Origin of the sequence: Mycobacterium sp. DL99, from assembly GCF_004762045.1 — a bacterium.
Lineage (GTDB): Bacteria > Actinomycetota > Actinomycetes > Mycobacteriales > Mycobacteriaceae > Mycobacterium.
In genome coordinates this window covers 1,743,301-1,854,338 of the sequence record NZ_SJOM01000007.1, presented here as the reverse complement: position 1 = coordinate 1,854,338, position 111,038 = coordinate 1,743,301, and the positions used below count along the sequence as shown (strand labels likewise).

Below are 111,038 nucleotides of genomic sequence, written 5' to 3'. Positions count from 1 at the left end.
GCCCGGTCACCAAGTTCGAGGCACCGACCGGCCCGGGCGTCCGCATGGACTCCGGTGTGGAGAGCGGCTCGGTCATCGGCGGCCAGTTCGACTCGATGCTGGCCAAGCTGATCGTCACCGGCGCCACCCGTGAAGAGGCCCTGGCCCGCTCACGTCGCGCCCTGGCTGAGTTCAACGTCGAGGGCCTGGCCACGGTCATCCCGTTCCACCGCGCCGTGACCGCCGACCCGGCCTTCATCGGTGACGGCGAGAAGTTCGACGTGCACACCCGCTGGATCGAGACCGAGTGGGACAACACCGTCGAGCCGTTCACCGGTGGCGATCCGATCGAGGAAGAGGACACCATTCCTCGCCAGACCGTGGTCGTCGAGGTCGGCGGACGTCGCCTCGAGGTGTCGCTGCCCGGTGACCTGGCGCTCGGTGGCGGCGGCGGCGCTGCCGCCGGTGTCGTCCGCAAGAAGCCCAAGGCCCGCAAGCGCGGTGGCGGCGGTGCCACCGCGGCCTCGGGTGACTCGGTGACCGCACCCATGCAGGGCACCGTGGTCAAGGTGGCCGTCGAAGAGGGTCAGGAAGTCGCCGCAGGCGATCTCGTGGTGGTGCTTGAGGCCATGAAGATGGAGAACCCGGTGACCGCCCACAAGGACGGCGTCATCACCGGCCTGTCCGTTGAGGCCGGTGCCGCCATCACCCAGGGCACCGTGATCGCCGAGATCAAGTAACGCCCAGTTCTTTCCGTCGAGGCCGTAGTCACCAGGTGACTACGGCCTCGCGGCGTTTCAGGCGGGCGCCTATGGAACGCTGGTCCTGTGGAACCTGTGGAGATCAACAACGGCCAGTGGTATCTGCGCGGACTGCGTGCCGACGACCGGGTCGACGACCGGCCCGCGCTCACCGACCTGGGCGAGGAGGACCTGGACTACGTTCACGACGCCGAGGACGGCTGGGCCGATGACACCCGGTACACGTGGGCGGTATGTGAACCGACCACCGGCGAGCTGCTCGCGGAGGTCATCCTCGATCCCGCCACCGGATTCCTGAGCAGTCGGGGCCGCCCCGGCTTCGAGGATGCCGCCGCGATCTCGGAGGACACCGTGCGGCGGTACGCGACGGAAATCCTCGGGCTGGAGGTGCACACGTGAGCACGCCCGCGAACCCCAAGGTCGTCACGGTGACCGGTGCGGCCGGCCAGATCGGCTATGCCGCGCTGTTCCGCATCGGGGCGGGCGCCCTGCTGGGACGTGACGTCCCGGTGAAGCTGCGCCTGCTGGAACTGCCCTCAGCGGTCCGTGCGGCCGAAGGCGTCGTCATGGAACTGGTCGACAGCGCCTTCGATGGGCTGGTCGACATCGAGATTCACGACGACCCGGTGCGGGCGTTCGACGGTGTCGACGTCGCGCTGCTGGTCGGGGCCAGGCCGCGCAGTAAAGGCATGGAACGTGCGGACCTGTTGGCGGCCAACGCCGCGATCTTCGCCGAGTCCGGCAAGGCCCTGAACGCCGGCGCGGCCAATGACGTGCGCATCGTCGTGGTCGGCAATCCGGCGAACACCAATGCACTGGTGGCCGCCGCGCACGCCCCCGACATCCCGGCGCAGCGTTTCACCGCGCTGACCCGGCTCGACCACAACCGGGCCGTCGCCGCCCTGGCCACCCACGCGGGTGCGCACGTCACCGACGTGTCCCGGGTGACCGTGTGGGGCAACCACTCCCCGACCATGTACCCCGACATCTTCCACGCGGTGGTCGACGGGCGGCCGGGCTCCGACTACGCATCAGACACCGACTGGCTGACCAACGACTTCATCCCGACCGTCGCCACCCGCGGTACCGCGATCATCGAGGCCCGGGGCACCTCGTCGGCGGCGTCGGCCGCCAACGCGGCCATCGACCATGTGCGGGACTGGGTGGACGGCACCGATCCCGATGACTGGACGTCGGTGGCACTGCCTTCTCCCGGTGTCTACGGGGTGCCCGAGGGGGTTGTCGCCTCGCTGCCGGTGCGCGCGGTCGACGGAGTTTGGGAGATCGTGGAGGGCCTGGAGATCAACGGCTTCTCCCGGGCCCGTATCGACGCGTCGGTGGCCGAACTGCTCGACGAGCGCCAGGCGGTCGAGCGGCTCGGCCTGCTCTAGCGGTCAGCGTTCGTCGATGTCGAGTCCGGTGGCCAGGTCACCGCATTCCACGGCGATGACGTCGTCGCGGCCGCCCAGGAACGCACGGGCCCCTTGGTCGCCGTGCAGCGTGGCTGCGAGGGCCGCCAGATGCCTGCGGGACACGACGACGGGGTGACCGGGGCGACCGTCGTAGCTGGCGCGTGCCAGGCCGGAGCCGGAGGCGCGCGCTGCGCCCAGGACCCGGGCCACGACCCCGGCCCCGACATCCGGGGTGTCGACGGTGTGCAGGACGACCCATTCGGCGTCGCCGACGGCCTCCAGCCCTTCGCGCACCGACGCGCTCATGCCATCGGCCCAGCGAGCGGCCACCACTGTGCGGGCGGGCGCAGGCACCTCGACCACGGCGGCACCGAGTACCACGATCACGTCATCGCAACCGCCGTCATCGAGTGCGATCACCGCCCGCGACAGCCAATCACCCTCTTCAGCAAGAACTTTCGGCATTCCGAAGCGGGTGCCCGCACCGGCGGCCAGCAGCACCCCGGCAATGGCGTTGGTGTTCGGCATGCGAAACAGTCTGACCTGGAACTATAAGAATCCACTCAGACAAATTGTTCGATGACCTTGATCGCGGTAGGGTCGTTGGCAGGTTGAGTTCACAGCCGCAGCGAGCGTCATCGACATACGCGCGGGAACTCGCATCATTGTCGATTGACGCCGCACCAACAGTACGAATACGTGTATTACGACTGATGGAGCTACCAATGACCGTCTTTTCGACGAGCGCACTGATAGACCAGACCGACGAATCGCCAGCCACATTCGCCACGCGCTGGCTGCCGCCGTCAACGGCGGTGATCAGCGCCCACGGCGAAATCGACGCCGTCAACGCAGCTGATTTCGCCGACTACGCGTTGCGGCACACCATCAAGGCCAAGCGGGTCGTGATCGACCTCACCAATGTCGAATTCTTCGGCACTGCAGGGTTTTCCGCCCTCATGGCCATCGGATTGCAGTGCTCGACGACCGATATCGACTGGGTGCTGGCGCCCAGCAGGGCCGTGAACCGGCTGCTGCGTATCTGCGACCCGGATTCGGCGCTGCGCACGTGCTACAGCGTGGCCGCGGCACTGTCCATGCTGAACGGCAAAACTCCGCTACTGCAGCTGGTCACGAAGTCGCGCTAGCGATTTCGCCAGCAGTCGCGATACATGCATCTGCGAGACACCGACACGCTCGGCGATCTGCGTCTGGGTCATGGATTCGAAGAATCGCAGCACCAGTACCGTTCGTTCCCGCTCAGGTAATTGAGCGAGCAACGGCCGCAACGTTTCTCGATCATCGATCTGATCCAGGCCGTCATCCACATCGCCGAGCGTGTCGACTATCGCCGGCGCGTCCTCGTCGCCCCCGCCGCCGCTGTCGATCGACAGTGTGTTGTACGAACTGCCCGCGACCAGTCCTTCGATCACCTCTTCGCGGTCCATGTCGAGTTCCGCGGCAAGCTCGGAGGCCGTCGGCGCCCGACCCAAGCGCTGGGACAGCTCCGCAGTCGCCGCGCCCAGGCGCAGGTGCAGTTCCTTGAGTCGCCGCGGTACCTTCACCGACCAGCTGTTATCCCGGAAGTGGCGCCGGACCTCCCCCATGATCGTCGGCACCGCGAACGACACGAAGTCCGATCCGGCCTCGACATCGAATCGGTTTACCGCGTTGACCAGGCCGACCCTGGCCACCTGGGTCAGGTCGTCACGCGGTTCACCGCGGCCGTCGAATCGGCGTGCGATGTGATCGGCGAGCGGCAGGCACCGCTCGACAATCCGCTCACGTTGGCGTTCGTAGGCCGACGAGTCCTCGGACAGTCCGCTGAGTTCGCGAAACATGTCGCGAACATCCGCATATTCGGACGTCACCGCAGCAGGCTCGCTCGCCTCGTCGTCAGGGTGATGCCGAATACGTGGCCGGTGTCGGGCCCGTCACCGTTGTTGAACGTCTTGACCTCGTCGGTCAGGGAACTCAACACGTGCCAGCTGAAGCTGCCCGGCTCGACCACCCCGGCGCCCGTGCAGGTGGTGGCGGCGGTGATCACCACCGTCTCATCACCCGGGTCGACGGTCAGCTGCAGGCTCGAATCCGGGACCGCGGCCCGGATCAGGGCGGTGCAGGCCTCGTCTACGGCCAGCCGCAGATCGGCGACGACGTCGAAATCAAGGTCCTCGAATGCTGCTACCGCAGCGACCAGTGTGCGCACTACGGCCAGGTTCTCCAACCTGGCAGCGACCCGAATCTCCACCGCCCGCTCCGTGCGGTGCGGCGGCCTGGGTTGGCCCTGTTCGTCGGCCATCTCACCTCCCGACATCTCGGATCGACAGTATCCCAAGCTGGGACCCCCGCCAGGGATGCCCATCGTTGCGTAACCCGAAACCTGTGATCAACGCGGGATTATCGACGCCATGGATCCGGACCTGCCGCCTCGTCGAGGAATCGCTGTTGGCCCAGATCACCTCGAAGTCGAGCTGCCACCCGTGCAGAAGTCCCGAAACTGGGTATGCGGACGCCATGACCGAATCACAGACTGTGCAGACACAGCACAACGGCCAGCGCCGGATGCGGATTTCGCTGACCTGGGTACTGGTCCTGTTGACAGTGCCCGCTGCCGTCGCGGTGTACCTGTACGGCATGGCTGCGGTGATGAGCATGGCCGGCTGCACCGGCGAGGGCTGTGCGACCAAGGGTCCAGGAGAATTCTGGTTCGGGATCCTGTTCTACGGCGCGCCCGTGGTGCCGGTGGTGACGATCGCCGTATCGATCTTCACCTCCCGGCTTCGGTACGGCATTCTCGTCCCACTGGCCGGATTAGCTTTGTTGGCGATCGATTTCGCCGTACTGGCACTCACCTTCTGAGCACCCACCGCACCACAAGACACGGACCCGGCCGCACCGCGGCCGGGTCGCTCGGCGCGGACGTCAGCTGCTCGGCCGCTGCCGCATGACGCCGGGATGATCTGTGTACCAGCGATCCTCGATACGCCGCACCCGCATATGTTCGAGCGCCAGCCACATCGATCCGATGACGAATCCGGCCGCAGACAATGTGCCTACGGTCAGGCCCACATCGGAGTGGCCAGTGGCGAAAGCCGCCAAAGTGCCGACGAACAGCACCAGCCCCACGAGGATCAATACCAGCGCGGGCAAGATGACGTTGTCCTTCATCGACTCTCCGGCGTGCGGTCGGGTTGTCCGAGCGTGATCAACCGGATCTTTTGGGCCGTGCATGGCTGCTCCTTCCCGCCATTCCTGCCCCACCTGCCGTGCATGGGCTGACTCCACGGTAGATCGCCTGGGCAGGTCTGGCGAGAAAAACACCATGATCGTCTACAACGGCCCCGGCTGAGGCCAGACAAAGCGCCCTGAGCAGGTCATACGCCGAACAGACGGCACCGGTGGACTCAGGCCGAACACCACGGCCCCGCTCCGGTGCAGCGGGGCCGTGGGCCGGCCTCCCCTCCGGCCAGGGATCAGTGGTTTCGGAGCATCCCGATCAGCTCGCGCTTCTTCTTGTCGGAATACCCTTTGATGCCAAGATCTTTCGCCCGGCTGCGCAGATGGTCGACGGTCCAGTCGGCATAGGAACCGGACTTGCCGCCGGAGCGGCCAACGCTCGAACGACCCCTGGCGGCAGCGGCGTTGGAGATCCGCGCGGCCTTTTCCTTCGAATTGCCTTCGTCCCGCAGCTCCTCGTAGAGCTTCTCGTCCTTGATCGACGGATTCGGCATCGAGCTACCTCCTCTGTCAGTACCAGCTTCGCCGCCCGGCGACCGGCCGTCCGACCGCGCCGAGCAGCCAGAACACCCCGCCGATGACCAGCAGGATCACGCCCACCACCCAGAGCAGGTAAACATTCAAGATCAAGCCGAGGATGAGCAGAATTGCCCCGAGAACAATCATGGCGACCTCAATTCAGGGCGGCGATGGATTCCATCGCGCTGGGTTGCGGCAAACGGCACTCGTCCACCTTCGGATTGACGCCCGCATAGTTGAGCGGGCCGGCGAGGACCGTCAGCGCTATGGCCCCGGCGGTCGCGCAGTTAGTTGATCCACCATGGAAATAGTCGCGCTGCCAGGCTGCCACCACGCCGATGATCAACCAGATGAGCACGAGTGTTCCGAACAATCCACCAAGTCTCATGGCATGCGATGTACCCCGCTGACGCGTGGGTCAAACGTGCGGCCGACATCGCGCCCCAATCCGGGACCACGGCAAGCGTAGAGTCCACGTTCACAGGAGGCATCGCGATGAACGCCGACGAGCCGTCACTCATGGACCTGGCACGTGACGAGCGAACCGACCTTGCCGAATTCCTCGCCACCCTGACCGCTGCGCAATGGCAGACCGAATCGCTGTGCGCGGGATGGACAGTGAAAGACGTTGTGGCACACGTCATCAGCTACGAGGATCTGGGTCCTGCGGGATTGCTCAAGCGATTCGCGAAGGGTCGGATCGTGCGGGCCAACGAGGTCGGTGTCGCCGAATACTCGACCATGTCCACCGATGAACTGCTCGAGTTCCTCAACCAGCATCTGCGGCCGCAGGGGCTGACCGCGGGATTCGGCGGAATGATCGGATTGGTCGACGGCACCGTCCATCATCAGGACATCCGCCGTGCACTCGACCGCCCCCGCGCCGTGCCGGCGCAGCGCCTGCGACGAATCCTGCCCCTCGTACCGGGCAACCCGCGGCTCGGGGCGGGCCGGCGAATCAGAGGACTTCGACTGCACGCCAACGATATCGAGTGGGAGCATGGTAGCGGCCCCGAAGTCACCGGAACCGGCGAGGCGTTGCTGCTGGCCATGACCGGCCGCCGGCAGGCCGCCGAGGAACTCACGGGTACCGGCGCGAGAACCCTGCTCGACCGCCTCTGACCCCGACGTCGATCGCGTTGCGCCCCAATTCCTTCCGGATACCGGAGGTATCGGTGTGGCGCATGTGACCGAAGCGACAGAAGGTTCACACGGAACCCCGGATCGATTGTTCGAGCCCAGGATGAGGGGTAAAGTCCCAAAACAGGTTGAGTTCACAGCCGCCCCGGAATCGTCATCGGGTGCAGGGTCGTGAGGCTCCCGCACCCAGGGTTTTGAGCCCACAGAACCCGAAACGTGACGTCACCACAGTTTTCATACTGAGGAGTCAACCCAAATGTCCACCATCAACGTGGCGAAACGAGCCACACCACGTGCCAACGATCACACCCGCGCGGAATTCTGTGCCCAATGGTTGTGGCCGGCCACCGCCGTGATCAGCGTCCACGGTGAGCTGGACGCGTCCAATGCCGCTGAGCTGACCGAATGCGGAATCCGGAACAGCAGGCCGAGCGGACAGCTCGTCCTGGACATGACCGAGGTCGAGTTTTTCGGCGCAGGTTGTTTCGCCTGCCTGCATACCCTCAATGTGCGCTGCGCCGGGGAGAATATCGACTGGGTGTTGATTCCCAGCACCGCGGTGTCCCGGGTGCTGGGCATCTGCGATCCCGCCTGCGCCCTTCCGACCTCCACCGGCCTGCCTACCGCCCTGTCGATGCTGCGCAATCAGCCACGGCAGCTGCAGATGGTGGACGTGCATCGCTAACGGCTCGCTGAGGCCCAATCCCGCCGGATGGTCAGCGAGATGCCGACCACCCGGCCGCTGCCCCGGCGCCTGAAGTCAGCGTCGTCGACGAAGGTGTCGACCTCGTCGGTGAGCGCTTCGAGGACCCGGCGACTGAAACCGCTCAAGACGCTGTCGGCGTCGCTGTCGACACTGTCGCAGATGGTCGACACCCGAACACTCAGCTCCCGTGCGCGGGGGTGTTCGACCAGCGCGAGAGTGGCTCCGGGCGAAGCCAGGCCGATCAGCACGGTGCAGGCTTCATCCACCGCCAAGGCCAAGTCGGCAGCCGTGTCGCCGCTCAGATCCTCATAGTCGGCCAGGCAGCCCGTCATTGCCCTCACTACGGCCAGTGCCTCAGTTCGGGCGGGCACCCGGAGTTCCACCGCTCGTGGTCCGCTGATGTGACCAGATCCCCGGAGGGGAATTCGCTGACCGTGCAGCAGAGTCAGCGGGTGCCTCGGTGCGCGGCCTGACGATGACATATTCGTCGCGTACCCACAGCCATCCGGTGACTAAACCGAAGAGCCGGACTCAATGAGGCTGCGCCGCAGCGTCGTCGGCGGGCCGGGCTACGGGAAGCGTTTGATCAAGGGCCCACTGGGTATTCCGGCCGTATGACACGCAACAACGTGCCCGACGAGGTGCCCCTGGCCGATGCGCTCGAGCAGCAGCGTGAGCAGAGCGAACCGGTGGCGGACGCCGAAGCCCCGGTCTCCGATCTGGACAGCCCGCCGCTGGAGGCGACGGATCAGGACTGGCAAGAACAACGTGAAGTGGTCGCGGAGGATCCGGGTCTCGACGAGTTCGAGCGCGAAGGTGGCGAAACACCGCCCGTCGAGTGATCACCCGTTGATCCGGCCACATCACGCTGCGCGGTGGCCGCTCTCCGGCCCTGCGCGGTCAGCTATCGCGTGACCCGGGCAATGCCATACCTGTTCGACATAGGCCTGCTCGATCAGAGCACGCCTATGTTGCCAATCGATAACCTCGGCGATCCGCTCGAAGACGAGCTCTAACCCGCACCGATCGGGTTGTGCTGCCCCGGACATGACTGACCTCAATTCTCATTCTGCTTCGGAATACCCGGACAAGGACGCTCACAAACCGGGAGCGGCACCCAAACCACCGCTGCGACGGGGGTCTCCGCACGAGGCGAAATATCCAGCACCAACACCGGATTCGTCACCTCACGTTTAGTACGGGCCCATTCGGGAATCCAGGAGGATGCGCGGAGAAGCCGTGCGGTGATCACCAATCCACTCCAGTAGCGGAAAGGTAAGCATGACCGAGAAGAACTCAGGACCTCAAGAAGCCGTCAAGGGCGCCGTCGAGGACGTGAAGGGCAAGGCCAAGGAAGCTGTCGGTACCGTGACCGGTCGCGAAGATCTGGTCCGCGAGGGTAAAGCCCAGCAGGACAAGGCCGACGCCCAGAAGGACGTCGCCAAGAAGGAAGCCGAAGCCGAAGCCGCCCGGGCGGGCGCCAAAGCCGCCGAGAAACGCGAGCAGGCCAGCCAGCGCCCCTAGTTGGAGCGCGAGCCCCGGCCTGTTTGAAGAGATGGCCCAGCCGCCATTGGCTGGGCCATCTCGAATGCCTGATCACGTCGGGATGCTCTGTGTACCAACGTTCTTCGATACGCCGCACGCGTAGGTGCGCGCTGGCGATCCACCACCCGGAGTCGGGCTAAACCTCCGGGCTGACCCGCAGGTGGGTGGTGAGCAGCAACCGGTCCAAGACCGCGCGGCTGGGAAGCGTCTCGCTGTAATCGAGATTCAGGAAATCCTCTGCCAGCTGTTCGGCCAACAGCCGCAGCTTGGTGTTGGTTTCCTGCGACCGCCACTTCAGCAGTTCGAACGCCGCATCCGCATTGATCCGGTAGATCAGCATCAGCATGCCCTTGGCCTGCTCGATAGCACCACGGGCCTCCGCGATCTCGGCCACCACCTCGCTGACGGCGTCCTCCCGTGCCTGCGTGATCGACGGTGAGACGTCGACATAGAAACCATGTGTTCCGATGACCGCGCCGGCATCGTCGAAGAGCTGATCCCCCACGACGACGACATGGTGGACATCGCCGGCTGTATCGATGATCCGGTGCCGGGTGCTGAACGCGCCGGAGGTGCGCCGGATCTCGAGCAGCGTCGCCGCCACCTGTCCGTAGTCCTCGGGGTGCTTGTGGGAGAGCACCAGCTCGGTCGTCGGTTGCACCGTACCCGGCTCATATCCGTGCATCCGCTCCACCTGGGGTGACCACTCCCAGCGCTCATCGGCGAAGTAGAACCGGAACCAACCGACACGCTGCGGCTCGCCGCCGGCAAGTGCGTGCGCGATCGGCGACTCGGCGTTTCCCGTGGTGGGCTCACTCGTCACAGCTTGAGATTATCGCGCGGAGCTGACGCCGGCTCACCGTATTTGTCACACGTGACATTTACATTCGACGCCGTGAGACGGCTCAGGATCAAGCTCTTCATCGCGGCCGGCGCGGCGGCCGCGTTCGCGAGTCACGTCGCCGGCGTCGACGCCGCATGGAGCCTGGCGATCGGTGTCGCGGTGCCACTGGCCTTGGCGGCGACTCCGCGGTTCCTGCTGGGCGCATTCCGGGGCGCGAGCACGCCCAGCGCCCGTGAGCAGCCGACGACCGAGATGACCGGGCTGGAATTCGAGGACCATGTGGCCCATGTGGCCCGAACCTGTGGGTTGCCGGTGATCATGACTCCGCTCACCGGGGACTGGGGCGTGGATCTGATCGTCGGACACCGGCCGAATCGGATCGCCGTGCAATGCAAACGACTGTCACGGCCGGTGGGCGCGGGCGCCGTGCAGGAGGTTGTCGCAGGCGCGCCGATGCAGGACTGCAGCAGGACCATGGTGGTCACCAACAACGAATTCACCCCGGCTGCACGTAAACTCGCCGAACTTCACGGTTGCGATCTGGTGGGCGGAGCCGACCTCCCCAGGCTCAAGTCGATCCTGCGCCGCGCGGCATCTTCAGAACCGGCCACCGACCAGCCCTAGCCCGCCAGCGGTGATCGCAGCGCCTCCCGCACGGCGTCGAGACATTCGTCGATCTCCTTGCGCGTGACGGTCAGCGCGGGCCGGAACCGTACCGAATCGGTGCCGCTCGGCAGCATGATGACGCGACGGTCCCACAACCGCCGAACCAGCTCGTCACGTGCGGCAGTGGTGGGCAGGCTGAACGCACACATCAGGCCTCGGCCACGTGGCGCGAGCACTGTGTCAGAGAAATCCGTTGCCAGCGCCGCTAACTGACCGAGCAGATAATCACCGGTCACCGCGGCGGCGCGGAACAGCTCCTCGGACTCGATGACTTCGAGGATTCGTCGTGAGCGCACCATGTCCACCAGGTTGCCGCCCCACGTGGAGTTGATCCGCGAGCTCACGCTGAAGACGTTGTCGGCGACCTCGTCCACTCGGCGACCCGCCATCACCCCACACACCTGCGTCTTCTTCCCGAAGGCGACCACATCCGGGGTGACCCCCAATTGCTGGTAGGCCCAGGCAGTTCCGGTGACCCCGCACCCGGTCTGCACCTCGTCGAAGATCAGCAGAGCGTCGAACTCGTCGCACAGCTCACGCATCGCGGCGAAGAACTGCGGCCGCATGTGCCGGTCACCGCCCTCACCCTGGATCGGCTCGGCGATGAAGCAGGCGATGTCGTGCGGGTTGGCCTCGAACGCAGCCCTGGCCGCGCGCAGCGAATCAGCTTCGAGTGCGGCGATATCCAGACCGGGCCGCACGTACGGGGCGTCGATGCGGGGCCAGTCGAACTTCGGGAAGCGGGCCACCTTGACCGGATCGGTGTTGGTCAGCGACATGGTGTATCCGCTGCGGCCGTGGAACGCCCCGCGCAGGTGCAGCACCTTGGTACCCAGTGCAGGGTCGATCCCGCGGGCCTCGTTGTGCCGGCTCTTCCAGTCGAATGCCACCTTGAGCGCGTTCTCGACCGCCAGGGCTCCGCCGTCGACGAAGAACAGATGCGGCAGGTCCGGGTCGCCGAGCACGCGGCGGAAGGTGTCGACGAAACGGGCCAGCGGCACGCTGTAGATGTCGGAATTGCTCGGCTTGTTGACCGCCACCCGGCCCAACTCGGTGCGGAAATCTTCATCCGCGGCCAGCGCCGGATGGTTCATCCCGAGTGCAGACGAGGCGAAGAACGTGAACATGTCCAGGAAGCGTGCGCCGGTGCGCGCATCCACCAGGTAGGCCCCCCGGGAGCGGTCCAGGTCGAGGACGAAGTCGAAACCGTCGGTCAGGACGCTGCGCGCCAGGACCGCTCGCACCCGGTCTGGCGTTACGTGCGGAGTAGTCGTCAGCACTGCGGTCATGCCGCCATACTAACGGAATCTTTACGGCCGTTACCCCCTACAGCAGGAACTGTTACGGAATGTAGTCTCTACCACTGTAAAATGTCTGCAAAATGATGGTGCTGCGCGTTCGGACGTTGGCCGCGGTCCTGATCCGCTGGAGCAGGTCCTCCAAGCCCCGGGCCGAGGCAACCCGGACCAGCAGGACGTAGCTCTCCTCGCCCGCCACCGAGTGGCACGATTCGATTTCGGGGATGTGCTGCAACCGCGCGGGTGCATCATCGGGTTGGGACGGATCGAGAGGAGTGATGGCGACGAACGCCGAGAGCATGTTGCCCAACGCCTCGGGGTTGAGTCGTGCGGCGTATCCGGTCACGACACCTCGCGACTCCAACCGGCGCACCCGCGCCTGCACCGCCGATACCGACAGCCCGGCCGCCGATGCCAGCTGCGCCAGCGTGGCCCTGCCGTCAGCGGCGAGCGCGCGGGCCAGGGTCCGGTCGGTGTCGTCCAGCACGTATTCGTCGGCTTCACCCATGGCCCGCACTGTATCCGGCACCGCAGCGAACCAGAAAGGCACACGATGACCACCACCGAACGGACCGATCTCCCTACCGCAGAGGAGCTGCGCCGGCGGGTGCGCCAGGCCTTGGAGGCTGTCGGTGCGCGGGCGGAACTCGGCGAGCCGACATCCCCGGGACCCGGCCTGCATGCCAGCACACCGATCAGCGGCGATGTGTTGTTCACCCTGTCCGAAGACAGTCCTGAACAGGTCGATTCCGCGATCGCCGATGCCGCACAAGCCTTTTCGACCTGGCGCACGACCCCGGCACCGGTGCGCGGTGCATTGGTGGCACGCCTGGGCGAGCTGCTCGTCGAACACAAGTCAGATCTGGCGACCCTGGTGACGGTGGAGGCGGGCAAGATCACCTCCGAGGCACTTGGCGAGGTGCAGGAGATGATCGACATCTGCCAGTTCGCCGTCGGCCTCTCCCGCCAGTTGTACGGCCGCACCATCGCGTCCGAACGTCCCGGACACCGGCTGATGGAGACCTGGCATCCGCTGGGCGTCGTCGGCGTGATCACCGCGTTCAACTTCCCGGTGGCGGTGTGGGCGTGGAACACCGCGGTCGCGCTGGTCTGCGGCGACACCGTGGTCTGGAAACCCTCGGAGCTGACCCCGCTCACCGCGATCGCCTGCCAGGCCCTGATCGAAAGAGCTGCGACCGATGTCGGTGCGCCCGCGGCGGTGAGCCGGCTCATCCTGGGCGGGCGCGAGTTGGGTGAGCGACTGGTCGACGATCCACGGGTCGCCCTGGTCAGCGCCACGGGCTCGGTGCGGATGGGCCGACAGGTCGGACCAAGGGTCGCCGCCCGGTTCGGCAAGGTACTGCTCGAACTCGGCGGCAACAACGCCGCGATCGTGACCCCCTCGGCCGATCTGGACCTCGCGGTGCGGGCCATCGTATTCTCCGCCGCGGGCACCGCCGGGCAACGGTGCACGACGCTGCGCCGGTTGATCGTGCACTCCTCTGTCGCCGACGACCTGGTGTCCCGGATCGTCTCGGCCTATCAGAGCCTGCCCATCGGTGACCCGAGCGTGGACGGAACCCTGGTCGGTCCGCTCATTCACACCCGCGCCTACCGGGACATGGTCGGGGCGCTGGAGGAGGCCCGTGCCGACGGCGGCGAGGTGTTCGGCGGTGAGCGTCACGACCTCGGCGACGAGGGTGCGTTCTATGCCGCCCCCGCGGTGGTCCGGATGCCCGCGCAGACCGCGGTCGTGCACACCGAGACCTTCGCCCCGATCCTCTACGTGCTGACCTACGACGATATCGACGATGCGATCTCGCTGAACAACGCGGTACCGCAGGGTCTTTCATCGGCGATCTTCACCACCGACGTGCGCGAAGCCGAGCGGTTCATGGCAGCCGACGGATCCGACTGCGGGATCGCCAACGTCAACATCGGGACGTCCGGCGCCGAGATCGGCGGCGCGTTCGGCGGTGAGAAACACACCGGCGGAGGCCGCGAGTCCGGGTCGGATGCGTGGAAGGCGTACATGCGCCGCGCGACCAACACGGTCAACTACTCCTCGGAGCTGCCGCTGGCCCAGGGCGTGCACTTCGGGTAGGCGGCTCAGCCTTCTTGCTCGCACTCGACGTCGACGTACACGGTGGTGAACTGCAGCGCGCTGGTACGCGACGCGGGCACCCCGTGCACATCGGTCACCGTGCATTGTGACAGCGGAACTCCGTTGTCCCCGTTGATCTGCACGGCATAGCCGGCCGCGGTCAGCTCTCGCACCACATCGGGGGCCTTGGTGCCGCCGGTGGGTGCTGCCGACGCCGGGCCGGCCGGCACAGCGGCGCTGACGAGCCCCGCCGCCACCGCAATTGCCCATATCGATCTGTTCATCTGGTGGACCTCCCGCATCCGTAGGTTTCACCTATCGATATGCGCGGTGGTTACACCGGCTCAGGCCGGCCGGGGCGGCGGTTGCGGCGCCAGCACCTCGACATTCCCGTCCCGTTCCCGGACTTCGAAGTGCGGCAGGGGCTTCGGCGCGATCGGAAGTTGATGCGTGAGCACCTGGCCGGCGGGTGAGAAGGACGTCACGTGGCACGGGCAGCGCAGACTGTCGGCGGAGTTGTCGAACCACAGCTTGCAGCCCTGGTGGGTGCACACCCCGGACACCGCCTCCACGTTGCCGCCCGCTACCCGGCGCACGAATCCCGACACCGTCGATAGGTCGAACGGCAACACCGACCCCTCCACCAGGTCAGCGCTGTTCGCCACCGGCAACCATGCACCTTCACTGGGCACCAGTTCGGATCCGGCCTGTTCGGAACCCGGCGACGCACCCCGGCCGGTCATCACGTGCTCGATCGAGACGACCGCCACCGCTGCGGTCGCCGCCGCAGCGGTGCCGACGATCACCTGCCGCCGCGTCGCCGACGGACCCTGGCGGGTCGGGCCCGGTTCATCCGGCTGCTCCGGGGAAAACTGTTGGGCGATACGGTCCTTGAGGTCGTCCACGAACTCGGGCCGAGGCTCGTCGGCATCGGGCTGGGCGGCCCGCAGCTCGATTGCCGTGCGGATCTGGGCGGCGTCGAAATCGTCGGCAGGGAAGGATCCCGGTCGTCGCCCGGCGAGTAGATCGTCGACGTATTTGCGTACCCCGCGCCTGGTCACCGTGACTCTCCCTCGTTGATCTGAGCGGCCAATCGCAACGCCCGGTGCTGCAACACCTTCGCATTGGCGACGCTTACTCCCATGTCATTCGCCGACTCCCGCACCGAACGGCCCTGCAGAAAACGTAGTTCCAGCACCCGGCGGTACTGCGGCGGCAGTTGCCCCAGCACTGCGGCCACGCGCTGCGGCGCGGTACTGGTCTCGCCGTCCGGGCCCGGGTCAGGCGCGGCCACATCGTCGTCGATGACGGTGATCTCGCGTCCCATGGTGGCCCGCCAATGCGCCGCGAGCACGGTGCGGGCGGTGGCACGCAGATACGACCGGACCTCGGCCACGCTCGCCGAGAGCCGCAGCGGCCGAAGCGCAGCCAGGAACACCTCGGAGGTGAGGTCCTCGGCGTCGGAGCGGCTGCCGAGCCGCGCGTAGAGCAGCCGGTACACCCACGTCACGTTGTCGTCGTAGACGGCTTCCCAGCTGGGGTAACACCCCTCGGGCACGATCCGCAGCTCGGGGCGGTCACGTCGGACCATCACCGGCCACCCACCTTTCGTCGCGCGGAGTCCGACACAGGGCTCCGCACACCTAGATAGGGCGGGCGGTTACACGCGAACGCCGTTCGCACCCCATCAGCATCCACCCGTGTAACCCGGTGCGCTATCTCCTGGTGACCGGTTTGCACCGCTTTGAGAGACAACGGAGGTCCCGATGGTCCGACGATTCCCGACATCTGCCGTTATCGCCGCCCTGGTGGCGACGGCGTCCGCGTGCTCGAGCACGCCGCCCACAGCACCGCCGACCGTGGACTTCGGCGGTGGCACATCGGTCGGCATGGCCCCGATGCACGAAATGGCGCCGATGAGCCCGGCAGCACCGATGAGCACAGCTCCCGCCCCGGTCGCCGGCACCGCGGTGAGCATCGACAACTTCGCATTCGCCCCCGCCACCCTGACGGTCCACCGCGGCGACACGGTGACGTGGACCAACCACGATGAGGAACCGCACACCGTCGCCGCCGGGGACGGTTCCTTCCGCTCCCCCGGCATGGGCGCCAACGCCACCTTCAGCTTCACCTTCACCAATCCGGGCAGCTATGACTACATCTGCTCGATCCATCCCGTCATGCACGGCACCGTGGTGGTGACACCATGACCGATCCCCACACCATGACGCGGCGCCAGCTCATCCGGCACGGCGCCTGGTTCGGTGCCGCGGTCGGTCTCGTCGTGGTCGGTGGCGAGGTCGTCTCTCACGCGGCCACCTCGCACACCGCCGGCGTCGCGGGGCCGACGGTGCGTTTCGCTCAGATCTCAGACAGCCATATCGGATTCACCGGCGCGGCCAACACCGATGTGGCCGGGTCATTCGGCCGGGCCATCGCGCAGATCAACTCGCTGGATTACACACCGGATTTCGTGATCCACACCGGCGATCTCACCCACCTGTCCACTCCCGCCCAGTTCGACCAGGTCAAGCAGATGATGCAGGGACTCAACACACCGCACGTCTTCACCGTGCCGGGTGAACACGACTCCGTCGACGATGCGGGCCAGAAGTACCGGTCGGTGTTCGGCGCAGGCACCCGCGGCGACGGTTGGTACAGCTTCGACATCGCCGGGGTGCATGTCATCGGACTGGTCAACACGTTGAATCTGAAGAAGCTCGGACACCTCGGTGCCGATCAGCTCGACTTCATCGAGAAGGACGTTGCCCCGTTGTCCTCGGACACCCCGATCGTGGTGTTCAGCCACATGCCGTTGTTCGCGATGTACCCGGATTGGGGCTGGGGTACCGACGACTCCGCCCAGGCCCTGAGCCACCTGCGCCGGTTCTCCTCGGTCACCTGCCTCAACGGGCATGTCCACCAGCTGTTCTCGAAAACCGAGGGCAATGTGACGTTCTACAGCGGCACCACCACGGCCTATCCGCTGCCGCATCCCGGCGACGGGCCGGCACCGAAACCGGTGACCCTCCCGGCCGGCCGCCTGCACGATGTCCTGGGGATCCGGGAAGTCAGCTACACCAAGGGCACCTCGGCTCTGGCTCTCAAGGAGGATCGGCTGTAAGCAGGAGGCATGCAGATTGAGAACTCGGTCGCGGTCATCACCGGTGCCGGATCAGGCATCGGCCGCGCACTGGCCGAATCGTTCGCCGCGGAAGGCGCCCGTGTGGTGGCCGCCGACCTCCATCAGGAGTCGGCCGAACAGACCGCCGCGCAGATCTGTTCCGGCGGCGGGCAGGCTCTGGGAGTCCGGGCCGACGCCGGTGTCACGGCGGACATCGAGGCCCTGACCGCCACCGAGTTCGGCCCCGTCGACATCTACGTCGCCAACGCCGGAATCATCGGCGCGCCGGGTCTCGGCACCGACGAGGATTGGGATTCGATCCTGGACGTCAACCTGCGCTCCCACGTCCGAGCTGCGCAAGTGCTTGTCCCGCAATGGCGGTCGCGCGGCGGCGGGTACTTCGTGTCGGTCGCCTCGGCCGCCGGTCTGCTGTCCCAGATCGGCGCGGCCGGATACGCCGTCACCAAGCACGCCGCGGTCGGATTCGCCGAATGGCTGGCCATCACGTACGGCGATGACGGCATCGGGGTCAGCTGTGTATGCCCGTTGGGGGTCGCCACCCCGCTGCTCGACGCGGTGCGCGCTTCGGCGGATCCGGATTCCGCGGCCGGCGCGGCGTCGATCGTGCAGTCCGGCGACGTGATCAGTGCCCATGATGTCGCGGCGGCCACCGTGGCGGCGGTGCGGTCGGACACATTTCTGGTGCTCCCCCACCCGCAGGTGCTCGACATGTACCGCCACAAGGGCTCCGACTACGACCGGTGGATCGCGGGGATGCGCCGTTACCAGCGGTCACTGCGCGCCGGCCGATGAGCGCCCGGCAGAAGGCAAGGTTTGCGGCGGGACGTACACGCCCAGCGAGATGCGGTGCCACCAGACGTGGTCGCGGCGCAGTTCGGTCCAGGTGCTGAACTCGTACCGGTACAGCCTGGCCCGGACATAGCGCGGCGGTTCATCGGGGAATGGGTTGCACCGCAGCAGCTTCAGCGTGTCTCGGTCATTCTCCAGGAGCCGGGTCAGCAGCATGCGCAGCCAGCCGTGGGCATATGCCGGCGAGATGGCAGCGAACCACATCAGCCAGTCCAGCCGCAGATGGTAGGGCGCGAACTGGCGCGGCCACCGATGGACATCGCCTGGCTTGCCCTTGAATTCGTACTCCTTCCAGACGGTGTGATCCGTCAAACGCGGGTCCGAGGTGCCCTCCAACACCACCTCATCGCGGGTGCGGCCGACGGTGCCGAACGCCCCGTAGGAGTTCACCAGGTGATAGTGGTTGTAGGAGGCGTTCATCCGCTGCCGTTTGGAGACGAGGTTGCGTGCGGGCCAGTAGCTGAGAGCTGCCACCGCGACCGCGAACCCGACCACCACGACGACGAACCATGTTGGGGTTGGTCCGAATTGGTGTTCAGAGACCGGGAATACCACCGCGGCAGTGGAATCCGAGAGCGCGCCGAACGCCAGGACGATGGTGACCCAGTTGAGCCAGGCGAAGTTGCCCGATGCCACCAGCCACAGTTGGGTGATGACCACGACGATCGCCGCCCCGCTGGCCACGGGCTGCGGGGCGAACAAGGCGAACGGCACGACGAGTTGGGCGAAGTGGTTGCCGGCCACCTCGATTCGGTGCAGCGGCTTGGGCAGGTGGTGGAAGAACCAGCTCAGCGGCCCGGGCATGGGCTGTGTCTCGTGGTGGTAGTACAGGCAGGTCAGGTTGCGCCAGCACGGGTCACCGCGCAGCTTGATCAGTCCCGCACCGAACTCGACGCGGAACAGCAGCCAGCGGGCCAGCCATATCACCAGAAGCGGGGGCCCGACGTCGTCGTTGCCCAGGAACATCACCAGGAACCCGGCTTCGAGCAGAAGGGATTCCCACCCGAACGAGTACCAAGTCTGCCCGACGTTGACGATCGACAGGTACAGCACCCACAGCAGTAGCCAGGCGAGCATCGCGGCCCACAGCGGCACCAGATCTCCGGCGCCGGCCACCAGTGCCGCCGAAAGCACCGCGCCGGTTGCGCACACCGCGGCGAAGAAGCGGTCCGAGTAGTGGAACTGGAACAGGCTCGGGGCGCGCCGGAACGAATTGGCGGCCAGAAAACGGGGTATCGGGAGCAGCCCCCGCGCACCGAGGAGCCCGCGGAACTGCCGGGCCGCCGCAATGAACGCGATCAGGTAGATCGCGGCGGTCCCCCGCTGCAACACCTGTCTGGCCAACCAATATTCGTCTGCGTTGAACCATTCCATACGCGGACCTGCCGACGTTGCGGGTCTATCCACGATGACGGTACCCCGATTCGGGGCGATTCACGCCTCGTACGGCGAGCTAGCGCCGTCGCAGACCCAGCCGGAAATTGGACGGCATCATGGTCAGGCGCTCCTGTACCTGCAGCGTGTAGTCCGGATCAGCCGTCAGGTCATAGCGCCGGATCAGCACCGCCAGCATCAGAACCGCCTCGTGCAGTGCGAATTGCCTTCCGATGCATGATCTTTCACCGGTGCCGAACGGCTTGTACAGGCCAGCAGGCCGGGCCCGCATCTGTTCCGGTGTGAACCGGTCCGGATCGAATGCGTCCGGGTCGGGGCCCCAGCGGGGGTCGCGGTGCAGGGTCGAGGTCAGCGCCAGCGCCCAATCCCCCTCGCGCATCGGGTGGATTCCGGCGAGCACGGTGTCGTGGCGAGCGGCGCGGTAGTACGCCGGCACCGTCGGCTGTAATCGCAGCGATTCGTCGAGAACCCGCCGGACATACCGTAGTTTGGCGATCTTCTCGAACTCCGGTCGCGCTTCATCGCCCCACACCTCGTCCACCTCGGTGCGGACGCGGGCGAACACATCCGGATGTTGCGACAGGAAATACAGCGCGAATGACAATGCGCCAGATGTGGTCTCGTGCCCGGCGATCAGAAAATTGATCAGCTGATAGCGGATGTTCGCAGCGTCGAGGTCGGACCCCAGCATGATCTGCAGCAGGTCGTCGTGGCTGCCCGACTGCTGCGCGCGCCGGCCGGCGACGATGTCGTCGGCCAACTCATGCAGGTACTTCGCATCGCTGCGGACCCGGCGCTCGTAACGCCGGTAGGCGAAGGCGGGGAGGAAGGTTTCGCGGAGCACCCCGAGGCGGTCAGCCGCCAGAAGCGCGGACACCATGTGCGCGACGAACGGGTGCATCGCGTCGTCCTGGAAGCATCCGAACGAATATCCGGCCGCGCACCGCCCGATGGTCTCCAACGTCACCCTGGTGGTGTCGGCCGAGACATCGACGGTGTCGCCCTCGGCGGCCCGCTGATCCCAGCGGTCGGTCAGCTGCCCGGCAACGTCGAACATCACGCCGTGGTAGCGGCGCATCGCGGCCTGGCTGAATGCCGGCATCAGGAGCTGATGGGCCTTGTGCCAGTTCGGTTCGTCGTTGTACGCGGTGAACAGCCCGTCGCCGCCGACGATCCGCAGTGCCTCGATGTCGGGTCCCACATGCTTGCAGAACCGGGCCTCGTCGTTGAGGTCGGCGACCGCGTCGGCACCGGTGACGACCACGTAGCGGGCACCCAGGAACCGGAATTCGCAGATCGGCCCCAGCTCGGCCATCCCCATCGCGTTCTGCATCGACGAGTCGGGCTGCAGTCCGAGCACGTCGCCGAGCAGCGGCACCCGTCGCGGCGGGTGGGGCAGTCTCGGGTACTTGGCCCCCGCAGAAGGTGAGGTCCGCACACCCGAGACGGTCATGCCACCAGGATTCCGCCCTTGTTGTACATGTGTCAAGTAAGGAGGCGCGAGGAAGTCGCTTCGCCGGGGATGAGCGGCCCTGCAAGTTAAGCTGCAGACGTGGGTGCCGAGTCGAGACGCCGGCTGTCCCCCGCCGACAGACGCAACGAGCTGCTGGCGCTGGGAGCCGAAGTGTTCGGCCAACGACCGTACGACGAGGTCCGCATCGACGAGATCGCCGAACGCGCCGGGGTGTCCCGGGCCCTGATGTACCACTACTTCCCCGACAAGCGGGCCTTCTTCGCCGCCGTGGTGCAGGCCGAGGGCGAGCGCCTGTTCGAGGCCACCAGTACCCCTCCCGAGCCTGGCCAGAGCCTGTTCGGCCAGCTGCGCGCCGGCGTGCTTGCCTACCTGCGCTATGACGAGGAGCATCCGCACGGTGCGTGGGCGGCGTACATGGGCCTGGGCCGCACCGACCCCGTGCTGCGCGGCGTCGACGACGTCGACAACGACCGGCAGGCCGACCGGATCATGGGCCGGATCGGCGACGCGGTGTCCGAACCGCTGGACGCCAAGGTCGAGCGCGACCTGCGGGCCACCGTGTACGGCTGGCTGGCACTGACCTTCGAGATGTGCCGGCAACGGCTCAAGGATCCGTCGATCGATGCGGGCTTCGTCGCCGACAGTTGTGCGCACGCCCTGCTCGATGCCATCGGCCGAGTGCCCGGACTGCCCGCCGAACTGCTCTGCGCTGCCGCCCCTGAACACCGCTGACGCCCACTTGTCGGTGCCGCGCGGCAGTATGGCTAGGTGGCCACCACGCCGGTCGATCCGCTGGCCCGGTTCAGTGCACTGACCCGGGAGTGGTTCACGGCTGCCTTCCCGGCGCCGACGGCCGCTCAGGCACAGGCGTGGTCCGCCATCGCCGAGGGCCACAACACCCTGGTCATCGCCCCCACCGGCTCGGGCAAGACCCTCGCCGCGTTCCTGTGGGCCATCGACGAGTTGGCCCGGACCCACGCCGACCCGCGGTCGGGCACGACGGTGCTGTACGTGTCGCCGCTCAAGGCGTTGGCCGTCGACGTCGAGCGGAACCTGCGCACCCCGCTGACCGGGATCACGCGGGTCGCCGAGCGCCACGGAGTGCCCGCCCCGTCGATCAGCGTCGGGGTCCGTTCCGGGGACACCACGCCCAGTCAACGCCGCGCGATGCTGAGCAAGCCGCCAGACATCCTGATCACCACCCCGGAGTCACTGTTCCTGATGCTGACCTCGGCGGCGCGCGAGACGCTGGCATCGGTGCGGACCGTGATCGTCGACGAGGTTCACGCCGTCGCCGCCACCAAACGCGGTGCGCACCTGGCACTCTCACTGGAACGGCTGGATCAGCTTCTCGACAAGCCGGCCCAGCGGATCGGATTGTCGGCGACCGTGCGGCCGCCCGAGGAGGTGGCCCGGTTCCTGTCCGGGCAGGCGCCCACCACCATCGTGGCCCCGCCTGCCGCGAAGACCTTCGACCTCTCGGTCCAGGTTCCGGTTCCGGACATGGCCAACCTCGACAACAACAGCATCTGGCCCGATGTAGAGGAGCGCATCGTGGACCTGATCGAGGCGCACCAGTCCTCGATCGTGTTCGCCAATTCCCGCCGGCTGGCCGAGCGGCTGACCTCACGGCTCAACGAGATTCATGCCGAACGTGCCGGAATCGAGCTCTCGCTGGACCGTAACCCGCAGGTCGGGGGCGGCGCCCCGGCTCAGCTCATGGCCAGCGGCCAGGCGAACGGCGCGCCGCCACTGCTGGCCCGGGCGCACCACGGTTCGGTCAGCAAGGAGCAGCGGGCCCAGGTCGAGGACGATCTCAAAAGCGGTCGGCTGCGCGCCGTGGTCGCCACCTCCAGCCTGGAGTTGGGCATCGACATGGGTGCCGTCGATCTGGTGATCCAGGTCGAATCACCGCCGTCGGTGGCCAGTGGGCTGCAACGCATCGGGCGTGCCGGGCATCAGGTCGGCGAGATCTCTCAGGGCGTGCTGCTCCCCAAGCACCGGACCGATCTGATCGGCTGTGCGGTGACGGTGCAGCGCATGCGCTCCGGTGACATCGAGACGATGCATGTCCCGGCCAATCCGCTCGACGTGCTGGCCCAGCACACGGTGGCCGTCGCCGCCCTGGAGCCGGTGGATGCCGACGCCTGGTTCGACGCGGTCCGGCGCAGCGCACCGTTTGCCACGTTGCCGCGCAGCGCCTTCGAGGCCACCCTCGACCTGCTGTCCGGGAAGTATCCGTCCACCGAGTTCGCCGAGCTGCGGCCGCGGCTCGTGTACGACCGCGACCACGGAACGCTCACCGCCCGCCCGGGCGCGCAGCGCCTGGCCGTCACCTCCGGCGGGGCCATCCCCGACCGCGGACTGTTCACCGTCTACCTGGCCACCGATTCCGAAAAACCGTCCCGGGTAGGCGAACTCGATGAGGAGATGGTTTACGAGTCACGCCCGGGTGATGTCATCTCCCTTGGCGCCACCAGTTGGCGGATCACGGAGATCACCCACGATCGGGTGTTGGTCATCCCGGCGCCGGGCCAGCCCGCCCGGTTGCCGTTCTGGCGCGGCGACAGCGTGGGCCGGCCCGCCGAGCTGGGCGCGGCCGTCGGGGCGTTCACCGGCGAACTGGCCACACTGGGCCGCGCTGAGTTCGATGAGCGCTGCCAGGCAATGGGTTTCGCCGGATTCGCCACCGACAACCTGTATCAGCTGCTGCACGATCAGCGGGAGGCCACCGGTGTGGTCCCCAGCGACAGCACCTTCGTGGTGGAGCGCTTCCGGGACGAGCTCGGTGACTGGCGGGTGATCCTCCATTCCCCGTACGGGCTGCGGGTCCACGGACCACTCGCCCTCGCGGTGGGCCGACGGCTGCGGGAACGCTACGGTATCGACGAGAAGCCGACCGCCTCCGACGACGGCATTATCGTGCGACTGCCCGACAGCGGCGAAAACCCTCCGGGCGCAGACCTGTTCGTGTTCGACGCCGACGAGGTCGAGCCCATCGTCACCGCGGAGGTGGGCGGCTCGGCGTTGTTCGCGTCCCGGTTCCGTGAGTGCGCCGCCCGTGCTCTGCTGCTGCCACGCCGGCACCCGGGCAAACGTTCCCCGCTGTGGCATCAACGGCAGCGCGCCGCACAACTGCTCGACATCGCCCGCAAGTACCCGGACTTCCCGATCGTGCTGGAAACAGTGCGGGAATGCCTGCAGGACGTCTACGACGTGCCCGCCCTGACCGAGCTGATGCGGCGGGTGGCGCAGCGTCGGGTGCGGGTGGTCGAGGTAGAAACCGCCACCCCGTCACCGTTCGCCGCATCGCTGCTGTTCGGCTATGTGGGCGCGTTCATGTACGAGGGCGACAGCCCACTGGCCGAGCGACGGGCCGCGGCGCTGGCACTGGACACCGTGCTGCTGTCCGAATTGCTGGGGCGCGTCGAGTTGCGCGAACTGCTGGACCCGGCGGTGGTCGCGTCGACGTCCGCGCAACTGCAACACCTGACCGAGGAGCGCGCGGCGCGCGACGCCGAGGCGGTGGCAGATCTGCTGCGGATGCTCGGTCCGCTCACCGAGGCCGAGATCGCCGCACGCGCCACCACCGACACGATCGGCGGCTGGCTCGACGGGCTGCACGCCGCCAAGCGTGCGCTGCCGGTGACCTATGGCGGCCAGACCTGGTGGGCGGCGGTCGAAGACATCGGCCTGTTGCGCGACGGGGTCGGCGCGCCGGTGCCGGTCGGGGTGCCCGCGGCATTCACCGAATCCGTCGACGACCCGCTCGGAGACCTGATCGGCCGTTACGCCCGCACCCACGGGCCGTTCACCACCACCGAGGTGGCCGCCCGGTTCGGGTTGGGTCTTCGGGTGACCGCGGATGTGTTGGGTCGCATGGCTGTCGACGGCCGGCTGGTGCGCGGTGAATTCGTCGACGATCTCGCCGGCGATCAGTGGTGCGACGCCGAAGTACTGAGGATCCTGCGCCGCCGCTCCCTGGCCGCGCTGCGTGCTCAGGTCGAACCGGTCAGCACGGCGGCCTACGGTCGCTTCCTGCCTGCCTGGCAACACGTCGGATCGACCCACAGTGCGGGTATCGACGGGCTGGCCGCGGTGATCGAGCAGTTGGCCGGCGTTCCCGTTCCCGCATCGGCGGTGGAGTCGCTCGTCTTCGGACAACGGGTCCGCGATTATCAACCGGCCATGCTCGACGAGCTGCTCGCCTCCGGTGAAGTGATGTGGTCGGGCGCCGGCCAGATCGGCGGCAGTGACGGCTGGGCGACTTTCCATCTGGCCGAGACCGCGCCGTTGACGCTGCCCGTGCCCGCCGAGATCGAGTTCACCGATACCCACCGGGCGATCATGGAGACGCTGGGGCACGGCGGGGCGTACTTCTTCCGGCAACTCACCGATACTGCCGGCGAGCCTGAGCTGAAAACCGCGCTGTGGGAGCTGATCTGGGCCGGATGGGTCACCGGGGACACGTTCGCGCCCGTGCGCGCGATGCTGAGCGGTCCTCGGCGGTCCGGGACGCCGGCGCACCGGCAACGCCAACGTCCGCCCCGGCTCAGCCGCTACAGCGTGGCGCGCCCGCACACCCGGGCGGCCGATCCGATGGTGTCCGGCCGGTGGTCGGCATTGCCTGGTGCAGAACCGGATTCGACGGTACGAGCCCACTTCCAGGCCGAGCTGCTGCTCAACCGGCACGGAGTGCTGACGAAAGGGGCGGCAGCGGCCGAAGGGGTACCGGGCGGGTTCGCCACCCTTTACAAGGTGCTGAGCGCGTTCGAGGACGCCGGCCGCTGCCAGCGGGGCTACTTCGTGGAGTCGCTGGGCGGGGCACAGTTCGCGGCGGCCTCGACAGTCGACCGGTTGCGGTCCTACCTCGACGGGGTTGATCCTCAACGGCCCGAGTTCCACGCCGTCGTTCTCGCGGCGACGGATCCGGCTAATCCCTACGGAGCGGCACTGGCCTGGCCGGAACGCGGCGGCGACGACACGCACCGGCCCGGCCGCAAAGCCGGAGCCCTGGTCGCGCTGGTCGACGGGCAATTGGTGTGGTTCCTGGAGCGCGGCGGCCGGACCCTGCTCAGCTTCACCTCGGACGCCGATACGCAGCGGGCCGCGGCGGGGGCTCTGGCGGAACTCGTGAGCGCCGGGCGCATGCCGTCGTTATTGGTGGAGCGGATCAACGGGGTCGCGGTGCTCGATCCCGGCGTCGACGCGGACCGTGCCGCCGTGCAGGACGCGCTGACCGGGGCCGGATTTTCCCGCACCCCGCGCGGTTTGCGGCTGCGATGATCGGATGAGTTCTTACAAGTCACAGTAAGAATGACTGGTCGATCGGGGGCGCGCCGTGACCGCAGAGGTCTGATCGGCACCGGGATACTGAGCGGTATGAACGAGCCGGCCGAACAGGTTCAGCCAACGCTCGGTAACGACATTGCGCACGACGAGGTGCGTCGACTCCCCCGCGGTGTCCGGATCGCCGACATCACCGTCTGTGTGTTGCTGTTCGTAGTCCAGGCCGGGTTGGGTTTCGTCGCGCTGACGAGCTTCATGGTTTTCCCGATGAGCATCGACAACTGCGCCTACGTGGAATGCGGCGATGAGAAGTGGATCAACTACGCGATGTGGACGGCGCTCGCGACGATGGTGCCGGCCGGGCTGTTCTTCTGTGTCGGCGTCATTCAGCTGGCCCGCAACCGAATTGGGTTCTGGTGGCCGCTGATCGGCATTCTCGCCCAGGGGGCCATCCTGGGGGCCGCGTGGCGCATGGCATCGCTCGCGGGCCCCATCGCTGGCTAACCGAGACCGGCTGCAGGCCTAGACGCACTTGACGGGAGGTGACGGCATGCCCGACGAATTCTTCGAGTGTTTCCTCGAAGAGCTTCCGTTCTCGATCCCTGGTCCCCCGTGCACTGACGAGCACGTGCGCGCCTACACCGGGCTAGTCCCGGACTGCCTGATCTCCTACTGGCAGGAGTTCGGGTTCTCCGGATTCGGCAACGGGACGGCCTGGTTGGTGGATCCGGCCGAATGGAGGGTCACCACCGAACAGGTCCTCCTCGATAAGGTTCAGCACCCGCGGCTGGGCACCTACGCGCAGTACATTCCTTTCATCCGAAGCGCTTTCGGGAAGGTGTGGTTCTGCACGCCCGGGTACGGCATATCGCTCATTGTTGATCCGGTACGTGGAGTTCTGTTCCTCAAACCGCCGGCCAGAGATCTGACGCCGGGTGGATTCGAGCGCTCGCTGCACGCATTCTTCACCGCATCTGGGATGGAGCGGTTCGAGTTCTACGACCGCAACGAAGCGCCTATGTTCGAACGGGTCTACCAGCATCTCGGCGCCCTGCGGTTCGATGAGCTGTACGGATTCGCGCCGGGTCTGCTGATCGGTGGCGCCGCAATTGTGGAGGCCACCCACCTGTTCCAGATTCATGTACACATTGCGCTTCTGCGGTCAGTCATCGGCGACGACTGATACGTGGTGGCATGACCGGCCCGTACGAGGTTGTTGACGCTGAGGCGGCGTCGGGGTTCGCCCGCACGCCGCGTGGTCAGCGGCTGCGGTGAACCGCCTCACAGGAGGCCGGCGACCTTGTACAGCACGAGCGATCCCGCAACAGCGACGTTGAGACTGTGACCGGTGCCCACCATTGGAATCTCGACCGCCAGGTCGAGCAATTCCATTGCTTCGGCAGGCATACCGCTGCCCTCGTTGCCGAGAACCAACACCGTGCGCGTGCGCGCCGCGGGCAGATCCGCCAGCCGGATCGCCTCGTCGGCGAGTTCGACACCGATGATGTGCGACCGCTCCCGTTGCTTCTCCAGCCAGCCGACGACGTCGCCGTAGATCCAGTGGACGCATGACCTGTGCCGCAGAGTGTTTCCCTTGCGTAGAGCCTCGGAAGCCCACGGCAGGCGTGGTACGGCCAGACATGCACCCACGGCGTCGCACGTGCGGAGCAACGTGCCCAGATTCACGCCGTGCTTGGGCCAGAGTGGTGCGACGATGATGTGGTTCCAGCACTGGCGACGGCCAGAGCGCCGCTGCCGGTGGATCTCTTTACGGGTTCGAATGCGAGGCGCCGGGTGCGGCGCCTCCGCGCCGCTCACTGGAGGGCGGGAACGCCCCTCCCGCCGGGTCGAGAATTGATCATCGGCCGATTATGCCATCGAGCGACCGTCAACTTCCATGACAACTGGTTCAATGAAAACATGCCAGAGGGAGATACCGTCTTCCACACCGCCACGGCACTGCGCACCGCTCTGGCGGGAAAATCCTTGACGCGATGCGACATTCGCGTTCCACGCTACGCCACCGTCGATCTCACCGGGCACGTGGTCGACGAGGTGCTCAGCCGCGGTAAGCACTTGTTCATCCGAGTTGGTCCGGCCAGCATCCACTCCCATCTGAAGATGGAGGGTAGTTGGCGCATCGGGTGGTCCAAAGGTGCGGCCCACCGGATCCGGATCGTGCTGGAGACCGCCGACAGTCGGGCCACCGGGATCGACCTCGGCGTTCTCGAAGTGCTCGACCGCGACGCCGATATGGCAGCGGTGGCCCACCTCGGTCCGGACCTGCTCGGCCCTGACTGGGAGCCACGGACCGCGGCTGCCAATCTGACCGCCGACCCCGACCGTCCGTTGGCGCAGGCCCTGCTCGATCAGCGGGTGATGGCCGGCGTCGGCAACGTCTACTGCAACGAACTGTGTTTCGTCTTCGGCCGGCTGCCGACCTCACCCGTCAGCACGCTGACCGACCCGTTGCGCGTCGTGCAACGCGCCCGGGACATGCTGTGGCTCAACCGGTCCCGATGGAATCGCACAACGACCGGGGACACGCGGCCCGGCCGACAATTGTGGGTCTACGGCCGCGCCGGTGAGCCCTGCCGCCGATGCGGGACCTTGATCGAGACCGACGCCGGCACCGAGCGGGTGACGTACTGGTGCCCAACCTGCCAATCCTGAATTCTCTCGTGGGTCAGGGTCATTGACGCACTGCGCGTTGACGAGGAACGGCCAGGTTCGAGCCTCACCCGGACCCGAACTCGTACCCGAAAACAGAGTCAATGTCGGTCACGCATGGCATGCTCGAACGTATGTTCGAGACCGTGTCGGATGTGGAGCTGATCGACAGGATCAGTGCCGGGGCGCGGGCGGAGTCGGTGGCGATCGCGGGCCGGTTGGCGGCGATCGGGGCGTTGGACAGCCTGCGGGAACAGGAGTTGGTCGAAAGCATTTTGTGGCGGACTGATCCGTTCGAAGAAGTGGCCGCGGAGGTGTCGGCGGCGTTGCGGATCAGTCGGGGTCGGGCCGGGACCCAGGTTCACCATGCCCGGGTGTTGCGGGACAAGCTGCCCCAGGTGGCGGCGCGGTTCGCGGTTGGGGATATCGATTATCGGGTGGTGTGCACGATCATTGCCCGCACTGGCATCGTGGATCCGGCAGTGTGGGCGGGGTTGGATGCGGAGTTGGCGGCGCGGGCGCATCGGTGGATGCGGTTTTCGCAGCGGCAGTTGCGGGATCGGGTGGATCAGTGGATCGCCAAGCTGGATCCGAATGGGGTGCGGGTGCCCCCGGATGTGGCCGAGGAGCGGTTCGTGCAGATCGAGGCGGGCAGCCCGGGCAAGGCGACGGTGTGGGCCAACCTGGATGCCGCCGACGGGACAGCATTCGATCAACGCCTCAACGCCCTGGCGGCGACGGTGTGTGAGCACGATCCGCGTACCCGTGAGCAGCGTCGCGCGGATGCGGTGGGGCCGTTGGCCCGGTTGGATTCCCAACTGCCGTGCCGGTGTGGTCGTGACGAGTGCCCCGCGGCGCAGAAGCGGGCGGCGGCCGATGCGGCGGTGGTTCATGTGCTGGCCGATCGGGCTACCGTCGATGGCAGCTCGGATGATCCGGGATATCTACCGGGGCATGGGATCCTGCCCGCCGAGTCGGTGCGTGACCTTGCGGCCACGGCGAAGATCAAGCCGCTGCACGTGCCGGCCGGGCCGGACCAACCCAGCGAGCCGGGTGATGCGTCTGATGGGTCTGAGCCTGGCTATCGCCCATCGGTGGGCCTCTCGGAGTTCATCCGCTGGCGCGATCTGACGTGCCGGTTCCCGGGCTGTGACGCCCCGGTCGAGCGCTGCGACATCGACCACACGATGCCCTACCCGCTGGGCCCCACCCACCCGTCGAACGCCAAGCTCTACTGCCGCGCCCACCACTTGGTCAAGACCTTCTGCGCCGGGTGGTCGGACCGTCAATTGCCCGATGGCACCGTCGAATTCACCGGGCCCACCGGGCACACCTACACCACTGAACCCCACGGCGCCGGCATGTTCCCGACCCTCGCGCAACCCACTGGGGAGCTGAACCTTCCCGAACCCCCGGCCGCGAGCCCGAACCGGGGCGCGAGGATGCCGACCCGCCGCCAAACCCGCGAACAAGACCGCCGAGACCGGATCAACGCCGAACGACGGCTACGCGCCGAACTCAACAACGACCTCGACATCGAACGCCAATACCAAGCCTGGCTCGCCGAAGAATACGGACCACCCCCACCATTCTGAACGGCGTTTCGCTGGGGCATTCGGCCTCTAGCCCGCTGCCACACTCAGCGCCTGGGCGACCTCCTGCGCCACGCGGAGGCCGGATTCGATCGCGCCTTCGATGTAACCCGCGTGATCGCTCGAGGTTTCTGTACCCGCCCAGTGAATGCCGCCGACGGGCGTGGAGGGCAACGGGAGAAGCCCCTCCAGGGTGCCCGCAATGGGTAGGACCATGTAGCCACCGCCGACGTATTCATCGGTATGCCATGACTTCTCATGCCAGCTGACCGGCTCAAGCACCTCCGGCCCGATGTGGCCGATCAGTGGGTCCAGCGCTGCCCTTCGCCGCTCCTCGACAGAGAGGCCATCGAGCTGACGCGCCGCAGGTCCACCGATGAGCACACACAGGTGGCCCGGCCCATCCGGCGGGCTGGTGTCGAAGACACCGCTGCCCGGTCCGTCGAGGACGATCAGCTCGCCACCCTTGCGCTCCCTCCAGAACGGCCGGTCGTACACCGCGATGGCCTTGTAGACCGATCCCATATAGGTGCAGTCCGCGAGCCGGGCCCGTTCCGGCGGCAGCGGTGGTTGATGGGCGATGGATCCAGCCATGGGTGCCGGAACGGTGACGATGGCCTTGGCGGCCCGGAAGGCGCCCGCCGTCGTTCCGACGGTCACGCCAGAGTTGTCGCGACGGATCGATACGACCTTATGCCCCAAGCGGATCCGGGAGCCCAGGTCGACAGCCAAACCGTTGGCGAGTCCCTTCATCCCTTCGACGAGCAAGGAGTCTTGCGCGCCCCCTTTGGTCGACAACATGGTGCGCACACCGCCCTGCTGGCGGATCATCCGCATCATCGCGTAGACCGAGTGTCGGTCCAGGTCTGCCGTCCAGGACACCGCGGCAATCACTTCCAGCAGCCGGCGTGCGGTACGGCCCGGCGCCCGGCGCAGCCACGACTCGACCGTCGTGTCGTTCCAGCGTTGTGGCACCCCGGTACGGGACAGCACTTCGAGGCCGGCAAGAACCACCATGGCGGCGAGAACCGGTGGCGCAACCGCCGACAACCGGCGCGAGCGGTCGATCAGGCCCGGCATCGGACCCGTGTGCATCCGATACCGGGTGAGTCCGAGCTCGTCGGCCAACGCCATGAGACGACGGTGATCGTGGCCGATCCACTGACCACCGAGGTCAACCGTCGATCCCAGCGCGGTGGTCTCGCTCATCGTTCGTCCGCCGAGCCGGTCGGCGGCTTCCAGCACGACCACGTCGATGCCGCGGCGATGAAGCTCGCGGGCCGCGGTCAGCCCCGCCACACCTGCGCCGACCACGACCACCGTGGCGTCCCTCGCGCTGCCCTGCGCCGTCATGAGACCTCCAGATTCCAAGTCGGTCAACCGTCCGACTTTTGTAGCACGGGGCGGCCCGGGGCAACAGCCGTCGACGGCTAGCTGCGCATACCCGCCACTGGCTGGGGGCCTGCGAGCGTCACGAGCATCTGGATCGCGCGCTCGAGGTCGCTGCGCGCGCGACGGCCGTCTCGGCACGCGATGTACTGGATGATCAGCCCGTCGAGCATCCCGAGTGCCAACCGGCCCAGGGTGGCGAAATCGACGGCGCACCGCTCGCCGGCGGCGTTCGCCGCCTGCTCACAGAACTCGGTCACCAGTGCGGTGTAGCGGTCGTACTGCAGCTGGGCCAATCCCCCCGATCCCTCGCTGCGCACGGAGTACATCGCCAGTTCGTACTGCATGACCTGCACGCCGACATCACCTTCGACCAGGGTGTCCCAGAACGTCGTGACGCCGTGGCGCATCGCGTGCGCCAGGCCCTGGTCGAGTTGCAGACTGTCGTGCACGGTGGCGACGACGTCGTCGATGACCGCGGCGATGACGGCGCGCAGCATCTGGTCCTTGGACGGGAACACGTAATGCAACGTGCCCAACGGGATGCCCGCCTCGGCCGCCACGGCACGCAGCGTCGTACCCGGCACGCCGACTTCACTGAGCACGCGGATCGCCGCCGCGACGATCTGCTCGTGACGCTCGGCTGCCTTGACGTAGGCCATCGGAATCCCTCCCTCGACTGAGCGACAGCTTAGGAGAAAGTCAGACAACCGACCGGGTCGACGCCCCTTAGGGTGAAAACATGACCAACGCCGTCGTCCGCCCCACGTCACCGGATGACCTTGACGCGATCAGCGCCATCTACGCCCACCATGTCGAGTCCGGGGTGGCCACGTTCGAACTGATCCCACCGCACCGCGAGGAGTGGGAGCGTCGGCTGGCGACAGCCCGCGAACGCGAATTGCCGTTCCTCACCGCGATACTCGACGACGAGATCGTGGGCTATGCCTACTGCTCGCCGTGGAAACTGCGCCCGGCCTATCAGCACACCGTGGAGAATTCGATCTATCTCACGCCGCAGTGCGCCGGTCGTGGGATCGGAACGCTACTGCTGCAAGGACTTCTGGACGGCTGCACCGCGGCAGGTATCCGTGAGGTCATCGCCGTGGTGGTCGACACCGACGAGGCAGCGGCATCCATTGCCCTGCACCGCAAGCACGGTTTCACCGAGGCCGGGCGACTGCGCGCGGTCGGCTATAAGCACGGACGGTGGCTGGACACGGTGCTGCTGCAGTGCAGCCTGGCGGTCAGCAGTTGACGAGTTCCGGCTCACAGATCGGCCGCGAAGCCGGTTCCGGTGCAGGCTCTTTGGCGGCCGGCTCGGGATCCTTGGGCTTGCTGCCCCACGGGAACGCCAGCCGCACGATCTTGCGCACCACCGAGGCGAACTGCGTGTGGATCGGGCCGGTGTTGTAGGGCAGACCGTAGCGCTGGCAGATCTCCTTGACCTCACCGGAGATTTCGGCGTAGCGGTGCGCCGGGATGTCCGGGAACAGGTGGTGTTCGATCTGGAACGACAGGTTGCCGCTGAAGATGTGGAACCACTTGCCGCCGGTCAGATTTGCCGAACCCAGCAGCTGGCGGAAGTACCACTGGCCGCGCGTCTCGTCCTGGGTCTCCTCGATGGTGAACTCGTGGGTGCCCTCCGGGAAGTGCCCGCAGAAGATGATCGTGTAGGACCACACGTTGCGCATCAGATTGGCAGTCATGTTGCCCGCGAACACGAATGGCGCAAACGGGCCCGCCAGTAGCGGGAAGGCCACATAGTCCTTGACGGTCTGCTTGCGCACCTTGTCCCACATCTCGCGCAGCATGTCCTTCTTGTCCCGCAGCTTGATCTCACCGGTGCGGATCCGCTCGGTCTCCAGTTCGTGCAGAGCCACGCCGTACTGGAAGAACACCATCAGCAGGAATGCGTACAGCGGGTTGCCCAGGTAGTACGGGCTCCATCTCTGGTCCTCGCTCATCCGCAGGACGCCGTAGCCGATGTCGCGGTCCATGTCGACGATGTTGGTGTAGGTGTGGTGCATGTAGTTGTGGGAGTGCCGCCACTGATTGGACGGGCAGGCCGAATCCCATTCGAAGTTCTGGCCGCGCAACGCCGGATCGCCCATCCAGTCGTACTGACCGTGCATGACGTTGTGGCCGATCTCCATGTTGTCGAGGATCTTCGACAGCCCGAGCATCACCGTGCCGACCGGCCAGGCCGGCGGTAGGAACAGCAGCGCACGGCCACCGATCTCGAGCTTGCGCTGCATCTTGATGATGTCGCGGATGTAGGTGGCGTCGCGCTCACCGAGATCGGCAATTGCCTTTTCACGGATGGCGTCGAGTTCGGCGCCGAAGGTTTCGAACTGCTCGGGGGTCAGGGTGTAGTGAGTCATGTCTGTGCCTTTCGGAGGTCGATAGGTCTCAGAGGTCGATGACGACGTCGCCGACTGGTGCGGTGACGCAGATTTCGATGTCTTCGCAGTCGGCGCTGGAGATCGCGCCGGTGATCAGGTTGCGAACTGCGCCGCTGGCCTTGAATCGGGTGCAGGTGTGGCAGATGCCCATCCGGCAACCGCTTTCCGGAGTGAGGCCGGCGGCCTCGGCCTGCACCAGCAGCGGTTGACCGTCGTCGGTCACCTCCACGTTGCTGTTGGCGAACCGGACGGTGCCTCCAGTGGATCCCGTCGGCACTGCGAACACGGGTGGGACGAAGCTCTCCGACTGCGCGTCGGGACGCACCTCCCGCACCGCGTCGACCAATGCCTGCGGGCCACACGCGAATACCGCGTCCGGCTGGGCGCCGGGGAAGGCCGCGGCGAGGTGCGCGGGACCGAAGTACCCGTCGAGGTCGCCGACGGCCCCGTCGCGGGTGTAACCGTGCAGCACCCGGACGCCGGCCGAACGCATGGCCGCCAGCTCAGAGCGGTAGCAGGCCTCGTCGGCGCCGCGTGCGTAGTGCAGGAACGCGACCTCCCCGGTGAACGCCTGTGCACGCAATGTGCGCAGCATGGACAGCACCGGGGTGATGCCACTGCCGCCGGAGACGAAGAGGATGCGCCGCGGCAGCGCCTCGGGCAGGACGAAATCTCCGCCGACCGAGTCGAGGCCCAGCACCATGCCCGGGTAGGCGTGGTCACACAGGTAGGTCGACACCAGCCCGCCGTCGTGGCGGCCGATGGTCAACTCAAGGTGGCCCGCCCCTTCGGCATTGGCCGGCGAGTAGCACCGGGTACGGCGCCGGCCGTTGATCTCGACGGAGAGGTTGATGTGCTGACCGGCTCGAAATCCGGCGAAGGCCGCGTTCGGTTCCAGGGTCAGCGTGACACTGCGCGGCGTCTGGCGCCGCACCGCCACCACCTTGGCCCGGGCGTCGCCGCGGGTCCATGTCGGCTCGACCAGCTCGGTGTAGCGGTCGACCCCGTGGGGGCCGGTAAGCAGGTTCGCGAGAGCACTCATTCGCGGGCCGGCCAGCAGCCGCCGGCCAACACCTTCAGCCAAAGTTTGAGTGAACATGTGTACACAGTGCGCGTGCACACATGACTCTGTCAACGATAAAAACCCAGCAAGTGGTAGGGTTCACATCAGTGAACAAACGTACGCCCAATTCACGAACATCGAGCTCACGAACGCGCCGAACCGAATCGTCGTCGCGGTCGCGGGACACGCTGTCCCGGGAAGAACGCAAAGAGGCCACCCGGCGCGCGATCATCACGGCCGCGTTGACCCTGCTGGAAGACCGCAGCTTCAGCGCGCTGTCCCTCCGGGAGGTCACCCGGGAGGCCGGCATCGTTCCCGCCGCGTTCTACCGGCACTTCGACTCGATGGATGCGCTCGGCCTGGTGCTCATCGATGAGTCGTTCCGGTCCCTGCGCGACATGCTGCGCGGTGCGCGTGCCGGCAAGCTCGACCCGCACCACGTCATCGAATCCTCGGCCGAGATCCTGATCGGCAGTTTCAACGACCGGCGCGAGTACTGGCGGTTCATCGCCCGCGAACGTTCCAGCGGTATGTCGGTGCTGCGCTACGCGATTCGCACCGAGATCCGGTTGATCACGTCCGAGCTCGCGATCGACCTGGCCCGCTTCCCCGGCCTCAAGGACTGGAGCAGCGAGGATCTCAACATTCTGGCCAACCTGTTCGTCAACTCGATGATCTCGATAGCCGAGAGCCTCGAAGATGCGGGCGATGCGGCGGCCGTCGAGGCCATCCACCGCACCGCGGTCAAACAACTACGGATGATCGCCGTTGGCGTCAACGGGTGGCACAGCACCGGCTAGGGTCCGCTCATGCCCCCAGCACAGCCACTCGATCTCGCCTACCCGCGGCCCGAAATCGCCGTCATCACGCTCAATCGCCCCGAAAAGCTCAACGCGCTGTCCTACGAATTGGTCGAGGCCCTGCACGCCACCCTCGACGCGATCGCGGCGAATAACGAGTGCCGCGTCGTGGTGCTCACCGGCGCTGGACGCGGCTTCTGCTCGGGCCTGGATCTGAGTAATCCCAACCCGCCCGAAGCCAGCGGCGGCACCGAGTTCCCTCGCTCGGGCATGCGCTGGCAGGAACGCATCGCGAACCTGACGGTCAAACTGCACCGGCTGCGCCAACCCGTCATCGCCGCGGTCAACGGCGTGGCATACGGTGGCGGCTTCGCGCTGGCCGCAGCCAGCGACATTCGCATCGCCGGGCCGTCGGCGAAGTTCTGCACGCAGTTCATCAAGCTGGGCATCGGCGGCTGCGACATCGGGGTGAGCTACACCCTGCCCCGGATCATCGGTGCGGGCCCGGCGTTCGACCTGATCCTCACCGCGCGTGCGGTCGAGGCGCCGGAGGCGCTGCGACTCGGACTGGTCACCCGCATCGTCGACGACACGGCGAACTTGCTCGACGCCGCCCTTGAAATCGCTGAAACCCTGTGCGGCTACGGGAAGTTCGGACTGGAATCGACCAAGCAGGTGCTCTGGGCCAACCTCGACGCCGGCTGCCTGGAAACGGCGCTGCATGTGGAGAACCGCAGCCAGATCCTGTCCGTCGGCACCGGAAGCCTGGCCGAGGTCAGCGAGGTGTCCCGCCACCGTCGACAATGACCACCTGCCCGGTCATGTAGCTGCCGGCGTCCGAACACATCAGCAGGGCCGCGCCGACCATCTCGTCCGGGGTGGCGAGCCGCTTCATCAAGGTCCCGCCCTTCATGAGATCGATGGCCTCCTGCGGATTGTTGCGCATCATGTCGGTGTCGACGGGTCCCGGCGCCAGGGCATTCACCCGAATGCCCAGCGGCGCGAACTCGGCCGCCATCGACCGGGTGACCGACATCAGCGCGGCCTTGCCCGAGGCATAGATGGACAGTGCGGGGGCGAAGTTGAACGCCCCGACCGACACCATGTTCAGCACGGCCGCCTTCGGGCTGTCCTTCAGATGGGGCAGCGCGTGTTGCACCAGGAACACCGGCCCGCGCAGGTTCACCTCGTAGGACTTCGCCCAGGCCTCCGGCGTCATCTCCCCCAGCGGCTGGGCCAGCGCGTTGGCGGCGTTGTTGACCACCACGTCGATCCCGCCGAACTCGGCGACCGTGCGCTCCACCAGTGCGCCGAGGTCGTCGATGTTGCCGCTGTGCGTGGGCACCCCGATTGCCTGTCCCCCGAGTTCCCGCAGGTGCTCGGCCGCCCGCTCGCAGGCCTCGGGCTTGCGGCTGGCGACGACCACCCGGGCGCCGGCCAGCGTAAAGCCCTCGGCGAGAGCCAATCCGATGCCACGGGTGCCGCCGGTGACGATCACGGTCCGGTCGGTCATGTCGAACAGATGGTCAAAAGTCTCACGGTTCACCCCGTCAGTAGAACATCACCGCGGTCCGGTCACGCAAGGCTTCGGCCCACTATCCGGGCACTGACGAATTCGCGGTCCTCACCGGTTATCGGATCGGTGAACTCCAGGCGGTGGGCCAATAGTTGCAGCGGGTCGCCGAAATCATCGGGCGCGACGTCGATCACGTTGGGGTACAAGGAGTCACCGATGATCGGCAACCCGATCGAGGCCATGTGAACCCGCAATTGATGCGTCCGCCCGGTTCGGGGCAACAGCCGGTACAGCCCCTCTCCCAGCTCCTCGACATACGTCTCGGCGTTGGGTTCCCCGGGCTCCTCGAAGGCCTGTAACTGCCCGCGGTGCTTGATGATCCGGCTGTGCAATGTGGTGGGCAACGGCACCGTGGCGGTGCCCTCGGCGCGGGCCAGATACGTCTTGCGCGTCCTGCCTTCGGCGAACAGCCGCTGATAGCGACCGCGGACCTCACGCCGCGCGGTGAACAGCAGCACACCCGCGGTCAGCCGGTCCAGCCGGTGCGCGGGGCTCAGCTCCGGTAGGTCCAGTTCGCGACGCAGCCGCACCAGCGCGGTCTGCGCGACATGGCCACCACGGGGCATGGTGGCCAGGAAGTGGGGCTTGTCGACCACGACGATGTCGTCGTCGCGGTACAGCACCGGGATGTCGAACGGCACCTCCACCTCGTCCACCAGGTCGCGGTAGAAGTAGACGTGCGCGCCCGCGGGCAGCGTCGTCGTCGCATCCGCAGCCGCACCGTCGGGCAGAAACACTTCTCCGGCAAGCACTTTCGCGCCGATACCGAACCGCTCCTGCAACTCGTCGTGCACGTTGCCGCCCAGCAACCGCAGCCGCGCCGGGCCGAGTCCGTCACGCACCGGCAGCGGCGGCGGGCGTTTTCTCAATTGAGCGGCACGGGCTCGAGGATCTCGGCGCGGGCCTCGGGTGCGGCCTGACGCAGGGCATCGGCGGACTCATCGTCGGGCTGGGTCTGCGAAAGCACCTCGGCCTCCACCCGGGCGATGTACGTGGCGACCTCGCGGTCGATGTCCTCGGCGGTCCACCCCAGCACGGGTGCAACCACTTCCGCGACCTCGCGGGCGCAATTGACTCCGCGGTGCGGGTATTCGATCGCGATCCGCATCCGCCGGGCCAGGATGTCCTCCAGATGCAGAGCACCTTCGGCCGCGGCGGCATAGTAGGCCTCGACCTTGAGGTACACGGGCGCGTCGGTGATCGGGGCCAGCAGTTCGGGCCGGCCCTCTGCCATCTTGAGCACCTCGCCGATCAGCGAGCCGTAGCGGTCCAGCAGATGCCGGACGCGGTAGGGATGCAGCCCGTAATGCTTCCCGACGAACTCGGTCTGATTGATCAACGCGAAATACCCGTCGGCGCCCATCAGCGGGACCTTTTCGGTGATCGACGGTGCCACCCGGGCGGGGACGAACTCTGCGGCAGCGTCGATCGCGTCGGCCGCCATCACCCGGTAGGTGGTGTACTTCCCGCCCGCGATGGCCACCAAGCCCGGCGAGGGCACCGCGACGGCGTGCTCACGCGAGAGCTTGGAGGTTTCCTCGCTCTCACCGGCCAGCAGCGGACGCAGCCCGGCGTAGACGCCGTCGATGTCGTCGTGGGTCAACGGGGTGGCCAGCACGGTGTTGACATGGCCCAGGATGTAGTCGATGTCGGCCTTGGTCGCGGCCGGATGCGCGAGGTCCAGATTCCAGTCGGTGTCGGTGGTGCCGATGATCCAGTGCGTGCCCCACGGAATCACGAACAGCACCGATTTCTCGGTGCGCAGGATGATCGCCACCTCGCTGACGATCCGGTCCCGCGGCACCACGATGTGCACGCCTTTGGAGGCGCGTACCCGGAACCGGCCGCGCTCTTTGGACAGGGCCTGGATCTCGTCGGTCCACACCCCGGTGGCGTTGACCACAACATGGCCGCGCACCTCTGTGGTGGCCCCGTCCTCGGAATCGCGCAGTGTCACACCTACCACCCGATCGCCCTCGCGCAACAGCGACACCACCTGGCTCGACGAGCGCACCACCGCGCCGTAGTGGGCGGCGGTGCGGGCCACGGTCATGGTGTGCCGGGCGTCGTCGACGACCGTGTCGTAGTAACGGATCCCGCCGATGAGCGAGCTGCGCTTGAGCCCCGGGGCCAGACGCAGCGCCCCGGACTTGGTCAGATGCTTTTGCGCGGGAACGGATTTCGCACCGCCGAGCTGGTCGTAGAGGAAGATACCGGCCGCCACATAGGGCCGCTCCCACCAGCGGCTGGTCAACGGGAACAGGAACGGCAGCGGTTTGACCAGATGCGGTGCGAGCGTGGTCAGGCTCAGTTCACGCTCGTACAGGGCCTCTCGCACCAGCCCGAACTCCAACTGCTCGAGGTAGCGCAGGCCGCCGTGGAACATCTTGGAGCTGCGGCTGGAGGTGCCGGACGCGAAGTCCCGCGCCTCGACCAGCGCGACTTTCAATCCTCGGGTGGCTGCGTCCAACGCAGCGCCGGCGCCCACGACACCGCCGCCGATCACCACCACGTCGAATTGTTCGCTGCCGAGTCGTTGCCAGGCTTGCGCCCTTTGCTCCGGTCCGAGGAAGGTTTGCCCGTCGCCCGGTGCTGAGATCGGGTCAGTCACGATCCCCAGGCTACGTGGACGACGTGGGATCCGCCCGATTCTGCAGGCCGCCGGTCTGTGTCTTGCCGGATCCCGCGTGGTGCAGTGCCGATTCGCTCACATTGATGGGTAGGTTTCCCGTCGTGTCGACTCCACCCCCGGGATGGCCCGGCCAGCAGTACCCGCCGCTTCCGGGTTACGTTCCCGGCTACCCCCAACGGAAGGCGCCGCCCAGGAAGCGCTGGTACGGCGTCGGCGCTGCGCTGCTCATCATCGGGCTGGCAATCGCTGTGATCGCCGGTGTGGGATTGTCCTCCGATTTCTCCGGCTCAGCGCCCGATGCCGAACACACCTTCGGGAACGGCGAAATGACGACGGTGCACTTCGATGCGGGCGAGAGCAAGGTGATCTTCGTCGCCAATCCCGGGGAGCACCACAAGGTGCACTGCAATGTCGGCACTCAACGCGGTTCTGACGACGAAGCCAAGATCGACAACTACAACGGCGGCCTCACGATCAACCAATGGCAGGCCGTGTTCACCGTGACCGCTCAAAAGGCGTCTGAATACTCCGTCACATGTGAGGGCGCGGCGTCGGATCAGTTCGGGGTGGGCAGCGACGCCAAGACGACCTGGGTCGTCGGCGCAATTGTCGCGGCCTTCGGTGGCTGCTTCCTGTTCGGCGTCGGGATCGTGGCCCTCACCGTCACCGCAATCCTGCGATGGCGCCGCAAGGCGTGACCCCACCCGGGCGCCCAGCTCTAGTCCAGATCGTCGTGTTTCATCAACTGGCGCGCCGCCTCGGTGATCGAGCCGGACAACGACGGGTACACCGAGAAGGTCTGGGCCAGCTCGTCGACCGGGATGCCGTTCTGCACGGCCAGGGCGATGGGCAGGATCAGTTCGGAGGCGATCGGCGCCACCACGACACCGCCGATCACCACACCGGTGGCCGGACGGCAGAAGATCTTGACGAAGCCGCGGCGCAGGCTGGACATCTTGGCCCGGGCGTTCGTGTTGAGCGGCAGCGTCAGGGTTCGCGCCGGCACCGACCCGTCGTCGATCGCCGCCTGCGGCACGCCGACCGCGGCGATCTCGGGGCGGGTGAATACCGCAGCGGCCACGGTTCGCAGCCGGATCGGGGCCACCGCCTCGCCCAGCGCGTGATACATCGCGATGCGTCCCTGCATGGCCGCCACCGAGGCCAGCGGAAGTAATCCGGTGCAGTCCCCTGCCGCGTAGATGCCCGGCACCGAGGTCCGCGACACCCGGTCGACGTTGAGATAGTTGCCCGATCCGAGTTCGATGCCGACGCGCTCCAGACCCAGGCCGCTCGTGTTGGGGACCGATCCGACCGTCATCAGGGCGTGGCTGCCGTCGACGGAACGGCCGTCGGCCATGGTGACGCGGACGCCCGTGTCGGTGCGGGTGACCGACTCCGCGCGGGCGTTCTTGATCAGCGTGACACCGCGTTCGGAGAACACCTCCTCCAGCACCGCGGCGGCGTCGGAATCCTCGTGCGGCAGGATCTGGTCGCGGCTGGCCACCACCGTCACGGTCACCCCGAGTTCGGTGTAGGCGTTGACGAACTCGGCGCCGGTGACACCCGATCCGACCACCACGAGGTGTTCGGGCAGCGCTTCGAGGTCATAGAGCTGGCGCCAGTTGAGGATGCGTTCCCCGTCGGGTGCCGCACTGGGCAGGACGCGTGGGCTGGCGCCGGTGGCGATCAGCACCACGTCGGCGGTGAGCTGGCTCGCCGCGCCGTCCGGGCCGGTCACCTTGACCCGGTGGTGGGCCATGCCCGGGACGTCGTCGATCAGTTCGCCACGCCCCGCGATCAACTCGATGCCCTCGTTGCGCAGCCGCTCGGCGATGTCGTCGGACTGCGCCGTCGCGAGATTCTTGACCCGCTCGTTGATCTGCGGCAGCGAGATCTTGGACTGCTCGAAATCCAGCGAATATCCCAGGTTGGGGGCACGCCGCAGTTCGGTACGCACCCCCGTGGAGGCGATGAACGTCTTGGAGGGCACGCAATCCCACAGCACGCACGCGCCGCCGATGCCGTCGCAGTCGACGATGGTGACGTGAGCGACCTCGGGGCCGCGGGCAGCGGCGACGAGGGCCGCCTCATATCCGGCGGGTCCGCCGCCGATGATCACGATGCGGGTAGCCACGGCACTAACCTAACCAACTTCGCCGATTAAGCTGTCTTACCGTGCCGCTCTACGCCGCGTATGGATCGAATATGCACCCGGAGCAAATGCTCGAGCGGGCTCCGCACTCGCCGATGGCGGGTACCGGGTGGCTGCACGGCTGGCGGTTGACGTTCGGCGGTGAGGACATCGGCTGGGAAGGCGCGCTGGCGACCGTCGTCGAGGACCCGCTGGCGAAGGTGTTCGTCGTGCTCTACGACATGACGCCGGCCGACGAGCAGAGCCTCGACCACTGGGAGGGCTCCGAGCTCGGATTCCACAAGAAGATCCGCTGCCGCGTGGACCGGACCTCGTCGGACACCAACACCGATCCGGTACTGGCCTGGCTGTACGTGGTCGACGCCTGGGAGGGCGGCCTGCCCTCGGCCCGCTATCTCGGGGTGATGGCCGACGCCGCCGAGATCGCCGGCGCGCCCGACCAGTATGTGCACGATCTACGCACCCGTCCCGCCCGCAACATCGGGCCGTAGCCGGCTAGGCAGATGCGGCGATGATGTTGACCATCGTGCGCACACCGACGCCGAGTGCACGCTCGTCGATGTCGAACGTGGGCTGGTGCAGATCCAGCTGTGGGCCCTGCCCACTCCACACGCCGAGTCGCCCCATGGCGCCGGGCACCTCTTCGAGGTACCAGGAGAAGTCCTCGCCACCGCCGGACTGATGGGTGTCGGCCAGCGCCTCGGGGCCGATCGCCTCGATCGCGTGGGTGAGGATGCGGGTGGACACCTCTTCGTTGACCACCGGCGGCACCCCGCGCCGGTAGTTGAGGCTGTGGGAAATGTTGAGCGGGGCCAGCAAGGCGGAAACCGTGTCTTCCACAATCGATTCCAGGGTCAGCCAGGTATCGCGGCTGGCGGTGCGGATCGTCCCGGCCAGGGTGCCGATCTGCGGGATGGCGTTGGCGGCCACCCCGGCGTTGACCGCACCCCACACCATCACGGTGTCGTGGCGCGGGTCGATGCGACGGGACAGCACGCCGGGCAACCCGGTGATCAGCGTGCCCAGCCCGTAGACCAGGTCACCGGTCAGGTGCGGCCGGGAGGTGTGCCCGCCCGGCGAGTGCAAGGTGATCTCGATGGAATCGGCCGCCGAGGTGATCGGCCCGGGTTTGGTGGCCACCTGCCCCACGGCCAGCCGAGGATCGCAGTGCAGGGCGAAGATCCGGCTCACGCCGTTCAGGACGCCCGCGTTGATCGCGTCGATCGCGCCGCCGGGCATCAGCTCCTCGGCCGCCTGGAACAGGAGCCTCACCCCGACCGGCAACTCCGGAACCGACGACAGTGCCATCGCGGCGCCCAGCAGTATCGCGGTGTGCGCATCGTGCCCGCAGGCGTGCGCGACGTTGGGCACCGTCGAGGCGTAGGACGCCCCGGTCCGATCAACCATCGGCAGCGCGTCCATGTCGGCACGCAGCGCGATGCGCGGACCGTCCTCCGGGCCGAAATCACAGGTCAATCCGGTGCCGCCGGGTAGCACCTTGGGGTTCAGCCCGGCCTCGGCCAAATGGCGGGCGACGAACTCGGTGGTGGCGAACTCTTGCCGGCCCAGTTCCGGATGCGCATGCAGATGCCGCCGCCACGACACCATCTCGTCATAGTTCGCCGACAACCACCGGGCGGCGGCATGCTGCAACACGCTCATGAAGCGCGCCTCCTCTGCTGCGCCGCCAGCACCCGGTCTCGCTCTGCCGGCGTCTCGGCCAGCCGAACGACGGTGCGGGCCAACATGATCGCACCCTCCAGCACGGCCTTGTCGGCGCTTGGCCCGGCCGCTGCCGCAGTGAACGCCGGTTGATGGATCGCGGCCCCGCCCGAGTCGATCCCGATCACCGGATGGATGCCGGGCATCACCTGACTGATGTTGCCCATGTCGGTACTGCCCAGCGGCACACTCGCCTCCACGTTCTCCGGCAACGGGTTACGGCCCAGTCGCAGCATCTCGGCACGGATGGTCTCCGACAGCCACGGGTCGGGCGCCAGTTCGGCGTAGGCCGGCGCGATCTCGGTGACCTGGTGCTCGCAGCCCGTCGCCAGTGCTCCGGCTGAAAAACACCCCGCCATCCGGTCTTCCAGCTCATGCAGCGCGGACATCTCGGTAGCGCGCATGGTGTAGCGCATCTCGGCCCGGCCGGGGATGACGTTGGTGGCCTGCCCACCATGGGTGACGATGCCGTGCACCATCTGCCCCGGCATGAGCTGCTGGCGCAGCAGGCCGATCGCCACCTGCGCGACCGTGACCGCGTCACCGGCATTGACGCCGAGATACGGCGCCACGGCCGCATGCGACTCCCGCCCGGTGTAATTGACCGTCACCTCGGAGAGCGCCAGCGAACGGGCCGCGGCGATGTCCACCGGCCCGGGGTGCAGCATGACCGTTGCGGCGATGTCGTCGAACACTCCGGCGTTGAGCAGCAACACCTTTCCGCCGCCGAGTTCCTCGGCCGGGGTACCGACGAGCACCACCGTCAGCCCCAGGTCGTCGGCCACGTCTGCCAAGGCCAACGCGGTGCCGACCGCCGAGGCCGCGATGATGTTGTGCCCGCAGGCATGCCCGATCTCGGGAAGCGCGTCGTACTCGGCACAGATCCCGATGACGAGCGGGCCGCTGCCGTAGGAGGCCCGGAACGCGGTGTCCAGCCCGCCTGCGGCCTCGGTGATCTCAAACCCGTACTCGGCGGGCAGCGCCTGTGTCTTTGCGCAGCTGCGATGCTCGGCGAAGGCCAGTTCGGGCTCGGCGTGGATCGAATGAGAGAGCTCGATGAGGTCGCCACGACGCCGGTTGACGGCTTCCTCGACGCTCAGCGAGGCGGTGGCAGACGGCATGCTCGCAGTATCTCACTGCGTGTTCAGGGCCGTTAAGCTCGCCTATCGTGACCGATCCCCAGGCATCCAGCCAGGCCGCCGCCGCCGCCATCGCCGAACGCACCGGCATCGATCGCCACGATGTCGCGGTCGTGCTCGGCTCGGGTTGGGCACCCGCGGTGGCCGAGCTCGGTGATCCGGTCGCCACCGTGCCGATGGCCGATGTCCCCGGCTTCACCCCGCCGAGCGCGGACGGCCACGGTGGCCAGGTGCACTCGGTGCGCATCGGCGACCATCGGGTGCTGGTGCTGGCCGGGCGCATCCACGCGTATGAGGGCCATGACCTGCAGCATGTGGTGCATCCGGTGCGGACCGCGGCGGCTGCGGGCGTGTCGACGGTGGTGCTGACCAATGCCGCCGGCGGCCTGCGGGCCGAATACCAGGTCGGCCAGCCCGTCCTGATCAGCGACCACCTCAACCTCACCGCCCGGTCCCCGCTGGTCGGGGCCCAGTTCGTCGACCTGGTCGACGCCTACTCCCCCCGGCTGCGGGCACTGGCGCGGGACATCGATCCGTCCCTGGCCGAGGGCGTCTACGCCGGGTTGCCCGGCCCGCACTACGAGACCCCGGCCGAGATCCGGATGCTGCGAACCCTGGGCGCCGACCTGGTCGGCATGTCGACGGTGCACGAGACGATCGCCGCCCGGGCCGCCGGCCTGCAGGTATTGGGAATTTCGATGGTGACCAACCTGGCAGCGGGGATGACAGGTGAACCGCTCAGTCACGCCGAGGTGCTTGAGGCCGGACGTCAGTCCGCGACCCGGATGGGTTCCCTGCTGGCTTCGGTGATCAAACAGATCTAACCGACCAGATACCGCTGCAGCGTGGGCCCGATCCAGTCGATGACCTCCTGCCGGGCCATGGCAACCAAGGGCGGGAATTTCAGCACGTAGCGACACAACGCCATCCCCAGCACCTGCGACGACGCGAGGCTGGCCCGCACCGGGGTGTCGGGAGCGTTGCCCGTGGTTTCCGCGACGACCGGGGCGAGTTGTGCGGCGAAGATCGTGCGCATCCGCTCCGCGACGGACTCGTTGGTGACGCCGGCCCGCAACAGGATCAACAGCGCTTCGTCTCGCTCCCAGCGTTCGAGGAAATGCGCGGCCAGCGCGGCACCGATCTGCTCGCGCGGCACCTTGGTCAGATCGGGTAATTCCAGATCGAATTCGGCAGCCGCGGCGAACAGCCGCTCCTTGTTGCCGTAGTAGCGCATCACCATCGACGGGTCGATGGCGGCATCGGCCGCGATGGCCCGGATGGTGGCCCGTTCGTACCCGTCGGCGGCAAATCGCTCACGGGCCGCCGCGAGGATGACGGACTTGGTCTCAGCTGCCGGTCGTCGCATGACAACAAGTGTAGGCCAACAACCGTTGACATCGGATCGAAAGGCTCCTAGGTTGAAGTCAACAGTTGTTGACCAACAGTTGTTGACAAAGGAGTCGAGGATGCAAACGACCACTGCAGACGTCCTGATCGTCGGGGCCGGGCCGGTCGGCCTGACCGCCGCCATCGTGCTCATCCAGCACGGCCACGACGTGACCGTGGTGGACCACCAAGCCGAGGGCGCCAACACCTCTCGGGCCGCCGTGGTCCATCCCCACACCCTGGAATTACTGGAGCCGTACGGGGTGGTCGACGAACTCGTCGCACGGGGCGTTCACACCCCGACCTTCACCATCCGGGACCGCGACGATCTCCTGATCGCGGTGCCGTTCAGCGCGCTGCCGACCCGCTACCCGTACACATTGATGATTTCGCAGGCCGACACCGAGGCGTTTCTGCTCAACCGGCTGGAGGAGCTGGGTGGCAAGGTCATCCGACCCGCGTCGGTGACCGGGATCCGGCAGTCCGCCGACCGCGCGATCGCCACGTTCGCCGACGGCCGTCAGATCCGGGCCAGGTATCTGGTCGGTGCCGACGGCATGCACAGCACGGTCCGGGACCAGGCCGGTATCGCGTTCAGCGGCGGTACGTACGGAGAATCGTTCGCGCTCGCCGATGTCCGCCTGTCCGGCGGTGTGCCCGCCGATGAGGTCATCCTTTACTTCTCGCCGGCCGGACTGGTGGTGGTCGCACCCTTGCCCGACGCGATGTACCGCATCGTCGCCACGGTGGACGAGGCGCCGCAGCACCCCGACATCCCGTTCGTGCAATCACTGCTGGACGAGCGCGGCCCGGTGTCGCGGCCCGCGGTGGTCGAGGAAGTCGTCTGGGGATCGCGCTTCCGCGTACATCACCGGATCGCCGACGCGTTCCGCGACAACCGCATCCTGCTGGCGGGCGACGCCGCACACGTGCACTCGCCCGCAGGCGGACAGGGCATGAACCTCGGGATCGAGGATGCCGTCGTCCTGGGCGAGCACCTCTCGCAGGTGCTGGACGCCGGGTCCGACGAGGCGCTGCTCGACGACTACGCAGCCACCCGGCGCCACACCGCAGGCGGCGTCGTCGCGATGACCAGCCGGCTCACCGAACTTGCCACCGCGTCAGCCCGCCGCCGGCCCATCCGCAATCGCGTCATGCGCATCGCCGGCAAGCTGCCCGCCGTCCGCCGCGCGCTGGCCTGGCGGTTGTCCGGCCTGAACCGACGTTGAGCATGGCCGATTTCACGGCCGGGCAGCGGCGACCGGTTCCTCATCCCGCTGACCGTGACGCAGACTGCGTCGCCTGCCCATCCGGGCCATCACCCTGGCCATCAGCGGCGCCGCGAACAGCATCAGCAGGACCCGGAGCACCTGGGCGGCGATGATGAAGGTGACGTTGGAGCCGGTTTCCACCGCGGTGGCCAACACCGCGTAGACCCCGCCCGGGCTGGTTGCGAGGTAGCCCTCGAGTTGGGTCATCCCGGTGACGTCGGCCAGCACCACGCCGAGGCCCGCGGTGGCCGCGCCGAGCACCACGATCAGGGTCAGCGCCAGCGGAAGGATCCGGCCGATGGCGCGTAGCGACTCCCGGGTGAAGGCGATGCCGGCCTGCCAGCCGATCACCATGTAGGCCGCCTGCACGAGCAGCGCCGGGACCGTCAGGCCGAAGGACAGACCGGTGAGTTGCAATGTCACCGTCAGGGCCAACGGGCCCAGCAGTCCGGCGCCGGGCAGTTTGACCCATCGCCCGCCGACGGCGCCGACAGCGACGATGACGGCCAGCATTGCGAGACTGAGATACCAAGGCGCCGAGTCGGATTCGGCCACATTTGCGGCCGGATGCGACCGATCGGCGTGAAAGACCAGGGTCACCACGAGCGGAATGGTCGCGGTGACGAGTGCGACCCGCAGGTATTGGACGACAGAGACAACCCGATCGTCGCCGCCGAGTTCGCGGGCGATGGCCACCAGACCCGACGCGCCGCCGGCCACCAGTGCCAGGGCCCCGGTCAACGGGCTGACATCGCGGTGCAATCCGAGTAGCCCGCCGGCCACGATGCTCAGGAGCAACGTGGCCACGGCGATCGCCAGCACGATCACCCAGTCCGAGCCGATCGCACTGACCGCGTCTCGGTGAACCATCGTGCCGATGTAGACACCGAGCACACCTTGGGCGATCACCCCGGCAGGACGCGGCATGCGCGCCGGGGCCAGCGCGACCAGGGCCAGCACGATGCCCACCGCGAGCCCGGCGAACAGCGCGGCCGAGGGAACGCCGACGAGGTTGAGCGGGACGGTGACGGCGGCAGTCGCGACGGCCAGCAGTGCCCACCGCAGCATCCGCGTCATCCCCGTCTCGCACCTCCTACCGAAATAGTAAGGTATGTCTTCATACTATTCATGGCCAATAGGGCTCTAAGTGCCCATACTGCTATCAATGCCAAGGTATAACTTCTCTATGGCAGCGACGTCGGCGACTGAACTACGTGAGTCGATGATGGCGGTGACCCGCCAGATGCGGCGGCACCGTCCAGACCATGGCCTGACCTTGAGCCAGCTGGAACTGCTCGGCGAGGCCAGTCGCAGCGGAACCACCACGCCGGCCGAGATGGGCGCCCGTCTGCACGTCCGGGCGCAGTCGCTGACCGACAGCATCAACGAACTCGTCCGCCGCGGCCTGATCGCCCGCCGTCCCGACGACCACGACCGTCGCCGTCAGCTCATCGAGATCACCGCAGCGGGGACGTCGTTGCTGCAGGCCGACCGCGCCGAACGGGACGCCTGGCTGCACGCCACCATGCGGGAGAACCTGACTGATCTGGAGTTCGATCTGCTGATGCTGGTGGCACCGGTCCTGCGCAAGCTGGCGTACTCCGACGCCGCTGCGGGCACACTTGGGTCATGACTGCCATCGCGACCGCCGCCGCGGACTGGATCGCACATGACCCCGACCCGCTGACCGCGGCCGAATTGTCCGCCTGCAGCCCGGATGAGCTCGACCGCCGTTTCAACAATCCGCTGACCTTCGGCACTGCCGGTTTGCGCGGACCGTTGCGGGGCGGGCCCGACGCGATGAATCTGGCCGTCGTCATGCGCACCACATGGGCGCTGGCCCAGGTCCTCAAGGACAGAGGCCTGGGCGGGTCGCACGTGGTGGTGGGCCGCGACGCGCGACACCGCTCCGACGAGTTCGCCTTGGCTGCTGCCGAAGTCCTTGCCGCCGAGGGCTTCCAGGTCCTTCTCATGATGGCCTCGGTCCCGACACCGGTGGTCGCCTATACCGTCCGGCACCTTCCCGCCGTGGCCGGAATCCAGATCACCGCATCGCACAATCCGCCCACCGACAACGGCTACAAGGTGTTTCTCGACGGCGGCATGCAGATCATCTCCCCCGCCGATCACGAGATTGAGGCCGCGGTGGCCCGCGCCCCATACGCCGACGAGATACGCCGGGCCGCAGTGGAAACCGGTGGCCTCCATCAGGTCTACGGCTACCTGGAGCGGGCCGCCCGAGTACGGCGCACCACCGGTTCGGTGCGGGTGGCGCTGACCCCGCTGCACGGTGTCGGCGGCGAGTACGCCCTTGATGCACTGGCCCTGGCCGGATTTGACGACGTCCACGTGGTCGAAGAGCAGTTCAACCCCGACCCGGACTTCCCCACGGTCAGCTTCCCCAACCCCGAGGAACCCGGCGCCGTCGACGCACTCCTGGCCCTGGCCGACGACGTCGACGCAGAGATCGCGATCGCGCTGGACCCCGATGCCGACCGGTGCGCCGTCGGGGTGCCCGGACCCGATGGATGGCGCATGCTCACCGGCGACGAAACCGGTTGGCTGCTGGGCGATTACATCCTGTCTCAGCTCGAACCGGGCCCGGTCAGCGAAGCCGCCCTGGTGGCCAGCACCGTGGTCTCGTCGCGGATGCTGGCGTCGATCGCTGCGGCGCACGGCGCCCAGCACGCCGAAACCCTCACCGGATTCAAGTGGTTGGCCCGCGCCCAGTCTCCCGGCAACACCCTGGTCTACGCCTACGAGGAAGCCATCGGGCATTGCGTCGACCCGGCCTCAGTTCGCGACAAGGACGGGATCACCGCCGCGATCCTGGCTACCGACCTCGTGGCCGCACTGCGCGATCAGGGTCGCACCATGCTCGATGCCCTCGACGATCTGGCCAAGGTCCAGGGCGTGCACGTGACGGGGGCGGTCACGCGCCACGTCGACGATGCCGAGGCGGCCATGACCCGTTTGCGCGGAGCCCCGCCGACCGAACTGGCCGGCATCGGCGTCACCGTCGATGATCTGCTGGAGCGGGTGGGACAACAGCGCACCGACGCACTGATCTTCACCGGCAGCGACGCCGACACCTCGGTCCGAGTGGTGGTGCGCCCGTCGGGAACCGAGCCGAAACTCAAGTCCTACACCGAAGTCCGCTGCGCACCGACCGATGACCTGAATACCGCCCGGGCGCACGCCCAGAAGCTCAGCCAGGACCTCGCCGACGCCGCAACACGCTGGTAGCCGCAAAAGCGATGCCGGACTGGACATATCAACCACTTCGCCCCATCGCGTCCGCGGTCGTCGGGGAACGTCGTACCCAGCGCTGGGCGCTACGGTTCTTGGCCACGCTGGTCGAGGCGGGTGGGTATCGATGGATTCCACGGGTATTCGATCACCCGCCGGTGCCGCCCGACTGGGCCGAGCGCTTCGGAGCGGTGGTTCCGCCGTCCGTAGCGCGCGATGCCGTGCGGGTGCTGCCGGTCCAGGGCGCCGGCATCATCGAGATCGCACCGGTGACGGCTGCCGATGTCGAGACCGTGCGGCAGGCCGCCACCGGTCGGCGCTGCCGTGTCGTCGCCCGGGTGGATTCCGCCGAGGTCGCCGAGCTGCTCGCCGATGACGTCGACGAGGTGGCCATCGGTGACACGAGCGAGAACTGCTATCTGACCGACCCGGATATCTCCGCCGCCGTTGCGGTGCTGCAGGATCCAGACGCTGTCGTGCTGGCCCGGCCCTCCGTGCTGCTGGCGAGCGGGCCGGGCTGGTTCAACCGGGTCGTCGAGGCGGCCTCCCGGACGACGACGCGGCCGCCGAGCCTGGCCGATGCCGGGCTCAACCCGTTTCGTTGGCCGGGCTGGTTGTGGGGTGTGCTGGCCGGACTCGGCTTGATCGTGGCCGGTATCGGCGCGGGCGCCATCACGCTCGGGCCGGTGTTGTTGAGTTATGACCGGTCCTATCTCGGCCTCGGCGTGGATGATCTGCGCCGGATCAACGACAACCTGGTGCATTTCATCCAGCACGACCGGATCAGCATGGCGGGCAACATGATCGGCCTCGGTGCGCTGTACACCGGATTGTGTTGGGGCGGCATCAGGCGTGGCCTGGCGTGGGCCCGCAATGCCCTGCTGATCTCGGGGCTGGTCGCGTTTCTCACGCTGTTCTACTTCGTCGGAACAGGTTTCGTCGATCCGCTGCACACCCTGGTGGTGGTGACACTGTTCCCGATGCTGCTCGCCGCGGTGTGGAACAAGCCGGACCCGCCCCGCTGGCGGTCACTGCCCGACGGTCCGGAGTCCCAGCGCCGGCGCGCGCTGTGGGGTCAGCTGCTGTTCATCGGCCTGGGCGCCGGGCTCGCCGTCGCGGGGGCGACCATCTCGTTCGTCGGCCTGACCGACGTATTCGTCTCCACCGACCTGGGATACATGCACACGCACGGTGCGGCGCTACGGTCCGCCGACCCGCAGCTGCTCAGCTTCATTGCCCACGACCGGGCCGGATTCGGCGGCGCGTTGATCGGCTCCGGGCTCGCGATCGCCATGATCGCGATGTGGGGGTTCCGTCGTGGCGAGCGCTGGGTGTGGTGGTCGCTGTTGATCGGGTTCGTGACGGGCACGCTGCCGGCGTTGGCCGTGCACTACGCGATCGGCTATACCACCTTCATCCATCTGCTGCCGGTGTACGTACTCGTGCTCGCCACGGCGGCGGCACTGGTGTTGTCCCGGCCCTACCTGACGGCCAGAGCGCCTCAGCGCGGGCCGAACTGACGGTCCCCGGCATCCCCGAGTCCCGGGACGATGTAGGCGGCTTCATTGAGGCCTTCGTCAATGGTCGCGGTGATCAGCCGCATTTCGGGGGCAACCTTCTCAATCGCGGCGATCCCCTGCGGCGCGCACACCACACACACCGCGGTGATGTCGACGGCGTTGCGTTCCCGCAGCAGGTCGATGGTGTACGCCATCGACCCGCCAGTCGCCAGCATCGGGTCGAGCACGAACACCGACCGTGCACTCAGGTCGTCTGGCAGCGACGCCAGGTAGGGCGTCGGCTGATGCGTCGTCTCGTCGCGCGCCATCCCGACGAAACCCACCTGCGCCTCGGGAATGAGGGCATGCGCCTGGTCGACCATCCCCAGCCCGGCCCGTAACACCGGTACCAGCAACGGCGGGTTGGCCAATCGCGAGCCGGTGGTGTCGGTCACCGGGGTGCGCACCGCGATCTGCTCGGATGTCGCGTCCCGGGTGGCCTCGTAGACCAGCATCATGGTCAGGTCCCGCAGCGCGGAGCGGAACCCGGCGTTGTCGGTCCGCTCATCCCGCAGGGTGGTCAGCCGTGCGGCGGCCAGGGGGTGGTCGACGACCCGTACATCCATGCGCTGACCTTATCGGTCGGTACCGCTGCCGTGCAGATCGATCCGGTGACGGGACGGCGCGCTCGATGTGTTCTGATGTCGCACCTCTCGCGCGATGTGCGCCGATTTCTACCGTAGGGCAGTCATCCTCGCGCACGAGCAGCTCTGAGGTAGAAACCGGCGAGCACCGCCATCTAAGACAGGTCACGATTCAGGGGAACCGATCGGGGTCGGCGGGCGTCCTAACCACATGCCCGCCGACACCCTGCGCGCCGACCTGGCGGCCGTCCGCGCTCTTGGCGACGCCCTCGACGCACACGCCGCCGATCTCGCCGCCGTGGCCACCGCCCTCCGATCGATGCCGCCACCGGAGGCCGCCCTCGGTCCGATCGGCGAACGGTTCGCCGCTGCCTTCGCCGACGCCGTCAGCGCACACAGCGATGCGGTCACGACGCTGAGTGCACGCACCGGCGCGGGGGCCGTCAGCGCCGGAAACACCGCCACCGGCTACGACGCCGCCGGTCAGCAGGCCGCTCAGTTGTTGCCGCGGGTGTAGCCGTGCCCGCATCCGCCACCGCTCTGGCCGCGCCGCTATACGAACTGCGGGACCTGGTGGGCAGCGGCCGGCCGGAAACCGGTCCCACCGTGACGGCCCTGGATGCCGCACATTCGGCCCTGTCGGATATCGCGGCCGCACTCGGGCGATCGTGGGAGCGCGCCGGTGCCGATTGGTCGGGTACGGCCGCAGCCGCGGCCGCCGATTTCGCGACGGGCACCGCCGCCGAGGTGACCGGCCTGGCTCAGGAGGCGAAGGCATTGAGCGCTGCTGCCCGCCGTGCGGGCTCGGCGGTGGCCGAAGCGAGGTCACGGCTGCAGGCGATCATCGACCGCTTCGAGGAACGCGCCGCCGCGCTGGCTCCGCACCTTGATGAGCCCGGCGTGGCCCAGGAGTTGCAGGCCGAGGCGCAACGTGCCGTCACCGAGGCGTCGGCCGTCGTCGACGAACTGCGCGCCGAACTGGACCGTCAAGCCGGTGCCGTCACCGGCGCCATCAACGCCCCGGCCGTGGCAGGTTTCTCGGCCGGCTCCGGCGGTGTCGCACCGGCCTCGCCGGGGTTCTCCGGGGGTGCGCCGTCCGCCACCCCGGTGAGCGGTTGGACTGGTGCCGCGGATCTTCCGGCGGCATCGGGGGCCGATCGCTCCGAAGCCCCGGTCGGACTGCGTGACCCCGGGATGTTCGGCGAGGGCGTGGCGGTGCGGTTGCCCGACGGCACCACTGCGGTGGCGCCCAATGCCGTCGCGGCCAGCGCCGTCCGGCACGCGCTGACCCAGGTGGGTGTGCCCTACCGGTGGGGCGGCACCACGCCAGGCGTCGGGTTGGACTGCAGTGGATTGACTCAATGGGCCTATCACGAAGCCGGACTGGACATTCCACGGCTGGCCCAGGAACAGGACATCGGAAAGGCGGTGTCGGCGGGCTCTTTACGGCCGGGTGATCTGGCGGTATGGGACGGGCACGTCGCGATGATCGTCGGCGCGAATACGATGATCGAGGCCGGGGATCCGGTCAGACTGTCACCCGTCCGAACCACGAACGCCGGTCAGGGTTTTCAGGGATTCTGGCGCCCCACGGTGTGAACGGTCACGGCAGCTCGTCGGCCCATTTCAGATGCACTTCGAAACCCCGCGTCATTGCCAGCGCCCGGTAGCGATCCCGAGTGTCTCGTTAGGCCCCCGCGTCTCCCCGCGCCCATAGCACCGACTCCATCCGCTGCGCCAACCCGACGTGCTCACCGTCAAGCCGACACGCAAGCGCAGATCGATCCCGTCCCGACGGGCGACCTCCGCGAGGCCGGCGCGGGCGGCGTGGTCCTCGCATGCGATCGGTGCGCCGAACACCGCCATCGTGTCACCGCAGGTCAGAGATATCTCCGATATCGCGTCGCCCGTACTCGCACCTGGTGTCCACCTCGAACGGGAGACAACCTGACTGGCGTCGGAGGCACCCCATTAGGCTGTGCCGCATGGCTGCTGACATCGTGCCGGTCCGGCTCGGGCTCACCAAGGGTGACCTTTACACACTGTGGGCTCCGCGTTGGCGCGATGCCGGCGACGAGTGGGAGGCCTTCCTGGGTGAGGGTGACGCCCTGTATGCGTTCGAATCGGCCGCCGAACTGGCGGCCTTCGTCCGTACCAACACCGACAACGACCTCGCCGATCACCCGAAGTGGGACAAGCTGGCCGCGGCCAACGCGCACAAGCTGCAGCCGTCGGAGGACCGCGAATACGACGTCGTCGGGGTGCCCGACCTGGTCGCCGACAAGCCAACCGAGGAGTCCGTCGCGAGCCTGCACCGCACCCTGGTGGTGGTGTCGTCGATCGGCTCGGTCTGTGAACTGGCGGCCATCAGCAAGTTCTTCAACGGCAACCCCGTGCTCGGCACGCTCGGCGGCGGGCTGGAAGGCTTCACCGGCCGCTCCGGGCGCAAGCGTTGGACCGAGATCGAAGCCGTGATCGCCCGGGGCTGGGACGGCGTGCTCGACGCCATCGACGAGATCGTGACCATCCCCGAGGACATCGACGCCGACGCGGTCAAGAAGGCCGAGGCCGAGCTCGAGGAGGACGCTCCCGAGGAGGACGAGGACGACCTCGCTGTCGACGCTGACGCCGAAGATACCGAGGGCGACGACGAAGACGACACCGCAGACGCGGGCGAACCCGTGCGCAGCGCTGCCGATACCGCCGTCCTGGGTGACGACGAGGACTTCTGGCAGAAGGTCGGTATCGACCCGGTCCGCATCATGACCGGCTCGGGCACCGTCTACACCCTGCGCTGCTACCTCGACGACGATCCGGTCTTCCTCGGCCGCAACGGTCGCATCAGCGTGTTCAGCTCCGAGCGTGCACTGGCCCGCTACCTGGCTGACGAACATGACCACGACCTGTCGGACCTGGCCACCTACGACGACATCAGGACCGCCGCCACCGACGGCTCCCTGCGGGTGGACGTCGCCGAGGAGAACGTCTACGTCCTGTCCGGCATCTCCGACGACATCGCCGACGGACCCGACGCGGTCGACCATGACCAGTTGGAGCTGGCCGTCGAACTGCTGCGCGACGTCAGCGACTACTCCGAGGACAAGACCGTCGACGAGACGTTGGCGGACACCAAGGCGCTCGGCAAGTTCGTGACCTATGTGCTCGGCGACGAGAACGCCCATAAGCCCGAGGCCCCGTACGCCAAGGCCGTCGAGCAGTGGGACGCGTTGGAGCGGTTCGTGGAGTCGCGCCTGCGGGCGGAGTAGCCGCCGCGGCGATGAGTTCTGGCCGTCGATGCGGTCAGACCACTCATGACCGCATCGACCAGCCTCTCCACCCACACCGTCTCGGTTCCCGGTGCCCGCCTGCACTACGAGGTACGGGGTACGGGCCCGCTGTTGCTGATTCTCGGCGCCCCGATGGCGGCCGCCGAGTTCGCGCCGCTGGCGCACGCGCTGGCCGGTAACCACACCGTGGTGACCGCCGACCCGCGCGGCGTCGCCGCAAGCTCCGTCGACGATCCGGACCAGGACTCGACCCCGGAGCTGAGGGCCGATGACGCCGCGGCGATCCTCGATGACCTGGGCGCCACCTCAGCCGATGTCTTCGGCTCGTCCGGCGGCGCGGTGACGGGGTTGGCCTTGATCGCCCGGCACCCCGGCCGGGTGGGCACACTCGTGGCGCACGAGCCTCCCCTACTCGAGTTGCTGCCCGACGCCGCCGAGCAGCGCGCCGCCACCGAGGACATCATAGCCACCTTCAACCGGGATGGGATGTTCGCGGCGTGGGGCAAGTTCATGGCCAATGCCGGCTTCGACGTTCCGGCCGGTGCGCCGCAGATGCCGGAAATGGCGGAGCCCAGTGATCAGGAGCTGCGCGACGCGGCGCACTTCTTCAACCACGAACTCCGGTCCACCACCCGGTTCCGGCCCGACGTCCAGGCATTGAAACGCGGCCAGGTCGTGGTGGGGCTCGGCGAGGAGTCCGGACATCTGCTGACCCAGCGGACCACGGTTGCCCTGGCCGACCTGCTGGGTGCACGTCCGGTGATGTTCCCGGGCGACCATGGTGGATTCATGGGCGCACCAGGGGCTTTCGCCGACGTGCTCCGCAGGGTGTTGCGCGGCTGACCTTCCGCGCACCGGTCAGCTCTTGAGGACTTTCGGTGCGTGCCAGGTGCCGTTGAGCGCCTCTTCCTTGGGCCAGTACAACCGCAGGATCATCTGGAACGGGCCGTCCGGCGCGGGCAGCCAGTTCGCCTCCTTGTCCTGGCCGGGCGACTGGTTCTGCACGTAGATCGTGACGCCGCCGTCGGGGTCTTTGATCAGACTCGGCAGCATCGGCGAATTGATCAGGTACCGATTGATCGGGTTGGCCACCAGCAGGCTCTGCGGCATTTTGTACATGGTGGTCGACCAGAACGAGTTGACCGGCGGCAGCTGCCCTGGCGCGAATCGCACGGTGTAGTTGTTGTTGCCGGTCAACGGTGCCCCGGTCGAGTCCACGGCCAGCACCGGGTAGATGGCCTCGGCGCTGGAGTTGCCGTAGATGCCGAGCACCGCACCCGCCATCCGGTACAGGTAGTTGTCCTTCATGACTTCTCGGGTGCCGAACAGCTGACTCGAGGTCACCTTCCCGGTGTCCAACTTGTCCTTCTTGAAGGTGTTGAGCTCGGTCCAGGCGTCGGCCATCCCGTCCTGCACGGCCTGCAGGGTTTCCTTGCTCATCGCGTCGGGGTTGAAGTCTCCGTCGGGGCCGATGCCGATGGTCGCGAAGCGAGCCCGAAGGTCCTTCTCCGACGGCACTTCCGGCGCGTATTTCAGGAGGAAGTTGAGGATCTGGAAAAACCTGGGCGAGGTCTTCTGCTCGTCGGGAGTCAGTGGCGCGATGAAATCCACCGCGGGGGAGCTCGCAGCGGGCTGTTTGACGAACGCCGAGAGCGGCTCGACGGTGTATCCGGCCTGGATCTTCTTGACGTTGTCGATGTCATCGGGATCGAACAGCTGGGTGCGGTAGATGACCAACGCGAAATCGGTGTCGGAGCGGATCACGTCGGTGATGCCTGCGGGCTTGTCGCCCTTCCAACCCGGGCCGGCCAACAGGTACTTGCCGCCGCCGTTGCCGGTGGTGCGGCTGCCCACGTAGGCGAAGTTGTAGGTGTAGCTGTCGATGAACTGCAACGAGTAGTACCGGCCGGCCTCGATCGGCGGGACGGTGAGCACCAACGGTTCGGCGCGCAGGTCCGCACCCAGCATCGTGTAGGGCGTGTCGGAGTTGGGCGTCTGGATCGTGGTGTCTTCGGGGGTGAACACCCGCGCGATACTGTGCGTCTGGTTCCAGTCGCCCCGGTACTGGGGGTTGGCCTTGTCGACGAAGTAGGCGTGCTGGATGCGGTAGGAGTCGACCATCGGGAAGCCGTATATGTAAGCCTCCTTGGCGATCTGGCGCACCATCTCCGGTGTCGGCGCCGCGGTCGGCGGCTGGTCGGACCCGCCACAACTAACGACCGAAGCAAGCAGTAACGCGGTCAGTCCGTACGCCAGATACCTCATCCATACTCCTCATCGCGAACGTCACTGGCGCGGCAGTTCACTGCCGCGCCAGTCAGAAGGGAAATTCTCAGCAGGGGTCGCCCGGAGGCGTGTAGTAGGGCACACCTTCGACTGTGTAGCAAGGGACTTCGCCCGGCACGTACGGGACATGTGCTGCCGCGATGGCAGCGCCGGTGGCCACGTCACCGGCGATGTTGGTGCAGCCGCCGGCGGCGAAGTGGCGTCCGTCGGCCCCGGCGCAGACGTCGGCACCGGCTGTCGGTACCGCGAAAACCGGGAGGAACACCGCCGCCGTTGCCAGCACTGCGCCGGACAACACGGTGGTGAGAGGTCGGGCCATGGGGCCTCCTTGTGATCGGGGCACGATGTCGGGGTCGAGCCTGCTGGATTGTCGCAGCCACAACCGCTGTTGTTACAGCGTTTGGAGTGGAAGTTTTCGCCGGGGAGAATTTCCCGACACGCTGCCGCTCGCTGCGACGAGCCGACGCGGCGCCTCAGCCGACCAGTACCGCGTACCGCGGCTTGATCACCTCGTCGATGATGGCGAGCCGTTCATCGAACGGGATGAAGGCCGACTTCATCGCATTGATGGTGAACCGCTCGAGGTCGCTCCAGCCGTAGCCGAAGGCCTCGGAGGTGCTGACTGCGTTCGCCACGAAGGCAACCTGACCATGCGCGTCTGGGTTCGGATCGCGGCCGGGGACTCCGAACAGAAGCGGAAGGACTGCTGTGCAACCGATCCGCTGACCTTGCGGGCGAAGTCGAGGACTTTGGGGGTGATGCCGGGCATTTCGGCGATGACGATGACCGCCGGTCCGTCGCCGCGCCGAAAGATCGTGCAGATCTTGAATTGGTAGGGCATCTGGGGCACTTCGCCGCTCATGAACCACTGCTCATTCAGCATGCGGACTGTTCTATGCGGTGTTTCGTGACGAGATTTGAATCTTGTTCTGCCGCACTAGTCAAAGACTTTCCCACTGTTTTGTACACCGCACGTTGTTCCGGTGTCCAAGACGTAGCGGGAATCCTGAAATCTCGATCAGCCCATTCAACGAAATCCTGGACTCCTGCAGACCCTCCTGTCAGGTCACATTTATCAGGCCTCCGGCACCGGCTCAGGCCAGCCGCTGGATGCCGTAGGGCAGCGACGTCCAGGAGGAATACAGCCCGTCACCCACCCAGTCGATTGTGCCCATCTCGATGGGCAACTGCCACAACGGCCGGCCGGTTGCGGAGTCAAAGGCGGTCACCGGACCCCAGCGACTGCGGCTCGCCGAGTCGGGGTAACCGAAGCCCAGAATCTGGGTGCCGTTGGCGGCGATGAGTCGAACGATTTTCGACCTGTCCAGAAACGCGCCGGTACCGTCACTGCAGTCCCGTACCCGCATTCCCCCGGCAGGGCCCGCGTTCGAAACAACGCACAGACTGTCAAAACCGCCGAGACTGACGTTCTCCTTCGCAGGCAGCGAAATCTGCTGGGTCCACGTCAGTTCTCCGGTCAGGTCATCCACCCCGGCGATCTCATTCTTCTTCCCGTGGTACACGATCAGCGATGTGACACCCGACGGCCGACCCCTATTCGTCCACGTACCCGATTCAGGATTTTCGCTGCCTGTCTCCGTGCTGGAGGGAAGCTGATAGCCACGATCTGCAGTGATCCGCCAGGCGAGCTTGCCGGTGAACGAGTAGAAGTCGATCTGCGACCCGGAACGCGTATCCAACCCATCGGGGGTGACCGACACAGCAATGCCGCGACTGGTGGCGATTGCCAGGCGGTAGGTTTCATCGACCGCGAATAGCTGGTCGCCGGTCTTGGCGGCGTAGAACGTCATCGTGCCACCAACCAAGTTGCCTACGATGCCTTGATCCAGGAACACCGAGGTAGTTTCCGTCAAAAACCGCTTCGACCACAGCTGCCGTCCCCAATCATCGAAAACCGTGAATTCTTTTCCCAGTTTCACGGCCAACAGGCCGGCGCTGCCGTAGACGTCGGCGTTGATTCCCTCGGCCGACTTCGATTCCTTTGTCACACCAGTCGCCATGTCGATGAGGTTGGCCTTCGCTCCACCGTTGCAGAGGGCGGCCTTGCCCGAAGTGCCGATGACACAACCCAATTGCGCGCTTGGCACCGGTTGTTGCCATCGCGGCGAGCCGTTGGTGGCATCTAGCGCGATCAAGGAGTTGCTCGCCGTGATGATGACGGTCTTGGCATCACCGCCGAGGAGGCGGACAAGACCGAGGGTGTTCTCGCCTGGCGGATAGGTCCACAGCGGGGTGGTGGGCGCGCTGGTCAGGGTGGGGGCCTTCACCGCGCCCGGCGGACGCTCCTCCGCGGCGATCTCGGCCCGACCGGCCGCGGTATCGGCCTCCGACAACGGCTGCGGCCCCGAACCGAACGTCCAGGCCAGGACGCCGCCGACCACCAGCGCCACAACAACCACCACCGCCGCGACGATCATCCCGATCAACTTCGCCCTGCGTCGGCGATCCTCCTCCGGCGGCGGGGGTGTGAACTGGGGCGGGTACCCGTACCCCGGTGGCTGAGACGCGAACCCCGGGGCGGCGCCGAATACCGGCGGACCGAACGGCGAGGAACCGGGCTGACCATCGTTGTCGCCCCACGGCGAACTCCCCCACTGGCTCACAGCCGGAGTCTAGTTCAGCCGTTCCTGCCCGCCCCGCGCCAATCACTCAGCCGACCAGTACCGCGTACCGCGGCTTGATCACCTCGTCGATGATGGCGAGCCGTTCATCGAACGGGATGAAGGCCGACTTCATCGCATTGATGGTGAACCGCTCGAGGTCGCTCCAGCCGTAACCGAAGGCCTCGACCAGGCGCAGCATCTCCTGACTCATGGTGGTGTCGCTCATCAGACGGTTGTCGGTGTTGACTGTCACGCGGAACCGCAGCCGCGCCAACCGGTCGAACGGATGCTCGGCGATGCTGGGCGCCGCGCCGGTCTGCACGTTGCTGCTGGGACACATCTCCAGCGGAATTCGCTTGTCCCGCAGGATGGATGCCAGCCGACCCAGGTGCTGGGTCCCGTCGTCGAACTCGGTGATGTCGTCGACGATGCGCACCCCATGGCCCAGACGGTCGGCCCCGCAGAAGGCGATGGCCTCGTGGATGGACGGCAAACCGAACGCCTCACCGGCGTGAATGGTGAAGCGCGCGTTGTTGCCTCGCATGTATTCGAACGCGTCGAGGTGCCGGGTGGGCGGGTACCCGGCCTCCGCTCCGGCGATGTCGAAACCCACAACGCCCTTGTCTCGGAACCGGATTGCCAGCTCGGCGATCTCCCGCGACCGGGCAGCATGGCGCATCGCGGTGACCAGGCAGCGCACGGTGATGGCGCGGCCCTCGGCCGAGGCCGCCTTCTCCCCATCGGCGAAGCCGGCCAACACGGCGTCGACCACGTCGTCGAGCGACAGGCCGCGGTCGATGTGCAGTTCGGGGGCGAACCGGATCTCGGCGTAGACGACATTGTCGGCGGCAAGGTCCTCCACACACTCGTAGGCGACGCGGTGCAGCGCCTCCGGGGTCTGCATCACCCCGACGGTGTGGGCGAACGGCTCCAGATAGCGCACCAACGAGCCGCTGTGCGCGGCGGTTCGGAAGAACGTGGCCAGCTCGTCGACCTCGGTGGCCGGCAGGTCGTCATAGCCGAGTTGGCCGGCCAGGTCGAGCACGGTGGCCGGCCTCAAGCCGCCGTCGAGGTGGTCATGGAGCAGGGCCTTGGGAGCGTGCTGGATCTTGTCCAGACTCAGCGGCGTACTCATGTCCCCATCATGCGCGACGCCGGCAGACCTGCGCCGAGGAAACCACGCCGTTGCTGATGACGATCAGGCCAATACCGGCCCACCCGCGCGCATCCAGGGGTTGGCGGCACGGCGGCCGGTCAGGTCACCAGCGCATCATCGGCATGGGCCGAAGCGGGTGGCGAGCCGCCCAGCCCGCGGCGGTGCGCAGCAGAAAACCGTGGAAACCCTCATAGGGATGTGCCGCGACGACCTCTGCGACGGCCGCCCGGTCCAGACCACCGGCCAGCGCGCCCCGCGTCACGTCGATCCGGTCGGCGATGCGGAAACTCTCCACCCAGGTGTCCCGGCATGGCCGCAGCTTGTGGTGCTGCTCGACCATTTGCCGTACCCGTGCGACGTCGCCGACGTCGTAGTCGCCGGCAAGTTCGTCGACGAGTTTCACCGAAGGTCCCAGATAGTCCCAACCGGCGGTGAACAGGCCGATGTCGTGCAGGGCCCAGGCCAGCGCAATGTCGTTCGGAACCTCTTCAGTACCAAGTAGTTTCAGCTGGTAGTTCAGTCCGCGGTAGACATGGTTACGATAGTTCGGCGGTACCGCGAAGCGGTCCAGGATCCCGTCGATGAGGTCGTTTTTCACCACCACGGTCATCGTCAGAGTCTGCCATGCACGCACACGTCGATGAGGGCCTTTCCGACCAGACCCTGCTCTACCGCGGCATGCGCATCCGCGGTGTGACCGAGGTCGTAGCGATGGATCGGCAGTCCGTGCTCGGCACCGACCCCCATGGCGCCTGCGGCGACCGCGGCGTTGACATCACGCAACGCGGCGTTCTTGTACTCGGGGTCGGTGCCGTAGGTGTAGGTGAAACCGATCTGGGCGTTCTTCCTGAGGATGGCCGGCGACGGAAGCGGCACCACGTCGCCCGGACGGTAGCTGTAGACGTTGATATTGCCGTGCGGGGCAATGACATTGACGTCAGTATCCAGATTGGCGGCCAGGTCCACCTCGACGATGTGACTCACTCCGCCCGGCGATATCGCCAGAACCTCGGCTACGACGTCGCCGGCGCGATAGTCGATGACGTGGTCCGCACCGGCATTGCGGGCCAGTAGCGCCTTCTGCGGACCGCTCACCGTGGCGATCACGGTGGCGCCCGCCCAGGCTGCCAGTTGGATCGCGGCGTGGCCGACGGCGCCGGCGCCGCCGTGAACGAGAACCGAGGCCCCGGTGAGCGCCCCGGGCGCCAACTCATGTGGGCCGCGTTCGGCCGAGGTGAGCGCACGGTGGGCGGTCAAAGCCGGGATGCCCAGGCAGGCGCCCACGTCCAGACTCACACCGTCGGGAAGCGCCACCACGTGCCGCGCGGGCACCGCAACGTATTCCTGCGCCGTCCCCGCCGGCCGGTCGAAAGCCACCTCCCACAACCACACCCGTTGTCCGACACGGACGTTGGTGACGCCGTCGGCGACGGCGGTGACGACACCGGACCCGTCCTGGTTGGGTACCTGTTCGGCGAACTTCATGTCCGACGATTCACCCGACCGGCTTCGGCAGTCGGTCGGATTCACACCGGATACCGCGACCCGGACCAGCACCTGCCCGGGGCGGATCTCGGGCAGGTCGCGCTCGACCAGTTCCAGAACCTCGTCGGCGTTTCCGGTGCGGCGATAGATGACTGCTCTCATGGTCCAACGAAGAACCCGTTCGGCGGGCCCGGTTGTTCCCGTGGCTCGATCCGGGGCGTCAGCCGATCCGGTCGATGATCAATGCTCGCTGCGTCGGCGCGGCGTCGCCGACGGTCCAGGCTCCATCGAGCTCGGCAAGTGCGCCGGGCAACCGCTCGGCGGTGTCGGTGTGCAGGGTAAACAGCGCCTCCCCTGCGACCACCGGCTCCCCCGGCTTGCGGTGGACCCGCACGCCCGCACCGAGCTGCACCGGCTCCCCCGGCTGGGCACGGCCGGCACCCAACCTCCAGGCCGCCAGCGCCACTCCCATGGCGTCGAGGTCGCCCATGATGCCGCCGTGCGGGGCCGTCACGGTCTCGCTGGCCGCTCCGATCGGCAGCGGGCGGCTCAGGTCCCCGCCCTGGGCCGCCACCAGCGCACGGAAGCAATCCATGGCGCTGCCGTCGCGCAGCGTCTCGGCGGGGTCTGTGCCGTCGACACCGGCCGCGTCGAGCATCTCGGTGGCCAGCGCCAGGGTCAGGGTGACCACGTCGGACGGTCCGCCGCCGGCCAGCACCTCCAGCGACTCGGCGACCTCCACGGAATTGCCGACGGTGCGGCCCAGCGGGCAGTTCATGTCGGTGAGAAGGGCCCGGGTCGGGACCCCGTTGGCATTGCCGAGGCCGACCATCGTGGCTGCCAGCTCACGCGACTCGGCCTCGGTCTTCAGGAACGCACCGCGGCCCACCTTGACATCCAGGACCAGGGATCGCGCGCCCTCGGCCAGTTTCTTGCTCATCACCGAACTCGCGATCAGCGGCAACGATTCGGTGGTGCCGGTGACATCGCGCAGCGCGTAGATCTTGCGGTCTGCCGGTGCCAGCTCGCCCGCCGCGAACACCGCCGCACCGATGTCCCGAAGTTGTTGCCGGATCTGGGCTTTCGACAGCTCCGCGGTGAATCCCGGGATCGCCTCCAGCTTGTCGAGCGTTCCCCCGGTGTGCCCGAGCCCGCGCCCGGCCGCCTGCGGAACGGCGGCACCGCAGGCCATCACGACCGGCAGCAGCGGAATGGTGATCTTGTCCCCCACCCCACCGGTGGAGTGCTTGTCCACCAGGGCAAGCGGCTTTCCGTCACGACGAAGATCGGTGAAGTCGAACCGCTCTCCGGAGCCGACCATGGCTGCCGTCCAGCGGGCGATCTCGGCCGGTGCCATGCCTTTCAGGAAGATCGCCATCAGCAGCGCCGACATCTGCTCGTCGGCGACCCGGCCGTGGGTGTAGCCGTCGATCACCCAGTCGATTGCGGCGTCGGACAGCACACCGCCGTCACGCTTGGTCCGGATGACGGTCGGCGCGTCGAGATGAGGCATGGCCGTCAACCTACTCGCCGGTAACTGCGGGGCCCCCGGAGTTGTTGGACCACTTGGCCTTACCCGCGCATCAGATCATCGGGCCCGAAGGCGTCGGGAAGCAGCTCACGCAGCGGTCGCGCGCCGTTCGGGTGGTCGATGAGCAGCTCCGGCCCACCGTGTTCGAGCAGCACCTGCCGGCAGCGCCCGCAAGGCATCAGCAGACCGCCGTCGGGGCCCACACACACCAGCGCGACGAGCCTTCCGCCGCCCCCGGAATGCAGGGCGCAGGCCACAGCGCACTCGGCACAGAGACCTAGGCCATATGAGACATTCTCCACATTGCATCCGGCCACGATCCGGCCGTCGTCAACCAGGGCCGCCGCCCCCACCGGAAAGCCCGAATAAGGCGCGTAGGCGCGGGTTGAAACTTCGATTGCCTTGTTACGCAAGAGATTCCAGTCGATGTCGATCGTCATGCGACAACCCCGGACGTAGGTTCTGAATGCATTCCGAAACCCCAATTCCCGACCCGTACATTAAGATAGGTAAGCCTAACTTTTGTGTGTTCAGCGGGCCGAACTGCTCAACCGTAATTCGTTCGCCACTACAAATGGGTTTAGAGTCGCCCCGAGGTTTGGGGCTAATTAACAGGCAGTCCCAGACGTCCCACCGATGGCGTTGGAGGGCCCGATGAGTACTCAGACGGAGGTACCGGCTCCGCAACCCAGGAAAGCACGACGGCGCACCCTTTATCGCGGTGATCCGGGAATGTGGTCCTGGGTGCTGCACCGTATTACCGGTGCCACGATCTTCTTCTTCCTGTTCGTACACGTCCTAGATACCGCGTTGGTCCGGGTGAGCCCGCAGGCCTACAACGAGGTCATCGAGACGTACAAGACCCCCATCGTCGGATTGATGGAGATGGGCCTGGTCGCCGCAGTGCTGTTCCACGCACTGAATGGCATCCGCGTCATCCTCATCGACTTCTGGCAGCAGGGTCCCCGCTACCAGCGGCAGATGCTCGCGGTCGCCGTCGGCGTCTTTGCCGTGGTCCTCATCGCAGCACTAGGAGTTCTCGGTATGCACATGGCGGAGCGGTTCCTGTGAGCGCGCCAGGAGCGGGCGAGTCGAGGTTGGGCCGTCCGGCACCGGTGTTGGAACGCGAACACGACCGACCGGCCGCGCTGGATCACCCGCGCGCGCCCCGTCGTCCCCGCGGCATTCCGTACTTCGAGAAGTACGCCTGGCTGTTCATGCGGTTCTCGGGTCTGGCACTCGTGTTCCTGGCGCTCGGCCACCTGTTCATCATGCTGATGTGGCAGGACGGCGTGTACCGCATCGACTTCAACTATGTCGCACAGCGCTGGGCCTCCCCGTTCTGGCAGATCTGGGATATGGCACTGCTGTGGCTCGCGATGATCCACGGGGCCAACGGCCTGCGCACCATCATCGGCGACTACGCCCGTAAGAACGTCACGAAGTTCTACCTGAATTCGCTGCTGCTGCTGGCGACAGGGTTCACGTTGGTTCTGGGCACCTACGTCCTGGTCACCTTCGACCCGAATATTGGGGGCTAACCAATGATTCAGGAACATCGCTACGACGTCGTCATCGTCGGTGCCGGCGGCGCCGGCATGCGCGCGGCCGTCGAGGCCGGTCCGCGCGTCCGTACCGCCGTGCTGACCAAGCTGTACCCGACGCGCTCCCACACGGGCGCGGCACAGGGCGGCATGTGCGCCGCGCTGGCCAACGTCGAAGAGGACAACTGGGAGTGGCACACCTTCGACACCGTCAAGGGTGGCGACTACCTCGCTGACCAGGACGCCGTCGAGATCATGGCCAAAGAGGCCATCGACGCGGTGCTGGACCTCGAGAAGATGGGCATGCCGTTCAACCGGACGCCAGAGGGCCGCATCGACCAGCGTCGCTTCGGCGGGCACACCCGCGACCACGGCAAGGCTCCGGTGCGCCGGGCCTGTTACGCCGCCGACCGCACCGGCCACATGATCCTGCAGACGCTGTACCAAAACTGCGTCAAGCACGACGTGGAGTTCTTCAACGAGTTCTACGCGCTGGACATCGCCCTGACCGACACCCCGGCGGGCCCGGTGGCCACCGGCGTCATCGCCTACGAGCTGGCGACCGGCGACATCCACATCTTCCACGCCAAGGCGGTCGTCTTCGCCACCGGCGGTTCGGGCCGGATGTACAAGACCACCTCCAACGCCCACACGCTGACCGGTGACGGGCTGGGCATCATCTTCCGCAAGGGACTTCCCTTGGAAGACATGGAGTTCCACCAGTTCCACCCGACAGGCCTGGCCGGCCTGGGCATCCTGATCTCCGAGGCCGTTCGCGGCGAGGGCGGCCGGTTGCTCAACGGCGAGGGCGAGCGGTTCATGGAGCGCTACGCGCCCACGATCGTCGACCTCGCGCCGCGTGACATCGTCGCCCGGTCGATGGTGCTCGAGGTGCTCGAAGGCCGCGGCGCCGGACCGAACAAGGACTACGTCTACATCGACGTGCGTCACCTCGGCGAGGACGTGCTGGAAGCCAAGCTGCCCGACATCACCGAGTTCGCCCGCACCTACCTGGGTGTGGACCCGGTGACCGAACTGGTGCCGGTCTACCCGACCTGCCACTACGTCATGGGCGGCATCCCGACCACGATCCACGGCCAGGTGCTGCGCGACAACACCAACGTCATCCCGGGCCTGTACGCCGCCGGTGAATGTGCGTGTGTGTCGGTGCATGGCGCCAATCGTCTGGGCACCAACTCGCTGCTGGACATCAACGTGTTCGGCCGCCGTGCCGGTATCGCCGCCGCGGAGTACGCCGCCAACCACAATCACGTCGACCTGCCGGAGAACCCGGCCGACATGGTCGTGGGCTGGGTCGGCGACATCCTGTCCGAGCACGGCCACGAGCGCGTCGCCGACATCCGCACTGCCCTACAGCAGTCGATGGACAACAACGCCGCGGTGTTCCGCACCGAGGAAACGCTCAAGCAGGCGCTGACCGACATCCACGCACTCAAGGAGCGGTACAGCCGAATCACGGTGCACGACAAGGGCAAGCGCTACAACAGCGACCTGCTCGAAGCCATCGAGCTGGGCTTCCTGCTGGAGCTGGCCGAGGTGACGGTGGTCGGTGCGCTCAACCGCAAGGAGTCCCGCGGCGGACACGCGCGTGAGGACTACCCCGACCGCGACGACACCAACTACATGCGGCACACCATGGCCTACAAGGAGGGCAACGAGCTGCTCTCCGACATCCGCCTGGATTACAAGCCCGTGGTCCAGACCCGCTACGAGCCGATGGAGCGGAAGTACTGATGAGCGCCCCAGTCATCGACAAGCCCGAAGCCGGCGACCCGGAGCTGCCCCCCGTCCCCGAGGGCGCGGTCATGGTCACTCTCAAGATCGCCCGGTTCAACCCCGAGAACCCCGACGCCGCGGGTTGGCAGAGCTTCCGGGTTCCCTGCCTGCCCTCGGACCGGCTGCTGAACCTGCTGCTGTACGTAAAGGGCTACCTGGACGGCACGCTGACCTTCCGGCGCTCCTGCGCCCACGGCGTGTGCGGCTCGGATGCCATGCGGATCAACGGCGTGAACCGGCTGGCCTGCAAGGTGCTCATGCGTGACCTGCTGCCCAAGAAAGCGGGCAAGCAGCTCACCATCACCATCGAGCCGATCCGCGGCCTGCCCGTGGAGAAGGACCTCGTGGTGGACATGGAGCCGTTCTTCGACGCCTACCGCGCCGTGAAGCCGTACCTGATCACCAGTGGCAACCCGCCCACCAAGGAGCGCATCCAGAGCGCCACCGACCGGGCCCGCTACGACGACACCACCAAGTGCATCCTGTGCGCGTGCTGCACCACCAGCTGCCCCGTGTACTGGAGCGAGGGGTCGTACTTCGGCCCGGCCGCGATCGTCAACGCACACCGGTTCATCTTCGATTCGCGTGACGAGGCGGCCGCCGAGCGGTTGGACATCCTCAACGAGGTCGACGGTGTGTGGCGCTGCCGCACCACGTTCAACTGCACCGAGGCCTGCCCGCGTGGCATCCAGGTGACCCAGGCGATCCAGGAGGTCAAGCGCGCGCTGATGTTCGCGCGCTAGGTCTCGTCGCCGACGCTGCTTACCGGGCGTCGATTCTGCGCTCAGATCGTGTTTTCGAGGGGAATCACGATCTGAGCGCAGAGTCGGCGCCCGTTTTGCACTGTCACACATTGCGGGGCTGCCTCGTCTAACTCGTATGACCGAGACGAAGACACGAATTCCCGCCGTCACCCCCAAACAGGCCGGCCTGCTGACCCGCGCCATGTACTGGTACGCCAAGCGCCAGTTCGGCGAGGTCCCTGAACCGTTCGCCGTGGCCGCAAACCACCCGCGTCTGCTGGTCGCCAACGGCGTCCACGAGATGCTGCTGCAGGGCGGCTCCAAGAAGCTGCCCGCCACGGTCCGCGAGCTCGCGGTGTTCTGGACCGCCCGCACCGTCGGCTGCTCGTGGTGCGTGGACTTCGGCTCCATGCTGATGCGGCTGGAGAACCTCGACGTCGAACGGCTCAAGTCGATCGACGATTACGCCACGTCGCCACTGTTCACCGATGACGAGCGCGCCGCCATCGCCTACGCCAATGCGATGACGACAGACCCGCACACCGTCACCGACGAGCAGGTGGCCGACCTACGCCGGCGTTTCGGCGACGACGGCGTGATCGAGCTGACCTACCAGATCGGCGTGGAGAACATGCGGTCCCGGATGTACTCGGCACTGGGCATCACCGAGCAGGGCTTCAACTCCGGAGATGCATGCCGCGTTCCGTGGGCCCAGTGACCGTGTCGCTGGCATCAGGCTGAGCCAGGGTGGTAGAACACGTTACAGAAATAGCGGCGGCAGCCGCTGAAACCGCCAGCTCACCTAGGAATCAGCCATGCACTGGTACACCGGCAACACGTTCTATGACACGGTGCTGACCGCGGCCTTCGCGTTCGCGGCATTCGTGATCATCGGCGGTTTCTTCGCACAGAGTTCCTACGGGCGCTTCTCGACGACGAAACTCGGCTTGAACCTCAACCCGAAGCTCGGCTGGTGGCTGATGGAGATCCCCGCCACCGTGGTGTTCTTGATCAGCTACCTGGCCGGGCCGAACCGATTCGAGCCGACGTCCCTGGTGCTCGCCGGGATCTGGCTGCTGCACTACGCCAACCGCGGTTGGTTCTTCCCGCTCGCGATCCGCCAGGTGCCCGGCAAGCGCGGCACGTTCAACATCTCGGTGATCGTGATGGGCATGCTCGTCACCTCCATGCACGGCTACCTCAACGGAACCCTGTTCAGCCAGGACTTCTTCGGGCAGTACACCACCGAGTGGCTGACCGACCCGCGATTCCTGGTGGGGTTGGTGATCTACCTGGGTGGGTTCGCGCTACTGGTCAATTCCGAATCGATCGTGCGGAACCTGCGTGACAAGAACAACCCGGGTGCTGCCGAATACCGGATCCCGTTCGGCGGCGGCTTCCGGTTCGTCACCAGCCCGGCCTATCTGGGCGAGATCATCGCCTGGTCCGGCTTCGCAATACTGACCTGGGCCTTGCCCGGGGTTGCCATCCTGTTGATCACCGCGGGCAACCTGATCCCCCGGGCGCTGGGCACCCACGACTGGTATCAGGAGAAGTTTCCCGAGTACCCCACCGACCGCAAAGCGTTGATCCCGTACGTCTTGTGACGCCGGATGCTGTCACGCCCCGGCGGGCGTGATCTCGATGAAAGCCATTGGCACACCCAGGGTCTGACTACTCACATCGAGGCTGCGCTCGAGCAGCTTCATGGGTGAGCTCCAGTTGGCGGCGATCACCGCGTTGGCATGCGCGTGTTCCGGCTCAGGCAGGATGCGCGCCACGCCGGCCACCACGGGGCCGATGGGCTTGCCGCGCAGGCTGCTCGCCACCACAAGGACATCCGGGTTGTTACGGATGCGTTTGACCTTCCCGGTCGACGCATCGGTGCGCACGTAGAGCTTGCCGTCAGCGATGCCGTGGTTGATCGGGCTGGGCACCGCCTCCCCCGATTTCTTGAAAGTCACCAACACGATCTGCCGGTAGTTCCCGAACCCGGCGAAGGTGCTCGCGGTGGCCGGTCCGATGTCGAAGGCATCGCGGTGGCGCATCTTGTCCATGCCGCGGAACATCATTCGGCTGAACGTGTGCGCCAGGGTTCCGGGCTCGTTCGGCATCACTGTGCACCTCTCAGCGGGGATCCGGTGAACTTGTCGGGGTTGGCGATGTCCCAGACCGCGCAGACCAAGCCGTCCCGCACCGTGAAGATCGTGACCCGGGGCATCATCTCGGGGTAGCCGTCACCGGCCGGCGCCCCTGTGGTGTAGAGGCCCAACTGGCCGTTGACGAGCGCAAATTGACTGCCCGCCAACCAATTCGGCCCGTAGCGCTTGGCCAGCCCGAGGATGAACCGGGCCACCTTGTCCGGCCCGCGGATGACGCGGGCAGCCGTCGGGGCACGACGGTTCGAATCGCCGGTGAACGTGACGTCGGGATGCAGCAACCGCACGACGGCGTCGAGCTCCCCCGACGCCAGCGCGGCCATCAGCTCGCCCGCCACCTGGTTGTGCAAATCGTCGGCCGACGACGCAGGCGGATTGTCGGCGACCGCACGACGGGCCCGGGAGGCCAACTGGCGGGCCGAAGCATCGCTGACGCCGAGCACACCGGCGATTTCGGTGAACGGTAGGCCGAACCCGTCGTGCAACACGAAGGCCACGCGCTGATCGGGGGTGAGCCGCTCCAACACCACCATCGCGGCGAACCGGGCGTCTTCCCCGGCCACCACCGCGTTGAGTGGGTCATTCGCGTCGAGCCCGGTCACCACGGGCTCTGGCAGCCATTCCCCGTAGTAGGCCTCGCGCCGGTGGGCCGCCGAGCGCAACCGGTCCAGGCCGAGCCTGCTCACCACGGTGGTCAGCCAGGCCCGCAGGTCAGCGATCGTGGTCTGGTTGGCTTCCCAGCGGATCCACGCATCCTGGACGATGTCCTCGGCGTCGGCGAAGGTTCCGGTGAGCCGGTAGGCCACGGCCAGCAGATGGGGCCGCAATTCCTCGAACTCGCCGACCCGAGCGCTCGCGGTCATGGCCCCAGTTTAGGACGCATCAGACGAACGACGCCCTCAGGCACCCACCATGACGTAGGTCTTGCGGATCGCCTCCTTGACGAACCACGTTCCTCGCCACCCCTTTGGCAGGACCAGCAGGCTGCCGGGCCTGATGTCGGCGCTCGTTCCGTCCTCACCGACGACGGTGCCGGAGCCCGAGATGATGTGGCACACCTCGGTCGCACTCGACCGGTCCGCGCTGAACTCACCCGGGCCGCATTCCCACACCCCGGTATCGGTCACCGCATCGGCCCAGACACCGAGCGAGGACTCCAGCTGGCCGCTGACGCTCGTCGGTTTCGGTTGCGGCTCGGGCATTTCGACCGTGTCCGCGTCAACATGAAGCAGGTTCACACTCGTCTCCATCGCGTCAGCGCCCGGTGATCTTGTTCGCCACACGTGCCAGCCCACTCGTGCCGGACAGGCCACGCGTGGACTCGCGACGATCAGCGGTCCTGTACAGCGCATACATCGCCTGAACTCCCAACCACCGCAACGGCTCCGGCTCCCATTTTCGGACCCGACGCCCCACCCAGGGCAGCCGGGTGAGCGCGGTGTCGCGCTTGAGCACGAGATCGGCAAGGGTGTGCCCGGCCAGGTTGGTGGTGGTCAGGCCGCTGCCGACATAGCCACCCGCGGTGCCGAGCCCGCTCGCCCGGTCGAAGTCCACGGTGGCAGTCCAGTCGCGCGGCACCCCGAGCACCCCGCACCACGCGTGCTCGATCGGAACGTCGCGGGTCGCCGGGAACATGTCGCGCACCAGGGCGCCCAGAGCATCGATGGTCCACTGCTGGGTGGCTCCGCGATGATCGAGTGCCGAACCGTACCGGTAGGGGATCCCCCGGCCGCCCAGCGCAATTCGATTGTCAGCCGTGCGCTGGGCATACATGTAGCCGTGCGCGTAGTCGCCGAGGAGCTCGGCGCCGTTCCAACCGACCTGCTGCAGAACGGAATCCGGGAGGGGTTCGGTCACCACCATCGAGGAGTTCATCGGCAGCCACGCCCGGCGCTGTCCCGGCATGGTCGCGGTGAAGCCCTCAAGGCAGCGCAGGACCACCGGTGCCCGGACATCGCCACGGGCCGTGATGGCACGCCCGGCCTTGATGTCGGTCACTTCGGTCTGCTCGTAGATGGCGACGCCCATGCCCTCCACCACGCGGGCCAGCCCCTGAACGAGTTTGGCCGGCTGCACCCGCGCGCAGTGCGGGGTGAACAGAGCGCCCATGGCGCGCTCGACCCGGATGCGGGCATTGGATTCGTCGCCGGTGAGGACCACGAAGTCGTCCTCGGTGGCACCCCAACTCCGCTCGTAGTCGAGAGATTCGCGGAGCCGGCCCATCTGCGCCTGGTTGCGCGCCACATGCAGCACGCCGTCCTTGACCACGTCGGCGTCGATGCCTTCGGACTTCGTGACGTCGATGACCTCGTCCACGGCGCCCCGCATGGCCTGCATGAGTGCGACGACGCCGTCGTGGCCGTGCGTGGAGGCATAGGCATCGCGGGATCCTGCGAGTTCGGCGGAGAGCCATCCGCCGTTGCGGCCGGACGCCCCGAACCCGGCGAACTCCTTCTCCAGCATGACAATCCGGATGTCTGGCTGTTCGCGCTTGAGGTAGTAGGCGGCCCACAAGCCGGTCAGGCCCGCCCCGACGATGCAGACGTCGGCTTCGAGCGAACCCGGCAGAGCCGGTCTTGATTCCGGCCAGCCCGCCGCGCGATACCAGAACGACACGCTGCCGTTCACGAAGTCATTGGCAAGACCGCTGGTCGTGCGACCGTCGGGGGACATCTTGGTTCTCCTGTACTTGTGGCGGTTGATCAGTTGTCGGCGGGCAGGATGGTGGCGACGTCGGGATCGAACGTCAACCACACCTTTTGCCCCGCCTGGGTCGGTGTGATGCTGTCCGCGCTCTCGCGGACCAGCGCGACGGTGCCGTCGGGCAGGCTGACCTCGACCTTGCGTGAGTTGCCGAGGTAGATCTCCTGAATCACGGTGCCCGGCACCGCATTGACAGCGTCCGGCTCGGTGTCACCGGTGACGATGCGAAGCCGTTCCGGCCGCACCACGACGGCCACCGAGTCACCACGCCTCGAATCACCCCGACCGGCCACGATCCGCCGGCCATAGGCGTTGACGGCGCGCCCGTCCTCGAGTTTTCCGTAGAACAGCGACGACTCGCCGAGGAACCGGGCCACGAAGACGCTCTTCGGGTGTTCGTAAAGGTCGGTGGGCGAACCGATCTGCTCGATGCGCGCCTTGTTGAACACCGCGATGCGGTCCGACAGCACCAGCGCCTCGTCCTGGTCGTGGGTGACGTAGACGAACGTGGTGCCGAGTTCACCGTGAATGCGCTTGATCTCGAGTTGCAGCGAATCACGCAGCTTCTTGTCCAGCGCGCCCAGCGGCTCGTCCATGAGCAGCACGCGCGGCTCGTAGACCATGGCCCGCGCGAAGGCGACGCGCTGCTGTTGACCACCGGACAGTTCCTTGGGCATCCGCTTGCCGTAGCCGTCGAGACCGACCGTACGCAGCGCGGCCGCCACCTTCTCGCGACGTTGCGCCTTGGCCATCTTGCGCTGGCGCAGCGGGTATTCGACGTTGTCTGTCACCGTCATGTGCGGGAACAGCGCGTAGTGCTGGAACACCATGCCGATGTTGCGGCGGTACGGCGGGAGATCGGCAACCGGCCGGCCGTCGATCAGCAGTTCCCCCTCGGTGACGTCGACGAAGCCGGCGATCATGTTGAGGGTGGTGGTCTTTCCCGAACCGCTCGGGCCGAGAAGAGTGAGGAACTCACCCGGCCGCGCATCGAGGTCGATGGCGTCGACGGCCTTCTCCGAGCCGTAGGTCTTGGTCAGACCGCGCAAGGTGATCGACGCACCGTGCGGGGTGTTGTCAGTGGACACGATTCCTCCTGCGCGAGTAGATGCCCGCAACGACGGTCAGACCCGTTGTGAGGGCGAGGATGAGGGTGGCGGCCGCAGCGATCGTGGGATCGGTGTCGCGCGTGACCGAGGCGTACATCTTGACCGGCAGCGTCTGCAGGTACGGGTTCTGGATGAACAGCGATAGCACGACCTCGTCGAAGCTCGTCGCGAACGCGAACAGCGCGCCCGAGAGCACCCCCGGCGCCACCAGCGGCAGTGTGACGGTACGGAACGTGGTCCAGCGGCCGGCACCGCAGATCGCGGCCGCATCCTCCAGCCGCCGGTCGAATCCCTGCAGGCTGGCCATCACCGGCACGATGACGAACGGCAGTGCCAGCATGGTGTGCGCGACGACAAAGCCGAACAGGGTCCCGAGCAAGTTCAGCCTCAGGAACAAGGCGTAGAGGCCGACGGCGACCACGATCACCGGAACAACCATGGGAGCCAACAGGAACGCACGTATGCCCTGCCGGCCGGCCAGCCGGGTGCGGCTGAGCGCCACCGCCGCGGCCGTGCCGAACAAGGTGGCGAACACGACCACCAGGACACCGACCTCCAGGCTTGCCTTCAGCGCGGCAATCCACGCGGGATCTTCGAAGAACGTGTGGTACCAGCGCGTCGACCATCCGGTCGGCGGGAACGCGAACGACGGACGATCGGTGAAGCTCAGCGGCACCACGATCAACGACGGTGCGACCAACCACAAGCCGACCCCCGCACAGAACAACCCGAGCAGGACGTTCCAGAACGTCTTTGCATACCGTGTCATGCCGTGCGCTCCTTACGGTTTCGGCGCAGCAGGTACAGCAGGGCGGCAAGCACCAGGAACGTGACGAGCAGCAGCACCACACCCATCGCCCCTCCCCTGCCCCAGGCCAACAAGCTGGTGACCTGGACGTAGATCTGCTGACTGATCAGAGCGTCATCAGGTGCACCGAGCAGCGCGGGGGTGACGTAGAAGCCGAGGCTGCTGATGAACACCATCAGGCACCCGGCTCCGACGCCGGGCAGCGACAGCGGAACCCAGATCCGCGCGAACGAGATGACCGGTCGCGCACCGAGACTCGAGGATGCGAGGACAAGGCGCCGGTCGATTCCAGACATCACGGCGTACAGCGGCAACACCATGAACGGCAACAGGATCTGACTCATGCCGATGACCACACCCAGGTTCGTCCGAAGCAACGGCACACTGCCCAGCCCGACGAACGACAGCAGGGTCTGGATCGGTCCGCCGTCCTCGAGCAGGATCACCCAGGCGAACGTGCGCACCATCAGGCTGGTCCAGAACGGAACCAACACGATGAGGGTCAGTGCGATCCGGACCGCGGGCCCGAACGCGACCATGGCGTAGGCGTAGGGATAGCCGAGCACCAGGCAGATCACCGTGACTTCGAGGCCCGTCGTGAACGTGCGCGACAGGACGCTGCGCTGCACGGAATCGCCCAGATACCAGGCGAAATTGCCGAAGCCGAGTTCTGGGTCGCTGAACGCCTGCCAGAACATGATGGCCAGCGGCAGTCCGAACACCCCGAGGACGAGCAGAACCGACGGCGCCAACAAACCGATGTCGCCGAGCCTCCGACCGGAGGTGGTGGGAGTGGTCTGGGTCTTGGGTGGCGCTCCGCCCGCCAGAACATCGACCATCGTCATGGAACGAGACCTCCTAGCCCGCGAGCCAGGACGTGTACTTGTTGGCGATGTCTTCCTGGTGTTCGGCCCAATACCCGAGATCAAGTGGGAACCGGTCCTTTTCCCGCTCCGGCGTGGTGGTCAGGTACGACCGGGCCAGGTCGTCGAGTTGCGGCTTGGCATCGACGTTGATCGGGCTGTACGACGTCAGTTCGGCAAGCTTGGCCTGCTGCTGGGCACCGAGGTAGAAGTTGATGAGCGCCATCGACGCCTTGGGGTTCTTGGCGCCGACGGGAACGGCGATCGTGTCGGCCTCGGGCATCCACTGGTCCCAGATCGGAGCGAACGGCGCCCCGTTCTTGACAGCCGAGTACGCACGACCGCTCCACACCAACGCCATGTCGACCTGGCCGGACTCGATGAGCTGCTGGGACTGTGCGCCAGTGGTCCAGAAGACCGTGTCCTTGCGGATGCTGTTCATCTTGGCCAGCGCCCGGTCCATGTCGATCGGGTACATCGCGTCCGGGGCGACACCGTCGGCGAGCAGCGCACCCTCGAGGACGCCGGGGTCGAGTTCACCGGGCACGCCTTCGATCGCCCGCTTGCCGGGGAACTTCGCGGTGTCGTAGAAGTCGGTCCAGGTCTTCGGCGGGTTCGCCCCGTACTTCTTGGTGTTGTAGACCACGATCAGTCCGTAACCCATTGCGGGGACCGAACAGTCGTCGGTCTTGGTGCCCGGGGGCAGCTTGCTGATGTCGACGATGCTGGTGTCCAGCGGCATGAACAGCGTGCCGCAATTCTTGGCGGTGAACACGTTGGTGCTATCGACCACATCCCAGGTCACGTTCTTGGAGTCGACCTGAGCCTTGATCTTCGAGTTCTCAGTAGGCCCGTCCTGCAACACCTTTGCGCCGGACTGCGCTGCGAACGGCTCGATCGCCGCCTTCGTCTGACCGTCCTGGAAGATGCCGCCGTACGACACGAACGTCAGGGTCATGCCCTTGAGTGCGCCTTCTTTGACGGTGCCGGCCTGCGGCGGTCCGCCGCCCAGATCCACGTCGGCCGCTTGGCCGGGACCCGCAGGCGTACACGCGGTGGCCAGCAGAACGCCTGCGGCGATCAAGGCGGGCACACTGCGGACTACGGGTGACATGTTCATTGCGGATCTCCTTTGATCTGGGCGGAAAGGGGTTCGCGGATGCGGGCACATCCGCAGCGGGCGAGCGGCCCGTCAGGTCGGCCAGTCAGTCGGGGGGCTGACGATCCAGATGAGTTCGACCGGTGCGTCACTCAAGTTGTGGACGGTGTGCGGCATGGATGTCCGGTACTCCGCGCTGTCGCCCGGTTCGAGCACATAACGCTCACCGTCGAGCTCAAGGGTCGGGGTGCCGGCGATGACGATGAGGATCTCCTGCGCGTCACCGTGCACATACGCCTCGCCCGCACTCGATCCGGGCGACAGTTCACCCGCGTAAACCTCGAGGTTTCGCAGCGGCTTCTGCGACAGCAGGTACTTCGAGCTCAGCTCTGACACCTCGATGGTGGGACGAGCCGCCTTCCGGAGAATGCGAACGTCAGTGACCTCGTCGTCGGTGAACAAGTCGGGCAGCACGATGCCAAGCGACTGCGCCAACCGGCGCAAGGTCCCGACACTCGCGTTGACCTGTCCGCGTTCGACTTGGCTGAGAAAGCCCGGGGAGATGCCGGCGCGATCGGCCAACTGGCGAAGGGACATCTTCCGCGCGGCGCGGAACTGCCGGATCCGGGCACCGACCACGGTGTCTGCCGTCCCAGCGGGATCAGGCTCGACAGTCGCACTCATATCGAAATGTCCGTTCGTCTCATACGAGCAAGAGGATTGTTTTCAGCGAACACTTTGTTCGCTGAAAACGAACCCTATGTCTGGTCCAGGACGGTCCGCAAGGCTTCCATCACATTCCCCAAGAATTGTGATGCAGAACACACTCATGCGGTATCGGCGGCGTTCTGCCTATCCACCCACGATTACCGTTGCGATAGTCGGCCTTTACGAGGGATTTCGTGGCCCCCTGACGGGCGCCTAGTGCCTGCCGAGCACGTGTGGGCCCGTGCGTTCAGGCACGCCCGTCGCAAAGCGAGCCAACGACCACTGGGCGACATCCGGGTCCGGCGTGCGCCCCTCGGCCAGGTCGGCGAGCACCTCACCCATCAGCGCGGAATACTTGAAGCCCTCCCCCGAGTCTCCGCAGGCGACGACGATCCCACCGTCGAGGCGGTCGACGACGAAGGTGCCATCGGGAGAGTCGGTCCAACTGCAGACCTGAGCATTGAGCACGGTCGGAACCACTGCGGGCATGTCGGTCTGCACCCGGTCACGGAGCACCGCGGACCGCCCATCATCAGGGGTCCGATCGACATCGCCGGCCCGGTAGTCCCGCAACGGGGCATCCAAACCGATCTTGTAGCCCGCACCGGGCGACGGCATGGCATAGATGCCCGGACGGTCGCCCGACGGTCCATCGAACAGACATGGAAAGTCGTCGGTGGCAGCAGGATTCGCGGGATCGCCGAAGTACACCACCTGTTCCAGATACGGGTGTAGCGACAGGTCCAGCCCGAGCGGCGACAGCAGCGGCGCCGCTCCCGGCCCGGCCGCGATCACCGCGACATCGGCATCGATGATGTCGCCGTCTGCCAGCACCACGCGGACGCCGTTGGCGGCTTTCTCGACGCGTGCCACGTCACGCTCGAGAAGCGTTGTGCCGGGGGCACTCTGAAAGATCTTCGACTGAGCCAGCAGCGATGCTTCGGCGAGCACGATTCCGGCGACCGGCTGCCAGAGGGCGTCACGCCCGTCGCCGCGCAGACCAGGAAAGAACCGGTCCACGTCCGCCGCAGGCACATTGGCGTACGCGACGCCAAGGGCCGCCAATGTCGACTCCACGGCCGGCAGCGACTCGTCGTCGCGCCACAGCAGACCACGGGTGAGGAACACCGGGGTTCCCGCCCGCTCGGCAAGGCGGTGCATCGCGTCGACACCACGCTGCGCCGTCCGCACCCGCATCGGGTCAGGGTCGGCGAGCCGCCACAACCGGGTCGATCCCGCCGAGGAAGACAGTCCGTTCAGCGGGCCGTAGCGGTCGATCAGCGTCACCCGGTGCCCGCGGCGGGCGAGCTCAGCCGCGGCGGGCAACCCCCACGCGCCCGCCCCGATCACCACGCACGTCATGGTCACGGCGGGCGACCTCTCGACCAGACGCTCAGCGCTTACTGAAAATCGTTCGGTGCCACTCTTTTTCGGCCACACCGGTGATGTCGCTCATCACATGCTTGATGGTGAGGTACTCCTCGAACGAGTAATCGCTCATGTCCTTGCCGAAGCCCGACGCACCGACGCCGCCGTGCGGCATCTCGCTGATGATCGGGATGTGGTCGTTGACCCACACACACCCGGCATTGATCTCGCGGGAGGCCCGCTGCGCCCGGTACACGTCCCGGGTCCAGGCCGAGGCGGCCAGGCCGTAGTCGGTGTCGTTGGCCTGCCGGATCGCGTCGTCGTCGTCGGTGAACGCCCGCACGGTCAGCACCGGACCGAAGATCTCGTCGCGGTACACCTCAGAGGTCTCCGCGACATCGGCGATCAAGGTAGGCCGGTAGAACGCGCCGGGCAGATCCGGGATCACGCCTCCGGTGACGACGCGGCCGCCCTGCTCAGGCGCGCGGGCCACCATGGCGGCGACCTTGTCCCGGTGCGCGAACGAGATCAGCGGGCCCAGGTCCGTGTCGGGATCGTGCGGATCGCCGACGACGATCTTGCTCATCACCTCGGCCACGCCGGCGACGAAGTCGTCGTACAGGTCGCGGGCGACGATCGCCCTGGTGGCGGCGGTGCAGTCCTGGCCGGTGTTGATCAGGGCACCGGCGACGGCACCCTGGATCGCGGCGTCCAGGTCGGCGTCGTCGAACACCACGAACGGCGCCTTGCCTCCCAACTCAAGCTGGGTGCGGTGTCCGTGTGCCGCGGCGGCGGCCATCACCTTGCGGCCGACCGCAGTGGATCCGGTGAAGGTGACGACGTCGACGTCACGGTGCCCGGCCAGCGCGGTGCCGACGTCGGCGCCACCGCCGGTCACGACGTTGAACACACCGTCCGGCAGGCCGGCCTCGGTGGCCAGCCGGGCCAGGGTGAGGGTCGTCAGAGGGGTGATCTCGGCGGGCTTGATGACGACGGAACAGCCTGCGGCCAGCGCCGGGATAACCTTCCACACCGCCATCTGCAGGGGGTAGTTCCACGGCGTGATGGTGGCGACGACGCCGACGGCTTCACGCCGGATGCTGGAGGTGTGGTCACCGGAGTACTCGGCGGTGGCCTTGCCCTCCAGGTGGCGTGCCGCACCCGCGAAGAAGTCGATGTTGTCGACGCTGCCGGGGACATCGAATTCGGTGGCCAGGCGTACCGGCTTGCCGGTCTGGCTGACCTCCTCGGCCACCAGCTGATCGGCGTGCTCGTCGGCGAGCTTGGCCAGCTTGGCCAGGACCGCCGACCGCTCGGCGGGCGTCGCCTTCGACCAGGTGGGGAACGCCTTGCGGGCGGCATCGACGGCGTTGTCCACGTCGGCCGGAGTGGCCAGGGCGTAGTCGACGACAGGCCGGCCGGTCGCGGGGTCGATGATCTGATGGGTGCCCCCGGCCGTCGCCACAGGCGCACCGTTTATCCAGCTGCTCGTCACATTCACTGCCACGTTCATGGGGCCCCACGGTAACCGATGGATCATCCGATCTCTACGCAATCCCGCGCTTAGGGCCGGTTTGAACGAGGGATTTCATCGATTCGGTTGCCCTAAACGACGGATTCCGTGCACAATCGGTGCATGACCAACCCTGATGGTCCCGATCTTCAGGCCGTCCCACTGCGCGTGAACAATTCTCGCACCGCCTTTCAACTCGACGAACTGTCGAAGGCGATCATCGAGAAGCTGCAGGCCGACGGCCGACGTTCGTATGCCGGAATCGGTAAGGCCGTGGGCCTGTCCGAGGCGGCGGTGCGCCAGCGCGTGCAGCGCATGGTCGACGCCGGCGTCATGCAGATCGTCGCGGTGACCGATCCGTTGCAGCTCGGGTTCGCCCGGCAGGCGATGATCGGCATCCGCTGCACCGGCGACACCCTCAAGTTGGCCGAGAAGTTGTCTGCCATCGAGGCCGTGGACTACGTGGTGCTGACGGCCGGGTCCTTCGACGCCATCTGCGAGGTGGTCTGCGAGGACGACGACAGCCTGCTGGAACTTCTCAACACCCAGATCCGCTCATTGCCAGGAGTGATAACCACCGAAACCCTCGTCTATCTGAAACTCGTCAAACAGCAATACAATTGGGGAACTCGATGAGCGTCACTGAAAAATCCGATCTGGCAGCCAAAGCCAACCGCCACCTGTGGGGGCACTTCGCCCGCCACGGGGAGGGCATCACACCACCGATCATCACGCGCGGCGAAGGTGCCCACATCTTCGACGACAGGGGCAAGAGCTATATCGACGGCCTGTCCGGCCTCTTTGTCGTCCAGGTCGGCCACGGCCGCAAGGAACTTGCCGAGGCCGCGGCCAAGCAGGCCGAGAAGCTGTCCTTCTTCCCGCTGTGGTCCTACGCCACTCCGCCGGCCATCGAACTGGCCGAGCGCGTCGCCAACTACGCACCGGGTGACCTGAACCGGGTCTTCTTCACCACCGGCGGCGGCGAGGCCGTCGAGAGCGCATGGAAGCTGGCCAAGCAGTACTTCAAGCTGACCGGCAAGCCGGGCAAGTACAAGGTGATCTCGCGGTCGATCGCCTATCACGGCACGCCGCAGGGAGCCCTCGCCATCACCGGCATCCCGGCATTCAAGGCGCCGTTCGATCCGCCGACCCCCGGCGGTTTCCGGGTGCCCAACACCAACTTCTACCGGGCACCCGCCGAATACGGTAACGACGAGAAGGCGTTCGGCCGCTACTGCGCCGACCGCATCGCCGAGGCCATCGAATTCGAGGGTCCCGACACCGTGGCCGCGGTGTTCCTCGAGCCGGTGCAGAACGCCGGGGGCTGCTTCCCGCCGCCGCCCGGATACTTCGAGCGGGTCCGTGAGATCTGCGACGAGTACGACGTGCTGCTGGTGTCCGACGAAGTGATCTGTGCGTACGGCCGCATCGGTTCGATGTTCGCCTGCGACGATTTCGGCTACGTGCCGGACATCATCACCAGTGCCAAGGGCCTGACATCGGGCTACTCACCGCTGGGCGCGATGGTGGCCAGCGACCGGTTGTTCGAACCGTTCAACGACGGCAAGACGGTGTTCGGGCACGGCTACACCTTTGGCGGACACCCGGTTTCGGCTGCGGTGGCGATGGCCAACCTCGACATCTTCGAGCGCGAGGGCATCAATGCCCACGTCAAGGAATCCGCTCCGGCATTCCGGGCCACCTTGGAGAAGCTGTATGACCTGCCGATCGTCGGCGATGTCCGCGGTGAGGGATTCTTCTACGGCATCGAGCTCGTCAAGGACAAGACGACGAAGGAGACCTTCAACGACGAAGAGTCCGAGCGGCTGCTGCGCGGGTTCCTGACGCCGGCGTTGTGGGAGGCCGGGCTGTACTGCCGCGCCGACGACCGCGGCGACCCAGTGATCCAGCTGGCCCCGCCGCTGATCAGCGGGCAGGCCGAGTTCGACGCGATCTACGAGATCCTGCACGGTGTGCTGACCGAGGCGGGAAAGCTGCTGTAACTCTCGCCTGAAGTCGCTCGAGTCTGCGGTGAGATCGCGCTTTGTCGCCAATTGACGATCTCACCGCAGTCTCGGTACGAGAATGACCGGATGCCACGCAAGCCCCCCATCGATCCGGTCCGTTGGACTCCACCTCCCATCGACCCGCTGCCCGACTTCGGGCCGGCCGAGCTGACCATCGTGCCGATGCCCGGGGAAGGACCCGAGGACGTCGTCGCGGATGCAGCCGGACAGCTGTGGACCGGACTGGTGGACGGGCGAATCGTGCGCGTCTCCCCCGACGGCGCCGCTACTGTCGTCGCCGATACGGGTGGACGCCCGCTCGGCATGCACGTCGCGCGCGACGGAAGGGTCCTGATCTGCGACAGTCTCCGCGGGCTGCTGGCGCTGGACCCGACCACCGGCACGATAACGACGCTTGTCGAGTCAGTCGATGGCAGGAAGCTGAAGTTCTGTTCGAATGTCACCGAAACATCAGATGGCACAATTTATTTCACCGAGTCGACAAGCCACTTTCAGTTCGAGCATTTCTCCGGAGCCATCATGGAGGCCCGCGGGCGGGGCGGCCTGTTCCGGCTGAGTGTCGATGGGTCCGTCACCACGCTGCTGGACGGCCTGTACTTCGCCAACGGCCTGACCGTCACCGCTGACGAATCAGCGTTGGTGTTCGCCGAGACCCAGGGCCGCCGGCTGTCGAAGTACTGGCTGGGCGGGCCGCAGGCCGGCACCGCCACTCCGCTGGCAGTCCACCTGCCGGGCTACCCGGACAACATCTCCACCGGTGCCGACGGACGAATCTGGGTCGCGATGGTCTCCCCGCCGAACGCCGCGGCCGAATGGCTCGCGCCCCGGGCGCCGGTGGTCCGAAAAGTCCTGTGGCATCTACCTGACCGGCTCCAACCGCAAATCCGGCCGCAGGTGTGGGTCCTGGCGTTCGACGCCGGCTTCGGGGCCGTGGTCGCGGGTGTACAGATGACGCATCCGAACTTCGGCACGGTCACCGGGCTGGTCGAATCCGCGGGCAAGCTCTGGATGTCGACGATCGCCTTCCCGGCACTCGCGTATACCGAACTCGCCGCTCTGACTTAGTGCGGTGTGGCGGTGCCACTCTTCAGGGCATGGCTGACGCGTCTGGCGCTGTCTCCCAGTGCGGTCATCTGCTCCCGATTCAGCGGTGCGAGGTAGAGGTGCCGCACCAGCACGGCGTAGGTTTGCAGCGTCGGCGGCAGGTAATCCCTCCCCCGCCTGGTGATCCCGACGACGACGCCTCGCCCGTCTTCGCGGCTGCGAAACCTGCGGACCAGACCTCGCTCCTCCAATCGGCGGACCTGCCACGTCACGCGGCTGGGGGCGAGCACCAAAGCCTCTGCCAGCACGCCCATTCGGACCCATCTGTACGGGCCGGTGCTGAGCAGATTCAGCAGGTGCACATCGGGCACCGAGAGATCATGTTTGTCAATCAGGGCGGCATTGATTTGCCGGTAGAGCAGTTCGGCTGATTGCCCGAATCGCTTCCAAATCCGCCACTCATCGTCGCTGAGTTCGCAAGATTCTCGAGGCTCCACGGATTCGAACACCAACATCGTCGCCACCCCTCCGTCGTCGACCGCTCCCGAAATCTCAGCCGAGCCAACGAATGCGGTCTATGCGGAATGGGACAACCGGGTTGCGTCTTAGACTGCTGGCCCATGAACGTGCCGTTGGTCCGGACGCGGATCACGCAACTCGAGGATCTGAGGGACGCGGTCGCCGACGCTGGCCTCAGTGCGTTCCAGATGTCGCGCGAAGCACCCAGCGGCAGCCTCGTGCATGCCGTCCACGACGGTGTCGCGTTCAGCTCGGGACGCTTCGACAGCCGGGTACAGATCCGCGGACCGCTGTCCCGAGACGCACTTTCGATCGCCGTGGGCCTGCGGATCCCGCCGCGCAACCGGCTCCTGCTGCGAGAGATCAGCTCAGGGGTCGTGACGATATTTCGCCCGGGGGACGAGCAAGAGGCATTTCACGATGTGAACTCCCTCTACGCCGTTGTCTCCCTCAGCGAGGAGATGTTGGAGCGGGAGGCCGAGCGTCATGGCATCAGGTTGTCCCTCAGTAGTTTTCGACACACCGGCATTCACCCTCAGCCGATGGCGCGGGCACATCTCATCACGATCTCTTCGTTCCTGACCCGCCTGCATCAGGACGGCAGTCAGGCCCTCCTTCCCTCCGGCGCATTTGCCGACATCGTCGCGGCATTCATCGGCCATTTCACCCAGGAGCCTGCGAGCCTGCCGGTCGGCCAGCTCAGGCAGCGTCAGCGGATCGTCGAGTTGACCCGCACCCACATCGACCAGAACCTCGACCGACGACTCGACATTGAAGGCCTCGCGCGGATGGCGGGCGTGTCCCGGCGGACCCTGGCCCGGTCGTTCGACGAGACACTCGGCGAGTCACCACAGTCCTACATCGCGCGGATGCGCCTGCATCGCATCCGGTCCGATCTGCTCGCCGGCAGTGATCCGCGAGCCACGATCGCCGACGTATCCAACAGGTGGGGCATCAGCGAGCTCGGTCGCATGTCCGCCCGATACCGCAGCCTGTTCGGCGAGCTGCCATCGCAAACCCGGACGCGCGCTTCTCGGTGAACGACGGCGACCAGCAACCCTCCGGGCAGCGCCGGCAACGGCTGATCCGCACCCCCTCGTCTGCCCCCTTCCTCCAAGCCGGCCGACCAAGATGTACAGCCTGATCGTTGACAACCGGGCTATCGTTTGAGCAGGGGGACGGCTCCTTCGGTGGTGTGATCTTGGACAATCGCGCTCAACGGCTTGGTTCCGTCCCCCGCCCCATGCCCTGAACACGATCCTGGCGCCCTGGGATCCAAGATCACATTTGTCACAGAAACCACATCAGTCACAGCGTGGCTACGCGGAATCGCATCCTCGCTCGCCTAATCTGCGCAGACGATGGCTATCCAGCGAAGGCTCCCGACACGTGCGTTGACGCGCGGGCTCTCGGCACTCGCGGCCCTGGCGATGCTCGCCGGGCCGACCGTGCTGTGCATGCCCACGGCCGCCGCCGACCCGGCGCCCGAATGCCCCTACAAGGTGACGACGCCCCCGGCAGTTGATGCCTCAGAAGCACCCGAGCCGGGCGAGGTCGCGCCCGGACCGCTGCCGGTACCCACCAAGACGATTGGTGGCGAAGCGCTTTCCGGTTGCGGCGTGATCACCGCGGCGAACACTCCCCCACTGCCCAATGACGTCTCCGCCGAGGCCTGGCTGGTCGCGGACCTGGACACCGGCGACATCATCGCCGCCAAGGACCCGCACGGACGCCACCGTCCGGCCAGCATCATCAAGGTGCTCGTGGCCACCGCCGCACTCAATGAACTCAACCTCAACAAGTTGGTCGCCGGCACCCAGGACGATGCCAACTCCGAAGGCACCCGCGTCGGCGTCGGCCCCGGTGGCCAGTACACGATCAACGACCTGCTGCACGGCCTGCTGATGCACTCCGGCAACGACGCCGCACACGCTCTCGCGGCTCAGTTGGGCGGGATGGACCCTGCGCTGCAGAAGCTGAACATCTTGGCGGGCAAGCTCGGCGGCCGCGACACCCGGGCCGCCACCCCATCGGGCCTGGACGGCCCCGGCATGAGCACCTCGGCGTACGACATCGGGCTGTTCTACCGATACGCCTGGCAGAACCCAGCATTCGCCGACATCGTGGCGACCCAGACCTACGACTTCCCCGGGCGCGACGGCAATCCGTCCTACCCGGTGGAGAACGACAACAAGCTGCTCTACAACTATCCGGGCGCAATGGGCGGCAAGACCGGATACACCGATGACGCGGGCCAGACCTTCGTCGGTGCCGCCAACCGCGACGGCCGGCGCTTGGTCGCCATCCTGATGAAGGGCACGCGAGTGCCGATCGCTCCGTGGGAGCAGGCGGCGCACCTGCTCGACTACGGGTTCGCGACCCCACCGGGAACCAAGGTCGGAACCCTCGTCGACCCGGATCCGTCACTGATCACGCCCAAGGCCGACGAGGCAACCGCGGCCCAGGCGGCTTCCGTTCTGCCACCTGCCGATTCATTACCGGTGCGGGTCGGTGTGGCCATCGTCGGTGCCGTCATCGTGTTCCTGCTCATGATCGGTGCGCGGTCACTGAACCGCCGCACCATTCGCTGACCTACACCTTCCGGTAGGCCTCCAACCAGCCGATATTCCGGAGCTCACGCTCGACCCGCGGCTACCCCTTGCCGAAGTCTGACCGATCGGTCTAATCTCAGACCATGCGGTCAGGCGGCACGAAGACGTTTACCGAACAGGCCCGCCGTCGGCAGATTGTCGACGGCGCGCTGGAGGTGATCGCCGAACAGGGCTATCCACAGGCATCGCTGGCGCGTATCGCCGAACACATCGGTATCGCGAAAAGCGCTGTGCTGTACCACTTCAACAGCAAATCCGAAGTGGTCGAGGCGGTCTTCACCGAGATCTTCGCCCGTGGATCCGCGGTGATCGTCCCAGTGGTCAACGCCGAAACCACTGCAGCGGCAAAGCTGTCCGCCTACATCCGGGCCAACATTGCGTTCGTCGCAGCCAATCGGTCGGCGGCCGTAGCGATGCTCGAGCTGATCTCCGGATACCGCGACGCGGACGGATTGCGGGTCGACCAAGCCGCGGCCAAAGCCGTCCAGGACAATCCCCCGACCGGCGACCTGGCCGCCCTCGACCCGCAGAGCATCTTCGCCGAGGGTCTGGAAAGCGGTGAGTTCCGGGAACTGTCACCGCTGTTCATGAAGAACATCCTGCGCGGCGGTTTGGACAGCGCCGCACAGGAGTACGCCCGCGACCCCGACTACGACGTCATCACCCACGGCGAAGTGCTCGTCGACATCTTCGAGAAGGCCACCGCGCCGTGACCACGATCGTCATCGCCGCCTTCGGCAGCCGCGGGGATGTCGCCCCGTACTCGGGTCTGGCGCGACGGCTCGCCCTCGAGGGTTACCGCGTCGCCGTCGCCGCCCAAGAGCCGTACCGGGAACGGGTGTCTGGCTGCGGAATTGAATTCCGCTCACTGTCCGGGGATACCGAACGCGCCACCAAGGCCTCACCGGCCGCGCAGGCGTTCGTCGACGGCGCCAGGATGCGGCCGTCCCGGGAACTGCTCGACGAGATGCGCGAGGATCTGCGCCGGCTGGGCCGTGGCTTGATCGAGGCCGCGAAAGACGCTGACCTGCTGTTGCTTCCGTCCGTCGCGGCCCTCCTCGGATACCACGTCGCCGAAGGACTCGGCATCCCCAGCGTCGGGGTGTGGCTACAGCCGACCGCACCCACCGGCGACTTCCTGCCGTCGGTGCTCAGCGCCCGATCGCTCGGCCGCTGGGGCAACCGCATCGTCGGCCGGTTGGGCGCGCTCGGCGAGAAAGCACACCTGGCACTTATCAACGAGCTACGCACCGACCTCGGGCTGCGCCCGACCACGTTGGCCGGGTATCAGAGCAGACGCGCAGCCACCTGGCCCATCCTGCACGGGTTCAGCGAACACGTGGTGCCGCGGCCCGCCGACTGGCCGGCACACCTGCAGGTCACCGGCTATTGGTGGCCGTCGGAGCCCGACAACTGGTCGCCACCTGCGCAATTGGTCGACTTTCTGCAAGTCGGTCCGCCACCGGTGTTCGTAGGTCTCGGCAGCACCGCAACGGCGCGGGGACCCGAACTGTCCGACGTCATCGGCTCAGCGCTGCGTGCCACCGGCACGAGGGCGGTGGTGCAGAGCGGCTGGGCCGGACTGCACTGCACCGGCGACGACGTTCTGATGGTCGACGAGCTTCCGCACTCATGGTTGTTTCCACGGGTCGCGGCGGTCGTGCACCACTGCGGTGCGGGCACCACCGCAGCGACGCTCCGGGCCGGTGTCCCGTCCATACCGGTCACCGGAATCATGGATCAACCGTTCTGGGCGAAGCGCCTGCGACTCCTGGGCGCAGCACCTGCAGCCCTTCCACGCGCCAACGTGACCGCCCCAGAACTCGCCACTGCCCTGCGCGAGGTGTGCGGCGATCCGTCGTATCAGGCACGCGCTCAACAGCTCTCGACTCTGCTCGCCGGCGAGGACGGAGCCGGGTTGGCAACGCTCCACATCACCGAACTGCTCACTCGATCGCAGGAGGTACACCATGGCCAGTGACGCATTGATGGGTAACGCCCTCCTGGCCGGGGCAATCGTGCTGGCCGGCGGAGCGATCGGCGCCGGCATCGGCGACGGGCTCGCCGGCTCGCAGTTCATCGCCGGTGTAGCGCGCCAGCCGGAATCCCAAGCACGTTTGTACACACCGTTTTTCATCACGGTGAGCCTCGTAGAGGCGACGTTCTTCATCAACATCGCGTTCATGGCGTTGTTCGTCTTCGCCACCCCGGGCGGATAGATGGCGACCATCGCGATCATCGCCATCGGCAGTCGCGGCGATGTGGCGCCGCTGACCGGGGTCGGTGCGCGATTGCAGCGAGTTGGGCATCGCGTGATCGTGGTGGCGTATCAGGCATTCGCCGAACTCGTCACGGGATGCGGGCTGGAGATTCGCGGACTGGCCGAGGAACTCGCCGACACCTCAGCCGATCTGTCGGACGTGTCAGCACGCCAAGCCGCGAAGGCCATGGCGGCATTCCTCTCACCGCGCGGCATGCGGATGCTGGGCGATCGCGTGTTGGCCGCCGTCCGTGACGAACCGGTGGACGCGCTGCTGCTGTCACCATTCGCGGAACTGGCCGGCCATCCGCTTGCCGACGCGCTCGCCGTTCCCGGCATCGGCGTTCGGTTGCAGCCGTTCTCGGCGACCGCCGACCATCCACCGGCGGTGTTGGGAGCGTGGTCCGCCGGGCGGTTCGGGAACAGGGCGACAGCGCGGATCGGTGAGGCGATGATCGACGGACTGTATGGCAAGGCCGTCAACCACTTTCGTGCGCAACTCGGTCTCCCGGCGGCTCCGGCCCGGGCGCTGCGACGCCGGCGCACTGATGCGCGTTGGCCGATCCTGTATGGCTACTCGACCATGGTCCTGCCCCGGCCGGCCGACTGGCGGCCGGGTATCGACGTCGTCGGCTACTGGTGGCCGGAGCGCGCGACCGGATGGCAACCGCCCACCGAGCTGGTGGAGTTCCTCGACGCCGGCCCGCCGCCGGTCGTCATCGGCTTCGGCAGCACCGTCAACAGCCGCGCCGAGGCCCAGAAGCTGTCCACGCTTGTCGCACAGGCGGTTCGGGGCGCGGGTGCCCGTGCGGTGATCCAGGCCGGCTGGGCGGGGCTCGACTTCAGCGGGGACGACGTGATCGCGGTCGGCGAGGTGCCCCACGACTGGCTGTTCGCGCAGGCGGCGGCCGTTGTGCACCACTGCGGCGCAGGCACTGCCGCGGCGGGACTACGTGCCGGTGTGCCGTCGATCGCGGCACCGGGCCCCTACGGCGACCAATCGTTCTGGGCGCGAAGGCTCTTCGACCTCGGAGTCAGCCCGCCGCCGATCCCGCAACGTCGACTCAGCGCCGACAACCTCGGTGAAGCAATACACGCCGTGTTGTCAGATAACAGCTTCGGAGACCAGGCGGCGAAGATGGCGGCAGCTATCGCTGCCGAGGACGGTGCCGGACGGGTGCTCGCAGCCGTCGATCGAGTACTCAACATCGGACGATGAGAGATTGGCCGTACGGCACCGAGATCCACCGCCGGTTCAGCCGTTCCCACAATCATAAATGAACGTGTTCCAGTCGGTCGATTCATCAGCACATCATGCGACCAGGACCGGCGTCGAAACGTGATTGAACCTTGCACTGATTCATGCATTGACCAGCTATAACCGCGACAGGCCAGGCCCAGACACATCAGACACTTACACATTATTTTTCAAACATTTCGAATATTTTTCGAACCTTTTTTCACTATTGCCAATAGTGATTGAAAAACACACATTTACTGCTAAATTCATCGCCGATCAGGCCGCCTGGCCCTTCAGCAAAGGAACCCCTGTTGCAACTCGCACTTCGCCCCTACGTCACCGCCGGCATAGCGCTGGCCGGCGCCAGCGTCATCGCGGTCAGTCCGATCAGCCCCGTCGCACCGTCGCTGCCCGACATCCAAGTTCACGCCTCGTCGACGGCGGTGGACCTCACCGGCGTCACCAACCCCGTCGGCGACCCCATCACTGCGTTGATCGAGGTCCTCACGAGCACTGCCCAAAATGCGGCCGCGCTGGGCGGGCAGGTAGTCGACAACGGCGCGCCCGTCATGACCCAGGTGCTCGCCAACCTGACCGGTTACGTCCAGACCTACGGCACCGCACTCCAGAACACGGGCCTTGGACTCGCGATGTGGCAGACCAACAACCAGTGGATGCTGGACTATGCGTACGAACAGCTCCAAGCGGGCCAGATCGGTGACGCGATCAGCTATTTTGTCTACGCCGTGTCCGGCATAGCAACGGCGATGTTCCCGATGCTCGACACCCTGAAGATCCCGGGCGCGATGGCGCAGAACTTCGCTGATGTGGTTCAGGCCATACCAGGGGCAGTCACGATGATCGGGCTGAGCACCATCATCGCGGCCCAGTCGCCATTTCATGCGTTTGGGCGTCAGGTGCAAGGCCTTGCCGACGCGGTGAACGCCGGCGACCCGGTCGCCGCGGCGAACGCTGTGCTGAACATTCCCGCCGCGATGACGGGCGCCCTCCTCGACGAGCTGCTCAAGCCATACACCACCGAGCTTTCGACCGGACTTGTCGGCGCTCTGGTGGTGGGCGTCCCCAAGATCATCGCGGAGGTGCTCAAGCCCCCGGCTTCCCCGGTCGTACCCGCAGCCGTGGAATCTGCGCCCGGCACGTTGGCGGCCGACACGTTGGCTACCGTTGCGCCACCTGCCACGGAAACGCCGGCCGTCGAGGCCAACACCACCACACCCAAGGCATTGCCCTCAACCGCGGATCAAACGTCCGCGCCTTCTGAACTCGCCGCCAAACAGCTCGCGAGCGGTGTGACCGACACCGTTGACAGCCTCACCAGCGCTGCTGCATCGGCGTTCAATGCGGTGAAAACCGTGACCTTGAAAGTCGATCCGAAGCCCGCTGCGACCGAGACTCCGGCTGCCAGTGAGCCTTCCGCAGACGGCGTCACAGCCGGCACCAACACGGGCGCCGACGACGATGCGTCGGACGCGTCAAACGCCAAGGCCACCAAGGTATCCAAGAAGGAAGCCGCGGAAACCAAGCGGCAAGCCCGGCAACAAGCCAGGGCAGATCGCCAGCAGGCGCGCCAGGAAGCGAAGACAGACAAGCACGAGTCCAACGCCAAGAAGAGCCCCGGCGGCAAGCACCGCGCCGACAAGGGCAGCGACAGGTAACCAACCTCAGGCCGGGCGCTCCACAACTGGTGAGCTCCTCCCGTTCTTCTGGGAGGAGCCCATCGCGTGCATTCGGCGGTTGCCCGGGTTCCGCACGCCGGCGGCGCCTGCCAGCTACTGGTGATCAATTTGCCGGTTTGCCTGACACGCAATTGCCGCTCAAGTTAAATACATCCCGGGCCTGCCAATCCGCCGCCGCTCTCGGCGGTTTGGCAGGCTCACCCATGCCAACGCCCGAGTAGCCGCTCCGCCCCTTCGGACAGCGATCGGATGACCTCGGCCGCGCCCGCCTGCCGCCGCACCAGCCCCACGCCCTGCCCCGCGTTGACCGGCGATCCGCGCAGCACGCGCTCGGGGATGGTCTCCGGCCACCGATATCCGGCGGCGACGTCGTATTCGGTGGTCAGCTCGGTCGCCTCACCCTCGGCAGCCAGCAGGGCGTCGCGCGCCACCCGGGGCGTCAGTGCCTCGGCGCATGCGGCAAACGCGGTGCCGACCCAGGCGGCGCCCGCCCCGGCGGCCAGCACTGCAGCGACCGCCCGTGGCGAGGAGATTCCGCCGGCCGCGAGCACGGGAACGTCGACGGCGTCGAGTACCTCGGCCAGCAGCGGGAGCGTGCCCATCGTCGGCTCACCATGACCGCCGCCCTCGGCTCCGCGCGCCACCAACACATCAACACCGACATCGACCGCACGGCGGGCCGCATCGACCGTGGCCACCTGGGTCGTCACCGTCAGGCCCGCGTCGTGCGCCCGGCGCACCCAATCCCAGTCCTGCCCGAAGCTCACGCTGAGCAGCGCCGGACGGGCGGCCACCGCAACGTCGAACAGATCCGGCCGATCCTGGGTAACCCAGTGCACCAGGCCAATTCCGAATCGCTGGCCATCGAGTTGCGCCAGTTCGCCGGTCAACTGTTCGGCCGTCGCCGAACTGCCCATCCCGACCATGCCCAGGCCGCCTGCGGCCGAGACCGCAGACGCCAGCCGGCCTCCTGCCGCACCGCCCATCGGCGCGTTGACGATGGGGACAGTGATGCCGATCGACCGCGACCAGGTGGTTGCCAAGCTCACAGCCTGCAATTTTACGTCGTTGTTACAATGGAACTGCCACCAGATGGCACCGGACGAGGCGCACCCGTACCCGGCCAGCGAAAAGACGGGGTGTTTGGAGGTGTGCCATGGCCTGGTTGATTCTCGTCGTCTCAGGTGTTCTCGAAGCCGTATGGGCGACCGCCCTGAGCAAGACCGAAGGCTTCACCCGCCTGGTTCCGTCAGTCGTGTTCTTTGTGGCGCTTGCGTTCTCGATGGTCGGACTGGCCATCGCGATGCGCAGCCTGCCCCCTGGCACCAGCTATGCGATCTGGGTGGGCATCGGCGCGGTGCTCACCGTCGGCTACGCAATGATCACCGGCGCCGAATCCGCTTCGGTGATCAAGGTGGTGCTCATGCTCGGTGTCGTCGGCTGCATCGTCGGCCTGAAGGCCGTCAGTCACTAACGCCGCAGTAGTCGCGAAAGCCCGAGAGCACCAATGGCTCCCATCGCGGCCGCGGCCAAAGCGCCGGACACCCCGATCCCCTCGTGGACCTGCACCCTGGTGACGATCTGCGCGGGGTTCGGTGGTGGCACCGGCGCCTCGGCCAGGCTCTCCGTGGACGTGGCGGCCCAGGCCGTCGCGAACAGGATCAGCCGCGCGGTGACGTAGGCGAACACCATCAGGCCCAGCACCGGGCCGAACGTCGCCCCGGCAGGTCCGTTCAGCACGGACTGCAGGTAGATCGACGCCACCTGCTTGAAGATCTCGAAGCCCACCGCCGCCAGCAGGCCGGCCCGGATCGACCGGCGGAAGGGCACCGGTTCGCGCGGCAACCGCGAGATGATCCAGCTGAACAACAGCCACGAGATCGAGACCGACACGACAATCGATATGACGCGCAACCCGCTACCGAGCAGCGCGCCGTCGTGAAAACCGATCCAGTGCAAGACTTTCCGCATCAACGCGGGGTCACCGAGCACGGTCAACCCGATGGTGATCACCATCGCCAGAAATGCCGTCACAAGGGCGAGCAGGTCCGAGAGCTTGTTGCCGACGAAGCTCGATTCTGTGTGTTGCTCCCACATCTGGCTGAGCGCCTCGCGCAAATTGGCCATCCAGCCGAGGCCCGCCCACGCCGCGGTCGCCAGGCCGATCACGCCGACCGTGCCGCGCGAGGCGATGGCCGAGTCCATCAGCGTCACCAGTTGCTGGCCGAGATCACCAGACACCGCTTGACGAATCCGCTCCTCGATCTCGTCGAGCAGATCAGGCCGCCGCGACAGCAGGAAACCTCCGGCAGCGAAGCCGACCATCAGCAGCGGGAACAGCGCGAAGATCGTGAAATAGGTGATGCCAGCGGCGTAGAAGTTGCCGTTGCAGTCGTTGTAGCGCTCCTGCGCCCGCATCACGTGGTCGAACCAGGGAAAGCGCGCACGCACGCGTGCCAGTAATCCCGGCTTCTCGGGCTCGTCCACCGCCAACCCCTCCCCGGTGCTTATGGTGTTTGCTGGAGAAACCCTATCCTGTCGTAAACCCGGGCGAGGGTCTTCCCTGCGACCTCCCGGGCGTGTTCGGCTCCAGAGGCCAGAACCGACTGGAGCTCGGCCGGGTCATCCAGCAATTCGTCGACGCGGGTCTTGATCGGCGTGACGAACTCCACCACGGCCTCGGCGGTCTCCTTCTTGAGATCGCCGTAGCCGCGGCCGGCATAACCTTCGACCAACTTGTCGACATCGGTACCGGTGACCGCGGACTGGATGGTCAGCAGGTTCGAGATGCCCGGCTTGTTCTCCTGGTCGAACCGGATCTCCCGCTCACTGTCGGTCACCGCCGAGCGGATCTTCTTGGCCGTGGCCTTCGGGTCGTCCAGCAGACTGATCAGCCCGGCGTCACTGGCCGCCGATTTGCTCATCTTCGCCGAGGGGTCCTGCAGGTCGTAGATCTTGGCGGTGGCCTTGGGGATCATCGCCTCGGGCACCACGAAGGTGTCCGGGAACCGGGCGTTGAATCGCTGCGCCAGGTCCCGGGCCAACTCCAGATGCTGGCGCTGATCCTCCCCGACCGGAACCAGATCGGTGTCGTAGAGCAGCACGTCGGCGGCCATCAGCACCGGATAGGTGAACAGACCTACGGTGGTGGCGTCCGCACCCTGCTTCTGTGACTTGTCCTTGAACTGCGTCATCCGCGACGCCTGACCGAAACCGGTGAAACACCCCAGCACCCATGCCAATTGGCTGTGCTCAGGGACGTGGCTCTGAACGAACACGGTGCTGCGCGCCGGGTCGATGCCGAGCGCCAGGTACTGCGCGGCAGTCACCAACGTGCGCCGGCGCAGGGTCTCGGGATCCTGCGGCACGGTGATGGCGTGCTGGTCGACGACGCAGAAGAACGCCTCGTAACCGTCCTGCAGCTGCGCCCAGTGCGTGACGGCACCCAGGGCATTGCCGAGGTGCAGAGAGTCAGAGGTGGGCTGGGCGCCCGAGAATACGACCTGTTTGCTTCCGCTACTCATGATGATCTGATTTTCGCACTGGCGTCATCCGGATTCTTCGCGGGTCAGCTGCTGCAGCACCCGCAGGAACACTTTCCGATCATCGGCCGTCAGTTCACCCAGCCAGTGCTCCTCCCCGCGCTGGATCTCCCGCTGGACCGCATCCTTGATCGCGCGGCCCGCCTCGGTGATGGCCAGCAGCCGCACCCGGCGGTCGTCGGGGTCGGCCTCGCGCTCGATGAAGCCCTGCTGTTGCAGGTCATCGAGGGTGCGGATGATGCGGGTCTTGTCGGCGCCGATCGCGTCGGCCAGTGCCGCCTGCGTCCGCACCGAGGACCGGTCCAGCGCGAGCAGGACGACGTAGCCCCACATCGACAGGCCGTGAGCGTCGAGCACCGGCTGCTCGGCGGCGATCATCTCCCGCAACAGCGGGGCGAGCATGGCCGCCAGGTCGGGGCGCTTCGGCATTCGCTCATCGTAGATATTCGAGCACTGTAGGCGTTGCCATATGATGCGCTTCCGCCTATCGTATGCGTATGCCTACTACTGAAACCGACCTGCGCCCGTTGCACCGCGTCGCGGTCCTGCGCTCCGTCGAAGCCGTCGATGCTGTCCGCACATCCGACCTGGACCGTCCGACCCCATGTGCGGACTGGACCCTGGGCGATCTCCTGGCCCACATGACCGTGCAGCATCGCGGGTTCGCCGCGGCCGCCCGCGGACACGGCTCCGATGAAGCGCTCTGGAATGTGGAGACGGTGGCCGATGCCGTGCGTGCCGACCCGGTCGGCGCATACACGGCGGCCGCGCACGACGTGCTCGACGCCTTCGCCGCCGACGGGGTCACCGAGGCGACGTTCGCTTTACCCGAGTTCGGCCCGAACGCGACGTTCCCGGGCGCGCTGGCGATCGGATTCCATTTCGTGGACTACGCCGTGCACGGCTGGGATGTCGCGGCCACCCTCGGTGCGGCCTACGAACTACCGGACGACGTCGTCGCCGCGGTCCTGCCACTGGTCATGGCGATCCCCGACGGCGACTTCCGTGAGACTTCCGCCTCACCGTTCGACCGGGCCGTCAATGGTTCGGCGGCAACGGATTTCGACAAGGTCCTGCTACATCTGGGCCGGCGCCCGAACTGGCGTCAGCTGTAGCTGACCGTCACCGGCGAGTGATCCGACCACCGCAGCGCGTACAGCTCGGCCCGGTCCACCTGTGCCGACGTGGCCCTGACCGCCAACGTGGGGCTGGCCAGGTGATAGTCGATGCGCCAGCCGGCGTCGTTGTCGAAAGCCTTGCCGCGCCAGGACCACCAGCTGTACGGCCCGGCCACATCGGGATGCAGCACCCGCACCACGTCTACCCAGCCCGTACCCAACAGCTCGGTGAGCCAGGCCCGCTCGCTGGGCAGGAAGCCGGCCTTCTTGACGTTGCCCTTCCAGTTCTTGATGTCGTTCTCGGTGTGCGCGATGTTCCAGTCACCGCACAGCACCGCGTCGCGACCGTGCAGTTCCGCCATCCGCGCCGCGATGGTGGCCATGAACCGTTCCTTCTCCAGCTGACGGTCCGTCTCAGCCTCCCCGGTCGGGACATACAAGCTGGCCACCGTCACCCCCGCGGTATCCGCCTCGAGGTAGCGCCCGTGGGCCTCGAACTCGTCGGAGACCAGCAGCCGGGCCGCCTTGATGGGATGCCGGGATAACACCGCAACCCCGTTGCGGCCCTTGACATGCGGTTCGGCTGAGGCCAGGTTCCAGCCATCGGCCAAAGCCGGCGCCAAGGCATCGTTGAGCTGCTCGTCATCGGCCCGGGTCTCCTGCAGACACACCACGTCGGCCTCGGTCTCCTTGAGCCAGGGCAGCAGGCCGAGGTTGTCGGTGGACCGCTGCTTGACGGCTGCGCGAATGCCGTTGACGTTGATGGTGCTGACGGTCAGAGGTCCCGGAGATGCCACGGCCCAGACCCTACCGACCCCCGCCGACACCTACCGATACCCTCTTGCGGTACCGGCGGTATCACCTTAATGTCGGGCGACATGGCTGAACGTGCTCCCATCCACCTCGGCAGCCCCGACGGTGATCCGATCCTGCTGCTGCATCCGTTCCTGTTGTCGCAGAGCGTGTGGAAGTACGTCGCACCGCAACTCGCGCAGACCGGCCGCTACGACGTGTTCGCCCCGACGATGGCCGGCCACCACGGCGGCGCGCACGCACCCATGCTCCTCGACGTCGCGACGCTGGCCGACGACGTCGAACGCCGGCTCGACGAGCTCGGCTGGACCACGGCACACATCGTCGGGAACTCGCTGGGCGGCTGGGTGGCCTTCGAACTGGAACGGCGCGGCCGGGCCCGCACGCTGACCGGCATCGCCCCCGCGGGCGGCTGGTCGATGTTCACGCCCGCCAAGTACGAGATCATCGGCAAGTTCCTGGCGGCCCTGCCGGTGGTCCTCGCCACCGCGGCGCTGCGCCAGCAGGTGCTGAAACTGCCGCTGTCCAAGCAGATCTCATACCTGGCGGTCAGCGCGACACCCGAGGTCCTCAACGCCGGCGACCGCCACGACCTGATCGACGACGTGGCACACTGCCCCGCCTACTTCAAGCTCATGGTCAAGGCACTGACCACCGCCGGACTGATGGAGATCGGGGATTCCCATACTCCGACCCAACTGGTGATCTGCGAGAAGGACCGCGTGCTGCCGGCACCACGATTCACCCGGCACTTCACCAAGAGCCTGGCGCCGGACGCGGTGGTGACCACACTCAAGGGAGTGGGGCACGTCCCGATGTTCGAGGCGCCCGACACCATCACCGGGGTGATCACCGAATTCGTCGACCGGAACATCGGTCAAACGCGCGCGACGGGGTGATCGACCATGCGCGTAGGACATCCAGTCTGCGTACAGATCCAGAATTCGGGCGTTTTGACGATCTGAGCGCAGGCTCGGGGATCTGAGCGCAGGCTCGGCGCGGATGATGGCCGCGCCGAGCCCCAGCGGCTAGACCTTCTCGGAAGCCGCCAGCACGTCGTTGAGCGTCTTGCTCGGACGCATCACGGCGGCGGTCTTCTCGGGGTCCGGGTAGTAGTAGCCGCCGATGTCGGCCGGCTTGCCCTGCGCCGCATTGAGTTCGGCGACGATGGCCTGCTCCTGCTCACCGAGCGCCTTGGCCAGCGGTGCGAAGTGCGCGGCCAGCTCCTTGTCCTCGGTCTGCTCGGCCAGCGCCTGCGCCCAGTACAGCGCGAGGTAGAACTGGCTGCCGCGGTTGTCGAGCTCACCGGTCTTGCGCGACGGGGACTTGTTCTCGTCCAACAACTCCCCGGTCGCGGTGTCCAGCGCGGTGGCCAGCACCTTGGCCTTGTCGTTGTCCAGCTTGTTGCCCAGGTCCTCGAGGCTGGCACCCAGCGCGAGGAACTCGCCCAGCGAATCCCAGCGCAGGTGGTTCTCCTCGACGAGCTGATGAACGTGCTTGGGCGCCGAACCACCGGCACCGGTCTCGTACAGACCACCGCCGGCCATCAGCGGCACGATCGAGAGCATCTTGGCGCTGGTGCCCAGCTCCAGGATCGGGAACAGGTCGGTCAGGTAGTCACGCAGGATGTTGCCGGTCGCGGCGATGGTGTCCTGCCCGCGAATCACGCGCTCAAGCGTGTACCGCATGGCCCACACCTGCGGCAGGATCGTGATGTCCAGGCCCTCGGTGTCCTCTTCCTTGAGGTACGCCTTGACCTTCTTGCGCAGCTCGTTCTCGTGCGGGCGCTCGTCGTCGAGCCAGAACACACACGTCATGCCGGACAACCGGGCCCGGTTGACGGCCAGCTTGACCCAGTCGCGGATCGGGGCGTCCTTGACGATCGGCATCCGCCAGATGTCGCCCTCTTCGACCTCCTGGCTCAGCAGCACCTCACCGGAGTCGATGTCGACGATCTTGGCGACACCGGCCTCGGGGATCTCGAAGGTCTTGTCGTGGCTGCCGTACTCCTCGGCCTTCTGCGCCATCAGGCCGACGTTGGGAACCGTGCCCATCGTGGTCGGATCGAACTGGCCGTTGGTCTTACAGAAGTTGATCATCTCCTGGTACATCCGGGAGAACGTCGACTCGGGGTTGACGGCCTTGGTGTCCTTGGTGCGGCCGTCGGCGCCGTACATCTTGCCGCCGAGGCGGATCATCGCCGGCATCGACGCATCGACGATGACATCGCTGGGCGAGTGGAAGTTCGAGATGCCCTTGGCCGAGTCCACCATGGCCAGCTCGGGCCGGTGCTCGTGGCAGCGGTGCAGATCCTCGATGATCTCCTCACGCTGCGAGGCGGGCAGCGCCTCGATCTTGCTGTAGAGATCCGACAGACCGTTGTTGACGTTGACGCCGAGCTCGTCGAAGAGCTTCTCGTGCTTGGCGAAGGCGTCCTTGTAGAAGACCTTGACGGCGTGGCCGAACACGATCGGGTGGCTGACCTTCATCATGGTCGCCTTGACGTGCAGCGAGAACATCACGCCGGTCTTGTAGGCGTCCTCGATCTGCTCCTCGTAGAACTCGATCAGCGCCTTCTTGCTCATGTACATCGAGTCGATGACGTCGCCCGCGTCGAGCTTCACCTCGGGCTTCAAGACGATGGTCTCGCCAGCGGTGGTCTCCAGCTCCATGCGTACGTTGCGCGCCTTGTCCAGCGTCATCGACTTCTCACCGTGGTAGAAGTCGCCGTCCTTCATGGTGGCCACGTGGGTCCGCGAGGCCTGCGACCACTTGCCCATGCTGTGCGGGTGCTTGCGCGCGTACTCCTTGACCGCCTTCGGGGCACGACGGTCCGAGTTACCTTCGCGCAGAACGGGGTTCACCGCACTGCCGAGGATCTTCGAATAGCGATCGCGGATCGCCTTCTCTTCGTCGGTCTTCGGGTCACCCGGGTAGTCCGGGATGGCGTAGCCCTTGCCCTGCAGCTCCTTGACCGCGGCCATGAGCTGCGGGACCGAGGCGCTGATGTTGGGCAGCTTGATGATGTTGGTCTCGGGCAGCTGGGTGAGACGACCGAGTTCGCCGAGGTTGTCGGGCACCTTCTGGTCGTCGGTCAGGTAGTCACCGAATTCGGCCAGGATGCGGGCCGCCACCGAGATGTCACTGGTCTGGATATCGATACCCGCCGGCTCTGCAAAGGCGCGGATGATCGGCAGGAAGGAGTACGTCGCAAGCAGCGGCGCCTCGTCGGTCAGCGTGTAGATGATGGTCGGCTGCTGGGCAGTCATGGTTGCTCTCCCGGCGTCAGTCTCGGTTCGACGAGGATCACTCGTTGTCACTCGTGGTTATTCGCTGCTCTGTATCGCGGCCAGACTACAAGGGCGGGCAGCACCTCGAAGGAGCAGCTTTCATTACTGACCAGTAACTTTGGCTTGCGTCCAGGCATCAAACAGCCCCGCGCGCCCCCCGAACTGAACATGTTTCAGTCCCGCTCGTGCAGAACCGGCAAACACCCCGGACAACCGACTGGCATGGCCTCAGCGCGTTGCGATAAGCTGCAGACCGGTCATGAGTGTCAGCATCAAGCCCCGGCTTGCTGGCCGGCAACCCTCCAACCGCGGTGGGGTGCCCCGGGTGATGACCAGGTTGAGCAGTCGTTCGCGGCTGTAAGGCAAGCGCGGGTCCGAAGGTACGGGCCCCAGACAGACAGGGAAACCTGATGGAGGCCACCCATATGTATGTGTCCGTGAATTGTTGGTGTCTGCTGCCTGTCGTCGCTGACGACAGGCGCGACTCCCAGTAGCCGACCACATTTCTACCTTCCCGATCTCGTGACCCTCATCCCGTCACCGGAGGAGACACCTAGCCATGACAACCCCAGACAACGTCGCGAACTGGTCGTTCGAGACCAAGCAGGTCCACGCCGGCCAGAGCCCTGACGCCGCCACGAAGGCCCGGGCCCTGCCGATCTACCAGACCACGTCCTACACCTTCGACAGCACCGACCACGCCGCCGCCCTGTTCGGGCTGGCCGAGCCGGGCAACATCTACACCCGGATCATGAACCCCACCACCGACGTCGTCGAGCAGCGCATCGCCGCACTCGAAGGCGGCGTCGCCGCCCTGCTCCTGTCCTCGGGCCAAGCCGCCGAAACGTTCGCGATCCTCAACCTGGCCGGCGCCGGTGACCACATCGTGTCCAGCCCGCGCCTGTACGGCGGCACATACAACCTGTTCCACTACACGCTGCCCAAGCTGGGCATCGAGGTCAGCTTCGTCGACGACCCCGACAGCCTGGACAGCTGGCGGGCTGCGGTACGGCCGAACACCAAGGCCTTCTTCGGCGAGACCATCTCCAACCCTCAAATCGACATCCTCGACATCCCGAATGTATCCGCCGTGGCACACGAGAACGGTGTCCCGCTGATCGTCGACAACACCATCGCCACCCCGTACCTGATCCAGCCGATCGCGCTCGGCGCCGACATCGTGGTGCACTCGGCGACCAAATACCTGGGCGGCCACGGCTCGGCGATCGCCGGCGTGATCGTCGACAGCGGCAACTTCGACTGGACGCAGGGCCGCCACCCCGGCTTCACCACGCCGGATCCCAGCTACCACGGCGTGGTCTTCGCCGAGCTCGGTGCGCCCGCCTACGCCCTGAAGGCCCGGGTGCAGCTGCTGCGCGACCTGGGCAGCTCCATCTCCCCCTTCAATGCCTTTTTGATCTCGCAGGGATTGGAAACGCTGTCCCTGCGTGTTGAACGCCACGTGGCCAATGCGCAGAAAGTCGCCGAGTACCTGGCCGGGCACTCCGGCGTCACCTCGGTGAACTACGCCGGACTCCCCACCTCACCCTGGTACGAGCTGGGCCGGACCATCGCCCCGAAGGGCACGGGCGCGGTGCTGGCGTTCGAGCTGGAGGGCGGGATCGAGGCCGGAAAGGCGTTCGTCAACGCCCTGACCCTCCACAGCCACGTCGCCAACATCGGTGACGTGCGTTCCCTGGTGATCCACCCCGCCTCGACCACACACGCGCAGCTCTCCCCCGAGGAGCAGCTGTCTACCGGCGTCACGCCCGGCCTGGTCCGGTTGGCCGTCGGCATCGAGGGAATCGACGACATCCTGGCCGACCTGGAGCAGGGGTTCGCCGCCGCCCGTCCGTTCAGCGGCGTGCCGCAGACTGCGGCGACGGTGTAGGACGGCGAGAGAAGACCGGCATGACGATCACCGAAGAACCAGCCGTGTCCACCGTCCCTTTGCCTGCCGAAGGCGAGATCAGCGTGGTGCACATCGGTGCGCTCACGCTCGAGAACGGCACCGTCCTGCCCGACGTGTCGATCGCCGTGCAGCGCTGGGGTGAGCTGTCACCCGCACGCGACAACGTGGTGATGGTGCTGCACGCGCTGACCGGCGACTCCCACGTCACGGGACCGGCCGGCGACGGTCACCCGACCGCAGGCTGGTGGGACGGGGTGGCCGGACCGGGCGCCCCGATCGACACCGATCAGTGGTGCGCGATTTCGACCAACGTGCTCGGCGGCTGCCGCGGGTCCACCGGCCCCGGCTCGATCGCCCCCGACGGAAAGCCCTGGGGCTCAAGGTTTCCCCAGATCACGATCCGCGACCAGGTCGAGGCCGACCGGGCCGCACTGGCAGCCTTCGGCATCACCGAGGTGGCCGCGGTGGTCGGCGGGTCGATGGGTGGAGCCCGCGCGCTGGAATGGCTCGTCGGGCATCCCGAGGAAGTCCGGGCCGGCCTTGTCCTGGCCGTCGGCGCCCGTGCCACCGCCGATCAGATCGGCACCCAGAGCGCCCAGGTGGCCGCGATAAAGGCCGATCCGGACTGGCAGGGCGGGGACTACCACGACACCGGCCGGACCCCGCTGGCCGGCATGGAGATCGCCCGGCGCTTCGCGCACCTGACCTACCGCGGCGAGGAAGAACTCGACGAGCGGTTCGCCAACGACGCCCAGGGTGACGAGGACCCGACCAACGGAGGGCGCTACGGGGTGCAGAGCTACCTGGAATACCAGGGCGGTAAATTGGCCCGCCGATTCGACCCGGGCACCTATGTGGCCCTCTCGGATGCGCTGTCGACCCACGATGTGGGCCGCGGCCGCGGCGGAGTTTCCAGTGCGCTGCGGAGTTGTCCGGTGCCCGTCATCGTCGGCGGGATCACCTCCGACCGGCTCTACCCCATCCGGCTACAGCAGGAACTGGCCGAGCTACTGCCCGGCTGCAACGGCCTGGACGTCGTCGACTCGGCGTACGGTCACGACGGCTTCCTGGTCGAGACGGAAGTGGTGGGCAAGCTGATCCGCCGCACACTGGAGTTGGCACAGCGGTGAGCTCGCCCAAACAGCGTTCCCTGTCCTTCGGCTCAGAAGCCGCGGCATATGAACGCGGCCGGCCGTCGTATCCGCCGGAGGCGATCGACTGGCTGCTCCCCGAGGGAGCCCACGACGTGCTGGACCTGGGCGCAGGCACCGGTAAGTTGACGACCCGGCTCGTCGAGCGCGGGCTGGACGTGATCGCCGTCGATCCCATCCCGGAAATGCTTGAGCTGCTGTCGAACTCACTGCCGGATACTCCGGCACTGCTGGGCACGGCCGAGGAGATCCCGTTGGCCGACAACAGCGTCGACGCGGTTCTGGTGGCCCAGGCCTGGCACTGGTTCGACCCCGAGCGGGCCGTCAAGGAGGTCAGCCGGGTGCTGCGCCCCGGCGGCCGGCTGGGCCTGGTCTGGAACACCCGAGACGAACGGCTGGGCTGGGTCAAGGATCTGGGCCGCATCATCGGCCCCGAGCACGATCCGTTCAACAGTGAGGTGACACTGGCCGCGCCATTCGGCGAGATCGAACGGCATCAGGTGGAGTGGACGAGTTACCTGACGCCCCAGGCCCTCATCGATCTGGTGGCCTCCCGCAGCTACTGCATCACCTCACCGGAGAAGGTGCGCACCAGGACGCTGGAACAGGTTCGCGAGCTGCTCGCCACTCACCCCGCGCTGGCCAACTCTTCGGGGCTGGCGCTGCCGTACGTCACCGTGGGTATCCGGGCCAGTCTCGACTAGCCCGTTGAGCGGCCGAGGATGAACTCGCCAATGACGGCGGTGCCGGGGCCGGGCCGGGCCCCGGGGCCCGGGGCGGCCGTTGCCGTCGCCGCGTCGAGTTCGCCGCCGCACTGTGCACACACGGTCTTGGCCGTAGTGACGCGGCCGCATTCGCTGTGGACGATCAGCGCCGGTGGTCCGTCCGCGTCACCCAGCCATTTGTCTCCCCAGGCGAGCAGTGTCGCGATCACCGGGTACAGATCGCGTCCTTTGTCGGTGAGCAGGTACTCGTAGCGCGGTGGTGCGCTCTGGTACCGGCGTCGTTCCACCACCCCGTGGCGTTCGAGTTCGTCCAGACGCGCGGCCAGGATGTTCGAGGCGATACCGAGATCGCGCCGGATGTCCTCGAACCGCGTCATCCCTGCGAACAGGTCACGCAGGACCAGCGGCGTCCACCGCTGCCCCACCACCTCGACAGCACGTGCGATCGAGCACGAGATGTCGCTGAAGGACTGTTTCGGCACCCCTCAACCGTAGTCCATTGCAATTCGCAATGAACTACGGTTGAGTAGATTGCAAATCGCAATCCAGGTGAGGACAGGGCATGACAGCGACTACCGATTCGGTCACCGCGTTCTGCGATGCCACCCGCACCAACGACCTCGACGCGCTCGTCGCGACCCTCGCGCCCGACGCAGAGCTGGTCTCACCGCTCTCCGGCCGAATGGTGTTCCGGGGACACGACGACCTTCGGCAGCTCCTCGGCGCGGTGTACGGCGGCCTGCGAGACCTCACCTGGGACGAAGTGATCGGCGATGGCCCGACCCGCGTCGCGATAAGCGAGGGCCGGGTTGCGGGCGTCACCATCACCGATGCGCTGGTGTTCGAACTCAATGGAAGCGGGCGGATCCGACGCCTGCGTCCGCACCTGCGGCCGTGGCTTGCGACCACGGTGTTCGCGATGCGGCTCGGACCGAAACTCGTCCGCCATCCCGGCGTCCTGCGCCGCGCTCTCAGGCGCTGAGCGCGGCCATCTCGGTCTCCGCACCGAACCAGCGCTCCAGCGCCGCACGCAGCCCTTCCCCGTCGAATTCGTCTGCGGCCCAGGCGACGTAGCCATCGGGTCGGATCAACAACGCCGCGGCAGGCCGATCGGCAACGGTCGCCTCGACGACGTCCACCCGATCCTGCCAGCCCGAGACCGCGTCGGCACAGCCGCCGCCGGACAGGTCGAGCAGTACGGGACGTCCGCGGTGCAACAGTTGCGCGATCCGGCGGCCGTCGGACAACGTCAACGCCGGGACGAAGCGCCCGGACAGCCTGTGCTCATCGCCGACGTCGTAGCGGACATCGGAACCGGCAAGCACGCCGGCGATATGGGATGAGCCGTCCGGCGTCGCCAGCAGCTCACCGAAAAGCGTTCGGAGCGCCGTGACTTCGGGACCGGCAGCCATCAGGGCAGCCTGAGCCATCGAATGCATCATCACCCGCTGCCCGGCCGGCCAGCGCTCACTGTGATAGCTGTCCAGCAAACCGTCCGGCGCCCACCCCTGCACGGCGGCGGCGAGTTTCCAGCCCAGGTTCATCGCATCCTGCATGCCCAGGTTCAGGCCGGGCCCGCCCATCGCCGAATGGACATGGGCGGCATCGCCCACCAGGAAGACGTTGCCGGCGTGGTACTGCGCGGCCTGACGGGTGTTCTGACCATTGATCCGCCGCAGGGCGTGCGGCCCCGGCCCGCTCGGCGGTTGGATCGGCAGGTCGGCGCCGACCACCCGCTTCACGCTCTCGCGCAGTTCGTCGATGGTCAACTCAGGGGCGTCGTCGGGCAGGACCGAACCGTATTCGATGGTCCCGAGCATCGAGCGGCCCGCCTGGAACTCCGCATAGATCAGCACACCGCCTTCGAACCTGTTGTGACCGAACGGGATTCGACCGACACCCGGGATGTTCAGCGCACCGTAGCCGGCGCGCAACTCGTCCGGCAGGCTGATGTGGGCCACCCGCGCTATGACATCGGTGGTCAGCCCGGGAAAGTCGATGCCCGCCTTCTTCCTGACCGGACTGCGGCCACCGTCAGCCCCGACGAGGTAGGTCGCCGGCAACCGGTAGTTCCCCTCAGACGAAGCGACATCGAGAACCACGCCGTCGGATCCCTGTTCGAAATCGGTGAGTTCATGTCCCCACCGGATCTCAGCCCCCAGGCCCCGAACCCAGTCCGCCAGTTCGCGCACCACTCGGGGCTGTTGAATCAGCATGCCGTACATGGGGTTGTCCACGACGTCGGTGAACGGCACCTGCATGCCGGCGAAGATGTAGCCGTCCATTGGTTGCGGAGGCGCATCCGACCCGCTCAGCGTCTGATACAAGCCGCGAAGGTCGAGCACGCGATTGGCCTGTCCGACAATGCCATTGGCCTTGAGTTCCGGGCTGGGCTCAGCCAGCTGCTCGAGCACCACCGGCCGCAACCCGGCCAGGGCCAACTCCCCCGCCACCAGCAGGCCGTTGGGCCCCGCGCCCGAGATGACGACATCTACCCGATCTGTTGTGTGTTTCATTTCTTCCCTCCCGGTTCCGGCAGGCCCGCGGCCACCGCCGCGAACCCTTTGCGCAGCAGTGACGTGAATGCCACCGGCGGATCAGAGTTCCCGTACTCGTCCATCGCGACATCGCCGACCGCCCGGACGACGGCGGCCACGAGCCGCGGGTACATATCGCGCTCCGGATCGGTGCCGGTCCGCTCGGCGATCGCCGCGACCCACTCGTCGTTCATCCCCCGAAAGGTGGCGTCGCGAATCTCCGGGATCATCAGCAGTTTTCGAACCTCGGCCAGCTGCCGACGGGTCGGCAGCGCGCTCTCCGCACGATAGACGTCGGACATGTCGGCGTCCAACGGTTTAATCACCGATTCGGTGATCGCGGTCCACAACGGCTCGTCGGCGGGGCGCTCGCGCAGCATGTCGATGCTGCAGCGCATGCGTTCCTGCTGCCGGTATCCGAGCGCGTCGTACTTGCCGGCGAAGTAGTTGGTGAACGTGCGCAGCGAAACGCCTGCCAGGTTGGCGATGTCCTCGCGGGTGACGTTCTCCAACCCACGTTCGAACGCCAGGCTCAGCGCGGCATCGCTCAGCGCCCTGCGGGTATCGAGCTTCTTGCGTTCTCGCAGTCCGGGTGCCATGTCTTCACGGTAGACCAAATATTGCCCGTTGGGCAATATTGCCCCCTGGGCATTTCCTGTGAAAATCAGTTGAGGCCAGGCCGCCACTCTGCCTACCGTGGCAGGCATGTCAGTGACCTACATCCGCTTGCGCACCACATAGCCGGCGGATCTTCACTTCCCGGAACATCCGCCGCAGCTGCTTTGTCCCTGCGACTGCGGAGTATCCGTGTCTTCAACTCATCACGGCCGGCACGAATACGGCCAGAATTTCCTGTGCGACCGACGCGTGGTCGCCGACATCGTCAGAATCGTCTCGCACACAACAGGTCCCATCCTCGAGATCGGCGCCGGCGACGGCGCGCTCACCCTGCCGCTGCAACGGCTGGACCGGCCGCTGACCGCCATCGAGGTCGACCGGCGGCGGGCTCGACGATTGGCGGACCGAACCTCGGCCGAGGTGGTAAGTGCAGATTTTCTGCAGTACCGACTACCCGCAACGCCGCACGTGGTGGTGGGCAACCTGCCCTTTCACCTGACCACCGCGATCCTACGGCGGCTGCTACACGGCCCGGGCTGGACCGACGCCGTACTGCTGATGCAGTGGGAGGTGGCCCGGCGGCGGGCCGCGGTCGGCGGCGCCACCATGATGACGGCGCAGTGGTGGCCGTGGTTCGAATTCGGTTTGGCACGAAAGGTTTCCGCGGACGCGTTTCGACCACGACCCGGTGTGGACGCCGGGCTGTTGACCATCAAACGCCGCGGTGAACCCCTGATCCCGTCGGCCGACCGGCGCCGATATCAGGCCCTGGCACACGAGGTGTTCACCGCGCGGGGCCGCGGCCTGGCGCAGATCCTGCGACCTCACGTAGATCGGCGGTGGTTGCAGGCCAACGGAATTCAACCATCGGCACTGCCGCGGGATTTGTCCGCACAGCAGTGGGCGGCCCTGTTCGCCGCGGTGGACTAGCTGGTGCCCAGCGGGTCGATGGTCCAGGCGATGTAGAGCACCACCGCGCTCACGGTCGCGGTGGTGGCGAAGTCGATCGTCCGGCTTCGCACCACAAGCAGGCCGGCCCGGTCGTCGGTGAGCGCGAGCCGCAGCGCAGCCGCCGCACCGACGCCGATCCCGATCACCAGTGCGCCGCGGCGCCAATAGCCCGCCACCACCAAGGCGAAGGCCGCGATAAAGATCAGCCCGACCACGAGGATCGGCCACTGCCCGGCGACCACCTTCTGGACGAACTCCTTTGCCGTCACGCCAGTTTCGACTCTTCGAGCTCGACGACGTTGGTCAGCAGGAACGCCCGCGTCAGCGGCCCCACCCCGCCCGGGTTGGGCGACACGTGCCCGGCGACGTCCCACACGTCCGGCGCCACATCTCCGGTCAGCTTGCCGTCCACCCGGCTCACGCCGACGTCGACGACGGCCGCACCCGGCTTGACCATGTCCGCGGTGACCATGTGCGGCACGCCAACCGCGGCGATGATGATGTCGGCCTGCCGGGTCAGCGCGGGCAGATCCCGCGTCCCGGTGTGGCACAACGTCACGGTGGCGTTCTCCGAGCGCCGGGTCAGCAGCAGGCCCATCGGCCGGCCGACGGTGACGCCACGGCCGATCACCACGACATGGGCG

119 protein-coding genes, 3 pseudogenes and 2 riboswitches (2 of these 124 only partly in view) are annotated in these 111,038 nt (G+C 66.8%); of the genes and pseudogenes, 58 read left to right on the top strand and 64 right to left on the bottom strand.

The window, feature by feature from the left end:
- The 3 genes from EYZ64_RS09340 to EYZ64_RS09330 form a co-directional block, all read left to right on the top strand.
- Nucleotides 1-719, top strand: the end of a protein-coding gene (locus EYZ64_RS09340; RefSeq protein ID WP_135453188.1) for an acetyl-CoA carboxylase biotin carboxylase subunit. It extends 1,075 nt beyond the left edge of the window; only the last 719 of its 1,794 coding nucleotides appear in the window; its start codon lies beyond the left edge, outside the window; its stop codon occupies nt 717-719.
- Nucleotides 720-806: 87 nt separating this feature from the next.
- Nucleotides 807-1,139: a hypothetical protein gene (locus tag EYZ64_RS09335; RefSeq protein ID WP_135453187.1), complete on the top strand. Its 333-nt coding sequence runs from the start codon at nt 807-809 to the stop codon at nt 1,137-1,139.
- On the top strand, nt 1,136-2,131 hold the full coding sequence (locus EYZ64_RS09330) for a malate dehydrogenase (protein ID WP_135453186.1): 996 nt from the start codon (nt 1,136-1,138) through the stop codon (nt 2,129-2,131). The genes EYZ64_RS09335 and EYZ64_RS09330 overlap by 4 nt, the downstream gene beginning before the upstream one ends.
- 3 nt (nt 2,132-2,134) lie before the next feature.
- On the opposite strand, the gene EYZ64_RS09325 is transcribed toward EYZ64_RS09330, so the two are convergent.
- On the bottom strand, nt 2,135-2,680 hold the full coding sequence (locus tag EYZ64_RS09325; protein WP_135453185.1) for a nucleotidyltransferase family protein: 546 nt from the start codon (nt 2,678-2,680) through the stop codon (nt 2,135-2,137).
- A 197-nt stretch (nt 2,681-2,877) separates the two neighbouring features.
- Here EYZ64_RS09325 and EYZ64_RS09320 point away from each other — a divergent pair, with 197 nt between their 5' ends.
- Entirely contained in the window at nt 2,878-3,300 is a 423-nt protein-coding gene (locus tag EYZ64_RS09320) for an STAS domain-containing protein (protein ID WP_135453184.1), read from the top strand.
- On the opposite strand, the gene EYZ64_RS09315 is transcribed toward EYZ64_RS09320, so the two are convergent.
- Nucleotides 3,271-3,993 carry an RNA polymerase sigma factor SigF gene (locus tag EYZ64_RS09315; RefSeq protein ID WP_286175270.1) on the bottom strand — a complete coding sequence of 241 codons (723 nt, stop codon included), beginning with the start codon at nt 3,991-3,993 and terminating at the stop codon, nt 3,271-3,273. The two genes, EYZ64_RS09320 and EYZ64_RS09315, sit on opposite strands and share 30 nt — an antisense overlap.
- A 26-nt stretch (nt 3,994-4,019) precedes the next feature.
- On the bottom strand, nt 4,020-4,454 hold the full coding sequence (locus EYZ64_RS09310; protein ID WP_135453182.1) for an ATP-binding protein: 435 nt from the start codon (nt 4,452-4,454) through the stop codon (nt 4,020-4,022).
- Nucleotides 4,455-4,669: 215 nt separating this feature from the next.
- On the opposite strand from EYZ64_RS09310, the gene EYZ64_RS09305 reads away from it, so the two are divergent.
- Entirely contained in the window at nt 4,670-5,014 is a 345-nt protein-coding gene (locus EYZ64_RS09305; RefSeq protein ID WP_135453181.1) for a hypothetical protein, read from the top strand.
- 63 nt (nt 5,015-5,077) lie between these two features.
- On the opposite strand, the gene usfY is transcribed toward EYZ64_RS09305, so the two are convergent.
- From usfY to EYZ64_RS09285, 4 genes are all read right to left on the bottom strand, one after another.
- Nucleotides 5,078-5,386 (bottom strand): protein UsfY, encoded by a 309-nt coding sequence (gene usfY, locus EYZ64_RS09300; protein ID WP_135453180.1) that lies wholly within the window; start codon nt 5,384-5,386, stop codon nt 5,078-5,080.
- Between the two features lie 242 nt (nt 5,387-5,628).
- Nucleotides 5,629-5,886 (bottom strand): DUF7218 family protein, encoded by a 258-nt coding sequence (locus tag EYZ64_RS09295; RefSeq protein ID WP_135453179.1) that lies wholly within the window; start codon nt 5,884-5,886, stop codon nt 5,629-5,631.
- Between the two features lie 16 nt (nt 5,887-5,902).
- Nucleotides 5,903-6,058: a DUF6131 family protein gene (locus EYZ64_RS09290; RefSeq protein WP_090432618.1), complete on the bottom strand. Its 156-nt coding sequence runs from the start codon at nt 6,056-6,058 to the stop codon at nt 5,903-5,905.
- Between the two features lie 7 nt (nt 6,059-6,065).
- Nucleotides 6,066-6,299 (bottom strand): hypothetical protein, encoded by a 234-nt coding sequence (locus EYZ64_RS09285; RefSeq protein WP_135453178.1) that lies wholly within the window; start codon nt 6,297-6,299, stop codon nt 6,066-6,068.
- 107 nt (nt 6,300-6,406) lie between these two features.
- On the opposite strand from EYZ64_RS09285, the gene EYZ64_RS09280 reads away from it, so the two are divergent.
- On the top strand, nt 6,407-7,033 hold the full coding sequence (locus EYZ64_RS09280) for a maleylpyruvate isomerase family mycothiol-dependent enzyme (protein ID WP_135453177.1): 627 nt from the start codon (nt 6,407-6,409) through the stop codon (nt 7,031-7,033).
- 274 nt (nt 7,034-7,307) lie between these two features.
- Entirely contained in the window at nt 7,308-7,736 is a 429-nt protein-coding gene (locus tag EYZ64_RS09275) for an STAS domain-containing protein (protein WP_135453176.1), read from the top strand.
- Here the strand turns inward: EYZ64_RS09275 and EYZ64_RS09270 are convergent.
- Nucleotides 7,733-8,089, bottom strand: a complete 357-nt coding sequence (locus EYZ64_RS09270) for an anti-sigma factor (protein WP_286174705.1) — start codon at nt 8,087-8,089, stop codon at nt 7,733-7,735. The two genes, EYZ64_RS09275 and EYZ64_RS09270, sit on opposite strands and share 4 nt — an antisense overlap.
- Before the next feature lie 282 nt (nt 8,090-8,371).
- Here EYZ64_RS09270 and EYZ64_RS09265 point away from each other — a divergent pair, with 282 nt between their 5' ends.
- Nucleotides 8,372-8,599, top strand: a complete 228-nt coding sequence (locus EYZ64_RS09265) for a hypothetical protein (RefSeq protein WP_135453175.1) — start codon at nt 8,372-8,374, stop codon at nt 8,597-8,599.
- A 439-nt stretch (nt 8,600-9,038) separates the two neighbouring features.
- Nucleotides 9,039-9,281 carry a microaggregate-binding protein 1 gene (mbp1, locus tag EYZ64_RS09260; RefSeq protein ID WP_135453174.1) on the top strand — a complete coding sequence of 81 codons (243 nt, stop codon included), beginning with the start codon at nt 9,039-9,041 and terminating at the stop codon, nt 9,279-9,281.
- A gap of 157 nt (nt 9,282-9,438) precedes the next feature.
- Here mbp1 and EYZ64_RS09250 read toward each other — a convergent pair whose 3' ends face one another.
- Nucleotides 9,439-10,125: a PAS and ANTAR domain-containing protein gene (locus EYZ64_RS09250; protein ID WP_135453173.1), complete on the bottom strand. Its 687-nt coding sequence runs from the start codon at nt 10,123-10,125 to the stop codon at nt 9,439-9,441.
- A gap of 72 nt (nt 10,126-10,197) precedes the next feature.
- Here EYZ64_RS09250 and EYZ64_RS09245 point away from each other — a divergent pair, with 72 nt between their 5' ends.
- The gene (locus tag EYZ64_RS09245) at nt 10,198-10,770 is read left to right on the top strand and encodes a restriction endonuclease (protein WP_135453172.1); all 573 of its coding nucleotides are present in this window, start codon (nt 10,198-10,200) and stop codon (nt 10,768-10,770) included.
- On the opposite strand, the gene lat is transcribed toward EYZ64_RS09245, so the two are convergent.
- Complete coding sequence (gene lat / locus EYZ64_RS09240) at nt 10,767-12,101, bottom strand: L-lysine 6-transaminase (protein WP_135453171.1); 1,335 nt, start codon at nt 12,099-12,101, stop codon at nt 10,767-10,769. The genes EYZ64_RS09245 and lat overlap by 4 nt on opposite strands.
- Nucleotides 12,102-12,153: 52 nt before the next feature.
- Nucleotides 12,154-12,618, bottom strand: coding sequence for an Lrp/AsnC family transcriptional regulator (locus EYZ64_RS09235; protein WP_167857760.1), 465 nt, complete (start codon nt 12,616-12,618; stop codon nt 12,154-12,156).
- A 45-nt stretch (nt 12,619-12,663) separates the two neighbouring features.
- On the opposite strand from EYZ64_RS09235, the gene amaB reads away from it, so the two are divergent.
- Entirely contained in the window at nt 12,664-14,214 is a 1,551-nt protein-coding gene (gene amaB, locus EYZ64_RS09230; RefSeq protein ID WP_135453170.1) for an L-piperidine-6-carboxylate dehydrogenase, read from the top strand.
- Between the two features lie 5 nt (nt 14,215-14,219).
- Here the strand turns inward: amaB and EYZ64_RS09225 are convergent, their stop codons facing one another.
- From EYZ64_RS09225 to EYZ64_RS09215, 3 genes are read right to left on the bottom strand one after another with little or no spacing between them, the layout of a single operon-like run.
- Nucleotides 14,220-14,498: a hypothetical protein gene (locus tag EYZ64_RS09225; protein ID WP_135453169.1), complete on the bottom strand. Its 279-nt coding sequence runs from the start codon at nt 14,496-14,498 to the stop codon at nt 14,220-14,222.
- Nucleotides 14,499-14,558: 60 nt separating this feature from the next.
- On the bottom strand, nt 14,559-15,275 hold the full coding sequence (locus EYZ64_RS09220; protein WP_135453168.1) for a Rieske (2Fe-2S) protein: 717 nt from the start codon (nt 15,273-15,275) through the stop codon (nt 14,559-14,561).
- Complete coding sequence (locus tag EYZ64_RS09215; protein ID WP_135453167.1) at nt 15,272-15,805, bottom strand: RNA polymerase sigma factor; 534 nt, start codon at nt 15,803-15,805, stop codon at nt 15,272-15,274. The genes EYZ64_RS09220 and EYZ64_RS09215 overlap by 4 nt, the downstream gene beginning before the upstream one ends.
- 175 nt (nt 15,806-15,980) lie before the next feature.
- Here EYZ64_RS09215 and EYZ64_RS09210 point away from each other — a divergent pair, with 175 nt between their 5' ends.
- Genes EYZ64_RS09210 through EYZ64_RS09200 form a run of 3 tightly spaced genes read left to right on the top strand, consistent with a single transcriptional unit; the run spans nt 15,981 to nt 18,151 of the window.
- On the top strand, nt 15,981-16,424 hold the full coding sequence (locus EYZ64_RS09210) for a cupredoxin domain-containing protein (RefSeq protein ID WP_135453166.1): 444 nt from the start codon (nt 15,981-15,983) through the stop codon (nt 16,422-16,424).
- On the top strand, nt 16,421-17,338 hold the full coding sequence (locus EYZ64_RS09205; protein WP_135453165.1) for a metallophosphoesterase family protein: 918 nt from the start codon (nt 16,421-16,423) through the stop codon (nt 17,336-17,338). The genes EYZ64_RS09210 and EYZ64_RS09205 overlap by 4 nt, the downstream gene beginning before the upstream one ends.
- Before the next feature lie 9 nt (nt 17,339-17,347).
- Nucleotides 17,348-18,151 carry an SDR family NAD(P)-dependent oxidoreductase gene (locus tag EYZ64_RS09200; RefSeq protein ID WP_135453164.1) on the top strand — a complete coding sequence of 268 codons (804 nt, stop codon included), beginning with the start codon at nt 17,348-17,350 and terminating at the stop codon, nt 18,149-18,151.
- On the opposite strand, the gene EYZ64_RS09195 is transcribed toward EYZ64_RS09200, so the two are convergent.
- Nucleotides 18,131-19,582 carry a lipase maturation factor family protein gene (locus EYZ64_RS09195; protein WP_135453163.1) on the bottom strand — a complete coding sequence of 484 codons (1,452 nt, stop codon included), beginning with the start codon at nt 19,580-19,582 and terminating at the stop codon, nt 18,131-18,133. The two genes, EYZ64_RS09200 and EYZ64_RS09195, sit on opposite strands and share 21 nt — an antisense overlap.
- Nucleotides 19,583-19,661: 79 nt before the next feature.
- Entirely contained in the window at nt 19,662-21,056 is a 1,395-nt protein-coding gene (locus EYZ64_RS09190) for a cytochrome P450 (protein WP_135453162.1), read from the bottom strand.
- 99 nt (nt 21,057-21,155) lie between these two features.
- On the opposite strand from EYZ64_RS09190, the gene EYZ64_RS09185 reads away from it, so the two are divergent.
- The 4 genes from EYZ64_RS09185 (at nt 21,156) to EYZ64_RS09170 (ending at nt 27,549) form a co-directional block, all read left to right on the top strand.
- Complete coding sequence (locus EYZ64_RS09185; RefSeq protein WP_135453161.1) at nt 21,156-21,809, top strand: TetR/AcrR family transcriptional regulator; 654 nt, start codon at nt 21,156-21,158, stop codon at nt 21,807-21,809.
- A 36-nt stretch (nt 21,810-21,845) separates the two neighbouring features.
- Nucleotides 21,846-26,363 carry an ATP-dependent helicase gene (locus EYZ64_RS09180; RefSeq protein ID WP_135453160.1) on the top strand — a complete coding sequence of 1,506 codons (4,518 nt, stop codon included), beginning with the start codon at nt 21,846-21,848 and terminating at the stop codon, nt 26,361-26,363.
- A 96-nt stretch (nt 26,364-26,459) separates the two neighbouring features.
- Complete coding sequence (locus EYZ64_RS09175; RefSeq protein ID WP_135453159.1) at nt 26,460-26,870, top strand: hypothetical protein; 411 nt, start codon at nt 26,460-26,462, stop codon at nt 26,868-26,870.
- A 46-nt stretch (nt 26,871-26,916) separates the two neighbouring features.
- Nucleotides 26,917-27,549: a GAD-like domain-containing protein gene (locus tag EYZ64_RS09170; RefSeq protein ID WP_135453158.1), complete on the top strand. Its 633-nt coding sequence runs from the start codon at nt 26,917-26,919 to the stop codon at nt 27,547-27,549.
- Nucleotides 27,550-27,647: 98 nt separating this feature from the next.
- Here the strand turns inward: EYZ64_RS09170 and EYZ64_RS09165 are convergent, their stop codons facing one another.
- The gene (locus EYZ64_RS09165; protein ID WP_286174704.1) at nt 27,648-28,052 is read right to left on the bottom strand and encodes a TrmH family RNA methyltransferase; all 405 of its coding nucleotides are present in this window, start codon (nt 28,050-28,052) and stop codon (nt 27,648-27,650) included.
- A 234-nt stretch (nt 28,053-28,286) separates the two neighbouring features.
- Between EYZ64_RS09165 and nei2 the strand changes: the two genes are divergently transcribed.
- The gene (gene nei2, locus EYZ64_RS09160; RefSeq protein WP_135453156.1) at nt 28,287-29,039 is read left to right on the top strand and encodes an endonuclease VIII Nei2; all 753 of its coding nucleotides are present in this window, start codon (nt 28,287-28,289) and stop codon (nt 29,037-29,039) included.
- Nucleotides 29,040-29,170: 131 nt separating this feature from the next.
- The gene (locus tag EYZ64_RS09155; RefSeq protein WP_135453155.1) at nt 29,171-30,631 is read left to right on the top strand and encodes an HNH endonuclease signature motif containing protein; all 1,461 of its coding nucleotides are present in this window, start codon (nt 29,171-29,173) and stop codon (nt 30,629-30,631) included.
- A gap of 27 nt (nt 30,632-30,658) precedes the next feature.
- Here EYZ64_RS09155 and EYZ64_RS09150 read toward each other — a convergent pair whose 3' ends face one another.
- Both EYZ64_RS09150 and EYZ64_RS09145 read right to left on the bottom strand, forming a co-directional pair.
- A complete protein-coding gene (locus tag EYZ64_RS09150; protein ID WP_502702946.1) occupies nt 30,659-32,008 on the bottom strand; it encodes a flavin monoamine oxidase family protein in 1,350 nt (449 codons plus the stop codon).
- A 50-nt stretch (nt 32,009-32,058) separates the two neighbouring features.
- Nucleotides 32,059-32,679, bottom strand: a complete 621-nt coding sequence (locus EYZ64_RS09145; protein WP_135453153.1) for a TetR/AcrR family transcriptional regulator — start codon at nt 32,677-32,679, stop codon at nt 32,059-32,061.
- Nucleotides 32,680-32,759: 80 nt separating this feature from the next.
- Here EYZ64_RS09145 and EYZ64_RS09140 point away from each other — a divergent pair, with 80 nt between their 5' ends.
- Nucleotides 32,760-33,275 carry a GNAT family N-acetyltransferase gene (locus tag EYZ64_RS09140; RefSeq protein ID WP_135453152.1) on the top strand — a complete coding sequence of 172 codons (516 nt, stop codon included), beginning with the start codon at nt 32,760-32,762 and terminating at the stop codon, nt 33,273-33,275.
- On the opposite strand, the gene EYZ64_RS09135 is transcribed toward EYZ64_RS09140, so the two are convergent.
- Complete coding sequence (locus tag EYZ64_RS09135) at nt 33,265-34,401, bottom strand: fatty acid desaturase family protein (protein WP_135453151.1); 1,137 nt, start codon at nt 34,399-34,401, stop codon at nt 33,265-33,267. The two genes, EYZ64_RS09140 and EYZ64_RS09135, sit on opposite strands and share 11 nt — an antisense overlap.
- Before the next feature lie 28 nt (nt 34,402-34,429).
- Nucleotides 34,430-35,521 (bottom strand): ferredoxin reductase, encoded by a 1,092-nt coding sequence (locus EYZ64_RS09130; RefSeq protein ID WP_135453150.1) that lies wholly within the window; start codon nt 35,519-35,521, stop codon nt 34,430-34,432.
- Between the two features lie 71 nt (nt 35,522-35,592).
- Here EYZ64_RS09130 and EYZ64_RS09125 point away from each other — a divergent pair, with 71 nt between their 5' ends.
- Together EYZ64_RS09125 and EYZ64_RS09120 are read left to right on the top strand one after the other, a co-directional pair.
- Nucleotides 35,593-36,285, top strand: a complete 693-nt coding sequence (locus EYZ64_RS09125) for a TetR family transcriptional regulator (RefSeq protein WP_135453149.1) — start codon at nt 35,593-35,595, stop codon at nt 36,283-36,285.
- 9 nt (nt 36,286-36,294) lie between these two features.
- Nucleotides 36,295-37,092 carry an enoyl-CoA hydratase/isomerase family protein gene (locus EYZ64_RS09120; RefSeq protein ID WP_135453148.1) on the top strand — a complete coding sequence of 266 codons (798 nt, stop codon included), beginning with the start codon at nt 36,295-36,297 and terminating at the stop codon, nt 37,090-37,092.
- Here EYZ64_RS09120 and EYZ64_RS09115 read toward each other — a convergent pair.
- Genes EYZ64_RS09115 through EYZ64_RS09105 form a run of 3 tightly spaced genes read right to left on the bottom strand, consistent with a single transcriptional unit; the run spans nt 37,061 to nt 40,472 of the window.
- Nucleotides 37,061-37,831, bottom strand: coding sequence for an SDR family NAD(P)-dependent oxidoreductase (locus tag EYZ64_RS09115; RefSeq protein ID WP_135453147.1), 771 nt, complete (start codon nt 37,829-37,831; stop codon nt 37,061-37,063). The two genes, EYZ64_RS09120 and EYZ64_RS09115, sit on opposite strands and share 32 nt — an antisense overlap.
- Before the next feature lie 29 nt (nt 37,832-37,860).
- Entirely contained in the window at nt 37,861-38,730 is an 870-nt protein-coding gene (locus EYZ64_RS09110) for a pseudouridine synthase (protein ID WP_135453146.1), read from the bottom strand.
- Complete coding sequence (locus EYZ64_RS09105) at nt 38,727-40,472, bottom strand: glycerol-3-phosphate dehydrogenase/oxidase (RefSeq protein WP_135453145.1); 1,746 nt, start codon at nt 40,470-40,472, stop codon at nt 38,727-38,729. Before EYZ64_RS09105 ends, EYZ64_RS09110 begins: the two co-directional genes overlap by 4 nt.
- A 122-nt stretch (nt 40,473-40,594) precedes the next feature.
- On the opposite strand from EYZ64_RS09105, the gene EYZ64_RS09100 reads away from it, so the two are divergent.
- The gene (locus tag EYZ64_RS09100) at nt 40,595-41,191 is read left to right on the top strand and encodes a hypothetical protein (protein WP_135453144.1); all 597 of its coding nucleotides are present in this window, start codon (nt 40,595-40,597) and stop codon (nt 41,189-41,191) included.
- Between the two features lie 20 nt (nt 41,192-41,211).
- Here EYZ64_RS09100 and EYZ64_RS09095 read toward each other — a convergent pair whose 3' ends face one another.
- Entirely contained in the window at nt 41,212-42,627 is a 1,416-nt protein-coding gene (locus tag EYZ64_RS09095) for an NAD(P)H-quinone dehydrogenase (RefSeq protein WP_135453143.1), read from the bottom strand.
- Between the two features lie 41 nt (nt 42,628-42,668).
- Here EYZ64_RS09095 and EYZ64_RS09090 point away from each other — a divergent pair, with 41 nt between their 5' ends.
- On the top strand, nt 42,669-43,136 hold the full coding sequence (locus EYZ64_RS09090; RefSeq protein ID WP_135453142.1) for a gamma-glutamylcyclotransferase family protein: 468 nt from the start codon (nt 42,669-42,671) through the stop codon (nt 43,134-43,136).
- A gap of 4 nt (nt 43,137-43,140) precedes the next feature.
- Here the strand turns inward: EYZ64_RS09090 and EYZ64_RS09085 are convergent, their stop codons facing one another.
- Nucleotides 43,141-44,307 carry a M20 family metallopeptidase gene (locus EYZ64_RS09085; protein ID WP_135453141.1) on the bottom strand — a complete coding sequence of 389 codons (1,167 nt, stop codon included), beginning with the start codon at nt 44,305-44,307 and terminating at the stop codon, nt 43,141-43,143.
- Nucleotides 44,304-45,488: a M20 family metallopeptidase gene (locus EYZ64_RS09080; protein WP_135453140.1), complete on the bottom strand. Its 1,185-nt coding sequence runs from the start codon at nt 45,486-45,488 to the stop codon at nt 44,304-44,306. The genes EYZ64_RS09085 and EYZ64_RS09080 overlap by 4 nt, the downstream gene beginning before the upstream one ends.
- 47 nt (nt 45,489-45,535) lie before the next feature.
- Here EYZ64_RS09080 and EYZ64_RS09075 point away from each other — a divergent pair, with 47 nt between their 5' ends.
- On the top strand, nt 45,536-46,330 hold the full coding sequence (locus EYZ64_RS09075; protein WP_135453139.1) for a purine-nucleoside phosphorylase: 795 nt from the start codon (nt 45,536-45,538) through the stop codon (nt 46,328-46,330).
- Here EYZ64_RS09075 and EYZ64_RS09070 read toward each other — a convergent pair.
- Nucleotides 46,327-46,872, bottom strand: coding sequence for a TetR/AcrR family transcriptional regulator (locus tag EYZ64_RS09070; protein ID WP_135453138.1), 546 nt, complete (start codon nt 46,870-46,872; stop codon nt 46,327-46,329). The genes EYZ64_RS09075 and EYZ64_RS09070 overlap by 4 nt on opposite strands.
- Nucleotides 46,873-46,972: 100 nt before the next feature.
- Here EYZ64_RS09070 and EYZ64_RS09065 point away from each other — a divergent pair, with 100 nt between their 5' ends.
- A complete protein-coding gene (locus EYZ64_RS09065; protein ID WP_135453137.1) occupies nt 46,973-48,121 on the top strand; it encodes an FAD-dependent oxidoreductase in 1,149 nt (382 codons plus the stop codon).
- Nucleotides 48,122-48,133: 12 nt separating this feature from the next.
- On the opposite strand, the gene EYZ64_RS09060 is transcribed toward EYZ64_RS09065, so the two are convergent.
- Nucleotides 48,134-49,240 carry an AbrB family transcriptional regulator gene (locus EYZ64_RS09060; protein ID WP_135453136.1) on the bottom strand — a complete coding sequence of 369 codons (1,107 nt, stop codon included), beginning with the start codon at nt 49,238-49,240 and terminating at the stop codon, nt 48,134-48,136.
- A gap of 109 nt (nt 49,241-49,349) precedes the next feature.
- On the opposite strand from EYZ64_RS09060, the gene EYZ64_RS09055 reads away from it, so the two are divergent.
- The 3 genes from EYZ64_RS09055 to EYZ64_RS09045 are packed head-to-tail and all read left to right on the top strand — an operon-like array spanning nt 49,350 to nt 52,932.
- Nucleotides 49,350-49,796, top strand: a complete 447-nt coding sequence (locus EYZ64_RS09055; protein ID WP_210115492.1) for a MarR family winged helix-turn-helix transcriptional regulator — start codon at nt 49,350-49,352, stop codon at nt 49,794-49,796.
- Complete coding sequence (locus tag EYZ64_RS09050) at nt 49,793-51,409, top strand: phospho-sugar mutase (protein WP_135453134.1); 1,617 nt, start codon at nt 49,793-49,795, stop codon at nt 51,407-51,409. Before EYZ64_RS09055 ends, EYZ64_RS09050 begins: the two co-directional genes overlap by 4 nt.
- A gap of 11 nt (nt 51,410-51,420) precedes the next feature.
- The gene (locus EYZ64_RS09045; RefSeq protein WP_135453133.1) at nt 51,421-52,932 is read left to right on the top strand and encodes a hypothetical protein; all 1,512 of its coding nucleotides are present in this window, start codon (nt 51,421-51,423) and stop codon (nt 52,930-52,932) included.
- On the opposite strand, the gene upp is transcribed toward EYZ64_RS09045, so the two are convergent.
- Nucleotides 52,914-53,537: a uracil phosphoribosyltransferase gene (gene upp / locus EYZ64_RS09040; RefSeq protein ID WP_135453132.1), complete on the bottom strand. Its 624-nt coding sequence runs from the start codon at nt 53,535-53,537 to the stop codon at nt 52,914-52,916. The genes EYZ64_RS09045 and upp overlap by 19 nt on opposite strands.
- A gap of 229 nt (nt 53,538-53,766) precedes the next feature.
- Between upp and EYZ64_RS09035 the strand changes: the two genes are divergently transcribed.
- The 4 genes from EYZ64_RS09035 to EYZ64_RS09015 all read left to right on the top strand — a co-directional run bounded on the left by EYZ64_RS09035 (nt 53,767) and on the right by EYZ64_RS09015 (nt 57,685).
- Nucleotides 53,767-54,072, top strand: a complete 306-nt coding sequence (locus tag EYZ64_RS09035) for a type VII secretion target (RefSeq protein WP_286174698.1) — start codon at nt 53,767-53,769, stop codon at nt 54,070-54,072.
- A 2-nt stretch (nt 54,073-54,074) separates the two neighbouring features.
- Nucleotides 54,075-55,154, top strand: coding sequence for a C40 family peptidase (locus tag EYZ64_RS09030; RefSeq protein WP_135453131.1), 1,080 nt, complete (start codon nt 54,075-54,077; stop codon nt 55,152-55,154).
- 386 nt (nt 55,155-55,540) lie between these two features.
- Complete coding sequence (gene satS / locus EYZ64_RS09020; RefSeq protein WP_135453129.1) at nt 55,541-56,821, top strand: protein export chaperone SatS; 1,281 nt, start codon at nt 55,541-55,543, stop codon at nt 56,819-56,821.
- A 45-nt stretch (nt 56,822-56,866) separates the two neighbouring features.
- Complete coding sequence (locus tag EYZ64_RS09015; protein WP_135453128.1) at nt 56,867-57,685, top strand: alpha/beta fold hydrolase; 819 nt, start codon at nt 56,867-56,869, stop codon at nt 57,683-57,685.
- Between the two features lie 15 nt (nt 57,686-57,700).
- On the opposite strand, the gene EYZ64_RS09010 is transcribed toward EYZ64_RS09015, so the two are convergent.
- From EYZ64_RS09010 to EYZ64_RS08965, 11 genes and pseudogenes are all read right to left on the bottom strand, one after another.
- A complete protein-coding gene (locus EYZ64_RS09010; RefSeq protein WP_135453127.1) occupies nt 57,701-59,107 on the bottom strand; it encodes a DUF1254 domain-containing protein in 1,407 nt (468 codons plus the stop codon).
- Between the two features lie 67 nt (nt 59,108-59,174).
- The gene (locus EYZ64_RS09005) at nt 59,175-59,447 is read right to left on the bottom strand and encodes a hypothetical protein (RefSeq protein ID WP_135453126.1); all 273 of its coding nucleotides are present in this window, start codon (nt 59,445-59,447) and stop codon (nt 59,175-59,177) included.
- 154 nt (nt 59,448-59,601) lie between these two features.
- Nucleotides 59,602-59,739: pseudogene (locus EYZ64_RS09000) on the bottom strand (adenosine deaminase); the annotation flags it as partial.
- A 36-nt stretch (nt 59,740-59,775) separates the two neighbouring features.
- Nucleotides 59,776-59,990, bottom strand: a pseudogene (locus EYZ64_RS32365) (hypothetical protein); the annotation flags it as partial.
- 14 nt (nt 59,991-60,004) lie between these two features.
- Nucleotides 60,005-60,193: an ESX-1 system-associated protein gene (locus EYZ64_RS32745; RefSeq protein WP_502703011.1), complete on the bottom strand. Its 189-nt coding sequence runs from the start codon at nt 60,191-60,193 to the stop codon at nt 60,005-60,007.
- A gap of 29 nt (nt 60,194-60,222) precedes the next feature.
- Complete coding sequence (locus EYZ64_RS08990; RefSeq protein WP_167857759.1) at nt 60,223-61,752, bottom strand: outer membrane protein assembly factor BamB family protein; 1,530 nt, start codon at nt 61,750-61,752, stop codon at nt 60,223-60,225.
- A gap of 46 nt (nt 61,753-61,798) precedes the next feature.
- Entirely contained in the window at nt 61,799-62,887 is a 1,089-nt protein-coding gene (locus EYZ64_RS08985; protein WP_135453124.1) for an adenosine deaminase, read from the bottom strand.
- A gap of 124 nt (nt 62,888-63,011) precedes the next feature.
- Nucleotides 63,012-63,518 (bottom strand): hypothetical protein, encoded by a 507-nt coding sequence (locus tag EYZ64_RS08980; protein ID WP_135453123.1) that lies wholly within the window; start codon nt 63,516-63,518, stop codon nt 63,012-63,014.
- A gap of 2 nt (nt 63,519-63,520) precedes the next feature.
- The gene (locus tag EYZ64_RS08975; RefSeq protein ID WP_135453122.1) at nt 63,521-64,555 is read right to left on the bottom strand and encodes an NADPH:quinone reductase; all 1,035 of its coding nucleotides are present in this window, start codon (nt 64,553-64,555) and stop codon (nt 63,521-63,523) included.
- 58 nt (nt 64,556-64,613) lie between these two features.
- A complete protein-coding gene (locus EYZ64_RS08970) occupies nt 64,614-65,906 on the bottom strand; it encodes a thymidine phosphorylase (protein ID WP_135453121.1) in 1,293 nt (430 codons plus the stop codon).
- Between the two features lie 59 nt (nt 65,907-65,965).
- On the bottom strand, nt 65,966-66,364 hold the full coding sequence (locus tag EYZ64_RS08965) for a cytidine deaminase (protein WP_167857758.1): 399 nt from the start codon (nt 66,362-66,364) through the stop codon (nt 65,966-65,968).
- A 214-nt stretch (nt 66,365-66,578) separates the two neighbouring features.
- On the opposite strand from EYZ64_RS08965, the gene sdhC reads away from it, so the two are divergent.
- The 6 genes and pseudogenes from sdhC (at nt 66,579) to EYZ64_RS08935 (ending at nt 71,615) form a co-directional block, all read left to right on the top strand.
- A complete protein-coding gene (sdhC, locus tag EYZ64_RS08960) occupies nt 66,579-66,995 on the top strand; it encodes a succinate dehydrogenase, cytochrome b556 subunit (protein WP_084621995.1) in 417 nt (138 codons plus the stop codon).
- Entirely contained in the window at nt 66,992-67,465 is a 474-nt protein-coding gene (locus EYZ64_RS08955; protein ID WP_135453120.1) for a succinate dehydrogenase hydrophobic membrane anchor subunit, read from the top strand. Before sdhC ends, EYZ64_RS08955 begins: the two co-directional genes overlap by 4 nt.
- A 3-nt stretch (nt 67,466-67,468) precedes the next feature.
- On the top strand, nt 67,469-69,223 hold the full coding sequence (sdhA, locus tag EYZ64_RS08950; protein WP_135453119.1) for a succinate dehydrogenase flavoprotein subunit: 1,755 nt from the start codon (nt 67,469-67,471) through the stop codon (nt 69,221-69,223).
- Complete coding sequence (locus EYZ64_RS08945) at nt 69,223-70,008, top strand: succinate dehydrogenase iron-sulfur subunit (protein ID WP_135453118.1); 786 nt, start codon at nt 69,223-69,225, stop codon at nt 70,006-70,008. The genes sdhA and EYZ64_RS08945 overlap by 1 nt, the downstream gene beginning before the upstream one ends.
- Nucleotides 70,009-70,120: 112 nt before the next feature.
- Nucleotides 70,121-70,726 (top strand): annotated as a pseudogene (locus tag EYZ64_RS08940) (carboxymuconolactone decarboxylase family protein); the annotation flags it as partial.
- Between the two features lie 97 nt (nt 70,727-70,823).
- On the top strand, nt 70,824-71,615 hold the full coding sequence (locus tag EYZ64_RS08935; RefSeq protein ID WP_135453116.1) for a phosphatidylethanolamine N-methyltransferase family domain-containing protein: 792 nt from the start codon (nt 70,824-70,826) through the stop codon (nt 71,613-71,615).
- Between the two features lie 12 nt (nt 71,616-71,627).
- On the opposite strand, the gene EYZ64_RS08930 is transcribed toward EYZ64_RS08935, so the two are convergent.
- The 11 genes from EYZ64_RS08930 to EYZ64_RS08880 form a co-directional block, all read right to left on the bottom strand.
- On the bottom strand, nt 71,628-72,122 hold the full coding sequence (locus EYZ64_RS08930; RefSeq protein WP_135453115.1) for a PPOX class F420-dependent oxidoreductase: 495 nt from the start codon (nt 72,120-72,122) through the stop codon (nt 71,628-71,630).
- Nucleotides 72,122-73,030, bottom strand: a complete 909-nt coding sequence (locus EYZ64_RS08925) for a sigma-70 family RNA polymerase sigma factor (protein WP_135453114.1) — start codon at nt 73,028-73,030, stop codon at nt 72,122-72,124. The genes EYZ64_RS08930 and EYZ64_RS08925 overlap by 1 nt, the downstream gene beginning before the upstream one ends.
- 36 nt (nt 73,031-73,066) lie before the next feature.
- On the bottom strand, nt 73,067-73,405 hold the full coding sequence (locus EYZ64_RS08920) for a cupin domain-containing protein (RefSeq protein WP_210115490.1): 339 nt from the start codon (nt 73,403-73,405) through the stop codon (nt 73,067-73,069).
- A gap of 16 nt (nt 73,406-73,421) precedes the next feature.
- Nucleotides 73,422-74,840 carry an NAD(P)/FAD-dependent oxidoreductase gene (locus tag EYZ64_RS08915; RefSeq protein WP_135453112.1) on the bottom strand — a complete coding sequence of 473 codons (1,419 nt, stop codon included), beginning with the start codon at nt 74,838-74,840 and terminating at the stop codon, nt 73,422-73,424.
- Nucleotides 74,841-74,869: 29 nt separating this feature from the next.
- Nucleotides 74,870-75,958, bottom strand: coding sequence for an ABC transporter ATP-binding protein (locus EYZ64_RS08910; protein WP_135453111.1), 1,089 nt, complete (start codon nt 75,956-75,958; stop codon nt 74,870-74,872).
- The gene (locus EYZ64_RS08905; RefSeq protein WP_135453110.1) at nt 75,948-76,748 is read right to left on the bottom strand and encodes an ABC transporter permease; all 801 of its coding nucleotides are present in this window, start codon (nt 76,746-76,748) and stop codon (nt 75,948-75,950) included. Before EYZ64_RS08905 ends, EYZ64_RS08910 begins: the two co-directional genes overlap by 11 nt.
- Nucleotides 76,745-77,632 (bottom strand): ABC transporter permease, encoded by an 888-nt coding sequence (locus tag EYZ64_RS08900; protein WP_135453109.1) that lies wholly within the window; start codon nt 77,630-77,632, stop codon nt 76,745-76,747. Before EYZ64_RS08900 ends, EYZ64_RS08905 begins: the two co-directional genes overlap by 4 nt.
- A gap of 13 nt (nt 77,633-77,645) precedes the next feature.
- Nucleotides 77,646-78,770, bottom strand: coding sequence for an ABC transporter substrate-binding protein (locus EYZ64_RS08895; protein ID WP_135453108.1), 1,125 nt, complete (start codon nt 78,768-78,770; stop codon nt 77,646-77,648).
- Between the two features lie 72 nt (nt 78,771-78,842).
- Entirely contained in the window at nt 78,843-79,433 is a 591-nt protein-coding gene (locus tag EYZ64_RS08890; protein ID WP_090432475.1) for a helix-turn-helix domain-containing protein, read from the bottom strand.
- A 237-nt stretch (nt 79,434-79,670) separates the two neighbouring features.
- A complete protein-coding gene (locus tag EYZ64_RS08885; RefSeq protein ID WP_286175269.1) occupies nt 79,671-80,819 on the bottom strand; it encodes an FAD-dependent oxidoreductase in 1,149 nt (382 codons plus the stop codon).
- Nucleotides 80,820-80,850: 31 nt separating this feature from the next.
- A complete protein-coding gene (locus EYZ64_RS08880) occupies nt 80,851-82,338 on the bottom strand; it encodes a gamma-aminobutyraldehyde dehydrogenase (RefSeq protein ID WP_167857757.1) in 1,488 nt (495 codons plus the stop codon).
- A 123-nt stretch (nt 82,339-82,461) separates the two neighbouring features.
- Between EYZ64_RS08880 and EYZ64_RS08875 the strand changes: the two genes are divergently transcribed.
- From EYZ64_RS08875 to EYZ64_RS08865, 3 genes are all read left to right on the top strand, one after another.
- On the top strand, nt 82,462-82,974 hold the full coding sequence (locus EYZ64_RS08875; protein WP_036440614.1) for an Lrp/AsnC family transcriptional regulator: 513 nt from the start codon (nt 82,462-82,464) through the stop codon (nt 82,972-82,974).
- Nucleotides 82,971-84,341, top strand: coding sequence for an aspartate aminotransferase family protein (locus tag EYZ64_RS08870; RefSeq protein ID WP_135453106.1), 1,371 nt, complete (start codon nt 82,971-82,973; stop codon nt 84,339-84,341). The genes EYZ64_RS08875 and EYZ64_RS08870 overlap by 4 nt, the downstream gene beginning before the upstream one ends.
- 90 nt (nt 84,342-84,431) lie before the next feature.
- Nucleotides 84,432-85,430 (top strand): SMP-30/gluconolactonase/LRE family protein, encoded by a 999-nt coding sequence (locus tag EYZ64_RS08865; RefSeq protein WP_135453105.1) that lies wholly within the window; start codon nt 84,432-84,434, stop codon nt 85,428-85,430.
- Here the strand turns inward: EYZ64_RS08865 and EYZ64_RS08860 are convergent.
- Entirely contained in the window at nt 85,427-85,924 is a 498-nt protein-coding gene (locus EYZ64_RS08860; protein ID WP_135453104.1) for a MarR family winged helix-turn-helix transcriptional regulator, read from the bottom strand. The two genes, EYZ64_RS08865 and EYZ64_RS08860, sit on opposite strands and share 4 nt — an antisense overlap.
- Before the next feature lie 105 nt (nt 85,925-86,029).
- Here EYZ64_RS08860 and EYZ64_RS08855 point away from each other — a divergent pair, with 105 nt between their 5' ends.
- The 7 genes from EYZ64_RS08855 (at nt 86,030) to EYZ64_RS08825 (ending at nt 93,716) form a co-directional block, all read left to right on the top strand.
- Entirely contained in the window at nt 86,030-86,968 is a 939-nt protein-coding gene (locus EYZ64_RS08855) for an AraC family transcriptional regulator (protein WP_167857756.1), read from the top strand.
- A gap of 321 nt (nt 86,969-87,289) precedes the next feature.
- Nucleotides 87,290-88,519: a D-alanyl-D-alanine carboxypeptidase family protein gene (locus tag EYZ64_RS08850; RefSeq protein ID WP_135453102.1), complete on the top strand. Its 1,230-nt coding sequence runs from the start codon at nt 87,290-87,292 to the stop codon at nt 88,517-88,519.
- Between the two features lie 104 nt (nt 88,520-88,623).
- Complete coding sequence (locus EYZ64_RS08845) at nt 88,624-89,253, top strand: TetR/AcrR family transcriptional regulator (protein WP_135453101.1); 630 nt, start codon at nt 88,624-88,626, stop codon at nt 89,251-89,253.
- Nucleotides 89,250-90,521: a glycosyltransferase gene (locus tag EYZ64_RS08840; protein WP_135453100.1), complete on the top strand. Its 1,272-nt coding sequence runs from the start codon at nt 89,250-89,252 to the stop codon at nt 90,519-90,521. Before EYZ64_RS08845 ends, EYZ64_RS08840 begins: the two co-directional genes overlap by 4 nt.
- Before the next feature lie 7 nt (nt 90,522-90,528).
- Nucleotides 90,529-90,759, top strand: a complete 231-nt coding sequence (locus EYZ64_RS08835) for a F0F1 ATP synthase subunit C (protein ID WP_135459906.1) — start codon at nt 90,529-90,531, stop codon at nt 90,757-90,759.
- Nucleotides 90,760-92,019, top strand: a complete 1,260-nt coding sequence (locus EYZ64_RS08830) for a glycosyltransferase (protein WP_135453099.1) — start codon at nt 90,760-90,762, stop codon at nt 92,017-92,019. It begins immediately after the preceding gene.
- 464 nt (nt 92,020-92,483) lie between these two features.
- Complete coding sequence (locus tag EYZ64_RS08825; RefSeq protein ID WP_135453098.1) at nt 92,484-93,716, top strand: hypothetical protein; 1,233 nt, start codon at nt 92,484-92,486, stop codon at nt 93,714-93,716.
- A gap of 218 nt (nt 93,717-93,934) precedes the next feature.
- Here EYZ64_RS08825 and EYZ64_RS08820 read toward each other — a convergent pair whose 3' ends face one another.
- The gene (locus EYZ64_RS08820) at nt 93,935-94,786 is read right to left on the bottom strand and encodes a nitronate monooxygenase (protein ID WP_353653673.1); all 852 of its coding nucleotides are present in this window, start codon (nt 94,784-94,786) and stop codon (nt 93,935-93,937) included.
- 30 nt (nt 94,787-94,816) lie between these two features.
- Nucleotides 94,817-94,881: riboswitch (guanidine-III (ykkC-III) riboswitch) on the top strand.
- 12 nt (nt 94,882-94,893) lie between these two features.
- Between EYZ64_RS08820 and EYZ64_RS08815 the strand changes: the two genes are divergently transcribed.
- Nucleotides 94,894-95,211 (top strand): DMT family transporter, encoded by a 318-nt coding sequence (locus tag EYZ64_RS08815; RefSeq protein ID WP_135453096.1) that lies wholly within the window; start codon nt 94,894-94,896, stop codon nt 95,209-95,211.
- Here the strand turns inward: EYZ64_RS08815 and yhjD are convergent.
- Genes yhjD through EYZ64_RS08800 form a run of 3 tightly spaced genes read right to left on the bottom strand, consistent with a single transcriptional unit; the run spans nt 95,208 to nt 97,708 of the window.
- On the bottom strand, nt 95,208-96,224 hold the full coding sequence (gene yhjD / locus EYZ64_RS08810) for an inner membrane protein YhjD (protein WP_135453095.1): 1,017 nt from the start codon (nt 96,222-96,224) through the stop codon (nt 95,208-95,210). The two genes, EYZ64_RS08815 and yhjD, sit on opposite strands and share 4 nt — an antisense overlap.
- 20 nt (nt 96,225-96,244) lie before the next feature.
- On the bottom strand, nt 96,245-97,261 hold the full coding sequence (gene trpS / locus EYZ64_RS08805; RefSeq protein ID WP_135453094.1) for a tryptophan--tRNA ligase: 1,017 nt from the start codon (nt 97,259-97,261) through the stop codon (nt 96,245-96,247).
- Between the two features lie 24 nt (nt 97,262-97,285).
- A complete protein-coding gene (locus EYZ64_RS08800; protein WP_135453093.1) occupies nt 97,286-97,708 on the bottom strand; it encodes a MarR family winged helix-turn-helix transcriptional regulator in 423 nt (140 codons plus the stop codon).
- A gap of 68 nt (nt 97,709-97,776) precedes the next feature.
- Here EYZ64_RS08800 and EYZ64_RS08795 point away from each other — a divergent pair, with 68 nt between their 5' ends.
- Nucleotides 97,777-98,394: a TIGR03086 family metal-binding protein gene (locus tag EYZ64_RS08795; protein ID WP_502702943.1), complete on the top strand. Its 618-nt coding sequence runs from the start codon at nt 97,777-97,779 to the stop codon at nt 98,392-98,394.
- Here EYZ64_RS08795 and EYZ64_RS08790 read toward each other — a convergent pair.
- On the bottom strand, nt 98,385-99,176 hold the full coding sequence (locus tag EYZ64_RS08790) for an exodeoxyribonuclease III (protein WP_135459905.1): 792 nt from the start codon (nt 99,174-99,176) through the stop codon (nt 98,385-98,387). The genes EYZ64_RS08795 and EYZ64_RS08790 overlap by 10 nt on opposite strands.
- 99 nt (nt 99,177-99,275) lie before the next feature.
- On the opposite strand from EYZ64_RS08790, the gene ephH reads away from it, so the two are divergent.
- Complete coding sequence (gene ephH, locus EYZ64_RS08785) at nt 99,276-100,109, top strand: epoxide hydrolase EphH (protein WP_135453091.1); 834 nt, start codon at nt 99,276-99,278, stop codon at nt 100,107-100,109.
- A gap of 129 nt (nt 100,110-100,238) precedes the next feature.
- Here the strand turns inward: ephH and EYZ64_RS08780 are convergent, their stop codons facing one another.
- Complete coding sequence (locus EYZ64_RS08780; protein WP_135453090.1) at nt 100,239-102,479, bottom strand: NADP-dependent isocitrate dehydrogenase; 2,241 nt, start codon at nt 102,477-102,479, stop codon at nt 100,239-100,241.
- 276 nt (nt 102,480-102,755) lie between these two features.
- Nucleotides 102,756-102,875: riboswitch (SAM riboswitch) on the top strand.
- A gap of 184 nt (nt 102,876-103,059) precedes the next feature.
- Between EYZ64_RS08780 and EYZ64_RS08775 the strand changes: the two genes are divergently transcribed.
- Genes EYZ64_RS08775 through EYZ64_RS08765 form a run of 3 tightly spaced genes read left to right on the top strand, consistent with a single transcriptional unit; the run spans nt 103,060 to nt 106,267 of the window.
- Nucleotides 103,060-104,391, top strand: coding sequence for a bifunctional o-acetylhomoserine/o-acetylserine sulfhydrylase (locus EYZ64_RS08775; RefSeq protein WP_135453089.1), 1,332 nt, complete (start codon nt 103,060-103,062; stop codon nt 104,389-104,391).
- A gap of 20 nt (nt 104,392-104,411) precedes the next feature.
- Complete coding sequence (metX, locus tag EYZ64_RS08770; protein WP_135453088.1) at nt 104,412-105,542, top strand: homoserine O-acetyltransferase MetX; 1,131 nt, start codon at nt 104,412-104,414, stop codon at nt 105,540-105,542.
- Entirely contained in the window at nt 105,539-106,267 is a 729-nt protein-coding gene (locus EYZ64_RS08765) for a class I SAM-dependent methyltransferase (RefSeq protein ID WP_135453087.1), read from the top strand. The genes metX and EYZ64_RS08765 overlap by 4 nt, the downstream gene beginning before the upstream one ends.
- On the opposite strand, the gene EYZ64_RS08760 is transcribed toward EYZ64_RS08765, so the two are convergent.
- Nucleotides 106,264-106,770: a winged helix-turn-helix transcriptional regulator gene (locus tag EYZ64_RS08760; RefSeq protein WP_135453086.1), complete on the bottom strand. Its 507-nt coding sequence runs from the start codon at nt 106,768-106,770 to the stop codon at nt 106,264-106,266. The genes EYZ64_RS08765 and EYZ64_RS08760 overlap by 4 nt on opposite strands.
- 80 nt (nt 106,771-106,850) lie before the next feature.
- Between EYZ64_RS08760 and EYZ64_RS08755 the strand changes: the two genes are divergently transcribed.
- Nucleotides 106,851-107,270 (top strand): nuclear transport factor 2 family protein, encoded by a 420-nt coding sequence (locus EYZ64_RS08755; protein WP_135453085.1) that lies wholly within the window; start codon nt 106,851-106,853, stop codon nt 107,268-107,270.
- Here the strand turns inward: EYZ64_RS08755 and EYZ64_RS08750 are convergent.
- On the bottom strand, nt 107,260-108,804 hold the full coding sequence (locus tag EYZ64_RS08750) for an FAD-dependent monooxygenase (RefSeq protein ID WP_135453084.1): 1,545 nt from the start codon (nt 108,802-108,804) through the stop codon (nt 107,260-107,262). The genes EYZ64_RS08755 and EYZ64_RS08750 overlap by 11 nt on opposite strands.
- The gene (locus EYZ64_RS08745; protein WP_135453083.1) at nt 108,801-109,424 is read right to left on the bottom strand and encodes a TetR/AcrR family transcriptional regulator; all 624 of its coding nucleotides are present in this window, start codon (nt 109,422-109,424) and stop codon (nt 108,801-108,803) included. The genes EYZ64_RS08750 and EYZ64_RS08745 overlap by 4 nt, the downstream gene beginning before the upstream one ends.
- A 208-nt stretch (nt 109,425-109,632) precedes the next feature.
- Between EYZ64_RS08745 and erm the strand changes: the two genes are divergently transcribed.
- Nucleotides 109,633-110,373 (top strand): 23S ribosomal RNA methyltransferase Erm, encoded by a 741-nt coding sequence (gene erm, locus EYZ64_RS08740; protein ID WP_135453082.1) that lies wholly within the window; start codon nt 109,633-109,635, stop codon nt 110,371-110,373.
- Here the strand turns inward: erm and EYZ64_RS08735 are convergent.
- Nucleotides 110,370-110,663 carry a DUF3017 domain-containing protein gene (locus EYZ64_RS08735; RefSeq protein ID WP_036440671.1) on the bottom strand — a complete coding sequence of 98 codons (294 nt, stop codon included), beginning with the start codon at nt 110,661-110,663 and terminating at the stop codon, nt 110,370-110,372. The two genes, erm and EYZ64_RS08735, sit on opposite strands and share 4 nt — an antisense overlap.
- Nucleotides 110,660-111,038 carry the 3' end of a bifunctional methylenetetrahydrofolate dehydrogenase/methenyltetrahydrofolate cyclohydrolase gene (locus EYZ64_RS08730; protein WP_036445663.1) on the bottom strand. It continues 473 nt past the right edge of the window, so 379 of the gene's 852 nt are visible here — the last part of the coding sequence; the start codon falls outside the window, past its right edge — the gene reads right to left on this strand; it ends in the stop codon at nt 110,660-110,662. The genes EYZ64_RS08735 and EYZ64_RS08730 overlap by 4 nt, the downstream gene beginning before the upstream one ends.

Bases quoted from the DNA above. Each gene is read 5' to 3' on its own strand.
- EYZ64_RS09325 (WP_135453185.1), bottom strand. From the start codon at position 2,680: ATGCCGAACACCAACGCCATTGCCGGGGTGCTGCTGGCCGCCGGTGCG.
- EYZ64_RS09320 (WP_135453184.1), top strand. From the start codon at position 2,878: ATGACCGTCTTTTCGACGAGCGCACTGATAGACCAGACCGACGAATCG.
- EYZ64_RS09315 (WP_286175270.1), bottom strand. From the start codon at position 3,993: ATGTTTCGCGAACTCAGCGGACTGTCCGAGGACTCGTCGGCCTACGAA.
- EYZ64_RS09310 (WP_135453182.1), bottom strand. From the start codon at position 4,454: ATGGCCGACGAACAGGGCCAACCCAGGCCGCCGCACCGCACGGAGCGG.
- EYZ64_RS09305 (WP_135453181.1), top strand. From the start codon at position 4,670: ATGACCGAATCACAGACTGTGCAGACACAGCACAACGGCCAGCGCCGG.
- usfY (WP_135453180.1), bottom strand. From the start codon at position 5,386: ATGCACGGCCCAAAAGATCCGGTTGATCACGCTCGGACAACCCGACCG.
- EYZ64_RS09295 (WP_135453179.1), bottom strand. From the start codon at position 5,886: ATGCCGAATCCGTCGATCAAGGACGAGAAGCTCTACGAGGAGCTGCGG.
- EYZ64_RS09290 (WP_090432618.1), bottom strand. From the start codon at position 6,058: ATGATTGTTCTCGGGGCAATTCTGCTCATCCTCGGCTTGATCTTGAAT.
- EYZ64_RS09285 (WP_135453178.1), bottom strand. From the start codon at position 6,299: ATGAGACTTGGTGGATTGTTCGGAACACTCGTGCTCATCTGGTTGATC.
- EYZ64_RS09280 (WP_135453177.1), top strand. From the start codon at position 6,407: ATGAACGCCGACGAGCCGTCACTCATGGACCTGGCACGTGACGAGCGA.
- EYZ64_RS09275 (WP_135453176.1), top strand. From the start codon at position 7,308: ATGTCCACCATCAACGTGGCGAAACGAGCCACACCACGTGCCAACGAT.
- EYZ64_RS09270 (WP_286174705.1), bottom strand. From the start codon at position 8,089: ATGACGGGCTGCCTGGCCGACTATGAGGATCTGAGCGGCGACACGGCT.
- EYZ64_RS09265 (WP_135453175.1), top strand. From the start codon at position 8,372: ATGACACGCAACAACGTGCCCGACGAGGTGCCCCTGGCCGATGCGCTC.
- mbp1 (WP_135453174.1), top strand. From the start codon at position 9,039: ATGACCGAGAAGAACTCAGGACCTCAAGAAGCCGTCAAGGGCGCCGTC.
- lat (WP_135453171.1), bottom strand. From the start codon at position 12,101: ATGACCGCAGTGCTGACGACTACTCCGCACGTAACGCCAGACCGGGTG.
- EYZ64_RS09235 (WP_167857760.1), bottom strand. From the start codon at position 12,618: ATGGGTGAAGCCGACGAATACGTGCTGGACGACACCGACCGGACCCTG.
- amaB (WP_135453170.1), top strand. From the start codon at position 12,664: ATGACCACCACCGAACGGACCGATCTCCCTACCGCAGAGGAGCTGCGC.
- EYZ64_RS09225 (WP_135453169.1), bottom strand. From the start codon at position 14,498: ATGAACAGATCGATATGGGCAATTGCGGTGGCGGCGGGGCTCGTCAGC.
- EYZ64_RS09215 (WP_135453167.1), bottom strand. From the start codon at position 15,805: ATGGTCCGACGTGACCGCCCCGAGCTGCGGATCGTGCCCGAGGGGTGT.
- EYZ64_RS09210 (WP_135453166.1), top strand. From the start codon at position 15,981: ATGGTCCGACGATTCCCGACATCTGCCGTTATCGCCGCCCTGGTGGCG.
- EYZ64_RS09205 (WP_135453165.1), top strand. From the start codon at position 16,421: ATGACCGATCCCCACACCATGACGCGGCGCCAGCTCATCCGGCACGGC.
- EYZ64_RS09200 (WP_135453164.1), top strand. From the start codon at position 17,348: ATGCAGATTGAGAACTCGGTCGCGGTCATCACCGGTGCCGGATCAGGC.
- EYZ64_RS09195 (WP_135453163.1), bottom strand. From the start codon at position 19,582: ATGGAATGGTTCAACGCAGACGAATATTGGTTGGCCAGACAGGTGTTG.
- EYZ64_RS09190 (WP_135453162.1), bottom strand. From the start codon at position 21,056: ATGACCGTCTCGGGTGTGCGGACCTCACCTTCTGCGGGGGCCAAGTAC.
- EYZ64_RS09175 (WP_135453159.1), top strand. From the start codon at position 26,460: ATGAACGAGCCGGCCGAACAGGTTCAGCCAACGCTCGGTAACGACATT.
- EYZ64_RS09170 (WP_135453158.1), top strand. From the start codon at position 26,917: ATGCCCGACGAATTCTTCGAGTGTTTCCTCGAAGAGCTTCCGTTCTCG.
- nei2 (WP_135453156.1), top strand. From the start codon at position 28,287: ATGCCAGAGGGAGATACCGTCTTCCACACCGCCACGGCACTGCGCACC.
- EYZ64_RS09155 (WP_135453155.1), top strand. From the start codon at position 29,171: ATGTTCGAGACCGTGTCGGATGTGGAGCTGATCGACAGGATCAGTGCC.
- EYZ64_RS09145 (WP_135453153.1), bottom strand. From the start codon at position 32,679: ATGGCCTACGTCAAGGCAGCCGAGCGTCACGAGCAGATCGTCGCGGCG.
- EYZ64_RS09140 (WP_135453152.1), top strand. From the start codon at position 32,760: ATGACCAACGCCGTCGTCCGCCCCACGTCACCGGATGACCTTGACGCG.
- EYZ64_RS09135 (WP_135453151.1), bottom strand. From the start codon at position 34,401: ATGACTCACTACACCCTGACCCCCGAGCAGTTCGAAACCTTCGGCGCC.
- EYZ64_RS09130 (WP_135453150.1), bottom strand. From the start codon at position 35,521: ATGTTCACTCAAACTTTGGCTGAAGGTGTTGGCCGGCGGCTGCTGGCC.
- EYZ64_RS09120 (WP_135453148.1), top strand. From the start codon at position 36,295: ATGCCCCCAGCACAGCCACTCGATCTCGCCTACCCGCGGCCCGAAATC.
- EYZ64_RS09085 (WP_135453141.1), bottom strand. From the start codon at position 44,307: ATGAGCGTGTTGCAGCATGCCGCCGCCCGGTGGTTGTCGGCGAACTAT.
- EYZ64_RS09080 (WP_135453140.1), bottom strand. From the start codon at position 45,488: ATGCCGTCTGCCACCGCCTCGCTGAGCGTCGAGGAAGCCGTCAACCGG.
- EYZ64_RS09070 (WP_135453138.1), bottom strand. From the start codon at position 46,872: ATGCGACGACCGGCAGCTGAGACCAAGTCCGTCATCCTCGCGGCGGCC.
- EYZ64_RS09065 (WP_135453137.1), top strand. From the start codon at position 46,973: ATGCAAACGACCACTGCAGACGTCCTGATCGTCGGGGCCGGGCCGGTC.
- EYZ64_RS09060 (WP_135453136.1), bottom strand. From the start codon at position 49,240: ATGACGCGGATGCTGCGGTGGGCACTGCTGGCCGTCGCGACTGCCGCC.
- EYZ64_RS09055 (WP_210115492.1), top strand. From the start codon at position 49,350: ATGGCAGCGACGTCGGCGACTGAACTACGTGAGTCGATGATGGCGGTG.
- EYZ64_RS09050 (WP_135453134.1), top strand. From the start codon at position 49,793: ATGACTGCCATCGCGACCGCCGCCGCGGACTGGATCGCACATGACCCC.
- EYZ64_RS09045 (WP_135453133.1), top strand. From the start codon at position 51,421: ATGCCGGACTGGACATATCAACCACTTCGCCCCATCGCGTCCGCGGTC.
- upp (WP_135453132.1), bottom strand. From the start codon at position 53,537: ATGGATGTACGGGTCGTCGACCACCCCCTGGCCGCCGCACGGCTGACC.
- EYZ64_RS09035 (WP_286174698.1), top strand. From the start codon at position 53,767: ATGCCCGCCGACACCCTGCGCGCCGACCTGGCGGCCGTCCGCGCTCTT.
- satS (WP_135453129.1), top strand. From the start codon at position 55,541: ATGGCTGCTGACATCGTGCCGGTCCGGCTCGGGCTCACCAAGGGTGAC.
- EYZ64_RS09015 (WP_135453128.1), top strand. From the start codon at position 56,867: ATGACCGCATCGACCAGCCTCTCCACCCACACCGTCTCGGTTCCCGGT.
- EYZ64_RS09010 (WP_135453127.1), bottom strand. From the start codon at position 59,107: ATGAGGTATCTGGCGTACGGACTGACCGCGTTACTGCTTGCTTCGGTC.
- EYZ64_RS09005 (WP_135453126.1), bottom strand. From the start codon at position 59,447: ATGGCCCGACCTCTCACCACCGTGTTGTCCGGCGCAGTGCTGGCAACG.
- EYZ64_RS08985 (WP_135453124.1), bottom strand. From the start codon at position 62,887: ATGAGTACGCCGCTGAGTCTGGACAAGATCCAGCACGCTCCCAAGGCC.
- EYZ64_RS08980 (WP_135453123.1), bottom strand. From the start codon at position 63,518: ATGACCGTGGTGGTGAAAAACGACCTCATCGACGGGATCCTGGACCGC.
- EYZ64_RS08975 (WP_135453122.1), bottom strand. From the start codon at position 64,555: ATGAGAGCAGTCATCTATCGCCGCACCGGAAACGCCGACGAGGTTCTG.
- EYZ64_RS08970 (WP_135453121.1), bottom strand. From the start codon at position 65,906: ATGCCTCATCTCGACGCGCCGACCGTCATCCGGACCAAGCGTGACGGC.
- EYZ64_RS08965 (WP_167857758.1), bottom strand. From the start codon at position 66,364: ATGACGATCGACATCGACTGGAATCTCTTGCGTAACAAGGCAATCGAA.
- sdhC (WP_084621995.1), top strand. From the start codon at position 66,579: ATGAGTACTCAGACGGAGGTACCGGCTCCGCAACCCAGGAAAGCACGA.
- sdhA (WP_135453119.1), top strand. From the start codon at position 67,469: ATGATTCAGGAACATCGCTACGACGTCGTCATCGTCGGTGCCGGCGGC.
- EYZ64_RS08945 (WP_135453118.1), top strand. From the start codon at position 69,223: ATGAGCGCCCCAGTCATCGACAAGCCCGAAGCCGGCGACCCGGAGCTG.
- EYZ64_RS08935 (WP_135453116.1), top strand. From the start codon at position 70,824: ATGCACTGGTACACCGGCAACACGTTCTATGACACGGTGCTGACCGCG.
- EYZ64_RS08930 (WP_135453115.1), bottom strand. From the start codon at position 72,122: ATGCCGAACGAGCCCGGAACCCTGGCGCACACGTTCAGCCGAATGATG.
- EYZ64_RS08925 (WP_135453114.1), bottom strand. From the start codon at position 73,030: ATGACCGCGAGCGCTCGGGTCGGCGAGTTCGAGGAATTGCGGCCCCAT.
- EYZ64_RS08915 (WP_135453112.1), bottom strand. From the start codon at position 74,840: ATGTCCCCCGACGGTCGCACGACCAGCGGTCTTGCCAATGACTTCGTG.
- EYZ64_RS08905 (WP_135453110.1), bottom strand. From the start codon at position 76,748: ATGACACGGTATGCAAAGACGTTCTGGAACGTCCTGCTCGGGTTGTTC.
- EYZ64_RS08900 (WP_135453109.1), bottom strand. From the start codon at position 77,632: ATGACGATGGTCGATGTTCTGGCGGGCGGAGCGCCACCCAAGACCCAG.
- EYZ64_RS08895 (WP_135453108.1), bottom strand. From the start codon at position 78,770: ATGAACATGTCACCCGTAGTCCGCAGTGTGCCCGCCTTGATCGCCGCA.
- EYZ64_RS08890 (WP_090432475.1), bottom strand. From the start codon at position 79,433: ATGAGTGCGACTGTCGAGCCTGATCCCGCTGGGACGGCAGACACCGTG.
- EYZ64_RS08885 (WP_286175269.1), bottom strand. From the start codon at position 80,819: ATGACGTGCGTGGTGATCGGGGCGGGCGCGTGGGGGTTGCCCGCCGCG.
- EYZ64_RS08880 (WP_167857757.1), bottom strand. From the start codon at position 82,338: ATGAACGTGGCAGTGAATGTGACGAGCAGCTGGATAAACGGTGCGCCT.
- EYZ64_RS08875 (WP_036440614.1), top strand. From the start codon at position 82,462: ATGACCAACCCTGATGGTCCCGATCTTCAGGCCGTCCCACTGCGCGTG.
- EYZ64_RS08870 (WP_135453106.1), top strand. From the start codon at position 82,971: ATGAGCGTCACTGAAAAATCCGATCTGGCAGCCAAAGCCAACCGCCAC.
- EYZ64_RS08865 (WP_135453105.1), top strand. From the start codon at position 84,432: ATGCCACGCAAGCCCCCCATCGATCCGGTCCGTTGGACTCCACCTCCC.
- EYZ64_RS08860 (WP_135453104.1), bottom strand. From the start codon at position 85,924: ATGTTGGTGTTCGAATCCGTGGAGCCTCGAGAATCTTGCGAACTCAGC.
- EYZ64_RS08855 (WP_167857756.1), top strand. From the start codon at position 86,030: ATGAACGTGCCGTTGGTCCGGACGCGGATCACGCAACTCGAGGATCTG.
- EYZ64_RS08850 (WP_135453102.1), top strand. From the start codon at position 87,290: ATGGCTATCCAGCGAAGGCTCCCGACACGTGCGTTGACGCGCGGGCTC.
- EYZ64_RS08845 (WP_135453101.1), top strand. From the start codon at position 88,624: ATGCGGTCAGGCGGCACGAAGACGTTTACCGAACAGGCCCGCCGTCGG.
- EYZ64_RS08835 (WP_135459906.1), top strand. From the start codon at position 90,529: ATGGGTAACGCCCTCCTGGCCGGGGCAATCGTGCTGGCCGGCGGAGCG.
- EYZ64_RS08830 (WP_135453099.1), top strand. From the start codon at position 90,760: ATGGCGACCATCGCGATCATCGCCATCGGCAGTCGCGGCGATGTGGCG.
- EYZ64_RS08815 (WP_135453096.1), top strand. From the start codon at position 94,894: ATGGCCTGGTTGATTCTCGTCGTCTCAGGTGTTCTCGAAGCCGTATGG.
- trpS (WP_135453094.1), bottom strand. From the start codon at position 97,261: ATGAGTAGCGGAAGCAAACAGGTCGTATTCTCGGGCGCCCAGCCCACC.
- EYZ64_RS08800 (WP_135453093.1), bottom strand. From the start codon at position 97,708: ATGCCGAAGCGCCCCGACCTGGCGGCCATGCTCGCCCCGCTGTTGCGG.
- EYZ64_RS08795 (WP_502702943.1), top strand. From the start codon at position 97,777: ATGCCTACTACTGAAACCGACCTGCGCCCGTTGCACCGCGTCGCGGTC.
- ephH (WP_135453091.1), top strand. From the start codon at position 99,276: ATGGCTGAACGTGCTCCCATCCACCTCGGCAGCCCCGACGGTGATCCG.
- EYZ64_RS08780 (WP_135453090.1), bottom strand. From the start codon at position 102,479: ATGACTGCCCAGCAGCCGACCATCATCTACACGCTGACCGACGAGGCG.
- EYZ64_RS08775 (WP_135453089.1), top strand. From the start codon at position 103,060: ATGACAACCCCAGACAACGTCGCGAACTGGTCGTTCGAGACCAAGCAG.
- metX (WP_135453088.1), top strand. From the start codon at position 104,412: ATGACGATCACCGAAGAACCAGCCGTGTCCACCGTCCCTTTGCCTGCC.
- EYZ64_RS08755 (WP_135453085.1), top strand. From the start codon at position 106,851: ATGACAGCGACTACCGATTCGGTCACCGCGTTCTGCGATGCCACCCGC.
- EYZ64_RS08750 (WP_135453084.1), bottom strand. From the start codon at position 108,804: ATGAAACACACAACAGATCGGGTAGATGTCGTCATCTCGGGCGCGGGG.
- EYZ64_RS08745 (WP_135453083.1), bottom strand. From the start codon at position 109,424: ATGGCACCCGGACTGCGAGAACGCAAGAAGCTCGATACCCGCAGGGCG.